This window comes from Mesorhizobium sp. LHD-90 (assembly GCF_030929505.1).
Lineage (GTDB): Bacteria > Pseudomonadota > Alphaproteobacteria > Rhizobiales > Rhizobiaceae > Kumtagia.
Map to the genome: position 1 here is coordinate 169128 of NZ_JAVFVV010000007.1, position 115343 is coordinate 284470.

Here is a 115343-nt window from a genome sequence, read left to right on the forward strand (position 1 = left end):
TGAAGCCGGCTCCGGACACATGGCGCGGCATCTCTTCGTGGAACCGCCGGATCAGCGCGGCGATGCGCGGCGCGTTGGCGCGCACGTCCTCGCCCGCAAAAGTCCTGGCGCCGAGAAACTCGGTCACCATGATGCCGGGTTCGGCATAACGCACCTCAGGCCCGAAGCCGGCGGCATGGGCGGCGCGCGCCGCCATGATCTCGCGCTCGCGAAAAACATGGTGGAAAGGAAAGTCTCGGCCGATGCGCGCGACGTGCCTGCCGCCGGCTTCGGTGATAAGGAAACTCTCGTTGCTGAGGCCGCCCTTCAGCGGTTCGATCGTCAAGGGTCCCTTCCAGAGGGGGAGCGCCCGGATACGGTCTTCTGCGGCCTGCATGCCGGTCCTTTGCTGTCGGAAGGCGTCGAGTTTCTTGTGGGCACGGCGCGGAGTCAATGAACGCTGTGGTTATTTCTGTGCTTTTGCCTGAAAATCGGCCAGGTTTGTTGTAATTTGAAGGGCAATCGCCTAATGAGCGGTCAGGAATCGTTCGCTCGGCGGGACCCATATGAACCATTCGAAACGTCACGGCGAAATCCTCCGCCTCGTGCAGGAAGCCGGCACCATCACCATCGCCGATCTCGCCGCCAAGCTCAACGTGTCGCTGGAAACCGTGCGCCGGGACGTGAAGCCGCTCACCGGCGACGGCTCGGTGCTGAAGATGCACGGCGCGATTGGCCTGCCCGCGCTGGCCGGCGAGGCGCCGTTCGAGCGCCGTATGCGCGAGAACGCCGAGGCCAAGCGGGCGATCGCCAGGGCGGTGGCCGCCACCATCCATGACGGCGATTCGGTCATGCTCGACACCGGCACGACCACCAGCTTCCTCGCCCGCGAACTGCTTACCCACCGGCGGCTGACGGTGATCACCAATTCCTCAGACATCGCCCGCACCCTGGCGACCGTCAACGGCAACAAGGTTTACATGGCCGGCGGCGAACTGCGCAGCGATTCGGGCGCAGCTTTCGGCGGTTCGGCGGTGGAATTCGTCAGCCGGTTCAGCGTCAATCACGCGGTTATCAGCATCGGTGCCGTCGATGCCGTCATGGGCCTCATGGATTACGACCTTGAGGAGGCGGAATTCGCGCGCATGGTGCTGTCGCGTGGCGCCCGCCGTGTCGTCATCACGGATCACACGAAATTCGGCCGGCAGGGGCTGGTGCAGGTCTGCGGCCTCGACGGATTCGGCGAGATCGTCACCGACCGCATTGCGCCGCGGGATATCACGCATGCGCTGGACAAGGCCGGCGCGAAACTGACCATAGCAGGAGCCTGACGCCGGATCGCGCTTCCCTTCGCGGCGGCGCGAGGGTTTATTGCCGCAATGGCCTTTACCCTTCGACAGTTGCAGTTTTTCGTCGCGGTCGCCGAGCAGGGCTCGGTGTCGCGCGCCGCGCAAAACCTTTCCATCTCGCAGTCCTCCGTCACCGAGGCGGTGAAGGAACTGGAGGGCGATCTCGGCGTCGAGCTTTTCGAGCGCCATCCGCGCGGGCTGACGATCACCCACAAGGGCCACCAGTTCCTGCGCCACGCCACCAAAATTCTCGCCGACGTGTCGGACGCCCGACGCACCTTCTCCGGGCATCAGGAGCGGGGCGGCGGACGGCTGCAGCTCGGCGTTACCTCGCTGGTGGCGGGCTACGTGCTGTCCGACCTGCTGGCGCGATACCGTCGCGCCTTTCCAGGCGTCGACATCGGCGCCATCGAGGACAACGGCGACTATCTTGAACATCTTCTGGTCGGCGGCGAACTCGACGTCGCCGTCATGGTGATCTCGAACCTGCGCGACCGCATGGCGTTGCAAGCGGAAATCCTCGAGGTGTCGCCGTACCGGCTGTGGCTGCCGCTCGGCCATCCGCTCTCCGGCGCGGAAAGCATCGGCATCAACGACATCGTCGCCGAACCGCTGATCATGCTTACCGTCGACGAGATCGAGGAGAACACCGGAAAACTGCTCGCGGCACTCGGCGCCCGCCCGCACGTCGCCTTCCGCACGCGCTCGGTGGAAGCGGTGCGCAGCCTGGTCGCCACCGGCGCCGGCATCGCGCTTTTGCCTGATCTCGTCTACCGGCCCTGGTCGCTGGAGGGCGACCGAATCGAGTCACGCGACGTTTCCGGCGCACTGCCGGTCGTCCAGGTTGGCATGGTGTGGCGGCGCGGATCGGGCCTGACTCAGGCCGCCCGTGACTTCATCGGCGTGGCGCAGGGCCAGCGGCCAATCCGGCAGCGGTGACGGTCGCTTTCTGCCCGAATTGGTTGTCGCGAGGCAATGCCGAGCTTTTGCGTGTCTTCGCGGTCGATGCTATCCTGACGTCATGAACCAGCAGTTCCGATCCTCCGGGCTGTCGCCCACCACCCAGGCCGCCGAGGGGTTGATGCGGCGTCGCTGGACCGTGGCCGAGATCGAGGCGATGGTGCAGGCGGGAATCATCGATGAGCATGAGCGATTCGAGCTGATCGGTGGGGAGATCGTGCCGATGAATGCCAAGGGCATCCGCCACGAGGTTCTGAAGAACGCGCTCAAATTCATTTCGCCAGGACCGTGCCGGATGAGGTCCGTTTCGCAGTCGAGACGACTTTCCGGCTCGACGAAGACAGCTTCGTGGAGCCGGATTTCATTTTCTTCCGCAAGGCAGACGGCTTGGCCAATCTCAATCCCCGCACTGCGCTTCTCGCCGTCGAGGTCGCCGATTCCAGCCTGAAGTGGGATCTCGGACGCAAGGCGCGGATCTATGCGAATTTCGGCATCCCGGAATTGTGGGTGATCGAGGCGGTGGATCGCGTCACCCACGTGCATGCGCGACCCGGTCTCGAAGGTTACGGCGAGATCAGCCGGATCGAGGGAAATGCACCCCTTGTGTCGACCTCGGTCGTTGGACTTACGGTCACGCTTTCCGAACTCGAGGATATCTGACCCTCCGCTGACGTGTGCGCCTTCGCATCCAATCGCCGTCGCAAATATTGATTATCGAAGGCCGGCTTCGGATATCGACGAGGCAACAACGCAGGACCGACGGGGGCCGGAACGCCTGGTTGTTCGGTACTCACATGACCCGTTCCGCCCTAAAAATCTGCTTCGGCGGTTCGAAAGCGCCGGCGCCGGCAAGACGCACGGCGCGTCGGAAGGTTGGACACTCCATCGGGTGCGGCGCCGGGCAGGCGGCCGCGTGGCGCAGGCCCTCGCGCATTGCGGTCAGCCGCTGGATGGTGCGGTCGAGTTCATCGGCCTTGGCGCGCAGCCTGGCCCGGTCAATCTGAGGCCGGCCGTTGGGCGGCAGCATCTCGGTGATCTCGCCAAGTGAGAACCCGGCCGCGCGGCCAAGCGCGATCAGCGCCAGGCGCTCGAAGATCTCGGGGTCGAACAGCCGCTTGAGACCGCGCCGCCCGACCGAGGCGACAAGGCCCTTTTCCTCGTAGAAGCGCAGCGTCGATGCCGGGACGCCGGAACCGCGCGCGACCGCGACAATGTCCAGATCTTTCACTCTTGACCTCAAGTTCACTTGAACTCGTAAACTGCCTCAATCCGTCAATACAATCAACTCCGAAGGACAACCCCGATGTCGGATGTTTCGCCCAATCGCGATCAGATGGAACTCTGGAACAAAGCCAGCGGCGAAGCCTGGGTCGACATGCAGGTTTTGCTCGACCGTATGTTGGAGCCGTTCGGGCGACTCGTGGTCGATGCCGGTTATCCGGGCGAGGGCGGCCAGGCTCTCGACATCGGCTGCGGCTGCGGCGCGACCACCCTGGCGATGGCGCGACGCGTCGGCGCGGGTGGCCGCTGCGTCGGGCTGGATATCTCCCGCCCGCTGATCGCGGCCGCGAGGAGGCGCGCAGTTGCCGAAGGCATAGAAAATGCAAGCTTTGTCGAGGGCGATGCGCAGACTTATGCTCTCGACCAGGGGCGGTACGACGCCGTCATCTCGCGCTTCGGTGTCATGTTCTTCGACGATCCTGTGGCAGCGTTCGCCAATATCCGCCGGGGAGTGCGGCCAGGTGCGAAGCTGACGTTCGCTGCCTGGCGCAGTCCGGCCGAGAATGAGTTCATGACGACGGCTGTTCGTGCTGCCGCGCCGCTCCTGCCGCCGATGCCCACGCCGAACTCGGACGCGCCCGGGCAGTTCGCTTTCGCCGACGGCTCCCGAGTGACTTCAATTCTGGAGGCGAGCGGCTGGTCGAAGGTCCAGCTCCACCAGGCGGACGTGCCATGCCGGATGAGCGAAGCCGACCTCATGACCTATGCGACCCGGCTCGGGCCGGTAGGCGCTGCCTTGAGGGAACTCGATCGGAACACGGCGGAAAAGGTGATCGAGGCCTTGCACCCGGCATTCGCACCTTTTGTCGAGGCCGGCTATGCGCAGTTCACCGCCGCTTGCTGGCTGGCCGAGGCGTGGGCGTAGAAGCGCATTTGTCGCGACGTATCGGAAAAACCGATACCGTCGTTCTGACAAATAAAATTGCGAAAGCAGTGAAATCGCGTCACGTTGCATTCAGGGATTGAAGTCGCCGTTCATGAGCGACGCCCTCGAATGGGAGACGTGAGATGAAAGCTTTCCTGAAATCCTGCACGGCGCTTGCCGTGGCGCTTTCCATGTCTGGCCAAGCCATGGCGCAGTTGAAGGAGGTTGGCGCCGGCGAGGGCCAGGTCAACATCATCGCTTGGGCCGGCTACATCGAGCGCGGTGAGACGGACAAGAACTTCGACTGGGTCACCAAGTTTGAGAAGGACACCGGCTGCAAGGTCAACGTCAAGACGGCCGCCACCTCCGACGAGATGGTCGCTCTGATGAACGAAGGCGGGTTCGATCTTGTCACCGCCTCGGGCGATGCCTCGCTGCGCCTGATCGCCGGCAAGCGCGTCCAACCGATCAACATCGACCTCGTCAAGAGCTGGTCGACCATCGACGACCGCCTCAAGGACGCGCCCTGGCACACGGTAGACGGCGTCCACTACGGCGTGCCCTATATGTGGGGGCCGAACGTCCTGATGTACAACACCAATGTCATAAAGACCCCGCCGACCTCCTGGAAAGTCGTGTTCGAGGAGATGAACCTTGACGACGGCAAGTCCAACAAGGGCCGCGTCCAGGCCTATGACGGCCCGATCCATGTCGCCGACGCCGCGCTCTACCTGATGGCGCACAAGCCCGATCTCGGCATCAAGGATCCCTACCAGCTCACCGAGGACCAGTACAAAGCCGCGCTCGACCTGCTTCGCCAGCAGCGCACGCTGGTCGGCCGCTACTGGCACGACGCCTTCATTCAGATCGACGACTTCAAGAACGAAGGCGTGGTCGCTTCCGGCTCATGGCCGTTCCAGGTCAATCTGCTCAAGGGCGAGAACCAGCCGGTCGCGTCGGTCTTCCCCGAGGAAGGCGTCACGGGGTGGGCCGACACCACCATGATGCATGTCGATTCAGCCAATCCGAACTGCTCCTATATGTGGTTCGAGCACCAGCTCTCCTCCAACCTGCAGAGCGACCTGTCGGTCTGGTTCGGTGCGAATCCGTCTGTGCCGGCAGCTTGCACCGACAAGCGCGGCATGCAGACGGCGGAGGGCTGCACCACAAACGGCCTCGACAATTTCGAGAAGGTGAAGTTCTGGACGACGCCGACCTCGAAATGCGCCAGCCAGAACGGTGCCTGCGTACCTTATTATCGGTGGGTGTCGGATTACATCGGCGTGATCGGCGGGCGGTGATACGTCCGTAGTTCGCTGGGGCCCCTCACCTGGCCGCTTCGCGGCCACCCTCTCCCCGCACGAGGGAGAGGGTGAGTGCGGTTCCGACGCTGGTTCGAGATGATGCTCAATGCTGAGCTATGAAGGCATGGCTCCCTCCTCTCCCCCCAGCAGGGAGAGGGTGGCCGCGAAGCGGCCGGGTGAGGGGGCTCACAATTCGGCAACGCCCATGACCCCAGCCGTCTCCTTCGAAAAAGTCTCCCGCCACTTCGGCAGCGTGCGCGCCGTCGACGCGGTCGATCTGGAGATCGTGGCCGGCGAGTTTTTCGCAATGCTTGGCCCGTCGGGTTCCGGCAAGACGACCTGCCTCAGACTGATCGCCGGCTTCGAGCAGCCGACGGCGGGCGTGATCAAGATATTCGGCGAGCGAGCAGACGGCGTCCCGCCCTATCGGCGCAACGTGAACACCGTCTTCCAGGACTATGCGCTGTTCCCGCACCTCAACGTCCTCGACAACGTCGCCTACGGGCTGATGGTCAAAGGCGTTGCGAAGCCCGAACGCCACAAGGCGGCCGAGGAGGCGCTGTCGCTGGTGCGCCTGCCCGGCTACGGCGCGCGGAAACCCGGCCAGCTTTCCGGCGGCCAGCGCCAGCGCGTCGCGCTGGCGCGTGCGCTTGTCAACCGGCCGAAAGTGCTGTTGCTCGACGAACCGCTCGGCGCGCTCGATCTGAAGCTGCGCGAGAACATGCAGGAGGAACTGAAGTCGCTGCAGAAGGCGCTGGGCATCACTTTCGTCTTCGTCACCCATGACCAGGGCGAGGCGCTGTCCATGGCCGACCGGGTCGCGGTCTTCAACGACGGCCGCATCATGCAGATCGGCGCGCCGCAGGACATCTACCAGCGGCCGCGCTCGCGTTTCGTTGCCGATTTTGTCGGATCCTCCAACGTGCTGCCGCCGGATTTCGTGCGGCGCTGGTCAGGGCAGCACCGCTGGGCCAGCCTGCGGCCGGAGCAGATCCGGGTCCAAGGTGGTGCCGATGGCGACGGCATTCCGGCGCGGGTCACGGCGATGAACTATCTCGGCTCGGCGACGAGGCTGGCGCTGGACGTAGGTGACCTGCGCCTCCATGCGACGGTCCCCGCCGGCACGGCGCTGCCGGAGACCGGCGACGCGGTGATGCTGACCTTCAATCGCGAGCACCTGCACCTGATGGACGAGCCGGCATGAACGCCGAGGCCGTCATGCCCTCGGTTCCGGCGCCGGCTATCCTTCCGCCCAGGGGCGGCGCGGTCGGCCTGCTGTCGGATACATTGTGGCGCAACCCACGCTTCCTGCTGATGCTGATGCTGGCCCCGCCGGTGCTCTGGCTGGGCATCGTCTATCTCGGCGCCCTTTTCGCGCTCTTGCTGCAGAGTTTCTTCTCGATCGACGAATTCTCCGGGCTGATCAACCGGGAATTCACGCTGAAGACCTATGGCGAACTGCTGCTGCCGTCCAATCTCGACATTATCCTGCGCACCGTCGCAATGGCGGCGGTGGTCACGCTGGCATCGGCGGTCATTGCCTTCCCAATCGCCTACTACGCAGCGCGCTACGCCCGCGGCGCACGGAAGGCGCTGTTTTACCTCGGCATCATGCTGCCTTTGTGGTCGAGTTATCTGGTCAAAGTCTACGCCTGGAAGCTGATCCTCGCCAAGGAAGGCATTTTGGGCTGGCTGCTCGCCAAGCTGCATCTCACCTGGCTGCTCGACGCCTGGCTGGCGCTGCCGGTGGTCGGCGGCAACTCGCTGTCGGTGAGCTGGACCGGCACCTTCATCGTCTTCGTCTATGTCTGGCTGCCCTTCATGATCCTGCCGGTGCAGGCGGCGCTGGAACGCGTGCCGGCAAACCTCACCGAGGCGTCGTCCGATCTCGGCGCCTCGCCCGGCCAGACATTCCGCAACGTGATTTTCCCGCTGGCGCTGCCTGGCATCGTCGCTGGCTCGATCTTCACCTTCTCGCTGACGCTCGGCGACTACATCATCCCGCAGATCATCGGCACGTCGCGGCTGTTCATCGGCCAAGCCGTCTACGCACACCAAGGCACGGCCGGCAACATACCGCTCGCCGCCGCCTTCACGGTGGTGCCGGTCGTCATCATGGGCCTCTATCTGTGGGGCGCCAAGCGTATGGGGGCGTTCGATGCGCTCTGACCGTGGCCATTCGGCTCCACTGACGCTGAAGATCGCCGCCGCGGCGGGGCTGCTGTTCCTGCACCTGCCGATCCTGCTCATCTTCGTCTACGCCTTTACCACCGAAGAGAAGAGTTACCAGTGGCCGCCACCGGGCTTCACGACGCAATGGTTCGCCGTCACCTGGAACCGGCCGGACGTGTGGGAAGCGCTGTGGCTCTCGGTAAAGGTCGCTGCGATCTCTACGGCGATCGCCATTGTGCTGGGCACGCTCTGCGCTGCGGCCGTCAGCCGGACGAAATTTTTCGGCCGTGAGGCGATCTCGCTGCTGGTCATCCTGCCGATCGCGCTGCCCGGCATCATCACCGGCATCTCGCTGCGTTCGGCCTTCAGCCTGATGGAGATACCGTTCTCCACCTGGACCATCGTGCTGGGCCACGCCACCTTCTGCGTGGTCGTCGTCTACAACAACGCCGTCGCCCGTTTCCGCCGCACCTCCGGTTCGATGATCGAGGCTTCGATGGATCTCGGCGCCGACGGCTTCCAGACGTTCCGCTATGTGGTGTTGCCGAACATCGGCACGGCGCTGCTCGCCGGTGGCATGCTGGCCTTCGCGCTCAGCTTCGACGAGGTCATCGTCACCACCTTCACTGCCGGTCAGCAGCAGACGCTGCCGATCTGGATGCTGGAGGAGCTGGTGCGCCCGCGCCAGCGGCCGGTGACCAATGTGGTCGCCATGGTTGTCGTGCTGGTGACGGCGCTGCCCATCCTGCTTGCCTATTACCTCACCCGCGAGGGCGACCAGATTGCCGGGGCGGGGAAATGAAAGAGAGCGAATAGCGAATAGGGAGTAGCGAGTAGGGAAGAAAATTATTGGCGCCAGCCAGCGCAGAAAAGTGCGCTCCGCTATTCGCTATTCGCTACTCCCTATTCGCTATTCGCTCAGCACAAAGGGAGACACATCCATGCTGACCGACATGCTGATCGGAGCACGTTTCGAAAGAGGCACCGAGACTGAGGAGCCGATCCTCAACCCGCGCACCGGCGAAACGGTGCTTAACCTGCCCGAAGCGAGCCAGTCGCAGATCGACGCGGCGGTCGCCGCGGCTGAGAAGGCGTTCGCCACCTGGTCGCGCACCACTCCGGCCCAGCGCTCCGGCTATCTCCTGAAGATCGCCGAGCGCATCGAGGCCGAGGCCGAGGAATTCGCAAAACTGGAAGCGCTGAACTGCGGCAAGCCGATCAATGCGGTGTTGAACGACGAGGTCCCGGCGATCGTCGATTGCTACCGCTTCTTCGCCGGTGCGGTGCGCACCATGCCGGGGGTCGTGGCGGGCGAGTATCTGCCGGGTTTCACCTCGATGATCCGGCGCGACCCGATCGGCATCGTCGCCTCCATCGCCCCGTGGAACTACCCGCTGATGATGATGGCCTGGAAGCTGGCGCCGGCCATCGGCGGCGGCAACACGGTGGTGTTCAAGCCGTCCGAGCAGACGCCGCTGACGGCGCTGAAGCTGGCAAAAATCCTTGCGGATGTGCTGCCGGAAGGCGTGGTCAATGTCGTGCTTGGTCGTGGCGAGAGCGTCGGCAACGCGCTGATCAACCACCCCAAGGTCAACATGATCTCGATCACCGGCGACGTCGCCACTGGCAAGAAGGTGTTGCAGGCCGCGGCGAAATCGGTCAAGCGCACGCATCTGGAACTCGGCGGCAAGGCGCCGGTCATCGTCTTCGACGACGCCGATATTGACTCGGTCGTGGCCGGCCTGCGCGCTTTCGGCTACTACAATGCCGGGCAGGACTGCACCGCAGCCTGCCGCATCTATGCCGGCGGAAAAGTCTACGAGAAGCTGGTCGCAGACCTCTCGTCCGCCGTTTCGACGATCCGGTACAACCAGTCCGACGACACCGAGAACGAGATCGGCCCGCTGATTTCCAGACGCCAGCGCGACCGCGTTGCCTCCTTCGTCGAGCGGGCCTCCGAACTCAAGCACATCGACATCACCACCGGCGGCAGGCCGGGCGACGGCGGCGGCTTTTACTATCAGCCGACCGTGGTCGCCGGTGCGCTGCAGGAGGACGAGATCGTGCGCCGCGAGGTGTTCGGCCCTGTCGTCTCGGTCACCCGCTTCTCCGACGTCGACGAAGCGGTCGCCTGGGCCAACGACAGCGACTACGGTCTTGCCTCTTCGGTGTGGACGAAGGACGTGTCGCGCGCCATGGCGACGGCGGCGCGCCTGCAATATGGCTGCACCTGGATCAACACCCATTTCATGCTGACCAACGAGATGCCGCATGGCGGCGTAAAGCAGTCCGGCTACGGCAAGGATATGTCGCTCTACGCGCTGGAGGATTATACCGCCGTCCGCCACGTCATGGTCGCCCATGGATAGCGCCGTCAGTCGGGCTGCTGCGTTGCATGTCCGTTGCCATTTCCCATGCTGGCGCGCCGGAGCCGATGTAACAGCCGCGTAACAGGCGGCCTCCGACGGATACATTCGTCCCATCGCCGGCGGCATGAGCCGGACGGGATCGGCCCCTATTCCTCTAGCCCCTGGTTCGGCTCATCCGAATCGGCAAGTAAAGAGGAACGGGAATGCCGACTTACACAGGCAATAATTCCGACAATGTCATTGTTGGTTCTGGAATAGGCGACTCCATATACGGATATGGCGGCGCGGATAATCTGAAGGGTGGCGACGGAAACGACTACATCTACGGCGGGTACAGCAACAGTACCGTCGACAGCGGCAACGATACGCTGGACGGCGGCGACGGCGACGACTACCTCTATGGCGAGGAAGGCAACGACGTGCTCCTCGGCGGCGACGGCGACGACGCCCTCTACGGCGAGGATGGCAACGACCAACTGAACGGCGGCACAGGCGCCGACTACCTCTACAGCGGCAACGGCACCGATAAGCTGATCGGCGGCAGCGGCGATGATCGGTTCTATCTCGGACTCGGCCGCAAGATCGTCGATGGCGGCACCGGCTTCGACGTGCTCGACTTCGACCGCTCCACCAGCGCCACGGCGCATGTCTTCGCGCTCAACGGAGCGAGCAATGACAACTCCAGCACGACCGGCATAGAGGAGATGATCTACCGCGCCGGTTCGGCGGGCGACACGATTTCGGGCGCCGATGGCGATGACGTCATCTATGGCAACGACGGCAACGATACGCTGAGGGGCAATGGCGGCGAAGACGACCTGTTAGGCGGGGCCGGCACCGACAAACTGTATGGTGGGGCCAGCCGCGACAGCCTCTATGGTGGGGCGGAGGCCGACACGCTCTACGGCGACGACGGCAACGACACGCTTTATGGCGGTTTCGGCAATGCGACCGCCGACAACAGCAACGACCGCATCTTTGGCGGCGAGGGCGATGATTACATCTACGGCGAGGAAGGCAACGACACGCTCGATGGCGGCGGCGGCAACGACACCATTTTTGGCGAGATCGGCAACGATACGCTCTACGGCGGCAACGGAAATGACTACATCTACGCCGATCTCGGCGAGGATTTTATCAATGCCGGCGAGGGTGACGACCGCATCTATGCCACCCATGGCAAGAAGACCATCGATGGCGGCACCGGCTTCGATTATCTCGAAATAGACCGCTCCGGCCAGTCCGACGCCCAGGTGTTCAGGCTGAACGGCGCCGCTGGCACGGACGGCTCGACGGCGATTGGCATCGAGCAGATGCTCTACAAGGCCGGCGCCGGCGACGACCGCATTTCCGGCGGCTCGGGCGTCGACACCGTCCACGGCGGCGCTGGTAACGACCAACTGGCCGGCTACGACGGCAACGACACGCTGCGCGGCGACGCCGGCATCGACAAGCTGAACGGCGGTGAGGGCAACGACTATCTCTACGGCGACGGCGATGCAGACACCCTCATTGGCGGCGAAGGCAACGACGTGCTCTATGGCGGCTTTGGCAGTTCTACCGCCGAACTGAGCAACGATACGCTCTACGGGCTGGAGGGCAACGACTACCTCTACGGCGAGGAAGGCAACGACACGCTCGACGGCGGCAGCGGCAATGACAGTCTCTCCGGAGAGAGCGGCGCCGACAAGCTGGCCGGCGGCAACGGCGCCGATACGCTTATTGGCGGCGCCGACAACGACATCCTTCAGGGCGGCAACGGCAACGACACGCTGAAGGGCGACGAGGGCGTCGACACGCTCTATGGTGGGCTGGGCAACGACACGCTGACCGGCGGCGCCGATATCGACCGCTTCATCTTCAACACCGCGCTCGACGCCATCGCCAATGTCGACACCATTGCCGACTTCACGGTTGCCCAGGATCAGATCAGGCTGGAGAACGCGATCTTCACCGCATTGACCGCGACCGGGACGCTCGCCGCCTCGGCCTTCGCAGCCAATGCCTTGGGCGCAGCCGCCGATGCCAGCGACCGCATCATCTACGAGACCGATACGGGAAAACTCTTCTACGATGCCGATGGCAATGGCGCTGGCGTTGCCATCCTTTTCGCCACCCTCGATCCGGGTCTGGCACTCACCAACGCCAATTTCCTTATCTACTGACCGTTTCGCCGGGAGATGGCGGCGTGCCGTCTAACCGGCGGCGTGTGTGGATAGTTCGCAACGTGCATCCGGCAGGACCGGATGCGCGTTGTTTGACTGCGTTCGGTCCGGCAGGATGTTCCGCCGGGCACGCCATGCGACTGATAGTTTGCGTGAAAACAACTGCTCGTACAGGTCCGACGGCGCAAGTCCCGCGCTCGTGGCGCCCCTTGAATTGATCTTGAAATTGATTTTCTTGCCGGCCGGCCGCATCTGCGGCATAATCGGTTTGCTCAGAAGTACGTGGGCCTCCACGGAGGCAGTTCATCCGGCCTGAGCTCCGGACGCGTGGCTGGTCGCCGCGTGTGTGGTGCTCAAATATTGGCTGGACGATGAAAAACCATCGCCAACAACAACTAAAATTCTGTCAGCGGGCATCGCAACAGCGAGCCTGGCTTTTCGCATGCGTGTCATCGATGTCACCGTTAGGGGCGGGCGCGTCGCACCTCGGCATGAATGCTCCATCCTGGAAAAAGGGGCCGGCGTTTATGGAATCGAGGAGATGAAGCAATGCTCGACAATGTGGGAAACAACGACGGAAGTGCTGCCGTCAAAGTCCCAGCCAACCCCGGCGGCCACGTGGCGGTGTCGATCGCCGTTGGCGTGAAAGCAATAATGCAGACTGACGGAGTTCTCTATCGGAGACTCCAGTCGTGTCCGATCTAACGGACAGTTCACGCATGGCAACTTAGCAAATAGAAGCCCGTCAGTTCGCTTGGAATACTCCATGCGGATTGGCGTACCATATCTGCGCTGCTCCAGCTCGGTTAGAAGATCCGGGTGGAAGCGCTGTCTCGTGGAAAGGATTCAAACATGCCCACTTTCAACGGAAATGATAGCCCGAACACGATCAATGGCTCGGCCGTCGGCGACTACATCTACGGACAAGGAGGCGCCGACAAACTGAACGGCCTGGATGGCGACGACGTCATCTATGGTGGCTATGGCAACGCGACCGTCGAGGCGAGCAACGACACGTTAGACGGCGGCGACGGCAATGACTATCTCTACGGTGAGGAGGGAAACGATACGATCCTCGGGGGAGACGGCGATGACACGCTATACGGCGAGGATGGAAACGATAATCTGAATGGCGGCGCCGGAGCGGACTACCTCTATGGTGGTATAGGCACCAATATCCTGACCGGTGGCGCCGACGCGGATCAGATTTTCATTGTCGTCGGCAAGAACACGGTCGACGGCGGGACTGGTTTCGACACGCTCAATGTCGATCGCACCGGCAACGCCTCTGCCTATACTTTCGTGCTCAACGGAACCAGCAGCGACGGGACGACCTCAAAGGGCATCGAGAGGCTTGTTTTTGTCGGCGGCAGCGGCAACGACACCGTGACCGCCGGCGCGGGCGACGACAATCTGAGCGGAAACGAAGGCGACGATCTCCTGAAGGGTGGGGAAGGCGCCGACAGCCTGCAGGGCAACCTCGGGGCCGACAAGCTCTATGGTGGCGAGAGCAACGACTATGCCTATGGCGGCGCCGACGTCGACTATCTCTACGGCGAGGACGGCAACGACGTCCTTTATGGCGGCTTCGGAAACTCCACCGTCGAAACGAGCAACGATCGGATCTATGGCGGGGAGGGAAACGACTACCTCTACGGTGAAGAGGGCAACGATCGTCTCGACGGCGGCGGCGGCGATGACCAGTTGTACGGCGAAACCGGCAACGACAACATGACCGGCGGGTCGGGCAACGACTATGTCTATGGCGACATCGGCACCGACATCCTGGACGGCGGAAGCGGAGACGACCGCATCTATGGGACGCTCGGCGTCAAGACAATCGACGGCGGCACCGGCTTCGATTTCCTCGATCTCGACCGCAGCAGCACCTCCACCGCGCAGGTGTTCCGGCTCAACGGCGCGGCCGGGAGCGACGGCACGACGGCCCTGAACATAGAGCAGATGACCTACCGGGCCGGCGCCGGCGCCGACAAGATCTACGGCGGCGACGGTGTCGATGTCGTCTACGGAAGCGCCGGCAACGACTATCTCATAGGCTATGAAGGAAACGATACGCTCTATGGCGAGGTCGGCGCCGACTTCATGAACGGCGGCGAAGGCGGAGATTATATCTATGGGGGTTCCGAAGTGGACGAACTCGTCGGTGGCGGCGGCAACGACGTGCTCCATGGTGGCTATGGCAATTCGACCGTAGAGCTGAGCATTGACACCCTGAGGGGAGGCAGCGGCAACGACTATCTTTATGGCGAGGAGGGTAACGACGTCCTGGACGGAGAAAGTGGAAACGACGTCCTCTATGGCGAGACCGGCGCCGACAACATCAAGGGCGGCGGCGGCAACGACACTCTCTACGGCGGTACCGAGAACGACGTTCTCGACGGTGGCGCCGGCAATGACAATGTCCAGGGTGAAGATGGAATAGATTCGATCTACGGCGGCAACGGCAACGACGCGCTGACCGGCGGCGCTGGCGCCGATCGCTACTATTTCAATACCGCGTTGCATGCCGAGGCCAATGTCGACACCATCAGCGGTTTCGTGGTGAACGAGGACGAGATTCGCCTCAGTGATGCAATCTTCACCGCGCTTGCGACCGGCGCGCTGACGGCGGCGGCCTTCCGGGCCAACACCACCGGACTGGCAGGCGACGCCAGCGACCGCATCATCTACGAGACGGACACCGGCAGGCTGCTCTACGATGCGGACGGGACGGGCGCCGCCGCCGGCGTGCAATTCGCGACGCTTGCCACGGGACTTGCACTGACCAACAACGATTTCCTGGTCTACTGAAGCATGGCGGCCGGCGCTTTGGCGCCGGCCGCTACCTCCTCGCACCGCCTCGCCCTGCAAGGCTGATCGCGTTGCCGCAGCGGTTTCCTGCAGCCTCCCATAAAACTCCATGCCCGAAGCCGGCTTGAGAAATCCAGTCTGGTCCTACCAGATTTTTCGCGCTAGGCTCCGCGCAAAATCCGAGGGGAGAACGGCATGAAAATTGGCTTCTGCATGTTTTTGTGGACGACCAACGTCACGCAGAAACATGAGAAATTGCTAAGGGATATCAAGGCGACGGGTTACGACGGGGTCGAGATTCCGATCTTCGAGGGCTCACCCGACGAGTACAAGCGCCTGGGCGATCTGCTCGACCGCATCGGCCTGGAGCGGACGGCGGTGACCGCCATGGGTGATCCGGCGATGAACCTGATCGGCGACGCGGCGGCGCGAAAGGCCGGCATCAAATACATGAAATGGGCGATCGATTGCGCCAATGCGCTCGGCGCCGACAAGCTTTCCGGGCCAATGCATTCGACGCTCGGGCATTTCTCCGGCGTCGGGCCGACGGCGGCGGAGAAGAAGCGCTCGGTCTCCTCACAACGGGCCATCGGCGACCATGCGGCGACGAAGAACGTCACCGTCGGGCTGGAGGCGCTCAACCGCTTCGAATGCTATCTTTTCAACACGATGGACGATCTCTGCGCCCATCTCGATGAGGTGGATCATCCCCACATCAAGGCGATGTACGACACGTTCCACTGCAATATCGAGGAGCAGGATCCGATCGCGGCGTTTACCAAAAGCCTGCGCCATATCGTCCATGTCCATATTTCGGAGAACGACCGCGGCGTGCCGGGACGCGGCAACATCCCGTGGAAGAAGACTTTTTCGGCGATCCGCGACAGCGGCTATGTCGGCTGGCTGACCATCGAGGCTTTTGGCCGTGGACTCAAGGACCTGGCGGCCGCGACAAAGGTCTGGCGGGATTTCGCCGAGAGCCCGGAAGCCGTCTACAAGGAAGGTTTTGTCCACATACGCGACCATTGGAAGAGAGCGGGAAGGAGTCGCTGAAGCGGGTATAAGTGCAGGAATCCATTTACCTTTTTCCTCTACGTCAACCCTTGGCTGTTGTCGGCTGTACGAGGAAAAGGATATCAGGCTTCATGCTGCGGACCATTCTTGCTGCTGTCTCGGTCGTGGCGGCCGTCAATGCTTCCTTGGCCTGCACCGCCGTCGATATCGTTGCAGCCGACAAATCCGTCATCACAGGAAGGACCATGGAATGGGCCTTCGACATGAAATGGACGCTGGTCAGCCAGCCCAAGGGGACCGAACTCACGCTGTCCGCGCCCGGCGACCTCAATCTGCCGGAGGTCAAGATTGCAACGAAATATCCGGTGGTTGGCGTCAGTGCCGCCATCATTCCCGGCGGGGCGCTGCTCGAAGGACAGAATGCCGAAGGCCTCGGCATGAGCGGTAATTTCCTGCCCGAGTTCACCCAGTACCAAACCGTGACCAAGGAGGACAAGAACTACGTCTCGATCCTCTCCTTCGGATCATGGGCTCTTGGAAACCACGCGACGGTTGCCGAACTCCGTGCTGCCCTGCCGACAATCAAGGTCTGGTCCGATTCGTCCCTGCCCAGCGGCCCCACTCCGCCGACCCTCCACTTCGTCTTCACCGACCGCTCAGGGGACGGCATGATCGTCGAATATGTCGGCGGCCAATTGAAGATCCATGACAACGTCGCGCATGTGCTGACCAATTCGCCACCCTACGAATGGCATCTCATGAACGCCCGCAACTTTCTGAACCTGACGACTGTTGGCATTACAAGCCGGACTGTCGGCGACGCCAATGTGACTGCCATTGGACAGGGCGGCGGAACGATCGGCCTGTCGGCCGACTACACCCCGCCGGCTCGGTTCATCCGCGCCGCCTTTCTGCGCCATTACGTCACGCAGCCTGCCAATGCCAGCGAGGCCGTTCAGACGATCGGCCACATCCTGAACACGGTCGACATCCCGCTTGGCATCGCGCAGGCCAAGGAAGGCAACCAGATCTTCTCCGACTACACGCAATGGGTAGCGATAAAGGACCTGACCAACAACAAGCTGTTGATTGCCGACTATGCGCACCGCACGACCTACCTGACGCTCGATCTCGACACGATCTTCGCACAGGACAAGCCGGCTTCCGTGCTGGTCTCGGACCTGCCCTATCCGGCTGCCATCGACGGTACGACAGCGCTCAAGCCGTAATCTGTGGTCTGGCTTTCCCTTCCCTCGAGGGGAAGTGTTGATCCGCGATGATTGGGGCGGGCGGGAAGCGGGGAAGAGGTAGGACGGCCCTTTGCCCGGTGACAATGGCGTAACCGACGCACCATAAGGTGCCGTCTTGCCCGGCCAGGCGCTAGCGTCCTATCTGCGGGCGACAATTTCCTCGCAGATGGAGTTTACCTTGGCGCTCAGGCTCAACATCGTCATCGGCAGCACGCGGCCCGGCCGGATCGGCCCGAAAGTGGCGGCGTGGTTTCATGAATTCGCCAAGGAAAACAGCAGGTTCGACGCCGTGCTCGTCGATCTCGCCGACTTCGGACTGCCGGTCTATGACGAGCCGAAACACCCGCGTTTGCAGCAGTACGAGCATGCCCACACGAAGCGCTGGGCCGAAAGCGTCGCCGCGGCCGACGCCTTTGTCTTCGTGACGCCGGAATACAATCATTTCGCGCCGCCGGCGCTGGTGAACGCGATCTCCTACCTGTCGAAGGAGTGGGCCTACAAGCCGGCGGGCCTTTTGAGCTATGGCGGGGTGTCCGGTGGGCTGCGGGCGGCACAGTCGGAGAAGCAGTTGCTGACCAGCCTGCGCGTCGTGCCGATCCCGGAAGGCGCGCCAGTTCAAATGGTTAGCCAGTATATCGGTGAGGACGGCGTGTTCCGCCCAAGCGATTCGATCGCCTCGGGCGCCAGGACGATGCTCGACGAACTGCATCGCTGGGCCGAGGCGCTGAAGCCAATGCGGGGTTAGCGGCCAAGGCCGATGAAGTCCGGAAGATCGTTTCGCTTCAAAGGGTTATGGCGCCAGTGTCGCGTTCACCCCGTGATTAGCTTCAAAAGCGGCGCCTAAACGTGGGTTGGAGACGCTTTTCGACCCGTCCGCTGTTGCCGAAGAGGACATCGTGCTTTGCGCTGCGTTGACACGGGGCGGGTCAATTCGAGTGTCGGCGCCGCTCCTCATCTGACTGCCGGCCAGCGACAGAACCAACGGGCCAGGGAAGCAACCGCCCTGTCGAAGACACGCAAAAGACCCGATCTGGTCCGACCAGATCGGCCTCCTGTTCATTTCCGGGGCAGGGGTCAGCGCCAGCCCAGGGCGGGGGCGACGTGCTTCAGGATCGCCTCGACGACATGCGCATTGTAGTCCACGCCGAGCTGGTTGGGCACCGTCAGCAGCAGCGTGTCGGCCTCGGCGATGGCCTCGTCCGACTTCAGTTGCTCGACAAGCACGTCCGGCTCGGCGGCGTAGCTACGGCCGAAGACGGCCAGCTTCTCCGGCTCGATGTAGCCGAAATGATCCTCGCTCGCGCCGCGGCCGAAATAGGCGCGGTCGCGGTCGTCGACCAGGGCGAAGATGCTGCGGCTGACCGAAACGCGCGGCTCTCGGCTGTGGCCGGCCTCTTTCCACGCTGCGCGGAAGACGCGGATCTGCTCGGCCTGCTGCACGTGGAAGGGTTTTCCGCTCTCGTCGAATTTGAGCGTTGAGCTTTGCAGGTTCATGCCGAGTTTTGCCGCCCACTCCGCCGTCGCGTTTGTGGCCGCACCCCACCAGATGCGCTCGCGAAGACCTTCCGAATGCGGCTCGAGACGCAGCAGGCCGGGCGGGTTCGGGAACATCGGCCGCGGATTGGGCTGCGCAAAACCTCTCCCGTTGAGGATATCCAGAAGTACTTCCGAATGCCGCCGGGCCATGTCGGCGTCGGTCTTGCCGTCTTCGGGCACGTAGCCGAAATAACGCCAGCCATCGATCACCTGCTCAGGCGAGCCGCGGCTGATGCCGAGCTGCAGGCGCCCGCCGGCGATCAGGTCGGCGGCGCCCGCGTCCTCGGCCATATAGAGCGGGTTCTCGTAGCGCATGTCGATGACCGCCGTGCCGATCTCGATGCGTTTGGTCTTCGCACCAACCGCCGCAAGCAGCGGGAAAGGCGAGCCGAGTTGGCGGGCAAAATGATGCACGCGGAAATAGGCCCCGTCGGCGCCCAGTTCTTCCGCGGCGACCGCGAGGTCGATCGATTGCAGCAACGCGTCGGACGCCGAGCGGGTCTGCGAGTTGGACGAGGGCGACCAATGACCGAACGACAGGAAACCGATTTTTTTCATGAGGACTTATCTATGGGCTGGCGAGGCCGGTACCAAGAGCATTGTCTGTGAACGATCTGTTTCGCTCGATGCCTTGGGGCAGGGCAGTCGTCAATGAATTCGGCTGGACGAGCGATCCTCCGTGGGATGGGCCGGCGAGATAGCGAGGCCCATCCTAAGCCGCCGGCTTCTCCGCCGGCGCCGGGCGTCTGATCTTCGCGGCCGCCTCCAAGACGAGCGGGAACAAGCCCTCGCCGCCGCCGTCGACGATCTCGAAAAGATGCCGGCGCATGCGCGGCTCCCAGAATTTGTTGATGTGTTCGGCGGTGCCGGCCACACCCTCCTCATGCGGCTTGGACAGGAAGAAGGTTGCGATCTGGTTGGCCATGCGCACGATCTTCTCCAGCGGATCGGCGCGGTGCGGTTCCTCATGCAACATTCTTTGCTACTCCGGATGCCACTCGGTCGGGGTGGGTGAAGATGTCGAACTCGTCGCCGCGCACCAAGGCCACCAGCGTCATGCCGGCCTCTTCGGCCGTGCGGATGGCGAGCGCGGTGGGGGCTGAGATTGCGACGATGAAGGACGAGCCTATGGCCGCCGTCTTCTGCACCATCTCGACCGACACGCGGGATGTGACGACGACCGCGCCGGACGCGCCGTTAACGCCCGCTTTGGCGAGCGCCCCGGCCAGCTTGTCGAGTGCGTTGTGACGGCCGACATCCTCGCGAGCGGCGACGATGCCCTTACCCGGCACGTAGAGGCCGGCGGCGTGCACGGCGCCGGTCTCGGTATGCAGCGGCTGCTGCTTCGACAGCAATCTTACCGACTGGACGATGTCGGTGGCAACGAGTGTAAGTCTCGACTGACCGACATCGTCGACGGAGCGCATCGCCTCCTCGATGGATTCGATGCCGCAGAGCCCGCAGCCGACCGGTCCGGCAAGCCGCCGCCGCCGCGCCTGGAAGCGGGTGTTGGCGGTGTCCTTCAGCCGGATCTGGATGTCGATGCCGGCGCCAAGATCCTCGACCTCGATGGATTCGATCTCGTGTTGCGAGGAGACGATGCCTTCGGTCAGCGAAAAACCCAGCGCGAAGTCATCGAAATCGGCGGGCGAGCCCATCATGACGGCATGCGTGGTGCCGGCATAGCTGAGCGCGATCGGCGTCTCCTCCGGCACGCTGCGCGGCGCGGCCGCAGTGCCGGCGGCGCGGCGCGCGATGCGCGTGGTGGAGGTGAGGGCAGGGCGCACAGTTACCCTCCCCCTTGTGGGGAGGGTCGGCAAGCGATCGTAGCGGAGCGGAGATCGCGAGACGGGGTGGGGGTGCGAACATCCAGCGTGGGGGGACCGAACCCCCACCCCGATCCGCCATGCGGATCGACCCTCCCCACAAGGGGGAGGGTGAGGCGCCAAGTCCTTCTCACTCCGCTGCCTCGAGGTGCCCCTCGATCCGGCGCGAGCGGCGGGAGAGTTCGTCGTATTCCTCCTGCCAGGCGCTGGGGCCGTTGGACGGCGACACCTGCACCGCCGTCACCTTGTATTCCGGACAGTTTGTCGCCCAGTCGGAGAAGTCGGTGGTAATCACGTTGGCCTGCGTGTCCGGGTGGTGGAAGGTGGTGTAGACCACCCCCGGCGCGACCCGCTCGGTGATGAGGGCCCGCAGCGTCGTTTCGCCGGCGCGGCTTGCAAGCCGCACCCAGTCGCCATCGCGGATACCGCGCTGCTCGGCATCGTGCGGGTGGATCTCCAGCCGGTCCTCGGCATGCCAGACGACGTTGTCGGTGCGCCGCGTCTGCGCGCCGACATTGTATTGCGACAGGATGCGGCCGGTGGTGAGCAGCAGCGGGAAGCGCGGCCCCGTCTTCTCGTCGGTTGCCACATATTCGGTGCGGATGAACTTGCCCTTGCCGCGCACGAAGCCGCCGATATGCATGATCGGCGTGCCTTCCGGCGCCTTCTCGTTGCAGGGCCACTGAACCGAGCCCTTTTCCTCCAGCAGATCGTAGGAGACATAGGCGAAGGACGGCGTCGTCTGCGCGATCTCGTCCATGATCTCGGACGGGTGGGCATAGGTCCAGTTGAGCCCCATCGCCTGGGCGAGAAGCTGGGTGACCTCCCAGTCGCCATAACCGTTCTTCGGCGCCATCACTTTTCGCACGCGGTTGATGCGGCGTTCCGCGTTGGTGAAGGTGCCGTCCTTCTCCAGGAAGGTCGAGCCGGGCAGGAAGACGTGGGCATAGTTGGCCGTTTCGTTGAGGAAGAGGTCCTGCACGACGACGCATTCCATGGCGGCGAGGCCGGCCGACACATGCTTGGTGTCGGGGTCGGACTGCAAAATATCCTCGCCCTGGATGTAGATGCCCTTGAACGTGCCTTCGACGGCGGCGTCGAGCATGTTGGGGATGCGCAGGCCGGGCTCGTTGTCGAGCTTCACGCCCCACAGGCTTTCATAGATGTCGCGCACCGCGTCGCCCGAGACGTGACGATAGCCCGGCAGTTCGTGCGGGAACGAGCCCATGTCGCAGGAGCCCTGCACGTTGTTCTGGCCGCGCAGCGGGTTCACGCCGACGCCGCGCCGGCCGATGTTGCCGGTGAGCATTGCGAGGTTGGCGATGGCGATGACGGTGGTCGAGCCCTGGCTGTGCTCGGTGACGCCGAGACCGTAATAGATCGCGCCGTTGCCGCCGGTGGCATAGAGCCGCGCGGCGTCACGGATGAGCTCGGCGGAGACGCCGGACAGTTTTTCGACCTCCTCCGGGCTATGGCGCTCCTCGGCGACGAAGGAGGCATAGTCCTCGAATTCCGACCAGTCGCAGCGCTCGCGGATGAATTGTTCGTCGAACAGGCCTTCCGTCACGATGACGTGGGCCAGGGCCGTGACCACGGCGACATTGGTTCCGGGCTTCAGCGGCAGGTGGTAGTCGGCCTTGGCGTGGACCGAATCCACGGTCTCGGTGACGCGCGGGTCGAGCACGATCAACCTCGCCCCTTGGCGGATGCGCTTCTTCATGCGCGAGGCGAAGACGGGATGCGCGGCGGACGGGTTGGCGCCGATCACCATGATCACGTCGGAGTCCTCGACGGAATCGAAATCCTGCGTGCCGGCCGACGTGCCGTAGGTCTGGCCGAGGCCATAACCGGTCGGCGAATGGCAGACGCGGGCGCAGGTGTCGACGTTGTTGTTGCCGAAACCCTGGCGGATCAGTTTCTGGACGAGATAGGTCTCTTCATTCGTGCAGCGCGACGAGGTGATGCCGCCAATGGCGCCGCGCCCGTACTGGTACTGGATGCGCCGGAATTCTTTGGCGATATGGGCGAACGCCTCGTCCCACGACACTTCGCGCCACGGCTGGTCGATCGCCTCGCGCACCATCGGGTTGAGGATGCGCTCCTTGTGGGTGGCGTAGCCATAGGCGAAGCGGCCCTTGACGCAGCTATGGCCGCGATTGGCCTTGCCATCCTTCCAGGGCACCATGCGGACAAGCTCGTCGCCGCGCATCTCGGCCTTGAACGAGCAGCCGACGCCGCAATAGGCGCAGGTGGTGACCACCGAATGCTCCGGCTGGCCGATCTTGATGACGCTCTTTTCGGTGAGCGTCGCGGTCGGGCAGGCCTGCACGCAGGCGCCGCAGGAGACGCATTCGGAATCGAGGAAGGGCTGGTGCATGCCGGGCGAAACGCGGCTGTCGAAGCCGCGGCCCTCGATGGTCAGCGCAAACGTGCCCTGCACTTCTTCACAGGCGCGCACGCAGCGCGAGCAGACGATGCATTTCGACGGATCGTAGGTGAAGTAGGGGTTGGATTCGTCCTTTGGCATCCAGCGGATGTTTTTGTCCCCCTCGCCGTCGCGCGCGCGGACATGGTTGTCGCCCTCATAGCCGTAGCGCACGTCGCGCAGGCCGACCGCGCCGGCCTGGGTTTGCAATTCGCAGTCGCCATTGGCCGCGCAGGTCAGGCAGTCGAGCGGGTGGTCGGAGATGTAGAGCTCCATCACGCCCTTGCGGATGGTCTTCAGCCGCTCGGTCTGGGTTTTTACCACCATTCCCGGCATGACCGGCGTGGTGCAGGAGGATGGCGTGCCGGCGCGGCCCTCGATCTCCACCAGGCAGAGCCGGCACGAGCCGAAGGCGTCGACCATGTCGGTGGCGCAGAGTTTCGGGATGGCGATGCCCGCCTCCATCGAGGCGCGCATGATCGAGGTGCCTTCGGGAACCGTGACGGAAAAACCGTCCACCGTCAGCGTCACCTGCTTCTCGGATTTCGAGGCGGGCGTGCCAAAATCGATTTCCTGGATGAGACCCATCGTTAGCTCCTAGGCGCCGACGTTTCCCTCCCCTCAAGGGGGAGGGAGAGGTTGCGCGCGTCATCATTCCGCCGCCTCCCTGACCGGATGCGGCTTGAAGTCTTCGGGAAAATGATTGATCGCGCTCATCACCGGATAGGGCGTGAAGCCGCCGAGCGCGCAGAGCGAGCCGAACTTCATCGTGTTGCAGAGGTCGGTGACCAGCTCGATATTTTTCTGCGGCTCGATGCCGGAAGCGATCTTGTCGATGGTCTCGACGCCGCGCGTCGAGCCGATGCGGCAGGGGGTGCATTTTCCGCAGGACTCGATGGCGCAGAACTCCATGGCGAAGCGCGCCATCTTCAGCATGTCGGCGCTGTCGTCGAAGACGGTGATGCCGGCGTGCCCGATCAGCCCGTCCTTGGCCGCGAAGGCCTCGTAGTCGAACGGCGTGTCGAACAGGTTCCGTGGGAAATAGGCGCCGAGCGGGCCGCCGACCTGCACGGCCTTCACCGGCCGGCCGGTTGCCGTGCCGCCGCCGATGTCGTCGACGATCTCGCCCAGCGTCAGGCCGAACGCCGTCTCGAACAGGCCGCCGTATTTGACGTTGCCGGCGATCTGGATCGGGATCGTGCCGCGCGAGCGGCCCATGCCGAAATCCTTGTAGAAGGTAGGCCCCTTGTCGAGGATGATAGGCACGGAGGCCAGCGAGATGACGTTGTTGATGACGGTCGGCCTGCCGAACAGACCTTGGATTGCCGGCAGCGGCGGTTTTGCCCGCACCACGCCGCGCTTGCCTTCGAGGCTGTTCAGCAGCGAGGTCTCCTCGCCGCAGACATAGGCGCCGGCGCCAACGCGCACCTCCATGTCGAAGGCATTGTGCGAACCGAGCACCGCCGTGCCGAGCACGCCGGCGCGGCGCGCGATCTCGATGGCGCGGCGCATCTTGTCGACCGCGTGCGGATATTCGGAGCGGATATAGACGAAACCTTTTGTCGCGCCGGTGGCGATGCCGGCGATCGCCATGCCCTCGATGAGCACGAAGGGGTCGCCCTCCATGATCATGCGGTCGGCGAAGGTGGCGGAATCACCCTCGTCGGCGTTGCAGACGATGTATTTGCGGTCGGCAGTGGCGTTGAGCACCGTGTTCCACTTGATGCCGGTCGGAAAACCGGCGCCGCCGCGCCCACGCAGGCCGGACTCGGTGACGGTCTTGACGATGTCGGCGGGCGCCATCGCCACAGCCTTTTCCAGGCCGGCGAGGCCGCCATGTCTGCGGTAGTCGTCCAGCGACAGCGGATCGGTGATGCCGCAGCGCGCGAAGGTGAGGCGGGTCTGTTTCGCGAAGAACGGGATCTTTTCGGGATCGCCGAGCGCCAGTCTGTGCGCGCCGCCGGTCAGGAAATCCGCATCGAACAGCGACGGCACGTCCTTGGCCGATACCGGGCCGTAGGCGAAGCGACCTTCGGTGGTTTCCACCTCCACCATCGGTTCGAGAAAATAGGCACCGCGCGAGCCATTGCGCACGATTTTGGCGTCCAGCCCACGCGCGGAAAGCCCGGCTTGGACTACCCTGGCGACCCTGTCGGCACCGAGCGCCAGCGCACCGGAATCGTCGGGGATGTAGATGACTGCCGTCACGACCGTACCTCCGCGACGATCTCGTCGAGTTTTTCCGCGTCGAGCCGGCCGATGACCTCGCCATCGAGCATGGCCGCGGGCGCGCAGGCGCAGAGCCCGAGGCAATAGACCGGCTCCAGCGTCACCGAGCCGTCAGCCGCCGTCTCGTGGAAGCCGATGCCGAGAAGCTGCTGGATGCGCGCGGCGACCGCGTCCGAGCCCATCGACTGGCAGGCTTCGGCGCGGCAGATCTTCAGCACATGACGGCCGGCCGGCGCCCGACGATAGTCGTGGTAGAAGGTGACGACGCCGTGCACCTCGGCTTTTGAGATGTTGAGCGCCTGGGTGATCACCGGTAGCGATTCGTTGGGTACGAAGCCGAATTCTTCCTGAATGCCGTGCAGGATCGGCAGCAATGGACCTTCCAGTCCGTTTGCGTCCGCGATGACCGCCGCCGTCCTGGCCACGACGTCCTGCGGAGCCTGGGTACTTGCTGGCTGCACCATGATGCAGCGCCCTCCCTGATTGGCATTTCGCGTCAAGCCGACACGAAGAGCCCTAGAAACCAGACAAAATCGTGTGAATCAATAAAGCCGCTTCGTGGCTTGATAGGTTTTTTCTATCAAGCGTCGAAGGTCAGGATAATTCAGCGGCCGGTGCCGAATTTGCTCGCCAGCGTCATCGCCTCGCTCAGCACCGCCGCCACCAGCGGGGTGTGCGGCTCCCGCCGCGTGGCAATCAGCCCGACAAGATGGCTTGCGTCGGGCTCGACGATTGGGATCGCCCGGATCGGTTCGGCGAAGCCGAAAGTCTCCGCGAGATTGAGCGGCATGATCGACGACCATTTTCCGGTGCGGATGTGGGAGAACAGCACGATCATTGAGTTGGATTCGAGCGTCGGCCGCGCCACGCCGCCGGCCTCGCCGACATGGTGGTCGATGATGCGGCGGTTCTGCATGTCGGGGGTGAGCAGGCAGAGCGGCAGGTTGGCGACCTCCGCCCATGTCACCTGCTGCCGGTCGGAGTACGGATTCCCGGCTGCGGTGATCAAATGGTAGCGCTCCGAATAGAGCGGCACGCTGACGACGTTACCCAGCGGCTCGTTGTCGAGATAGGTGATGCCGGCGTCGATGTCGAAATTGCCGAGCAGCGACAACACCTCGATGGAGGTGCGCGACAGCACCGAGAAGCTGACGCCGGGGTGCTTTTCCCGGAACGGCGTGGTGAGACGTGGGACCATGGCGAGCGCCGTGGGGATGGCGGCGATGCGGATGCGGCCCGACAGGCCGTGACGCGCGGCGCGCATTTCCTCGCGCATGGTGCGGGCGTCGCCGACGATGCGGCGCGCCCAGACAAGCACCTGCTCGCCTTCCGGCGTCAGCCCCTGGAAGCGCGAGCCGCGGACGACCAGCATGACGCCGAGCTGGTCCTCCAACTGCTTGATCGCCGCCGACAATGTCGGCTGGGTGATGCCGAGATCCTCGGCGGCCCGGCCGAAATGCTGCGCCTTGGCGAGCGCGATGAAGAATTCGAGCTTGTCGATCATGGAAGGCCGGCCGCAAAAATGCACATACGCCGGAAGCGTAGCGCATCGGCAGCCTTCCCTGAAGGGCGCGATAGAGTCCGGTCGCTAGTAGTAGAACCGCTCCTCGACGATCTTGCCGTTCTTGACCGTATAGAGGCCGATCTCGTCCATCGTGACGCGCTCGCCAGTCGCCTTGGGCGTGATGTCCATGGTGAAGCGGACGGCGAACTGGTCGCCGTTGACGAACGGCCCTTCGGCGGAAGCACTATGAACTTCGTGATTCTCGAACCACCAGGCGCCCTTCTGCCTGACTGCTTCCTTGCCCTCGCAAACGGCCATCGGGCCGTCCATGGCTTCGTAGCTCACGACATTGTCGGCGTTGTATTTCGCCGCGGCGCCATCGTGATCGCCCTGTTTGAGAAGATCGGTGAAATCCTTGGCAAGCTCTGCAGTGGTCATGACGTTCCTCCATGAGTGACAGCACGGATGGTTATCACCGGTCCCCTGACAGCCTTATGTCAGGGATGCCAATCGGCTGAGAGCCTGTTTGGAGTATGCGTGATGGCGGTCCGCAAATGGCGTTTTTCTGCGCCCCGGTGCTCACGTACCTCATGTACGCTCCGCTCGTCGCTTCGCGACCCCGAAGAACGCCATTTTCGACTCGCCCTGGCGCATTTCCAAACAGGCTCGGAGATCTATCTGTCCGATGCGGACCGACTGGCCGGAGGACGATAATCCCTTCCGATAGTCGAACTCCACTCAATTCCCCGCGGCCGATCTTCAGTGCAGCCGGTCCGTTCCCGAATGCGTCATCCGCGCCCGGCGAAACAAAGCCGGTCACCCCTTGGCCGCCGCCTCCAGCCTGGCTACGTCCAGCTTCACCATCTGCATCATCGCGGCGGTGACGCGTTTCGCCTTCTCGCGGTCTGGGTCCTTCATCAGGCGTGGCAGCGCCTCCGGCACGATCTGCCAGGCAAAGCCGTATCTGTCCTTCACCCAGCCGCACTGCACTTCCTTGCCGCCGTCGGCCGCCAGCTTGTTCCAGTATTCGTCGACCTCCGCCTGGTCCTTGCACAGGATCTGGAAGGAGACGCTGTCGTTCGGCTTGCCTTCCGGATGCGGGCCGCCATTGAGGCAGACGAAGGTGTGGCCCTCGATGCTGACCTCGGCGGTCAACACCTGTCCTTCCGTGGTGTAGGGCTCGCCGCCGGCCGGCGCCTTGACGATCTCGCCGATCTCGGCGTTGCGGAACACCGAAGCGTAGAACCGCGCAGCTTCCTCGGCCCGCCTCTCGAACCACATGCATGTCGTGAGCTTTTTCATCGTCATCTCCAGTGCTCGCGTTCGGCTACTTCTGTCCGTCGGCGCAATTGATCATCCAGGACGTGCCGTAGCGGTCCTTCACCATGCCGAATTTCTTGGCCCAGAACGTCTGCTCCAGCGGCATGGTCACCGTGCCGCCATCGGAGAAGGCATTGAAGATGCGCTCGGCGCGGCTTTCGTCGTCGATCTGGATCGAGATCGACACGCCCTTCATCGCGGCGTCGCCGAACTCCGGCGGCGAGTCCGCGCCCATCAGCTCGGCCTCGCCAACCTTGAGGTAGGCGTTGATGACCTTGTCCTGCCAGTCCTTCGATACATGCTCGCCGGCCGGTGTGTCGCCGTGGGCGATCATGTCGACGATCTCGCCGTCGAGGGTCTTTGCGTAGAACTCGAATGCCTCGCGGCAGCGGCCGTCGAAGGACAGATAGGCTATGAATCGCATTACGGTTCCTCCATGCGGGTTTCCGGCGCCCTGCCGGTCGCAGCTTGCGCTTGCCATGAAGACGGATTGGCGACGGTCGTTCCGACACGGACGTGAGAATTTTTCCTTCCGTCATCCGAAATGGGCTGCCGGCTTGGTGTTGGGCGGAAACTGCATTATCTCGTGCCCAACCAACAAGCAGGGCCAATACCATGTCCGTCACCCGCGAAGCCGTCGTCGACAAGCTGAAGACCATCAAGGGTCCGGATTTCGAGGGCGACATCGTCTCGCTCGGCCTGGTCTCGGAGATTTTCATCGCCGACGCAAAAGTGTTCTTCTCGATCACCGTGCCGGCCGCCCGCGCCCAGGAGCTTGAACCGCTGCGGGCCGCCGCCGAGCGGGCGGTGAAGTCGATCCCGGGCGTCGCCGGCGCGGTGGTGGCGCTGACGGCCGAGAAGAAGGGCGGCGGCATGGAGCAGCCGGTCAGGCGGCCGTCACCGCCTCCCGCGGCTCCCGCGCAGCGCGCGGCCCCGCCCCCCAGGCCCGCGCCGCCGAAGGCGCCGGCCTCGCACGGTTCCGGAAAACGCGGCGTGCCGGGCATTGACGCCATCATCGCCGTCGCCTCCGGCAAGGGCGGCGTGGGCAAGTCGACGACCGCCGTCAACCTGGCGCTCGGGCTGGCCGCCAACGGGCTGAAGGTCGGGCTGCTCGACGCCGACATCTACGGCCCGTCGGTGCCGCGACTGATGAATGTCCACGGCCGGCCGAAGACCATAGACGGCAAGGTGCTGATTCCGATGGAGAATTTCGGCCTCAAGCTGATGTCCATGGGTTTTCTCGTCGACGAGGAGACGCCGATGATCTGGCGCGGCCCGATGGTGATGTCAGCGCTGACGCAGATGCTGCGCGAGGTCGAGTGGGGCAAGCTCGACGTGCTGGTGGTCGACATGCCGCCCGGAACCGGCGATGCCCAGCTCACCATGGCCCAGCAGGTGCCGCTGGCGGGCGCGGTCATCGTCTCGACGCCGCAGGATCTGGCTCTGATCGACGCCCGCAAGGGGTTGAACATGTTCAAGAAAGTCGACGTGCCGCTGCTCGGCATCGTCGAGAACATGAGCTATTTCCTCGCCCCCGACACGGGCAAGCGCTACGACATCTTCGGCCACGGCGGCGCGAGGAAGGAGGCCGAGCGCCTCGGCGTCGCTTTCCTCGGCGAGGTGCCGCTGGAGATGGTCATCCGTGAAAGCTCGGACGCCGGCGCGCCGATCGTCGTATCCGAGCCCGATGGCCCGCAGGCGAAGATCTATCGTGATATCGCGGCCAGGGTTTTGGAACGGCTGAAGGAAGAGCAGGCGGGAGCGGCTGCCGCGACGCCGGCGATCGTCTTCGAATGACAACGGAAGAGGGCGGCAGCGTCTAGTGCAATGACATGCTCGCCGTCCGGGCCGTCAGTCTGATTTCATCTGACAGTTCGGACCGAACCAGTTGCCCGTCGCGACGTCGAGATCGTTGTCGGTATCCGCGGCACCGCAGACGGGGTAGCGGTCGTCTCCCCGGCGCTGAATGCTGAGGGCCTTGTTGCGCTCCCGCTCGTAGCGGTCGTCGTCCGCTTTCTGGTCCCGCTGTTCGGACAGGTTCATCATGCAACTTGCGAAGGCATCCGTGCCCTGCTGGAAGCCGAAGCCGCTGCATTTGTCGCGATCGGCAGCTTGCTGATCCTCTGCGCTGACGCAGCCCGTCACTGCCAGGAGGACAAGCCCGAACCCACATGAGACAAGCTTCCTCACTACGGCCCCCTGAAAAAAGCGAATGACATCAACAGCCGCGTGGCCGTTTAGCTGTCAAGATCGTCCGGGCTCGCCAGCCGATTGTTCGAACGACCCTGTCGACACGATCGATCGAGCCCGAACTGTCTTACGACGCGCTCACCTTCTCCCCAAAAGTCGAGAAAAATTCGCCGGCGAGCTTTTTCGAGGTCGAGCTGATCAGCCGGCTGCCGAGCTGGGCGATCTTGCCGCCGACATCGGCCTTGGCCTCGTATTTCAGCACGGTCTGGTTCGGTCCGGTCTCGGTGAGCTTGACGTCGGCGCCACCCTTGGCGAAGCCGGCGATGCCGCCCTTGCCTTCCCCCGCGATCGTATAGGAGTTTGGCGGATTCAGGTTCTTGAGCGTCACCTCGCCGGCGAAAGTGGCCTTGATCGGGCCTATTTTCAGTACCACGGTGGCGGCCAGTTCGGTATCGGACTTTTTCTCGAGGCTCTGGCAGCCGGGAATGCATTCCTTCAGCACAGCCGGATCGTTGAGAGCTTCCCAGACCTTGCCGATCGGGGCGGCAATGGTTTCCTCGCCTTCGATGATAAGCGCCATGAGAGCCTCCGCTGCGGTTCCGCAAGGCCTAACCGACGCGCGCAGGACTGTCCATCCGCACGAAAGTGCTGGTTTTCCCCGAACTGTGGACGAGATGTTCGAGCATGTCGGTTGCGGCGATGGTGGCCCGGCGGCCCCACGGGGCAGGCTCTAAGACGAAAGGCTGTGATGCCGGCGGATGCATCGCACTTTACAGGACGTAGTGGTAGCGCTAACATTTCCGTTGCGGGTTTGCGGGAGGAGACCGGAAGCGCGCAGGCAGGCAAGCGCGCCTCTCGAAGGGCGTCAAAAACACCGTTCGGGAGGTGCCTATGGCGTCCGTCGCGATCCGCGATGTCTTCAAGTCCTTTGGATCGGTCGAGATCCTCCACGGTGTCAGCATCGACATCGAGGACGGTGAGTTCGTGACGCTGGTCGGGCCGTCGGGTTGCGGAAAGTCGACGCTGCTCAGGATGATCGCCGGGCTGGAAGGCATCTCGCGCGGCGAGATCGCGATCGCTAACCGCGTGGTCAACACCGTCGCGCCGAAGGAGCGCGACATCGCCATGGTGTTCCAGAACTACGCGCTCTACCCGCACATGACCGTTCGCCAGAACATGGCGTTCTCGCTGATGCTGAAGAATGTGGCGAAGGCCGAGAGCGACCAGCGGGTGAACCGCGCCGCCGAGATCCTGAGCCTGACGCCGCTGCTCGACCGTTTTCCGCGCCAGCTCTCCGGCGGCCAGCGCCAGCGCGTCGCCATGGGCCGCGCCATCGTGCGCAACCCGCAGGTGTTCCTGTTCGACGAGCCGCTGTCGAACCTCGACGCAAAGCTCAGGGTGCAGATGCGCGCCGAGATCAAGGAACTGCACCAGCGCCTGAAGACCACGACGATCTACGTCACCCACGACCAGATCGAGGCGATGACCATGGCCGACAAGATCGTGGTCATGCATGACGGCATCGTCGAGCAGATCGGCAAGCCGCTGGAACTCTACGACCGGCCGAACAACCTGTTCGTCGCCAGCTTCATCGGCTCGCCGGCGATGAACTTGCTGAAAGGCAGCATCGGTGGCGAGGGCGCGCCCGCCTTCCAGGGCGCCGGCGGCATATCGGTGCCGCTCAACGGCGCGCGGAGTGCGGCCAACGGCACGCAGGTCGTGCTCGGCATCAGGCCCGAGCACCTGAAACTCTCCGACAGCGGTTTTCCCGTCACCATCAGCGTCGTCGAACCGACCGGGGCGGAAGTGCAGATCATCGGGCGCACGCCCGGCGGCGAGGACGTGGTCGCCAATTTCCGCGACCGGCACGATTTCGAGCCCGGCCAGACCGTGCGGCTTTCGGCCGACCTGATCCATCTTTTCAACGGCGAGACGGGACACAGGCTGGCGGCCTGATCCCGGCGGACCGCGGGAAGAAACGACAAGAACGCACCAAGGAGGAAGGGACGATGAAATTCACCAGACGTGACGTGATCCGCACCGGCGCCGGCGCTGCCGCCGGTATCGTCGGCAGCCAATTCCTGGGCCGGCCGGCCTTCGCCCAGGACGCGCCGAAATACACGCCCGAGCAGGGCGCCTCCCTGCGCCTGTTGCGCTGGTCGCCCTTCGTCCAGGGGGACGAGGATTCCTGGCTCGCCAACACCAAGAAGTTCGCCGACGCCACCGGTGTCCAGGTGCGCGTCGACAAGGAAAGCTGGGAGGACATCCGTCCGAAGGCCGCGGTAGCCGCCAATGTCGGTTCCGGTCCCGACCTGATGCTCGTCTGGTTCGACGACGCGCACCAGTATCCGGACAAGCTGCTCGATGTCACCGACCTCGGCGACTATCTCGGCAACAAGTATGGCGGCTGGTACGACGGCCCGAAGGGCTACGCCACGCGCGAGGGCAAGTTCATCGGCCTGCCGGTGGCCTGCATCGGCAACGCCATCGTCTATCGCGACTCCTGGGTCAAGGAGGCTGGCTTCTCCGAGTTCCCGAAGGATACAGCGGGCTTCCTCGAACTCTGCAAGGCGCTGCAGAAGAACGGTCATCCGGCCGGCTTCACTCATGGCCACGGCGTCGGTGACGGCAACAACTACGCCCACTGGCTGCTGTGGAGCCATGGCGGCAAGATGGTCGACGAACAAGGCAAGGTCGCCATCAACAGCCCGGAGACGATGAAGTCCATCGAATATGCGATGGAACTCTACAAGACCTTCATCCCCGGCACCGAGAGCTGGCTCGACGTCAACAACAACCGCGCCTTCCTGGCCGGCGAACTCGGCGTCATCGCCAACGGCATCTCGGCCTACCGGACCGCGCAGATCAACAAGGACAACGATCCGAAGCTGGCCGAGATCGCCAAGGACATCCGTACCACCAACCTGCCGGTCGGCCCGGTCGGCCAGTCGATCGAACTGCACCAGACGACGGTGGCGGTGATCTTCAACTACACGCCCTATCCGAACGCCGCGAAGGCCTATTTGCAGTTCATGTTCGAGCAGGAGCAGATGGCCAACTGGATCGAGAAGTCGCTCGGCTACTGCTGCCAGACGTTGAAGGGCTTTGCCGACAACCCGGTGTGGACATCCGACCCGAACGCGGCAGCCTATTCCAGGGCGTCGGAGACGCTGCGGCCGAACGGTTACGCCGGCCCGCTGGGTTATGCCTCGGCGGCGACCATGGCCGACTATGTGCTGGTCGACATGTATGCCAAGGCGGTGACCGGGCAGGCGACACCGGAGGATGCGGTGAAAGAGGCCGAGAAGCGGGCGAACCGGTATTATCGGGTGTAGCGCAACGTCGACGCCCCCTCCACCGCCTTCGGCGGTCTTCCTTCGGCCCCCCGTAAACGGGGGAGGATCCAGGGCGTGCCGGCGTCGCCGCCGGTTCTTCCCCTGCGAAGCGGGGGAGGGGGACCACGCGAAGCGTGGTGGAGGGGGCATATCCGCCTGTCGAGGATAAGCTGAATGGCATCGATCACCACCTCCGAAGCGCCGCGTGCGTCGGTCCTGTCGAGCCTGACCGAAAGCCGCGGCTTCCTCAGCGCATGGTTCATGCTGCCGTCGGCGGTTCTGCTGCTGGTCTTCCTCACCTATCCGCTGGGGCTGGGCGTGTGGCTCGGCTTCACCGACACGCGGGTCGGGCGGGCGGGCATCTTCATCGGCCTGGAGAATTACCAGTATCTCTGGGACGATTCCATCTTCTGGCTCTCGGTGTTCAACACGCTGCTCTACACGATATCAGCCTCGATCCTGAAATTCGTGCTCGGCCTGTGGCTGGCCTTGATCCTGAACGAGAATCTGCCGCTGAAATCGTTCTTCCGGGCCATCGTGCTGCTGCCCTGGGTGGTGCCGACGGTGCTGTCGGCCATCGCCTTCTGGTGGATATTCGATTCGCAATTCTCCATCATCTCCTGGGCCTTGATGGAGTTGGGGCTGATCGACCACCGCATCAATTTCCTCGGCGACCCCACGAACGCGCGCGCATCGGTGATCGCAGCCAATGTCTGGCGCGGCATCCCCTTCGTGGCGATCACGCTGCTCGCCGGCCTGCAGACCATCCCACAGTCGCTCTACGAAGCGGCCACACTCGATGGCGCCGGGCGCTGGCAACTGTTCCGCTATGTGACGCTGCCGCTGCTCACCCCGATCATCGCCATCACCATGACGTTTTCGGTGCTGTTCACCTTCACCGACTTCCAGTTGATCTATGTGCTGACGCGCGGCGGACCGGTGAACGCCACGCACCTGATGGCGACCCTTTCCTTCCAGCGCGGCATTTCCGGCGGGCAACTGGGCGAGGGCGCGGCGATCGCGGTGGCGATGATCCCGTTCCTGCTGGCGGCGATCCTGTTCAGCTATTTCGGCCTGCAGCGGCGAAAGTGGCAGCAGGGCGGAGGCGACTGACATGGCAATCACCGAAACCCGCAACACGGTCGCCGGCGACGAAGGCGGCATGGGTTACCTGCAAAGCGTGCCGCGCAGGGTCGTCACCATCTATCTGCCGCTGCTGATCTTCGTCATCGTGCTGCTCTTCCCGTTCTATTGGATGGCAGTCACGGCGGTGAAGCCGAACGAGGAGATGACCAACTTCAACGACTTCAGCCCGTTCTGGGTAGTCAACCCGACGCTGGAACACATACACTACCTCTTGTTCCAGACTTCCTATCCGGGCTGGTTGTGGAACACGATCCTGATTTCCACGGCCTCGACTTTCCTGTCGCTGCTGGCCTCTGTCTTCGCCGCCTATGCGATCGAGCGGCTGCGTTTTTCCGGCTCGCGCCAGACCGGCCTGGCGATCTTCCTCGCCTATCTCGTGCCGCCGTCGATCCTGTTCATCCCGCTGTCGGTGATGGTGTTCAACCTCGGCCTCTACGACACGCCCTTCGCGCTGATTCTCACCTATCCGACCTTCCTGGTGCCGTTCTGTACCTGGTTGCTGATGGGCTATTTCCGCTCCATCCCGTTCGAGCTGGAGGAATGTGCGCTGATCGACGGCGCCAGCCGCTGGCAGATTCTCACCAAGATCGTCCTGCCGCTGTCGGTGCCCGGCCTGATCTCGGCGGGCATCTTCGCCTTCACCCTGTCGTGGAACGAGTTCATCTACGCGCTGACCTTCATTCAGTCGTCGGAGAACAAGACTGTGCCGGTCGGCGTGTTGACCGAGCTGGTGCGCTCCGACGTCTATGAATGGGGCGCGCTGATGGCCGGCGCGCTGATCGGCTCGCTGCCCGTGGTGATCTTGTACTCGTTCTTCGTCGAGCACTATGTGTCGTCGATGACCGGTGCGGTGAAGGAGTAGGGTCCTTCGCGCGTATGTTGTGTCGGGCCCGGATGTAGACGCCGGGTTCGACTCGAAACTTGCAGCACCAGCAAATCCTTCCTGGAATAATCCCGTCCCTCCCGCGTTTCCTCCGCCGGCGGTTGCGAAATCGCCTGTATGAGTTATCACGACAGATGTCGGAGCGAGCGAGGGAACCATCATGGCCGGTGTTGCGAAACGGCTGAAGCGGTTGGCGGCGGCGCTGGTCGCGCTGGGCGTGCTCGCAGCGATACTCGGTGAGACGGTGCCGCCCTTGGGCGCGATTGCCGGCGCCGGCATGGCCTTCGCCGATGACGATGATGGTGACGATGGCGGCGGCGGTGGCAGGCGTGGAGCACGGGGGGATGACGACGACCGGCGACCGGCCGTGCGCCTGCGGGCGCCGCGCTGGCTATCGCCGCGCCGCTGGTTCGAGCCTAGGCGCGCGGCGCCTAGGCGGGCCGTTCAGCGCGGGGCGACACCGCGTCGGGCACCGATTCCCCTACAGACCCGCGCCGAGGAGATCGTCGCCGTCGGCCTGACGCCGGCGGAACTGGAGCGACTGACGGCCGCCGGCTTCGTGGTTGCTGAACGCCGCCAGGTGGCGCTGCTCGGCGGCGACGTGTTTCGCCTGCGTGCGCCGACCGGGCAGCCGCTGGAGACCGCACTCGCGGAGGTGCGCGCCGCCTCGCCCCAGGCCGCCGCCGACTTCAACCACTTTTACCGGCCGGAACAGGACAATGGCTGCGCCGGTGGCCATTGCGCCAGCCATCTACTGGTCGCCTGGCCGGCGGTTTCGGGCGCGCCCGCCTGCTTGGGCTCGGTCAAGGTCGGCCTGATCGACACGGCGATCAATCCCGAGCACGACGCTTTTGCCGGCGGGCAGGTGGAGGTGGCCCGCATCGCCGACGCTGCCCCGCTGCCGGAATCGGCGCGCCAGCACGGCACGGCTGTGGCCGCGCTGCTGGTGGGTGCGCAAAACTCGCGCACGCCGGGCCTGCTGCCGGGGGCCAGGCTGGTGGCGGTCGACGCCTTCCATCGCGGGTCCGGCAGCGACGACCGCGCCGACGTTTTTACCCTGGTGCGCGCCGTCGACTTGTTGGCGGGGCGCGGGATCGACGTCGTCAATCTCAGCCTGTCGGGGCCGGACAACGCGCTGCTCGCGCGCACCGTCGCGGCGGCCTCGGACAAAGGCAGCGTGCTGGTGGCCGCCGCCGGCAACAACGGTCCGCGCGCGGCGCCCGCCTATCCCGCCGCCTATGAGGCGGTGATCGCCGTGACCGCGGTCGACAAGGCCAAGCGCGTCTATCGCCGCGCCAACCAGGGCGACTATGTCGATCTCGCAGCACCGGGCGTCGAGGTGTGGGCGGCGGCCTCCGTGCGCGGGGTTCGGCCCAAGACAGGCACCTCTTTTGCCGCGCCTTTCGTCACCGCCGCGGCGGCTCTGATCAAGGCCGGCGACCCCGAGGCCACGCCCCAGGTGATTGCTGAGCGCTTGACCCGCGCGGCGGAAGATCTGGGCGAACCCGGCCGCGACCCGGTGTTCGGCTGGGGGCTTCTCGATGCTTCGGGCGCGTGTGGGCGAGCGGGGTAAAGCCTCTAAAGCCCCATTCCGTTGCGGGGCAGGCGGATCAGGTCGCCGAATCTGGCGCGCAGCCGGTCGTCGAGAGTTTTCGGCACGTGGCGCGGAAAGCGTTCGGCCAGGACGCGTTTCTTCTCGGTGATAGCGCGCGAAAGAATGTCGGGTTTGCCTTTTTCGTTCCATTCCTTCGGCGAGAAACGGTCGCCGACGGCGGGATAAAAGTATTCGGTCTGCATCAAGCGCAGCGTCTGCTCGTTGCCGAGATAGTGGCCGGGGCCGTTGAGGCAGACTTCGGCGATGGTGTCGAGCGAGAGCGCTGCGTCGGAAACCTCGATGCCGCGCACGCAGCGCTGGCAATGGCCGAGCATGTCGTTGTCGATGATCAGGCTTTCCAGGCAGAAGCCGAGCAGCGAGGCGTGCATGCCGGCCGATTCGTAGACGAGGTTGAGGCCGGAAAGGCCGGCCATCACGTTGGTGATGCCCTTTTCATAGCCCGACTGGATGTCCGGGAGTTTTGAATCCGCCATGCCGGCGGCCGAGCCACCAGGCAGGTCATAAAATTGCGCCATCTGCGCGCAGGCCGCCGTCAGCAACGCCTGCTCGGCCGAGCCGCCAGACATGGCGCCGGTGCGCAGGTCCGAGACGAACGGCCAGGTGCCGAAGATGGCCGGATGGCCGGGTTTGATCGCGTTGACATAGATGAGGCCGACCAGCACCTCGGCGACCGCCTGCACCACCGCGCCGGCAATCGCCGCAGGCGCAGTGGCGCCGGCCTGGCCCGCCGAGAGTAGCAGGATAGGGATGCCGCCCTCGACGCAGGCTTCCAGCACGCCGCAGGCATCCTCGGCGAACTTCATCGGCGGCACGACAAAGCAGTTGGAGTTCGAGACGAACGGCCGGGCGCGAAAATTCTCCTCGCCCCCGGCGATGGCGTAGAGCATCTCCAGTGCCGGCTTGACGTTCTCGCGCACGGTGAAGGACGTGCCGACGTGTTTCGACGTTCCCATCACGCAGGCGTAGAGCGTGTTGAAATCCATCTCCAGCGGGTCGGGCACGTCGCGCGGCACCATCGGCCGCTGGAAGAAATGGATGTTGTCCAGTCCGTCGACCAGGCGGGCGGCGTCATAGATGTCCTGCAACAGCGATTCGCGGTACTCGCGTTTTTCGACATCGACCAGATGGACGGCGGCGCCCGCCGTGCCGTAATGCACGCGGCTGCCCTGGATCAGCATGTCGTGGCGAGAATCCTGGCCATGCAGGGTGAAATTGCGAGCGGCGTTCTTGATAGTGGCCTCGATCAGGCCGCGCGGAAAACGCAGGCGGCCGTCCGGCGACAGGGTCGCGCCGGCGCGCGTCAGCGCCTCGATGCAGGACGGGATGGCGTTGGCGAAGCCGACTGTTTCGAGCAGCGTCAGCACCGCTTCGTGGATACGTTCCAGGTCGTTCTGGACCAACGGTTTGTACCTGCCACCTTCCAGGCCGGGCCGGATCGGCCTGATGTCGTCGGCCAGCGGTGCGGCTCGCAGGGCTCGCCGCGCCTCGCGGCCGCCGGAACGGCGCGAACGCCCGTCTCCTCCCGAATCATGGCCGGAAGTCTGCAATTCTGCCGTGACCGACATGTCTTTTCTCTCGATTCGAGGCGCCGGCTAAGGTTTTTTGCAAGCCGGATTTGACGCCCTCGATTGCCCCTATGCGCAAGACTATGCCGCGCCGCGTATTCGCGCGGATGGACCAGCCGATACGGTCGGATAGGCCAGGAATCCGGACGGTTGGTGGACGTCGCGGGTAAAATAGGGTAGCCCCCTATGCTATGAGCCATATCGTCAGAGAAAAACCCAAGCTGCTTGCTCGCGTCCGCCGCCTGAAAGGCCAGATGGAGGCGGTCGAGCGCGCGCTGGAGACCGAGGTGCCTTGCGCCGAAATCCTCAACCTGGTGGCCTCGGTGCGGGGCGCGATCAACGGCCTGACAGCCGAGCTGATCGAGGACCATATCCGCGAGCATGTGGTCGAGGCAGCGGACAGCGCGTCGCGTTCGCGCGGCGCGGAAGAACTGATCGGCGTCGTGAGGACCTACCTGAAATGAGCAGCATTGCTTCCGGCGCGCACGAGCACGTCTTCCTGGGGCGCGACCATCGGCGCAACGAGATCCGCACCTGGCTGGTCATCGCGTTGACTGCAGCCATGATGGTGGCCGAGATCGCTGCAGGCACGATCTACGGCTCCATGGCGCTGGTCGCCGACGGCTGGCACATGGCTACCCATGCGGCGGCGATGCTGATCGCTGCGCTGGCTTATCTCTATGCCCGCCGCAACGCCCGCAATCCGCGCTTCACCTTCGGCACCGGCAAGATGGGCGATCTCGCCGCCTTCGCCAGCGCGATCGTGCTGGCCCTTGTGGCGCTGATGATCGCCTGGGAGAGCCTGCTTCGGCTGCGCGCCCCCGTGCCGATCGATTTTTCGCAGGCGTTGGTCGTGGCTGCGCTTGGCCTTGGCGTGAACCTCGTCAGCGCTTGGCTGCTGCGGGAGGATCATCATCATCACGATCACGGCAACTACGGCGGTCATCGCCATCATGATACGGACCATGCTCATGATCATCACGGACACGACAGGCGCGGCGGCGCCCGTGACAACAATCTGCGCGCCGCCTATCTGCACGTTCTGGCCGACGCCCTGACCTCGGTGCTGGCGATCGTCGCCCTGCTGGCGGCAAGCATCTATGGCTGGCTGTGGCTCGATCCGGCGATCGGCATCTTCGGGGCGCTGGTCATCGCGCGCTGGTCATGGGGCCTGATCCGCAATGCCGGCGCGGTGTTGCTCGATTATGTGCCCAGGAGCGAAAACCTGCCCGACGAGATCCGACGGGCGGTGGAGACGGACAGCGACCGCATAACCGACCTGCATGTGTGGCAGCTCGGCCCCGGTCATCACGGCGCGATCATCGCGCTAGCCTCGGCGAAGCCGAAAGCGCCGTCCTACTATCGCGGAAAACTGGCCGGCATACACGACCTGTCGCATGTGACGATCGAGGTCGAACCGGCGGCAGTCTGAAGCAGCCGCCAGGCCCATGCGCCGGTCGAGTTGGTCCCTCAAGCCGCGCTGTTCACTTCCCGAAGATCGACGCGCTCGCCGCGCATGCGCTCAGCGTCGCGCGACGGCGACACCCCGAACATGCGGGCATATTCGCGGCTGAATTGCGAGGCGCTTTCATAACCGACGCGATAGGCGGCCTGGGTGGTGCTGGCGCTCACCACCATGAGCCGGCGTGCCTCCTGCAGTCGCAGCATCTTCTGGTATTGCAGCGGGCTCATCGCGGTGGCCGCCTTGAAGTGGCGGTGGAAGGAGGCGGGGCTCATGCCGGCGATCTCGGCCAGCGCCTCGACGCGGATGGCTTCGTCGAAATGCGCGCGAATCCAGTGGAGCGCCTGACGCACCTGCGACAGGCGGCTGTCGGCCCGCGCGATCTGGCGCAGCACGCCGCCCTGGGGTCCTTGCAGGAGCCGGTAGAGGATCTCGCGCTGCAGCATCGGCGCCAGCACCGGAATGTCTTCCGGCGCCTCGAGCAGGGCCAGCAGCCGCGCCCACGGGTCCAGCATCTTTTGCGTGACCGGGCTGACGCCGAAGCCGGCGGTCTGGCCGTCGGGCTGCACCGGCACGGCGGGGATAAGCGCCGCCAACTCCTCGCGGTCCAGCATCAGGGTGGCGCAGAGATAGGGATGCTCGCTGCTCGCCTCGACGATCTGGCCGGAAACCGGCAGTTCGAGCGAGGCGATGAAGAAGGAGGCTGGATCGTATCTGAGCATCCGGTCGCCGATCGTCACGTGCTTGGCGCCTTGCAGGACAAGGCAGAGCATCGGTGCGTAGACGGTGGGCGTCGGCCTGGTGACCGATCGGGCGATGAGCACCGATACAGCCGGGGTGATCTGGATGCGGTCGGCGTCGCCGGCGTGACGCCTGACCAGATCGCACATGTCCGTCAACAGTTGCTGCATGACGGATAGTTGGCGACGCGCACCGGCGTCCACAAGCCGGCCTGTTCCGCCCGATGGGCGATTTGATAGAAATAGGCAACAGATCGACTTGATCGGGCGCGGTCCGCCCGAAGCCGCATCCGCAATATCGCCGGCAACGACGCGCCTTTTTCGCGCCGATGCGGTCCTGCGCGCGCTTGCCAGGAGAAGTTTGCCGTGCGGGACGACGACGAAGCCTTCGAGCACATGGAGCGCGCCGAGCTGCGCTATCGTTTCGTCATCGATGTCGCCTTGCCCGAGGCGGCGGAAGACGAATGGGGCGCCGCCGGCGCCCCATTCAATTTCTCGACGTTACTGTCGGCTCGCCGGCAACGCAGGCTGGACCGCTCACGCCGCCGCCGGCCGCCTCCCCGCCGCGGTCGCCAGTTCGCGGATACCGGGCTCGATGTGCTGCAGCGCGATCGACGAGATGCCGAGCCGCATGAAACGCGTCGACTTCGGCGTCTGGTCGAAGAACCGGTCGCCCGGCTCGATGATGACGCTGCGCGCCGCGGCTGCCTCGGCCAGCCCGCGCGAATCGATGCCGCGCGGGCCTTCGAGCCACAGCGAGGTGCCTCCCGCCGAATCGGTCGAGCGCCATTCCGGCAGGAAGGCGGAAATCGCGTGCGCCAGCCGCTTGCGGCGTTCCTCGAAGGCCGTCGACAGCCGGCGCACCAGCGCCTCGTGATGGCCGAGCGACAGGAACAGCGCCACCGCCCGCTGGTTGTTGGCCGGCGGATGGCGCAGCATGAAACGGCGCAGCGCGCGCAGTTCGGCGATGAGGTCGGCGGAGGCGACGATGTAGCCCATGCGCAGTCCGGGCGCGAGCGTCTTCGACATCGAGCCGACATAGATGACGCGCCCCGAGCGGTCGAGGCTCTTCAGCGCCTGCTGCGGCGCCTCGTCGATCAACTGGCTGTCGTAGCCGTCCTCGATGAGGATCTGGTCGTTGCGGCTGGCCCGGGCCAGAAGATCCTGCCGCCGCTCGGCGCTCATCGGCACCATGGTCGGGCAATGATGGCTGGGGGTGACGAAGACAAAGTTGGCGTCGTCGGGAATGGATGAACTGACGAGGCCCGAGCGGTCGACCGGTACCGGCGCGATCTCGGCGCCGGCCAGCCGGAAGATCGAGCGCGCGTCCGGATAGCCCGGATCCTCCATAGCCACCTTGGTGCCCTTGGCCATCAACAGCGTCGACAGCATGTAGAGCGCGTTCTGCGCGCCCAGCGTCACGATGATCTCGTCGGGATTGGCGAAGATGCCGCGCCTGGGCAATAGCCGGGCCTGGATCTGCTCGATCAGCAGCGGATCGTCGCGATCGACCATGTCGGCCGCCCAGTTGCGGATCTCCAGCACGGCGAGCGCCATGCGGTTGCATTCGCGCCATTCGGCGGTGGGGAACAGCGCCGGGTCGAACTGGCCGTATACGAATGGATATGACGACTTGATCCAGTTCTCGTTCTTGGCGGGGCGCGGCATCTCGGTCGGCGCGAACTGGCGCAGCGCCTTCCAGTTCACCTCGCTGGTCGCCTCGGTCTGCTTCAGATGCGGCTTGGCCGGGGTGGCCAGCACCTCCGGGTTGACGAAATGGCCGCGCCGTTCGCGGGCGACGAGGAACCCCTGGTCGACGAGCTGCTGGAAGGCCAGGACCACGGTTCCGCGCGCCACGCCGAGTTTCTCGGCCAGGATGCGGCAGGACGGCAGCGGCATGGAGGCAGCGATCTGGCGGTCGAGAATGGCTGCGACGATCGCCTGGCGGATCTGCGCCTGCAGGGTCTGGCCGGACTCGGCCGAGATGCGGAACAGGCCGGACCATATGGCCGCGTCGTTTCTCTGGGGCATCGGGCATTCCTCGAAGCTGGAATCGATTTCATCGAACTTTGCTGGACCAGAGAATGCTATTCCTGGTCCAATGCCTTGCGCCAATCAAAAATTCTGATCGCAAGGATTTGTGCCAGTGATGCTTGGTCGGAGGGCCAGCCGGAAGGGAGCTGCCGTTGCGGAATGCAACCCGCAAAAGCGGCGGAAGTCGGGCTGCGCTGCGAACCGTTTGAATTTTCCCCGCCGCCCTTTCCCAATCGGGCGTGAGCCGTGCTAGGGCTTGGCCGGAAGCCGCAACCGCCGGACCGGCGGAACAAGGGGAGACCTTGGATGAGCACACAAGCCGTCAGGACAGCGCTTGAGGCGCTGCGCGCGCACCGCGCCCAAAACCCCGCCGACATGCGAAAGGCCTTCGCCGACGATCCCGGCCGTTTCGGCGCGTTCTCGCTGACCGACGGCGACCTGATGCTGGATTGGTCGAAATGCGCGGTCGACGCCGAGACGATGCGCCTGCTGGAAGCGCTGGCAAGGGCGGGCAAGGTGGAAGAACGCCGCGCCGCGATGTTTGCGGGCGAGAAGATAAACATCACCGAGAACCGCGCCGTGCTGCATACCGCGCTGCGCAACCCTCTCGGCACGTCGGTGATCGTCGATGGCGTGGACGTCATGCCCGAGGTGCATGCGGTGCTCGACGCCATGCAGCGATTCTCCGACGCCGTGCGCGAAGGGCTGGTGCGCGGCGCGGCGGGCAAACGCTTCACGGATGTCGTCAACATCGGCATCGGCGGCTCGGACCTCGGCCCGGTGATGGCGACGCTGGCGCTGGCGCCCTACCATGACGGGCCACGCACGCATTTCGTGTCGAACATCGACGGCGCGCATATGCACGACACGCTGAAGGGGCTCGATCCGGCCTCGACCCTTTTCATCGTGGCGTCGAAGACCTTCACCACGGTGGAGACGATGACCAACGCCGAGACGGCGCGCCGATGGATCGTGGACGCGCTGGGCAAGACCGCCGTGCCCAGCCATTTCGCCGCCGTTTCCACCGCGCTCGACAAGGTTGCCGCCTTCGGTATCGCGCCGGACCGGGTGTTCGGCTTCTGGGACTGGGTCGGCGGCCGCTATTCGCTGTGGGGGGCGATCGGCCTGCCGATCATGATCGCGGTGGGCGCCGAGAATTTCCGCGCCTTCCTGGCCGGCGCGCATGAGATGGACCGGCATTTCGCCACCGCGCCGCTGCTCGAGAACCTGCCTGCGGTGATGGGGCTGGTCGGCTTCTGGCACCGCGTGGTGTGCGCCTATCCGGCGCGCGCCGTCATCCCCTACGACCAGCGCCTGTTGCGGCTGCCGGCCTATCTGCAGCAACTCGACATGGAGTCCAACGGCAAGGCTGTCACGCTGGAAGGCGGCAGGGTTTCGACGCCGACCGGGCCGCTGGTGTGGGGCGAGCCAGGCACCAACGGCCAGCACGCCTTCTTCCAATTGCTGCATCAGGGCACGGACTTCATTCCGGTCGAGTTTCTGGCGGCGGCGGAGGGCCACGAGCCGGAGTTGAAGCATCACCACGACCTGCTTCTGTCGAACTGCCTGGCGCAGTCGGAAGCGTTGATGAAGGGCCGCACGCTGGACGAAGCGAAGGCGCAGATGTTGGCCAAGGGCATGACCACGAACGATGTCGAAAAGATCGCGCCGCACCGCGTGTTCACCGGCAACCGTCCCTCGGTGACGATCCTTTACCGCAAGCTGGATCCGCGCACGCTGGGGCGGCTGATCGCGCTCTACGAACACCGCGTCTTCGTCGAGGGCGCGCTGTTCGACATCAACTCCTTCGACCAGTGGGGGGTGGAACTTGGCAAGGAACTTGCCACGGCGCTGCTGCCTGTCGTGGAGGGGAAAACTCACGCCGCCGGCGATGCTTCGACGGCCGGACTTGTGGCGCATGTCCACAGGCTGAGACGGGAAGGATAGGGACCATTCAGGTCGTTGGTGTTGGACGGAAAAGTGCGTCCGGCCTAGGAAGCAGAAAAGGTAAGCCATCTTGCGCGATATTCGGGGAATCCTGTTCGACAAGGACGGGACGCTGGTCGACTTCCAGGCGACGTGGTTCGCCATCGGCGATATGCTCGCGCTGCAGGCGGCGGGCGGAGACCGGCGCAAGGCGGACGCGCTGATGACGGTCGCCGGCTATGATTTCGAGCGCCACTGCTTCAGGGCCGACTCGGTGTTCGCCGCCGGCACCAATGCCGACATCGTGGCGCTGTGGTATCCGCAAGTGCCGCCCGCCGAACGCGCGGCCATGACCGTCGGCTTCGACCGCTTCACGGCGGACGAGGGGGCGGCGCAGTCCGTTCCGCTTCCGGGCAGCCGCGAAGCGATCGCGGCCCTGCATGCCGCCGGCTTCCGGCTGGGCGTCGCCACCAACGATTCCACCGGAGGCGCGGAAAAGACGCTGCTGGCGCTGGGCGTCGCGCAAATGTTCGACGCGGCCTACGGCTATGACGGCGTCGCCAATCCGAAACCAGCGCCGGACGCGATTCACGCCTTCTGCGACCTGACCGGACTAAGACCCTCGCAAATCGCCATGGTCGGCGACAACCGCCACGACCTCGAAATGGCGCATGCCGCCGGGGCGGGGCTGGCGGTGGCGGTGCTGTCCGGAACCGGCACGCGGGAATCCTTGGCGCCGATGGCCGATGTGGTTTTGGATTCCATCGCCGAACTGCCGGGATTCTTGGCGGCGAAGGGCTAGGTGGCCCTGAGCGCAGACCGTTGGCTTGCCGCCAAGGGCGCCGGGCCTCGGCGGACGCCGCTGCCGGCCTGTTGCGCGCAGTCGCCGCCCGTCGCAGAATGGCCAGGATCATGCTAGGCCGCGCGACCGTCGCCGCAATGCCTGGCCCGGGAGACAAGCCATGGATTGGAGCAAGGGGCGTGGCCGGCTGATCCTGATTGCGGGAGCGGTGGGGACTTTCTGCCTGCTGCTCGGCCTGGAAGCTTTGCGGGAAGAGGAGGACATCACTGCCGCGGAGCTGTTGACGGAAGCCGTGGGCATCGCGCTTCTCGTCGGCTGCTCGGCCTGCGTGGCGCTCCTGTCTTCGCGCCTGCGTGAACAGGAGGCTGAAAGCTTCGACCTGCGCGACGAAGTTGCGCGATTGCGAGAGCGCGACACACAATGGCGCTCCGGCCTGGCCGACCATTTCCAGGAACTAGGCGCCGCCATCCAACGCCAGTTCGTCGCCTGGGGTTGCACGCAAGCCGAGCAGGAGGTCGGACTTCTGCTGCTTAAGGGCTTCAGCCACAAGGAGATCGCGCGCATTCGCGGAGCAAGCGAGGCGACTATTCGCCAGCAGGCGACCACGCTCTACCACAAGGCCGAGCTCTCGGGCCGCGCAGCGCTCTCTGCATATTTCCTCGAAGACCTGTTGCTGCCGCCGCGCCCGGTGCCGCCGTCATTGGCCCCCGGTGGTGGCCTTGCCCGCCCGGCGATGTCGGAGGCGCTGGCCGCGCCGCATCGGACGGCGCGCGGCGGTTTTCCGTCATCCTGATTCTTCGAACAGACCATGGGCGCCGGACAGGTTCGCGACGCATCCCACGGTAGGCCGCGAACCCGGCGTATCCTAGGCTTCGTTGTCGGCGGGCTGTTGTCGCTGGCATTGTCCACGACGGCGTATGCCGAAGAAGACCTGTTACGCGAACTGGTCGAGGATTGCGCCGCGCCGTGTGCCGAGTTTGAAATTTCCACCGAGCTTCAGGGCGACCGGGTGTTCGCGGCCAGTCCGCCGGCCCTGAAATCCTATGTGCTTCAGCCGACCATCACGGCCGACCTGGTGCTGGCACCGACCGACTATCTGCGACTGGCGACGTCCATCATCACCGAGCCGGTGGTGGACCCGGCGCCGGGCCAGGATGCGGTTTTTGCCGGCATCGGCACATATGTGGCCGAACTGTACTCGATGGTCGAGACCGGTCCCGCGACCACGCGGCTGGGAAAATTCGACACGATCTTCAGCCTCGTCAGCGAAGTCGCCCCGGGGATCAACTCCGACGATCTGGCGTCCGACTTCGACGCGGACGAGCGTCTGGGCGGGGAATTTGTCCTTGGCTTCGAAGGCCTCGGGTTGAACCATGCATTGGCGGCGACCTTGTTCACGACGGATCGCACGATTCTGAGCGAGTCGCTCTTCACCAACCGGGGCCGAACCAGCCTGGCGGATGGCGGGGCGGGCAACACCAACGGCCTGTCGTCGTTCTCGATCACCCTTGACGGCTGCGAAGGTTCGGGAACGGCGGAATGCTATTGGGATGGCGAATTTGGCTACAGGTTGGGCTTTCGCTACCAGAGGGCGGGGCAACCGACCGAGGAGGACATCGAAGACGAAGTGAAATCCGGTGACGAAACGGCTTTCCTGGCCGCCGCGACCAAGAGTTTCGAGCTGGACGACATGACGCTCAGGCTGCTGGGCGAGGTGGCCTTTCTCCGGCATTTCGACGGGGGCGAGGACGATGCCTTGTCCGTCACGGGCTCCGCCGCGCTCGAGGTGGATGCCTTGACCTACATCGCGAGCTACACGCAGCAGGTGAACCTCGTCGCCGGCGGGACGGATACAAGCGAGCACCTGGCCGATTTCGAGGTGCTCTATTCGCCCGACGGCGACAGGCCGTTGGCCGAAACCGCGTGGGAACTCGCCGCCGCCTATACCTTCGCAATGAATGCGGAACGCGAAGATGCTCACATGTTCAGCGTTCGCGCGGTGTTCAATTTCAGCGGTGAGGTAGAGTTCGGGCAATAGATCGCCGGCGGCTTGCTCGGTCTGGCCTGGCGATGGAAGGCTGAATTCCCGCATTCCCATCGGGTCGTGCCTTGTCGTCCTGGACCGCCGTAGCGGTGGCGAAGTGCTCCGGCCGCCAGACATCGGCTCGCGTCCGATCTATGTCGCCTGGCCTCCGGCGGCGCTCACATCCGTAGGATGAACCATGCAAGCAATTGAAAAGGCGAAGGATTCTCTAGACTAACACCTGCCGGATTTCGTTAGGCTCCCGGCCACTCCATGCTCGGTCCGTTGCTGCGCCTACCTGCCGGCAACGCCACCCGCCCCCCGGAGGACACGCCATGCCTATCCTGCCCAACTTCGCAGCCGCCAAGTTCAGCAACTCCACCGACATCGACAACCCGTTCTTCCCGCTGCCCGGAGGGGCGATCAACAGCTACGGCGCCGAGATCACCGACCCCGAGACGGGGGAGCTGGAAACCGAGCGCAACGATCATTTTGCCACCTTCGAGACAAAACGGATCGAGGGGGTGACTGCCGCAGTCGTGCGCGACACCGCCTATGCCGACGGCGCGCTGGTCGAGGACACGCTCGACTGGTACGCGCAGGACGATGCCGGCAATGTCTGGTATCTCGGCGAGATCGCCGTGAACTACCGTTATGACGATGACGGCAACTTCATCGGCACCGACTTCGACGGGTCGTGGGAGACCGGCGTCGACGGCGCCGCGCCGGGCTGGATCATGCGCGCGGCGCCGAGGGTCGGCGACAGCTATTTCCAGGAACTCTATCCCGGCGTCGCCGAGGATGAAGGCGAGGTGATCGCCACCGGCCTGACCATCACCACCGACATCGGCACCTTCCGCAATGTCGTGAAAATCCTCGACACGTCGGGCATGGAGCCTGGCGTCGGCTCCTTCAAATATTTCGCGCCGGGCGTCGGCCAGGTGTTCGAGGAAGAGATCACGCTGCCGGATGAAGAGGTCGAGCTTGCCAGCGGCCTCCAGAACCGACGTCAGGTCGACGGTTCCAAGCCGGTCGATCCGGACGATCTTGCCTTTGCGGGGGACGGCACGAAAAGGACGGTCACCTTCCTCGGTGAGGATGCGAACACCAGGAACGCGATCGGCGCCTACTTTTTCGATCCGACGACGGGCGAAATCGGCGAGGCGCGGGTTCTCTTTGCAGACACCTCGGTAACGAAGGCGGGTGCGAAGGTGACGCTGGCGGTTCCGGAGGGCCAGTCGCTCGCCCTCTTCCTCATCCCCGACATCGAAACCCTCGGTATCGATCTCGAGGACTATGCGAGCGGCGGCCTGTTTTTCCGCAACTTCCAGACGGGCGACGTTGCGCATCTTTATGACGGCATCGACGCCACGACCTACACGCCCGGCCCGGCCACGATTTATGACCGCCTGGCGCCGCTCGTCGCCGATGCCGACGGCAATCTGCTGCCGATCCGGGCGTTCCACGCCGTCGGAAACCGCGACGGCTTCAATTTCCTCAACCCCGTGGCCGGCGAAAATGCCCGCGCGGCCGATCTGGAGGATGGATGCGACGACGAAGACGACGAGGACGCCGCGGTCGTCAGCTTCGAGGACGGGCTTGCGAGCACCAACGATTTCGACGGCGACTTCGACGACGCCTTCGTGGCCGTCGGCGACACGCGGCTCAGCCGGGATGAGCTGCACGACCTGCTCGACGAAATCGGCATCAGCCGGCACGTCGGCACCAATAGCCGCGACCAGCTCATCGGGCATCGCGACGACGATCAACTCATCGCGCTCGACGGCAACGATTTTGTCCGCGGCCGCGGCGGCGACGACCAGATCGAGGCCGGCGACGGCAATGATCGCGTCCATGGCGACTCCGGCGACGACGAAACCTTTGGCGAGGCGGGCAACGACACGCTCTGCGGCGGCAAGGGCAACGATACGGTCGAAGGGGGCGAGGGCAACGACCGACTCGGCGGCGGAGCCGGCAAGGACGAGCTTTCCGGTGACGAGGGCAATGACAGGCTCTACGGCGGCAATGGCTTCGACGATCTCAAGGGAGGCGAGGGGAATGACCGGGTCTGGGCCGGCGGCGGCGGGGCGCGGATGTCCGGCGGCGCGGGCGACGATGTGCTCTACGGCAAGACTGGGGCCAAGGACGTCTTCGTTTTCGAGTTGAGTCCGTTCGGCGATGACCTGATCCGGTACTTCGACAACGACAAGGACCGCATCGAGATCGCGACCTATCTCGACGTCGAGGGATTCGACGACATCGAGGTCGAACAGGATGGAAGCTCGACCCTGTTGACCTTCGCCGAGGGAACGGTCGAGATCCTCAATTTCAACTCCGCGCTGGTCGACGCTTCCGACTTCCGCTTCGTCTGACGGGGGCGGGGGCTGCATGATCGGGCCGTCGGCGACGCGGCGACGGCCCGATCGCGAATGCCGTGACCGGAGGACAAACGCGGATGACGCGCGACGCTTCGCTCGCGCACCGAAAACACCTAGTTTGCGCGGATGCAGTTCGATTCCTCGCAATTCATCCGCGACAACATGCGGGTCGCGCCGGTTCCATCAGTTCCTGAAATCCGCCTCTACACGGCGACGCCGGCGAGCGGTTTGCGGCGGCTGGCGGAAAAGGGCGGGAAGCAGAGGCCGCCCTATTGGGCGTATCAATGGGCCGGCGGCCTGGCGCTTGCGCGCTACATTCTTGATCATCCCGAAACCGTCGCCGGCCGGCGCGTGCTCGACCTGGGCGCGGGCTCCGGTCTTGTCGGCATCGCGGCGGCCAAGGCGGGCGCCTCAGCGATCGTGGCGGCCGAGAGCGACCGCTACGCGCATGCCGCGATCAGGCTCAACGCATCCGAGAACGGTATCGCGATCGATCGTGCGGAGGGCGACGTGCTGGCCGGGCCGCCTCCCGCCGTCGACCTCGTGCTGGCGGGAGACGTGTTCTACTGCAAGGATGTTGCCGCGCGAATGCTGGTCTTCCTCGACCGTTGCCTTGCCGCGCGCATCGCGGTGCTGGTCGGCGATCCGGGCCGCCCCCCTCTGCCGCGCGCCCGCCTGCGAGCCATCGCCGACTACATGGTGACCGATGTCGGCGACGGCGGGGCGCGAACGCCCGCTTGGGTCTATGTGCTCGAACCGCCGGCCGACCGGGGAGACGCGCCCACGGTCTGACGATCGTCACGTCAAGGCCACCGGAAGCCTGATGGAACTCAACCGCCAAGCGCCTCGGCGATGAAGCGGCCGGCCGATTGCATGGCCTGCCGTCCGGCTGTGAGCTTCGCCGACCAGAGATGCCAGGCGTGGATCATGTGCGGCCAGACTTCCAGCCTGGTCGGCACGTCGGCCTCGCCGAGTTTTCCGGCGATGCGCACCGCGTCGTCGAGCAGGGTTTCGGCCGATCCTACCTGCACCAGCACCGGCGGCAGGCCGGATAGGTCGGCATATAGCGGTGAGACCAGTGGGTCGCGCGGATCGTGGCCGGCAAGGTAGTTGGCGGCCAGCTGCTCCAGATAGTCACGGTGGATGAGCGGATCGATGGCCGCCTTGCTGTCGATGGTGGCGCCGGTCATTTCCAGATCGACCCAGGGCGAGACCAGCCATGTGGCCGCCGGCAGCGCTTTCCCGGCGTCGCGCAGGCGCTGCATCAGCGCCAGCGACAGGCCGCCGCCGGCGCTGTCTCCGCCAATGGCGATACGGTCAGGGCCGATGCCTTGGGCCAGCAGAAATTCGAAGGCGGCGGTCGCGTCCTCAAGTGCAGCCGGAAACGGGTTCTCCGGCGCCAGCCGGTAGCCGAGCGCCAGCGTGCGCACTCTTGCCGCGCGCCCGGTCTCGCCGACCATGCCGCGATGGCTCTTGATCGAGCCCGAGCAATAGCCGCCGCCATGGAAATAGAGGAGGACTTTTGACGGATCGCTGCCCGGCGCGAGCGACCATTCTGCCTCGCAACCGCCGACGCTCACCGGGTCGAAGCGTATGTCCGGTGCGACGCCGTAGGCCGATGCCACCGCGTCCAGCCGCTCCCGCCGCTCCGCCAGGCTTGTCGGCCTGGGCTGCGACGTGAGCAGCGCCCTTACGACGTCGATCTCTTCGCCCATGCTTCCCCCTTCGCGAACTTGTCGCTCCAAAAACCATAAGGCGGCGGCGAAGCGAAGGCGAGGCCCTTCAGCCCTATGGCGATCGTCCCGTGCCGGAGGATGACGGTCCGACCACGGCGCTCATGAAACGCCGCAAACTGTCGGCGACAAAATCCTGCACCGGCCGGTCCGGCCCAAATCCCCACCACAGCAGCGATCCTTGCCAGTGCGAGGCGAGCAGCAGGCCGATATCTTGCGGAGCGCCGGGTGTCGCGGCGAAACAGGCATCGAGTGCGCCGCACAGCACGACTTTCCAGGCGGCGCCCCGCGCGCGCAGCACCGGATCGCGAAAATCTTCGCGCAAGACCATCAGTCCCTCGGCATAGGCTTCGATGCCGCCATAGCTGCCGGACAGCGCGACCAGCAGCGCGATGGCGCCCTCGGGCGTCTTCGGCTTTTCCGCCGCGAGCCACGCGGTCTTTTTGTCGAGAGCATCCCAGGCGTGCAGCAGGGCTGCCTGCTTCAATCGTTCCTTGCCGCCGAAGCGCTGCACCAGCGTCGCGCCGGAAAGGCCGCTGGCCTTGGCGAGAGCCGAAAAGGTCAACGCTTCCGGTCCCTCGCCGTGGATGATCTCCAGCGCCGCCTCCAGCGCGTCAGCATCGGACAGGATCTTTTTGCGCGGCATCTTGACTCTTATTTATAAACGAACGATCATTTATAAATAACTTTGAGACCGATGACCAGAGCCACGGCGAACGGAATGCGGGAGAAAACGATGGCAAGCGAGAGCAAAAAATCCCTGCAAGGCAAGGTCGCGCTGGTGGCAGGCGCGACGCGCGGTGCCGGCCGCGGCATCGCGACGGAACTCGGCGCGGCGGGCGCGACCGTCTATGTCACTGGCCGCACGACACGCGAGCGGCAGTCGGAGTACAAGCGGCCGGAGACCATCGAGGAGACGGCGGAACTGGTCACAGCGGCTGGCGGCAAGGGGATTGCTGTTCGCGTCGACCATCTCGTGCCGGTAGAGGTGAGGGATCTGGTGGAGCGCATCCGCGCCGAGCAGGGGCGGCTGGATGTGCTGGTCAACGACGTCTGGGGCGGCGAGTTGTTGTTCGAATGGAACAAGCCGGTCTGGGACCACAATCTGGAAAACGGCCTGCGGCTGCTGAGGCTCGGCGTCGACACCCATCTGATCACCGCGCATTTCGCCCTGCCGCTACTGATCGAACAGCCGGGCGGCCTGCTGGTCGAGGTAACGGACGGCACGGCCGAATACAATGCGGACCATTACCGGCTGTCGCCTTTCTACGATCTGGCGAAGGTCTCGGTGAACCGCATGGCCTGGGCGAATGCCAAGGATCTGGCGCCGCACGGGGCGACGTCGGTGTCGATCACGCCCGGTTGGCTGCGCTCCGAGATGATGCTGGAGCATTACGGGGTGAGCGAGGAGAACTGGCGCGACGGGACGAAGATCGTGCCGCATTTCGTCATCTCCGAGACGCCGCGTTTCGTCGGCCGCGCGGTAGCTGCGCTCGCCGCCGATCCGGAGAGCGCGCGCTGGAATGGACAGTCGCTATCGAGCGGCGGCCTGGCAAAAATCTACGGCTTCACCGATCTCGACGGCTCGCGGCCCGACGCCTGGCGCTATGTGGTCGAGATCCAGGACGCTGGCAAACCTGCCGACGCGACGGGATATCGATAGGGGCGTCGGTCGCCGCCACCCGCTGTCATTTCCGCCAGGTTCCCAGCCCGTTGGCGTCGAAATAGTCGATCGTGAAGCCGGTGGCGATGCCGTCCTGCATGGCGAAGCGCACCGAGGACAGCGAGCCCGCGGGTGCGTTCTCGCCGGAAAGAGGTATGGCGAACTCATCGCCGCTCCACATCTGCAATGGAAAACGCTTGCCGGCCGGGCCGAGTGTCAAGGTCAAGCGGTCGCCGTCGACCGTCACTTGCGCCGTGCCGTAATAGGTGTTGCCGTACTGGCCAGCGTAACTGGCGATCGGTTCTGCCGGCTGCGGATCGGATGGCGGCTGCCGACCCGCGAGGTCGCCTTCGGGGTTGTAGTAGCCTTTCATCAGGCCGTTGTAGAGGGGATACCAGTCGCGGATCGGCGCGCCGTATTGCACCGTGTCCATGAACTGCGCGGCGATGCTCTCGGCGGCACCCACCGGCGAGCCGTTGGTGAGCACGACGATGCCGATATCGGCGGAAGGCAGGATCTGGAAATAGGTGCCGGCGCCGAGCAGGAAAGCGCCGGAATGACCCATCCCCGTGCGCCCGTTCGGATTGACGCCGACATTGAAGCCGTAGCCGTAGAAGCCGGAACGCGCGTCGGCTGCGTGTGCGGGGGCGCTGAAGGATTGCGCGGTGATCGCCGGTTGAAGGTCCTTGGCCGCGATATCCGGCTGGCGCGGAGCGTGACCGACGCCGAGCAGCAGTTTTAACCATTCGGCGAGATCGACTACGTTGGACGACACGCCGCCCGCCGGCGCCTGTGCGTCGGGGTCGCGGTCGTAGAGCGGCTGGAAGCGGCCGTCGACGAGCGCGTGCAGCACGGCGCGGTTCGGCCGCGCCAGATAGTCGGCGTGGCGCGAGCTGGTGGAGGTCATGCCGAGCGGCTTGTAGAGGACGTCTTGCGCCAGGTCCTCCCAGACCTCGCCCGATGCAGCTGCCACCGCCTCGGCGCCGGTCGTCGTGCTGAAATTGGCGTAGTGGTAGGAGGTGCGGAACGAATCCAGCGGCAGTTGCGACAGCCGCGCCAGGATGTCGGAGCGTGAAAACCCGAGATCCTCCAGCTCGTCGCCGGCGGCGAAGGGCAGGCCGGTGCGGTGCGCGAAGAAATCGCCGATGGTGGCGTGGGCGGTGACATAGGGGTCGCTCAGCGCAAAACCCGGCAGCCGGCTCGAGACCGGATCGTTCCACGAGACGACGCCCTTGGTGACCTGGATCGCGGCGATGGTCGCCGAGATCGACTTGGACACCGACGCGACCTGGAAGACAGTGGTGGGATCGACGGGCGCCGGATCGCCCAGTTTCCTGACGCCGAAACCTTGCGAAAACACTGTCTCGCCGCCATGCACGACGGCCACTGCGACGCCCGGCACCATGCTGCGTTCCATCGTCTCCGCGACATAGGAGGGCAGCATCGCCAGCGCGATCTCCAGCCCTTTGTCGGCCATCGGCATGACGTCCTGGGGCGGCGTGGGCCCGAGTTGCACAGGGATAGACTGGGCAATCGACGGTCCCAGGGCCAGCGCCAGTGAGGCCGCGACGACGGCGGGGATGCGAAGGGTCTTGCCTGCGATCCGTGTCGAGCCGATGTGCATGACCGTCCCCCCTTGCCTATGCCGTGCCCGGCATGGTCGGCCGAGCTAGGCGCGGAAAGCTGAACAGGCCCTTAAACCCGCGGCGACAATCCACTTTATCCCGCTTCTCGACCGACAAAAAGAGTTTCCGGTCGGCGATACGCTCCGTCCCGAACCGCACTGGCCGGGACGGAAGTTTTCGCGGCGGCGGCGTCAGTGCAGGAAACTCCGGTCCAGCCCCATCTGCTCGACGAAAGGTTTTTCCCCGGCCAGCGCGGTCGCGAACGCTTTGCTGGCGACAATCCCGCGAAGATATCGTGCCAGCGCCGGGTATCGGTCCGGATCGACGTAAAAACCCATATATTGATAGACGACGAAGTTCGAAACGACAGCGATGTCGGCGATGCTCATCGCGTCGCCGACGAGGAATTGTCCCGTCGCCTGTGAGTCCAGATAGCCGAAAATCCTCGGCTGCACAGTACCCAGCACGGTATCGACGATTGCCTGGTCGGTTGCTTCCTTGCGGATCTTGGGGTGGACGACCATCTGGTGGAACAGCGGGTGGACGACGTTCCTGAAGAGCGTTCCGCCGGCATAGGCGTCGAACCACAGCGCGCGGCCGTAGCCGTCGGGGTCTGCCGGCAGGATCGCCGTCGAGGGATATGTTCTCTCAAGATAAAGGCAGATGGCCGTCGAGTCCGCCAGCCTGAAATCGCCGTTCTGCATGACCGGGATGAGCCCGGTCGGGCTCAGTTCGCTCCAATTGGGCGGCGGGTTTCCGGGGATGACCGGGATCACCACCTCGAGCCTATAGTCGAGCTTCTTGAGGATCGCGGTGACGATGGTCTTGCGCGTGTGGACCGACAGCGGAACGCCGTGGATCGTGAGCATCTGGTTTTCCTTTCCACTTGTCTTGGCGCACGGAGGAAGGCGCGGGAACGCTCGCCGGGCGCGCCGTGCCGCGTCCGGGCGAATTGCAATGATCGAGGGCTGTCTGTCAGGCGGCCTTGCGGACCGGGAACTGGATTTCCACCAGCGCCGCCGCGAGGCCTGGCGATCCGACAACGGGTTCGAGGAACACCTCGCGGCAGGAGCCTGCGATTTCGCAGCCGTTCGCCTCGATCCATGTGCCGATGGCACCGAAGGAGGAGTGGCTGGTCGGATCGGTCCCCACTCTGACGATCGTCGCCATGGTTGCGACCGCCGGAAGTTCGCTTGGTTTCAGGACGTGGTCGCCGGCTATGCGCACGCTGGCATTCGAGGGGCGTGTCAGCGAAAAGCCGATCTCAAGCTCAAGCTTCTCGTCTTCGTGATCGTTGCGCGCCACGACGACGAGCTTGTCGCGAAGGGCTATGCGGACCTGACGGCCACCGTCGTCGGCGACCGCGCGGATCATATGCACCGCCTCTTCCATGTCCTGGCACGAGCATTTCAGCGCCAGGAAGGGCGTGGCAGGGACGGACTTCACGACAACGTCGTAGCCATCCATTCCGTCTTCCCGGTCGATCTGCGCGATTCGCGATTCGATGTGCCGGAGCCGTGCCTCCTCCTCGCGCAGCGACTGCTCGACCTGCGAGCGCTTGATGATCAGCATCCCCCGCAGCTCTACTGGAGAAATCTCGTTCTCCAGCAGCGGCGCGATCTGGTCGAGCGAAAGGCCAAGCTCCTTGAGTGCAAGGATGCGATTCAGGCGCGGGAGCTGCCGTATGCTGTAATAGCGATAGCCGGTCTGAGGGTCGGTCCGGGCCGGCCGCAGCAGGTCGATCTGGTCGTAGAAACGCAACTGCCGTCCCGACACCTGGGCGATCTGGGCAAACTCGCCTATCCGAAACACCGACGCCTCCTTGTCCGATCATGCGGACACCTTGTGGCGGTTTGACGCGGCGTCAAAGTCAAGCGGAAAATCGAGGGCGGCGGCAAGCCCCGATCGCGGCGGGTTATGAGGCCGGCACCTCCGCTTCACACGGCGTCGCGCTACCCCCTCAATGCCCGGCGCAAGATCTTGCCGACCGGCGTCTTCGGCAGTTCGGTGCGGAATTCGATGTAGCGGGGGCGCTTGTAGCCCGTAAGATTTTCCTTGCAGAAGTTGCGGATCATATCCTCGGTCAGCGCCGAGTCCTTTTTCACAACGAACAGCTTTGGCACTTCGCCGGAATGCTCGTCCGGCACGCCAATGGCGGCGACTTCCAGCACGCCGGGCAGGCGGGCGACGACGTCCTCCAACTCGTTCGGATAGACGTTGAAGCCCGAGACCAGGATCATGTCCTTCTTGCGGTCGACGATCTTGGTGAAACCCCGGTCGTCCATGAAACCCATGTCGCCTGACTTGAAGTAGCCGTCGGCGGTCATCACCTTGGCAGTCTCGTCGGGCCGGTTCCAGTAACCGGCCATCACCTGCGGCCCGCGGATGCAGATCTCGCCGATCTGGCCGAGCGGCAGGTCGTTGCCGTCGTCGTCGCGAATGGCGATGTCGGTGGAGGGCAGCGGCAGGCCGATCGTGCTGGTGAAGGCGGCGCCGTTGACGCGGTTGGCGGTGGCCACCGGCGAGGTCTCCGACAGGCCGTAGCCCTCGGTGATGTTGACCTTGGTCGCCTCGAGCCATCGGTCGGCGACCGCCTTCTGCACCGCCATGCCGCCCGCCAGCGTCAGCACCAGCGCGGAGAAATCGAGCTTGCGGAATTCCGCGTTGTTGAGCAGCGCGTTGAACAGCGTGTTGAGGCCGGGGAAGAAGTGGTAGGGCTGTTTGCCCAGTTCCTTGACGAAGCCTGGAATGTCGCGCGGGTTGGGAATCAGGATGTTGAGCGCGCCCTGTTGCACGCCCATCAGCGCGTTCACCGTCAGCGCGAAGATGTGATAGAGCGGCAGCGCGCAGATGAAGGTCAGGTTTTCCGGCTTGGCCTTTATGCTGTAGGCGTCCTCCACCCACAGCTTCAACTGCTCGACATTGGACAGGATGTTGCGATGGGTGAGCGTCGCGCCCTTGGCGACGCCGGTCGTGCCGCCCGTATATTGCAGGAAGGCGACGTCGTCGGGGCCGACTTGGACGGATTTCAAAGTGCTGCCGGTCTTCAGCGTGGCGGGGAAGGGCGTGTGGCCGGGCAGCGACCAGGCCGGCACCAGCTTCTTCACCTTGCGCACGACGAAGTTGACGATGAGCCCCTTGAGGCCGAGCATGTCGCCCATGGTCGCGACCACGACGTGCTTGACCGAGGTATGCGCCACCACCGCCTGCAGCGTCGCTGCAAAATTTTCGAGGATGACGATCGCCTCGGCGCCGGAATCTTTGAGCTGATGCTCCAACTCGCGCGGCGTGTAGAGCGGATTGACGTTCACCACGATGTAGCCGGCGCGCAATATGCCCATCATCGCGACGGGATATTGCAGCACGTTCGGCATCATGATGGCGACCCGCGCGCCCTTCGCCAGTCCCTTGGATTGCAGATAGGCGCCGAACGCCGCGGACTTGGTCTCCAGGTCGGCATAGGTGATCGCCTTGCCCATGCAGGCGAAGGCCTGCCGGCCGGAATAGCGTTTGCAGGCATCGGTCAGCAGGTCGCCGATCGATCGGTCGGGAAGCGGTCCGATCTCGGCCGGAACCTCCTTCGGATAGCTGTTGAGCCAGGGCCTTGCGACCGGCGCGCCCGCCTCGCTCGTGGATGTCGCCATGATACCTCCCGTCGGCGGCCGCTTCTCGTTCCACCTTCGAGGCAAGCGGCGCTCCTACATTTGTATTGCGCCGGCTTCGGCGGTGGCAAGCCTGACGCGGCACAACCGCGCTCACGCCGCGTAAACACCGAGGCAGTGGCTGGAGTCCCTGCCTCGGAGCCCTCCGAAGTTGTAGCTGACACGGTACGTCCATGCCCTCGCTGGAAGCCAAAACTATAGGGCTAAGGAACAATAATCCAAAAACGCGGCCTTCACAAAAATACCATTTTCTTCCCAAGCGGAAATCGTATGGGGTGTTCCAAACCCCGGGAAACGGTGCTTATATGCCGCCTTCGCGAGCCTGCTAGAGGGGCTTGGAAGAAATATCAGGGAGTAACCAATGATAAGGAAACTGACTTTCGCGGCCGCGCTTCTGGCTGCTACCGCGCTGACGGGAGCGGCGCACGCGAAGACGTTCGTCTTCTGCTCGGAAGCCTCGCCGGAAGGGTTCGATCCGGGAATCTATACCGCGGGCACCACCTTCGATGCGGCGGCGCACACCGTCTACAACGGCCTTCTGCAGTTCAAGCCGGGAACCACCGAGCCGGTCGCCGCACTCGCCGAAAGCTGGACGATCTCCGACGACGGCCTGCAGTACACGTTCAAGCTTCGCCCCGGCGTGAAGTTCCAGACGACCGAATTCTTCACCCCGACCCGGGAATTGAACGCCGACGACGTGATCTTCTCGTTCGAGCGCCAGTGGAAGGCCGAAAATCCCTGGAATAAGTATGTCGAGGGCGCCTCCTGGGAGTATTTCGCCGGCATGGGCATGGGCGAACTGCTCGACAAGGTCGAGAAGGTCGACGACCTGACGGTGAAATTCACGCTGAAGCGCAAGGAAGCGCCGTTCCTGGCGAACGTCGCCATGCCCTTCGCCTACATCATGTCGAAGGAATATGCCGACAAGCTGCAGGCCGACGGCAAGATGAACCAGATGAACCAGCAGCCGCTCGGCACCGGTCCGTTCCAGTTTGTCGCCTACCAGCAGGACGCGGTGATCCGCTACAAGGCCAATCCGGACTATTGGGGCGGCAAGCAGAAGATCGACGACCTGGTCTTCGCCATCACCACCGACGCCTCGGTGCGCTACCAGAAGCTGAAGGCCGGCGAATGCCACCTGATGCCCTATCCGAATCCGGCCGACGTTGCCACGATGAAGACTGACCCGAACCTGAAGGTCGCCGAGCAGGAAGGCCTGAACGTCGCCTACCTCGCCTACAACACGACGCAGGCGCCGTTCGACAAGGTCGAGGTGCGCAAGGCGCTCAACATGGCAATCAACAAGCAGGCGATCGTGGACGGCGTCTTCCAGGGCCTGGCGACCGCCGCCAAGAACCCGATCCCGCCGACCATGTGGTCCTACAACAACGCCGTCGAGGACGACAAATACGATCCGGAAGCGGCCAAGAAGATGTTGGCCGATGCCGGCGTCAAGGACCTGTCGATGAAGGTCTGGGCGATGCCCGTGTCGCGTCCCTACATGGTCAACGCGCGCCGCGCCGCCGAGCTGATCCAGGCCGATCTCGACAAGGTCGGCGTCAAGGCCGAGATCGTCTCCTACGAATGGGCCGAATATCTCGACAAGTCGAAGGCGAAGGACCGCGACGGCGCCGTCATCCTCGGCTGGACCGGCGACAATGGCGACCCGGACAACTTCCTCGACACGCTGCTCGGCTGCGACGCCGTCGGCGGCAACAACCGCGCGCAGTGGTGCAACAAGGAGTTCGACGATCTGGTCACCAAGGCCAAGGAGGCGAGCAGCCAGGAAGAGCGCACCAAGCTCTACGAAGAGGCGCAGGTGATCTTCAAGAAGGAAGCGCCGTGGAACACGCTCGACCACTCGCTCTCCGTCGTTCCGATGCGCAAGGGCGTCGAGGGCTTCACCCAGAGCCCGCTCGGCGACTTCAAGTTTGACGGCGTCGACATTGTGGAATAACGCCGTATAGGCCACGATAGCGGGGCGCTCGTAACGCGGGCGCCCCTTTTTCTTATCCGCAATAAGGCAGCCGGCGCAGACCGGCGCCACGGCGGGAGACATAGATGTTCCGATTTTTGGTTGGCCGGCTGCTGATCCTGATACCGACATTCATCGGTGTCTCGCTGCTGGCGTTCTTTCCGATCCGGCTTCTGGCCGGCGATCCGGTCGCGCTGCTCTCGGGCGAGCGCGTGATGTCGCCGGAACGCCATGCCGAGATCTCGCACCAGCTCGGCCTCGACCGGCCCTACATCGTACAATACTTGGATTATCTCTGGAAAATCCTGCACGGCGATTTCGGCGTGTCGATTTCCCAGAAGCAGCCGGTTCTCGACCAGTTCTTCCAGCTCTTTCCCGCCACGCTCGAACTGTCGCTCTGCGCCATCATCTTCGCCATAATCATCGGCATTCCGGCCGGCATCCTCGCCGCCGTCAAGCGAGGGTCGTTCCTCGATCAACTCGTCATGGGCACGGCGCTGATCGGCTTTTCCATGCCGATCTTCTGGTGGGGCCTGCTGCTGATCATCCTGTTCTCCGGCATATTGCAATGGACGCCGGTGTCGGGCCGCATCTCGCTGATGTATTTCTTCCCCTCGGTCACCGGCCTGATGCTGGTCGACTCGCTGCTGTCGGGAGAGCCCGGCGCCTTCAAATCCGCGGTCAGCCATTTGATCCTGCCGACCATCGTGCTCGGCACCATCCCGCTCGCCATCATCGCGCGGCAGACGCGCTCGGCCATGCTGGAGGTGCTGTCGGAGGATTATGTCCGCACCGCGCGCGCTAAGGGCCTGTCCACCTTCCGGGTCGTCGGCGTCCATGCGCTGCGCAACGCGCTGATCCCGGTGGTGACGACCATCGGCCTGCAGGTCGGCGTCATGCTGGCCGGCGCCATCCTGACGGAATCGATCTTCTCTTGGCCCGGCGTCGGCAAGTGGATGGTCGATTCGGTGTCGCGCCGCGACTATCCCGTCATCCAGGGCGGCCTGCTGATCATCGCCGGCCTTGTCATGGTGGTGAACCTGATCGTCGACCTGCTCTACGGTCTCATCAACCCGCGCATCAGGCACTGAGGAGAAGACCATGGCAGACGCAGCCTCCCCCGTGCCCGCCGCCGCGATCAACACCGACCCGTCGCGCCGCGCCCGGCTCGCCGAGTTCTGGTACTATTTCTCGGAGAACCGCGGCGCCGTCGCCGGCCTGTGCTTTTTCATCTTCCTCGTTCTCCTGGCGATCTTCGCGCCGTTCATCGCGCCGCACGCGCCGCAGGAGCAGTATCGCGACGCGGTGCTGGTGCCGCCCTTCTGGCAGGAGGGCGGGCGCACCGCCTTCCTGCTCGGCACCGACCAGGTCGGCCGCGACCTGCTCTCGCGCCTTATCTACGGCACCCGCTATTCGCTGTTCATCGGCGTCATCGTCACCTTTATCGCTCTGACGGGAGGCATATTGCTCGGCGTGATTGCCGGCTATTTCCGTGGCTGGGTCGACACGCTGATCATGCGCGTCATGGACGTGATCCTGGCCTTCCCGTCGCTGCTGCTGGCGCTAGTCCTGGTGGCCATTCTCGGGCCGGGCCTGACCAATGCGATGATCTCGGTGGCCGTGGTCTATCAGCCGCATTTCGTGCGCCTGACCCGCGCCGCCGTGATGGCCGAGAAATCGCGCGACTATGTTGTCGCCGCGAAGGTCGCCGGGGCGGGGCCGCTCCGGCTGATGTTCAAGACCATCCTGCCCAACTGCATGGCGCCGCTGATCGTGCAGGCGACGCTGTCCTTCTCCAACGCCATCCTCGATGCGGCAGCCCTCGGCTTCCTGGGCATGGGCGCGCAGCCGCCGACGCCCGAATGGGGCACCATGCTTGCCGAGGCGCGCGAGTTCATCCTGCGCGCCTGGTGGGTGGTGACGCTGCCGGGCCTGGCCATCCTGGTCACGGTTCTCGCCATCAACCTGATGGGCGATGGCCTGCGCGACGCGCTCGACCCGAAGCTGAAGCGGAGCTGAGGCACGCTCTCAATGGAGCTCGATCGTAACCACTTCGCGCACGTTGCGGGCGCCGCGCCTGTCGCCCGGCACGATGATGCGCAGGCCGTCCTCGAACGGCTTGCCGTCGACCTCGGTGGCGACCATCATCGCGGTATTGCCGAAATCCGGATGGATCTCGCCGACCGAAAAGGCGATGCGGTAGCCGTCGCGGCCGGTGACCACAAACGTCCTGGCGAGCTCTTCGTTATGTCCGATCCCATCGAACGCCTTGTTGGCCTTGAGCACCTCCCAGAACAGCACGCCCTTGTAGTGGCCGCTGGAAGGACCTTTCGAGGTCTGGAAGCTGACATCCTTCTCGACCGCCGGCAGCTTCGACAGATTCTCCGGATTGATCAGGACCGGCGCCGGGCCGATGCCAATGAGTTCGACCGTGTCGATCTTGGCCGCCGCGTCCTGCGCCCGCGCGAGTGGAGCGAACGCAATCATGGCCGCGATGAGCAGGAAACGAAGCATCGTCATAGGGAATTTCCTCGTTATGTCCGACCGGATAGTACGATTCGGGCAGGCCGGCGGCAATCGCCTATCGACCTGCCGATAGGGATAGGGCCGCTATTTCACGGATTGGCGGCTCTGCCGAGTTTTCAAGTCTCGAACGACCAGGTGCAAAAATGCCTCTGCTAGAAATCGAAAACCTGGTCGTCGAATTCCAGACGGCGTCCGGCATGTTCCGCGCGGTCGATGGCGTGTCGCTGGCCGTCAGCGAGCGCGAGGTGCTGGCGATCGTCGGCGAATCCGGGTCGGGCAAGTCGGTGTCGATGCTGGCGGTGATGGGCCTGCTGCCCTGGACCGCCAAGGTGACTGCTGACAAGATGACCTTCGGCGGCCGCGATCTTCTTTCGCTCACACCTTCCGACAGGCGAAAAATGGTCGGCAAGGACATGGCGATGATCTTCCAGGAGCCGATGGCAAGCCTCAACCCCTGCTTCACCGTCGGCTTCCAGATCGAGGAGGTGCTCAAGGTCCACATGGGCCTCGACCGCAAGGCGCGCCGGGCGCGGGCCATCGAACTCTTGAAGCTGGTCGGCATCCCGCAGCCGGAGGAGCGCCTCAACTCCTTCCCGCACCAGATGTCGGGCGGCCAGTGCCAGCGCGTGATGATCGCCATCGCGCTCGCCTGCAATCCGAAGCTGCTGATCGCCGACGAGCCAACCACGGCGCTTGACGTCACGATCCAGAAACAAATCCTCGACCTACTGATGCGGCTGCAGGCCGAACACGGCATGGCGCTGATCATGATCACCCACAATATGGGCGTGGTCGCCGAAACGGCCGACCGCGTCATCGTCCAGTACAAGGGTCGTAAGATGGAGGAGGCCGACGTGCTTTCCCTGTTCGAGAACCCCAAAAGCAACTACACGAGGGCGCTGCTGTCGGCGCTGCCGGAGAACGCCACCGGCGACCGGCTGCCGACGATCGGCGAATTCATGACCGACGGCGGATTCAGGAGCGCAGCGCAATGACCGGCCCCATTCTGGAAGGCAGGAACATCGTCCGCGACTACCATATGCGCGGCGGCATATTCGGCAAGGCGCGCACCGTCCACGCGGTCAAGGGTGTCAGCTTCAAGGTCGACAAGGGCAAGACACTGGCGATCGTCGGCGAAAGCGGCTGCGGGAAGTCGACGCTTGCCCGCATCATTACACTGATCGACCAGGCGACCGCCGGCGACCTGATCATCGAAGGCAACAAGGTCGATATTGCCAAGGGCAGCCTGACGCCGGAGATGCGCCGCAAGGTGCAGATCATCTTCCAGAATCCTTACGGCTCGCTCAACCCGCGCCAGAAGATTGGCGACGTGCTCGGCGAGCCGCTGGTGATCAACACCGACAAGAGCGCCGAGGAACGACGCGACCTCGCCATGAAGATGCTGAAAAAAGTCGGGCTGGGGCACGAGCACTACAACCGATATCCGCACATGTTCTCCGGCGGCCAGCGCCAGCGCATCGCGATTGCCCGCGCGTTGATGCTCAATCCAAGCCTGCTGGTGCTCGACGAGCCGGTCTCGGCGCTCGACCTGTCCGTGCAGGCGCAGGTGCTGAACCTTCTGGCTGACCTGCAGGACGAGTTCCAACTGACCTATGTCTTCATCAGCCACGACCTGTCCGTGGTGCGATACATCGCCGACGACGTTATGGTGATGTATTTCGGCGAGGCCGTGGAGTACGGCAGCCGCGACTCCGTCTTCTCCGATCCCCAGCACAGCTACACCAGGACGCTGTTCGCGGCGACACCGCGCGCCGACGTCGACAGCATCAAGGCGAGGCTGGCGCGCAAGACGGCCGCATAGCGTGGCGCAGATATGCCGCCGCGGCCGCGAGGACGGCCGGGCGATGCAACCGTTCACATTTTCGGGAGCAGTCCGGCTTTGAGTTCGAAGACTCAGCTCCAACGGCCTGTATTGGCTTGATGACTGGTATTTTACCCTATTTACAGCCTCTTCACGGCGGCAATTGACCTTTCCGCGGCTTGCTGCCAATGGATTGCAGTGCGTTTCCAGCGCAATCTGGGGTGGCGTCGCATGGTGCGGGGTGAGGTATTGAGATCCGCCGGTGCCTGGGGCCTGTCAAATGGGCGGGGCGCGTTGCGCCCACCGGCCGCAATCCTCCGTTTCCGTCTCGTGGATAGCATTCGGGCGGTTCTTGTCCGCCTCGCCGCCCTGGCGCTGGTGGGGCTGCTCTTTGCGTCTTCTGCCCACGCGCAGAGCTGCGCCGATCTCCTCAGGATGGCGTCGCGCGGCGGCGGCGCGAGCAGCCCGGAGGCGGCGGCGCTGACCCGGCAACTCATCGCGCTTCAGGCGCTGGAGCGAAAACGCCAATGTTCTTCCAGGGCGAGGGGCGGCTTCTTCAACCCCTGCGCGGAACTCCAGGTAAAAAAGGCGGACGTCCAAAGGCGGCTTTCGAGAGCGAAAGGCGGCGGCGCGGCCGCGTTGCGCGCCCGGGCGGCGGCGATGGGCTGCGTCGTTGAGAGGCGCAAGGCGACGAGCGTGGCCGGGCGCTCGGGTCCGTCCGGACCCTATGTCGGAAGCAACGCCATGCTCTATTGCGTGCGGGTGGCCGACGGCTATTTCTTCCCGGTTCCGGGCGCCCAGTTCCTCGATTCCGGCGACTACAAGGACACGGTCGATCAGTGCCGGTACATCTGCAAAGGCAGCGAGACGGCGGTCTACAGGTTGGACGACGGCGGGCTCGAGACGGAAGAGATGGTCTCGGTCGAGACCGGAAAACCCTACAAGGAACTGCCGACCGCCTTTGCCTACCGCGACAGCGCGAACTTTGAGGGGTGCGATTTCCCGAGCTATTACCGCCGCGTCGAGGAAGCGCGGGCCCGCACGGTGACACCGCGGAACATGGAGAACGCCTTGATTCCGTTGCCGAAACAGCGGCCAGAAGACATGCCGCCGCTGATGGCGCTGACCGAGGAGAAGGCTCCTGCGCCGGCTCTTGCCAAGATGCCGACCGACAGGCCGGTGCGCGTCGTTGGCCCGAATTTCTTCCCCGAAGAATAGGGCGTGACAGGCTTTCGGGCCGGGATGATTTTCCGCGCCGACGACCTCCGGACCTATGATGCAAGTCGCGTGAACATCGGAAGATTGAATTATTACAATGGGTTGCCGTGAAGGGCGTTCGGAACTCTCGCCACCGGCTTCGCGCGCGACCGATTTTTGCGGGTCCGCGGCCGTCTTCGAGCATTTTGAGCTGACATACAGGCGCCTTTTCTTTCGCCAATCGATCCGTTTTGCGGCGATGGCGCGACGCCCCCCTCGGCGGTGCAAGACGGTGGGCGACGCTCTCAAACCATTCGCAAAAAGCGTGTAGGCAAGGACCAGGCGAATTGGGCCAAGGTTACAATCGTTGAGTATCGCCGTATATGACGGATACGCAATCTGAACCTTGGAAGAGCTAAGAACCAACCGGTTGGTTGACAATCACCAGGCGTTGGCTAGGATCGTGATGCCGTTTGCGCCGGGCTCCATTCGATGTCCCAAACCACAGTCCGACCCGTTGTCGTTTCGCTCCTGCGGGCTGGATTTGCGTTGCCGGCGAGCGCCGGTGGCGGGTACGCGCGATGAACGCCCACGACGTCATCATTGTCGGCGCGGGAGCGGCGGGCTGCGTGCTGGCAAACCGGCTGAGCGCCGATCCGGCCCGCAAGGTGCTGCTGCTTGAGGCCGGCCCGGCGGGTATGCCGGTCACGGCAAAGATGCCGGGCGCCTGGATAAGCCTGATCGACACCGAATATGACTGGAAATACCACACAGTGCCGCAGGCGCGCTGCTTCGGCCGCCGCATCGCCTGGCCGCGCGGCCGGCTGCTCGGCGGCTCGGGCTCGACCAACGCCATGGTCTATATGCGCGGCTCCCCGTCGGACTACGACCGCTGGCGTGGCAAAGGCTGCCTCGGCTGGGGTTTTGACGATTTGCTGCCGTGGTTTTGCAAGTCGGAGAACAATCCGCGCCTGGCCGGTTCGCCCATGCATGGCGACAGCGGCGAATTGCTGGTGGTCGACGTGCCGAACCACGATCCGGCGGAAAAATTGTGGGTCGAGGCGGCGAAGGAATACGGCCTGCCGTTCAATGACGACTTCAACAGCGGCGACCAGTATGGCTGCGGCTTCTTCCAGGTGTTCATGAAGGACGGCGAGCGCTGCGGCCCGGCCACCGCCTTCCTCGATCCGGTGCTGTCGCGGCCGAACCTGACGGTGGTCACTTCGGCGACGGCAACAAAAATCCTGATCGACAAGGGTAGGGCGCGCGGCATCGAATATTTGCATTTCGGCAAGGTCGAGACGGCTTTTGCCGACAGCGACGTGGTGCTGGCCGGGGGCACGGTGAACAGCCCGCATCTGCTGTTGCTGTCGGGCATCGGCCCGGCGGACGAACTGAAGACTTGCGACGTAGAGCCGGTCCACGACCTGCCCGGCGTCGGGCGCACGATGCAGGACCATCTGAATGTCGTCGTCACCTTCTCGACGCGGGAGAAATTCGGCATCGGCGGCATCAGTGAGGCGGAATGGGTGGAGGCCACGCAGGAGTGGGGCGACCGGCGCAGCGGCGCGCTGGCCAACCCTTGGTCGACCAGCGGCGGCCAGGCGAAATCGCGGCCGGAGTTGGCCGAACCGGACCTGCAGATCTACGGCATCGCCACGCCGCATCGCGACCACGCGCGCTATCTTTCGACCGTGCCGGGAATCTCGATGTTCACCGTGCTGCAGCGGCCGAAGAGTGTTGGCACGCTGTCGCTGCGCTCCGCCGATCCGCTGATGCATCCGGCGATCGACCCAAAATACCTGTCCGATCCCGACGGCGACGATCTGGCTACTCTGGTCGATGCCGTAGCCTTGAGCCGCGGCATCGCGGCGACGAAAACCCTGTCGCGGCTGGGACTGGCCGAGATGTCTACATCGGCGGAGGCGCGAAGCCGCGATGAGATCGCGACGTTCGTCCGCGCCCAGTGCCAGTCTATCTACCATCCGACCAGCACTTGCCGGATGGGAGTGGACCACGAGGCCGTGGTCGATCCGGCCACGCTCAGGGTGCACGGGCTGGAGGGCTTGCGCGTCTGCGATGCTTCCGTGTTTCCTGACGTGGTCGCCAGCAACATCATGGCGACGGTGATGATGATCGCCGAACGCGGCGCCGAGTACATGAAGAACTGAGGGAGGAAGAATTGGCTGAAGTCACGGAAAGCCTGCTGCGCACCTATGTCGAGTCGGACGGCCTGGCGCTGGCCGAACTGGTACACAAGGGCGAGGTCTCGCCGCTGGAACTGGTGGAGGCGGCTGTCGTCACCATCGAGAAGCTGAACCCGACGCTCAACGCGGTGATCCACAAGCATTACGACATGGCGCGCGAGGCGGCGCAAAGCGTCGATCGCAAGGCGCCCTTCGCCGGCGTGCCCTATCTGCTCAAGGAACTGGCGACATCCTGGAAAGGTTCGCCCAACACCAATTCGTCCTATTATCTCAAGGACGTGGTGTCGGATTTCGACGCCGAGGTGGTGACGCGTATCAAGAAGGCCGGCTTCCTGCTGGTCGGCAAATCGAACGCGCCCGAGAATGGCTGGTCGATCTCGACCGAGCCGAAACTTTTCGGCGCGACCGTCAATCCGTGGCGCGCTGAAGTGACTGCGGGCGGCTCCAGTGGTGGCTCCTGCTCGGCGGTGGCATCGCGCATGGTGCCGGTGGCCGAATCCAGCGACGCGGCGGGGTCGATCCGCGTACCCGCCTCCTGCTGCGGCGTGCTCGGCCTGAAACCGTCGCGCGGCCGGGTGACGATGGCGCCTTATGCCGACGCATGGCACGGCTGCGCCTATTTCCTCGCCAACACCCGCTCGGTGCGCGACACCGCCGCCTATCTTGACGCGGTCGCCGGCGCGCTGCCTGGCGATCCCTACCAGCCGCCGGTACCGGAGAAGAGCTGGCTCGAATTGTCGCGCCATGCGCCGAAGAAGCTGCGGATCGCCTATTCGGTGACGCCGCCGGACGGCAGGGGCATCGACCCTGAGGTCAAGCAGGTGGTGCTCGACACGGCCAAGCGGCTTGAAAACCTCGGCCACACGGTCGAGGAGCACAATATGGCGCTCGACGCCGACAATGCCTGGAAGACCTACACCCATATGAGCTGCGTGCAGACGGCGGCGGTCTTCGACTGGCTGGCGGCTGTGGTCGGCCGACCGGTGACGAAGGACGATGTCGAGCCGATCACCTGGGCGATCATCGAGCGCGGCCGGGCGACCAGCGGCATCCGCCATATTTCGGATGTGGAGGCGGTGCGCCAGATGGGGCGGGCGATCGCAATGGACCTCGACGCCTACGACATTTTCCTGACGCCGACGCTGACGAACCTGCCGCGGCCGGTCGGCTTCTACGACATGTCGACTACTGACCTCGACGCCTACAACGATCTGTGGAGCGACGGCGTGTTCATGTTCCCGTTCGACATGTCCGGGCAGCCGGCGATGTCGATCCCGGTCGGCATGTCGAAATCCGGCGTGCCGATCGGCGTGCAGGCGGTCGGCCGCTATGGCGACGAGGCGACCATCCTGGCGCTCGCCACGGTGCTGGAGCAGGAGGTGCCGTGGGCTGGGAGAAGGCCGAAGGTAGCTGCTTGAGGATTTTGCGCGCCCCCTCCACCGCCTTCGGCGGTCCCCCTCCCCCGTAAACGGGGGAGGATCCAGGGCGTGCCGGCGGTGCCGCTGATCCTCCCCTGCGAAGCGGGGGAGGGGGACCATGCGAAGCATGGTGGAGGGGGCGCGACGAAGTTAGAACAAGATAGGAAACGTAGGGATAACCCATGTCGCTCACAGATCAGATCCCGCGATCTTTTGGCAGCGAGGCGGAACTCGACGATTTCATGTCGGCGCCGTCGCCGGAACTGGTGCGCGACCTCAAAAGCGTACCGGGCGACATTTTGATCCTCGGTGTGGGCGGCAAGATGGGGCCGACGCTGGCGCGCATGGCCAAGCGCGCCGTTCCTTCGAAGCGTGTCGTCGCCGTGGCGCGTTTTTCCGCGGCCGGGCTGCGCCAGGAACTGGAGGCGCATGGCATCGAGACAATCGCCTGCGACCTGCTCGACGCCGAGGCGGTGAAAAAACTGCCGCGGCTCGAGAACGTCGTATTCATGGCCGGCTTCAAGTTCGGCGCGCAGGCCGATCCCGGCCAGACCTGGGCGATGAACGTGCAGGTGCCGGCGACCGTCGCCGATGTTTTTCGCACCTCGCGCATCGTCACCTTCTCGACCGGCTGCGTCTATCCTTTCGCGACGGTGCGCGAGGGCGGCAGCACCGAGGACGTGCCGCCCAACCCGCCGGGTGAATATGCGATCACCTGCTTTGGGCGCGAGCGCATGTTCGAGCATTATTCGAAGGTTCACGGCACGCCGGGCGTGCTGTTCCGGCTGAATTACGCGATCGACCTTCGCTATGGGGTCTTGCACGACATTGCCAAAAACATCCTCGACGGCAAGCCGATCGACGTGTCGATGGGCCATGTCAACGTCATCTGGCAGGGCGACGCCTGCTCGCAGGCGCTGCGCTGCCTCGCGCATTGCGCCACGCCGCCGCTGCCGATCAATGTCAGCGGGCCTGAGATCCTGCCGGTGCGCTGGCTGGCGCAAGAACTCGGCCGGCGGCTAGGCAAGGAGCCAGTGATCGTCGGCGAGGAGGCGGAGCGCTCCTGGCTGACCAACACGGCGCGCGCTGCGCAACTCTTCGGCTATCCGAAAGTCCCGGCCCTGACCATGCTCGACTGGGTGGCCGACTGGCAGCTTGCCGGCGGCCGCAGCCTCGGCAAGCCGACGAAATTCGAGGTCCGAAGTGGTTCCTATTGACGTCGAGGACGTCCTTGTCGGCCGTGCCGATATCGAGGATGCCCTGCGGCTCTCCGACGAGGCGGGCTGGAACCAGACGCCGGACGATTGGGCGGTGTTCGTTGATCACGGTGAAGCTTATGGCGTCCGCGCCGGCAGCCGGCTGGTCGCGACGGCAGCGATCCTGCCTTACGGTGGCGGTTTCGGCTGGGTTTCGATGGTGCTGGTGACGGCGGATTGGCGCCGGCGCGGTTTAGCCTCGCGGCTGTTGAACCGCTGCATATCGGCATTGCGGGCGAGGGGCTGTGCCGCGCTGCTCGACGCCACGCCGGAAGGCGCGCTGATCTACGGCCAACTCGGTTTCCGCGGCAAATGCGAAATGACGCGGTGGCGGGGGAGGGGGCTTGGCGAGGTGTCCGGCCAATCCGTGACGGAGGAGTTCGCCGTAAGTGATGGGTTACAGAAAGCAATCGCTGCCGCCGACCGTGTCGACATTCTGGCGCGGGACATGCCGGCCTTCGGCGGAGACCGAGGGTTCCTCCTGGAGAATTTCCTCGACCGGCCGGGCACGGCAGCCATTGGGGACGGCCGGAACTTTGTCGTCCTGCGCGAAGGCAGGCGCGCCACCCAGATCGGCCCGCTGGTCGCCGGCTCCGGCGCCGAGGCGCGTGACTTGCTGGAGGCGGCGCTCGCGGCCGTTTCGGGGCCGGTCATCCTCGACGTGCTCGACGCCGGGACAGGCTTGAATGCGGTGCTCGACAAAAGCGGGTTCGAGGCGTTCCGGGGATTCGAGCGCATGGTGCTGGACCGGCCCGATCTGCCGGGCGAGCCGGCGGCGCTGATGGTCGCCGCCGGGCCGGAGTTTGGGTAGGGCGCCTCGCCTGTCTCGGGTGGAGGCCGGGATTGTCAATCTCGCTGCCGTCGGCATGCCGCCTATCGCGACGTCCGGATGGTAAGCTTCAACGCAAGCCTGAACGCGATCCTGCTGACGAACAGGGTCAGGCAGAAGGCGATCGGCCACGCGATGATGAACTGCTTCGGCCATTCGCTGAGCCAATGCATCGTTGGCCCAAGGGCTATGAGGCTCATGATGCCGGACATCGACGCGGCCATCATCAAGGCAATGAAGACCTGGGCGACGAGGAGTGTTTTCTTGTCAGTCATGTCATTCTCGATATTGCGGATCGGAGAATGACGGGTCGTTGCCGACCTCACCACGCACCAATCCCGGTTCAGGTTGGTGCCGTGGGTTCGCGCCGTAGCGCGACTGATCCCGCGAGGCGCGGGGACCGGAATAACCAACCGGCCGCAATCTTTTCGACGCGCCAGCCTTACTGTTCCGCCATCGCTGGTGTCAAGGCGGCCGCGCTCCGCTTCAAGCCATTGCCTGCCTGCGTAAGCCAGGCCAGTCGCCGGTGGGCTTGAACGACCGGTCAGGATGCCGGGATCGCGCCTTTTCCAGCAAGCTTGACGACAGGGCGAGCCGCTTCGCCAGCACCCGTCGCAGCCACCAGCAGCGCGTGCTCGTCGAGCCCGGCATTGTCCATGACCGCCGAGACGCGGCCGTGGCGCACGACGGCGATGCGGTGGCTGAGCGCCAGCACTTCGTTGAGCTCCGACGAGATCAGGATGATCGCGACGCCTTCGGCCGACAGGCGGCGCAGCACGGCATAGATCTCCTCCCTCGCGCCGACATCGACGCCGCGGGTGGGCTCGTCGCAGATCAACACTTTCGGCCGCGCGAGCAGGGCGCGCGCGAACAGCACCTTTTGCTGGTTGCCGCCGGACAGCGAGCCGATCGGCGTGTCGAGCGAGGCGGCGACGAGGCGAAGGCCACGCAGCACTTCGCCGGCTTCGGCGCGCTCGCGTCCGAGCCGCAGGAACCCGCCAGGCGCGAAGCGGCCGAGCGAGGCGGCGGTGGCGTTGCCGGTCACCGCGAGCGGGCCAAAAATGCCGTCGCGCTTGCGATCCTCCGTCATGTAGACGACGCCCGCTGCGAGCGCCTTGGCCGGATCGTCGGGCAGAGGGGCGCCGTTGAGTGTCGCGGAAAACCCGTCACGACGGCGCAGGCCGGCGATGCGGTGGGCAATCGAGGTGCGGCCGGTGCCGACCAGCCCGGCAAGGCCCCAAATTTCGCCCGCGCGAATGTCGATGACGGCTCCGTCCTCGGAAAGGCCGCTGACCGAAAGCACGGTCCTGCGCTGACCGTCGATCGGTGTGGGCGCGGCGTTGGCGGAGACGTCGCGGCCGGTCATCAGCCGGATCAGCTCGACTGATATGAGCGCGGCCTTGTCGCGGGTGGCGACCAGCGCGCCATCGCGCATCACGGAAACTTTGTCGGCGATCTCGAAAATCTCTTCGAGACGGTGCGAGATGTAGAGGATCAGCAGGCTCTGTTGGCGCAGCGTGCGGATGACGGCGAACAGTTTTGCCTGCTCGGCGATCGACAGCACCGCTGTGGGTTCGTCGAGGATGAGGATTCGGGCCTCGGTGGCCAGCGCCCGCGCCAGTTCGACGAGCTGGCGGTCGGCGACGCCGAGCGCACCGACCGGCGTGTCGGGCGAGAGCGCGATGCCGAAGCGGCCGAGCAGGTTTGCGGCGGCGCGCGAGGCGGCGCGGCGGTCGACCACGCCGAAGCGGCCTCGAAACTCGCGGCCGAGAAAGATGTTGTCGGCGACGGTGAGTTCCGGGATCGAGCTGAACTCCTGGTAGACGATGGCGACGCCGGCGTTGCGGGCATCGGCGGGCGAGGCGAAGGCGACCGGCTGGCCGGCGATGGCGATCGTGCCCGAGGTCGGGTGGATGGTGCCGGAAAGAATGTTCATCAGCGTCGACTTGCCGGCGCCGTTGGCGCCGCAGACGGCATGCACCTCGCCGCTCTCGGCGGCGAAGTCCACATGGTCGAGCGCCAGCACGCCGGGGAACCGGCGTGTCAGCGCGTGGGTTTCGAGCAGCGGCATGGCGCTTGCGGTCGTTCGGCCTTACTGCGGCAAAAATTCCTTGGGCAGGTCGGTCTTGAACCAGTCGTCGGGGCGGTCCGGCTCGTTCAGCTTGGCGGCTTCGGCGGGATCGAGGTAGCGGGTGGGCACCACCACGGCGGTGGTCGTCGGCTTGCCGGTCAGGATGTTCACCGCCTGCTTGACCGCCTCTCGGCCGACGTCCAGGCCGCTGGTGACCGAGCCCCACTTGCCCTCCTTGGCCACGAGTTTTGTCCAGCCATTGTAATCGTCGCCGGGCGACAGCGTCAGCTCGCCAAGCCGGCCGGCCTCGTCGAAGGCCTCGTAGATGCCCATCGACATCTGACCGGCAGGCGAGAAGGCGCCGTCGATCTCGGGAAAGCGCTGAAGGAGGTTTTCCGTCAACTGCTTGGCTTTTGCGCGGTCCCAGTCGCCATATTCCGAGCTGATCAACTCCATGTCGGGATAGTTCTTCAGCACCTCCTGCAGTACGGCGAGTTGCACCACGGCGGCCGACGAGCCGGCGATCGGCAGCATGGCGAAGACTTTTCCCTTGCCGTCCAGCGATTTGGCGAAATTGGTGGCGACCTGCTCGGAATAGCTCCACTGGTTGACATAGGCGTTGGAGGTAACAGCGGGATCGCGCATAAAATTGTAGCCGATGTTGATGGTGACCACGCCCTTCTCGTGCGCCTTTTGCAGCACCGGCAGGATCGCCTTCTCGTCGACCGGCCAGAACAGGATGGCGTCGACGCCGCTGGTCAAGAGATCCTCGATGTCGGCCGCCTGCTTGGTCGGGTTGAAGGCGGCGTCGGTGACCTTGACCTCCTTGATCTCGGGATGCAGCGAGGCCTCGTATTTCACCGACTGCGCGGTGAAATTGATCCAGGCGTTGCTGAGATAGCCCGCCGACAGGCCAATCCTGAGGTCGCCGTCCTTCTTGTATTTGGAGGTGTCGAGCGGCTCCTTCGCCCAATTCATGATCTGGTCGTAGGTTTCCTTCTTGGTCAGGTCCATGTCCTGCGCGACCGAGGCTCCGGTCGTGAAGGCGCCGATCATCGCCGCGGCGATGAAGGGTTTGAGATAGCGACGCATTTTTCTTACTCCCCTGCTGGTTGCTATTGTTGACTGCGACCGCCGCCGCGGCTGCCGATCCACGAATGGGCGGCCGAGGCGGCGATGATGATCAGGCCCTTGATGGTGAGTTGCGCGGCGAAGGGCAGCCCGGCGACATTGGCGAGGTTGAGCGCGATGAACAGCACCATGACGCCGGCAAAAGTGCCGCCGACGCTGCCACGGCCGCCGGCAAAGGTGGTGCCGCCGAGCACGACGGCGGCAAGAACGTCGAATTCCATGCCGGCGCCGGGATTGGTGCCGGACACGCCGGTGCGCGCCAGCAGCGCAAGGCCGCCGAGGCCGGCGAACAGGCCGGAGACGATGTAGGCGACGACGGTAATGCGGGTGACCGGCAGGCCGGCCAGCCGCGCCGCTTCGGGATTGGCGCCGACGAGATAGACGCCACGGCCGAAGCGGGTGCGCGATTGCAGGAAGATGCCGATGGCGACCGCGGCGAGCAGGCAGATCACCAGCACCGGCAGGACGTTGCCGAAGATGCGGCTGTTCAAAACCTCGCGGAACCCCGGCGAGACGATGCCGCGCGCCGTGCCGCCGGTGCCCATCTGGACGAGGCCGTAGACGACGATCGACATGCCGAGCGTGACGATGAAGGCCGACACTTTTCCGTGGGCGATGACCAGGCCGTTGGCCAGCCCGATTGCCGCGCCGCAGGCCGATGCCGCCGCGACGCCGAGCCAGAGGTTTTCCGGCTTGCCGTCCATCACCAACGCGCAGACGACGGCGCTCATCGACACGATCGCACCGACCGAGAGGTCGACGCCACGCAACAGCATGACGAAGGTGACGCCGACGGCAGCGATGCCGACGGGGGCCGCCTGGCGCACCAGATTGGTGAGATAGTTCAGCTTGAAAAAGGCGTCGGAGGCGAGGCCGGCCAGCAGGAGAAGAACGGCGAGCACGATCCACACCGCCGCCTTGTCCAGCGACGGAAGGCTGAAGCCCGGCCGCGCGGGGCTCGCCACCGCACTCATGCCGGCTGCGCCAGCCGTCGCGGACGGTCGGCGAGGATGGCGAGGATGACGATCAGGCCCTTCACGACGATCTGGGTGAAGGCCGGCACCTGCAACAGGTTGAGCAGGTTGCTGAGCACGCCGAGGAACAGCACTGCGCCGAGGATGCCGGCGACGCTGACCTTGCCGCCCTTCAGCGGCGTGCCGCCGAGCACGACGGCGACGATGGCGTCGAGTTCCAGACCGTTGCCGGCATTGGGAAAGCCGGTGCCGAGACGCCCGGCGACCAGAAGCGCGGCAAGGCCGGCGCAGAGGCCCGAGACAAGATAGGTGATGCGGGTGAGCGAGAACAGGTTCAAGCCGGCCTTGCGGGCGGAGTCGGGGCTGTTGCCCATGGCCAGCAGGTGCCAGCCGAAGATCGAGCGCTGCAGCCCGTACCAGGTGGCGACGGCGACGGCGACCACCAGCAACAGCGACACCGGGATGCCCAGGATGCGGCCATTGGCGAGAAAGCCGATCGACGGCGCCGCCTGGCCGATGCTGCGGTCGGTCAGCATGAAGATGCAGCCCTGAAGCACGCTGAGCATGCCGAAGGTGAGGATCAGCGGCGACATACGTAGCCGGTTGATCAACTCGCCGTTGATCAGCCCTATCAGCGCGGCGAGCGCCAGGCAGCCGGCGACGACGGCAAGCGTCATGCCGGGAAAGGCCTCGAACAACATGCAGGCGACGACGGTGATCAGCCCAACCAGTTGACCGACCGAGAGGTCGATCATGCCGCCGGCGATCACGAAGGCCTGGCCGAGCGCCAGGATGGCCAGAGTCGAGGACTGGTCGAGCACATTGGCGAGGTTGGAAAGAGTGCGGAATTGAGGGACGGAGACTATGCCGGCCAGCACCAGCGCGGCCAAGGCCCAGTAGATGCGGGGCAGTCCTGGGATGAGCGGGGCGCCTATGGCCGGGGGCCGCATTTGCATTCTGTCCCCAAAGTAACTAAGTAGTTGGTTATCACGGTGTGGACGACCGGTCAATATAGGCTGGCTGCACTGGACAAGGCGTTGGAATGGCTGGATTGTCCGCTCATCGGAGGGACGACATCAGCCGCCGTGGTACAGGTTATCACGGAACGACCGGAACGGGAGGACAACCCATGGCTGGACGCCCCACGCGCGCGGTTCTCGAACGGGCGGCCAGGCCCGCCGAAGCTCGGCCGCCGAAACCTCGCGACTCGGCGGCGACGCGCGCCGCGCTGCTGGCGATGGCGATCAGCGAATTCGCCGACAAGGGATTTGCCGGCGCCAGGGTGGACGAGATCGCCAATCGCGCCGGCGTCAACAAGCAGCTCCTCTATCACCATTTCGGCAACAAGGACGACCTCTACCGGGTGGCGCTGGAGACGGTGTATTCCGAGATCCGCGATAAAGAGAAGGCGCTGCATCTGGGCGACCTGTCGCCGCTGGAGGCGATGCGCACGCTGGTGGGTTACTCCTTTGACTATCTGGTCGAGCACCCCGAATTCATCAAGCTGGTGAGCGACGAAAACGCCCAGGGCGCGCCGCATGCCGCCAAATCCGAAGAACTGGCCGAGATGCATTGGCCGCTGGTCGAACTTTTGCGCGAGACTTTGAAGCGCGGCGCCGAGCAAGGCGTCTTCCGCGACGACATGGACCCGGTCAACGTCTACATCTCGATCGCCGGCATTTCGTATTTCTACTTTTCCAACAACCCGACCCTGTCGGCCATCTTCGGCAGGAAACTCAATACGCCCGATGCGATCGCGGCGCGGCGGCGGCATGTAATCGAGTTCGCACTGGCGGCATTGAGAAGAAACCAACCGGTTGGTTGACAGCTAACGTGCGGCTGATAGAGTTTGGGTGAGGCATTCGCTCCCGGCCGCGGTGGTCGCGCGGGGCGTGTGCCTGGCGACAGCCAGGCGAGGACAGGGATGGGGCTTCACCGCAGCGAATTGCCCGCCGATGTGACCGGCCTGCTTCGCGCCGGAACCGTCATTCCGGCGCAGCCGTTGGCGCTCGACGCGGGGCGGCGGTTCGATCCGAAACGGCAGCGGGCGCTGACCCGCTATTATGTCGACGCCGGCGCGGGCGGGCTGGCGGTCGGGGTTCATACGACGCAATTCGAGATTCGCGATGTCGGGCTCTATGAGCCGGTGCTGTCGCTGGCGATGAAGGCCGCGCGCGAATGGACCGGCCGGCCGCTGGTGATGATCGCCGGCGTCGTCGGCCCCACCGACCAGGCTATCCGAGAGGCGCGCACCGCCGTGGATCTCGGTTACCATGCCGGTCTGCTCAGCCTCGCCGCGTTGAAGGGCCGGTCGGAAGACGAGATCATCGCGCATTGCCGGCGCGTGGCAGAGGAGATCCCGGTGGTCGGCTTTTATCTCCAGCCTGCCGTCGGCGGGTTGCCGCTGGACGCCAAATTCTGGAAGCGGTTCTGCGAGATCGACAATGTCGTGGCGATCAAGGCGGCACCCTTCAATCGCTACCGCACCATCGACGTCATGCGCGGCCTGGTCGAGGCGCAGGCGGAAGAGCGCATCACGCTCTACACAGGCAATGACGACCACATCGTGCTCGACCTCGCGATTCCTTTTTCGATCCCGCGTGATGGCGCTGCCGTGACGGTGCGGTTTCGCGGCGGACTGCTAGGCCACTGGTCGGTGTGGACGCGCGGTGCCGTGCAACTGCTCGACCGGATCAAGCGGGCGGTGGCGGCAGGCGCCATTCCGGACGAACTTCTGGCGCTCGACGCGCGTGTCACCGACTGCAACGCCGCCTTCTTCGACGTCGCCAACGATTTCCGCGGCTGCGTCGCCGGCTGCCACGAGGTGTTGCGCCGTCAGGGGCTTCTGGACGGAATCTGGTGTCTGAACCCGCAGGAGGGGCTCAGCCCCGGCCAGGCGGAAGAGATCGACCGCGTGTGCCGGGTGCATGCCGGTTTGGCGGACGATGACTTCGTGAGAGAGAATCGGGAGCGATGGTTGGCCTGAGAGTACGCACGGAGGGCGACCAATGGGTGCGTCCTTCGAGGCTCGCCCGTGAAGGCTTTCTTTCATATTTTCAACGCTTCGCGGGCTCGCACCTCAGGATGAGGGCGGACGTTCCAGCAGCGCTAACCTTCAACCTACTGCGACTTCTCGCGGCCGAACTCCTGATAGCTTCTGCCATGGACTTTTGCGATTGGCGTGCCGGCACAACCTCCCTCATCCTGAGGTGCGAGCCCGCAAGGCTTTTGAAGTTTGTAAGGACCCTTTGCGGGCGAGCCTCGAAGGACGCACCCGACATTGTGAAACGGCCTAGGATTTTCCCGCCGTCTTCAACCACCCCAGCGCCGTCCCACTATCCGCCACCCAGCCGAATTTCATCGCGAAATTCCTGAGCGTCGCGGCCTGGAGGTCGGGCGCGAAGGAGGAGACGCCGTCGGAGATCAGCGTCGTGCGGTAGCCGTGATGGAATGCCTCGCGTGCGGTTTCCTCGACGCAGATCTGCGCGACCGTGCCAGTCACCAGCAGTGAGCGCACGCCGAGCGCCTTGAGCCGGGCGTCGAGGTCGGTGGCATGAAATGAGCCGTAGCCGAACTTGTCGATGACCGCTTCGCCAGGCTGCGGCGCCAGTTCGGCGATGACATCGCCGCATTCCAGTTCGCCATCGGCATCCGCGTAGGTGCGCTTCACACCCTTCCAGCAGCATTTCACCTCCGCCTGGCATTGACGCGACCAGAGCCACATCAGTTCCGGCGTGTCGCGGGCATAGAAGCGCGTGTAGACCACCGGCCGTCCGAGCGCGCGGAAGGCGGCGATCAGCCGACGGATCGGCTCGATTGTCGCGCGCGCATCCGGCACCTCCAGCGGTGCGCCGATGCGCACGAAATCGTTCTGCATGTCGACGATGAGCAGAGCGGCATCCGCAACCCGCTCGGCCGGAGGCACGTCGGCTGCGTCTTTCCACTCACTCGATATGGCAGCGGCGGACATGGCGGATCCGGTTTCGAGGGCTGGTCGAAGCACGATGGATCAGCGTGCAAGGTGAGTCAACGTCTTCCAACCGGTTGGTTGATTAGCCGGCGATCAGGACCCGCCGGTCCTGCAAATCGCGCGTTGACACATGTGAAAAATTTTGCAACGTTTGAAAAAATTATCAAGCCACGCCGACAGAGCCTGGACGAATGGCAGGGATTGGAAACGGCCTTCGCGACGATGAAAGCAGCATGGCGACGCGCGCCGCCTGGCTGCATTATGCCGGCGGGCTGACCCAATCGGAGGTCGCCAAGCGCCTCGGCCTCACCAGCCTCAAGGCGCACCGGCTGATTACCAGGGCCAACCAGGACGGGCTGGTGAAGGTTTTCATCGACGGCGACGTGTCCGAATGCGTCGAGTTCGAGACCGAGCTCTGCAAGCGCTACGGGCTGGACTATTGCGAGGTCGTGCCGGAGTTCGACGACGAGGTTCTGCCGCTGAAGGCGCTCGGCATGTCCGGCGCGCAGTTTTTGAAGCGCGAGATCGAGCGCGGCGAGCCGGCGCTGATCGGCGTCGGCCATGGCCGCACGCTCGCGGCCTGCGTCGAATATCTGCCGAGGACGCTGGCGGGTTCGATCCGCTTCGTCTCGCTGCTCGGCGGCCTGACCCGGAAATTTTCGGCCAACCCGCATGACGTGATCCACCGGCTGGCCGAACGCACCGGCGCGGAAGCCTATGTGATGCCGGTACCGATGTTCGCCAACACGGCCGAGGACCGCGCCGTGCTGATCGGCCAGAAGGGCGTCAGCGAGGTGTTCGATCTTGCTAGGGCGGCCGACCTGCTGCTTGCCGGCATCGGCACCACCGAGCGCGAGGCCTCGCTGGTCGCCACGGGCATGGTCGAGCGTGGCGAGATGGAAGAGGTCAAGCGCGGCGGCGGCGTCGGCGAACTCTTGGGCCATTTCTTCGACGACGAGGGAAAACCGTTCGAGACCGCGCTGTCTGGCCGCGTGCTGGCGATCGGCCGGCAGGATTTGCGCAACAGGAGGATTGTCGCCGTCGCCGGCGGCAAGGTGAAGACTCGCGCCATCAAGTCGGTGCTGGAAAGCCGCTATCTCGGCGGCCTGATCACCGACGAGCGAACGGCGCGGTCTCTGGTGGAGGAAAAGCCGGTCGGGTAGCCGGCAAAATTCGCAACCGAACTACCCTGTGGAGGAGAATGGAATGTACGAGAGAGAGAAAGATCTGATCGGCGCGTTCCTGCGCGGACAGGTGGATCGCCGCGGCCTGATCAAGGGTCTTGGCGCGATGGGGCTCGCCGCCGGCACCGCCGGCACGCTGCTCAATCTCGGCCAGACGCGGGCGCTCGCCGCCGACTTCGACTGGCAGGCGCACAAGGGCAAGTCGCTGAAGCTGCTGCTCAACAAGCACCCCTATGCCGACGCCATGATCGCCAATTTGCAGACCTTCAAGGATCTGACCGGCATCGAGGTGACCTATGACGTCTTCCCGGAGGACGTCTATTTCGACAAGGTGACGGCGGCGCTGTCGTCGGGCTCGTCGGAATACGATGCCTTCATGACCGGCGCCTACATGACCTGGACCTACGGGCCGGCCGGCTGGATCACCGATCTCAACGAATGGATCAAGGACCCGGCCAAGACCAATCCGAACTATGCCTGGGACGACATGCTGCCAGGTGTGCGCAAATCCTGCGCCTGGAACGGCCAGCCCGGCGGCGTGCTCGGCTCCGACGACGCCAAGCAGTGGTGCATTCCGTGGGGCTACGAGCAGAACAACCTCACCTACAACAAGGAGATGTTCGACAAGGCGGGCGTAGGCATTCCCGCGAACCTGGATGAACTGGTCGCCAATTCGGCGAAGCTTACCAAGGATGTCGGCGGTGGCGTCTACGGCATCGGCGTGCGTGGCTCGCGTTCCTGGGCGACGATCCATCCGGGCTTCCTGTCCGCCTATGCCAATTTCGGCCAGAAGGACCTGAACGTCTCGGCCGACGGCAAGCTTTCGGCGGCGATGAACACGGCCGAATCCAAGGCGTTCCATGCCAAATGGGTGCAGATGATCCAGGAGAGCGGCCCGAAGGACTGGTCGACCTACACCTGGTATCAGGTCGGCACCGATCTCGGCGCTGGCGCTTCCGCCTCGATCTTCGACGCCGACATCCTTGGCTACTTCATGAACGGCGGCGACAACAAGATGGCGGGCAAGCTCGCCTATGCCGCCTTCAAGGCCAATCCGGCCGCCGAGGCGCCGACCCCGAACATCTGGATCTGGTCGCTGGCCATGTCCAACTTCGCCAAGGACAAGGACGCCACCTGGTACTTCCTGCAATGGGCGTCCGGGCCGGAGCACGCGATCTTCGGCGCCACCAAGATGGACTTCGTCAACCCCGTCCGCGCCTCGGTGTGGAAGGACGAGATGTTCCGCGAGAAGCTGAAGAAGAGCTATCCGGGTTATGTCGAGATGCACGACGTCTCGGCGCCGGGCGCCTCGATCAAGTTCACCGCGCAGCCGCTGTTCTTCGACCTGACCACCGAATGGGCGGCGACGCTGCAGAAGATGGTGGCCAAGGAGGTGCCCGTAGACGAGGGCCTAGACCAGCTCGCCCAGTCGATCGACGGGCAGTTGAAGGAAGCCGGGCTCGGCTGAGGCATCGGCACGCGCCTTGGCGACAGCGTCGCCGCCTCGTCCTTCTCCCCGTTCCGCGGGGAGAAGGAGCCGGCAGGCGGATCAGGGACATGGCGTCGAACCGAGATTGAACTCCCATGCGCGGCCTTAAAAATCCGGCCGCGCCAATGCCCGGCCGGCCGGCGCTACTCCCTGCGTCGGCCGGCCGCGGTGACTTCAACCAAGACGGAGCTGGCATGACCGCCGTAGTCTCGCAGGGCCGATCCCGTTCGCGCTTCCGTATCGGCAAGCGGGCGCTGCCCTATGTGCTCAGCCTGCCGGCGCTGCTGGTCTGCATCGGCATCCTGATCCCGTTCCTCACCGCCGCCTGGTACTCGCTGCACCGCTACCGGCTGAGTCAGCCCTGGGGCTACAAGTTCATCTGGTTCGACAACTATCTCGCCTTCTTCTCCGACCCGAAATTCTGGAACACGCTGCGCGTGTCGCTGGTCTATGCGGGCACCACCGTGGTGCTGGAGCTTCTGCTCGGGCTGGCGATCGCGCTGCTCTTACAGAAGCGCACCACGCTGAACAATTTCATCTCCATCATGCTCTTGATGCCGCTGATGACGGCGCCGGCGCTGGCGGCACTGATGTGGAAGCTGATGACCAATCCCGGCTTCGGCATCCTCTCCTATTTCGCCGGCCTGATCGGGCTGGAGGATTTCCGCTGGGCCTCCTCGCCGTCGACCGCGCTGCTCACCGTCGTGCTGGTCGACATCTGGGTCTACACGCCCTTCATCATGATCCTGCTGCTGGCCGGCCTGCGCTCGCTGCCGACGCAGCCCTTCGAGGCGGCGGCGCTCGACGGCGTGCCACGCACCTTCGTGTTCTTCCGCATCACCCTGCCGATGCTGACGCCCTATATCCTGACCGCCACGCTGTTCCGCCTGCTCGATTCCATCCAGCAGTTCGACATCATCTACGCCATGACGCAGGGCGGGCCAGGCGACACGCTCACCGTGTTCCAGGTCGAGGCGTATCTGAACTTCTTCCAATCGACCAATGTCGGTCGATCGGCAGCCCTGATGATCATCCTGTGGGCGATCACCTACTTCCTGTCGAACATCTTCATCAAGAACTGGCTGCGTCTGCGCGAACGCGCACGCGGCGAGGCGTGAGGGAGGACAAGATGGAACACACATCCGTCCTCGAACGCGTGCTGCGCGGTGCAGCACTGACGCTGGTCGTCATCTTCTTCATGTTCCCGCTGTTCTGGATCTTCCTGATGTCGTTCCAGACCAACGAAACGATCCTGCGCATTCCGCCCTCGCTGGTATTCACGCCTACGCTGGAGAATTATCAGGCGCTGATCACCGGCAAGCTGCAGACGGCGGCGGGTTCGCTCGATATCGCCTTCATGCGCAATCTTTGGAATTCCGTGTTCCTGTCGGTGACGTCGGTCGCGGTGTCGCTGCTGCTCGGCGTCCCCGCCGCCTATGCCTTCGCCCGCCACAAGTTCCGCGGCTCGGAGGACATCGCCTTCACGCTGCTCTCCTTCCGCTTCGCGCCGCCGCTGCTGGTGCTGCTGCCGCTCACCATCTATTTCCAGCAGCTCGGCCTCGCCAATACTTATTTCGGCCTGATCTGGGTCTACCAGTTGATATGCCTGCCGCTGATTCTCTGGATCGTACGCGGCTATTTCGAAGATATTCCCGCCGACATCGAGTACGCCTACCGCATCGGCGGCCATTCATGGTTCGCGACCTTCCGAAAGATCGCGCTGCCGCTGGCGGGGCCGGGCATCGCGGCGGCGGGCCTGCTCGCCTTCATCTTCGCCTGGAACAATTTTGTCTTCGCGCTGGTGCTGGCTTCTGCCGACAAGCAGCCGGTGACGGTCGGCGCGCTGGCCTTCGTCACGGCGAGCGGCATCCAGTACGGCCAGATCGCCGCCGCGATCGTGCTGTCGATCACGCCGACGCTGGCGCTGGCGTTGTATGCGCAGCGCTACCTGGTCGAGGGCCTGTCGCTCGGCGCGGTGAAGGGATAGGACATGGCCTCTCTCGAACTCAAACATGTCACCAAGCGCTACAAGGGCAGGGCGGTCCTCGACGACCTGACGCTGTCAGTCAGCGACGGCGAGACGATCGTGCTGTTCGGTCCCTCCGGCGCCGGCAAGACCGTTCTGCTCCGGCTGATCGCCGGCGTCGTCGAACCCGACGAGGGCAACGTGCTGATCGGCGGTGAGGATGTGACCGACGTTGACGCCGAAGAGCGCGGCATCGGCATGGCCTTCCAGAATTTCGCGCTGTTCCCGCATATGAGCGCCTTCGACAACATCGCCACGCCGCTGCAGGCGAAGCGCGCTTCGCCCGGCGCGATCAAGGCGGGCGTGGAAAGCGTCGCCAAGCTGCTCAAGATCAGCCATGTGCTGACGCACCGGCCGCGGGCGCTTTCCAATGGCCAGAAGCAGCGGACCGCGCTGGCCCGCGCGCTGGCCGGCTCGCCGCCGGTGCTGCTGCTCGACGACCCGCTTCGCAATGTCGACGCGAAACTGCGCTTCGAGATGCGGCTGGAACTGCCGCGCCTGCTCGACGACCAGGGTGCAACGGTTGTCTACGTCACGCAGGACTATAAGGAGGCGATGGCGCTGGGCGACCGCATCGCGGTGATGAGCCAGGGCCGGATCCGGCAATTGGGCACGCCCGAGCAGATCTATCTCGATCCGGCCGATATCGAGATCGCGCGGCTGTTCGGCGACCCGACCATCAACCTTCTCGACGTAAAACCGGCGAAGGATGCGCGCGGCGTCTATGTCGGGCTTTCCAACGTGCAGGTACACCTTGCCGGACCGTTCGAGCAGGCGATCGGCCGCGACTGCGTGATCGGGCTGAGGCCCGAGGCGCTGACCTTCGTGCGCGCCGATGCGCCGGCGGCGATCCCCGTAACGGTTGAGGCGGAGACGCCGCTCAACGAGAAGACGGTGACGCTGGTGCGCACCGTGCGCGGCCGCGAAATCCTCGTCTCAAGGCCGGCCGGAACGCCCGGACCCGTTGCGGGCAATGCGCATATCGCCGTCAACCCGAAGAGCGCCTTGCTGTTCGACCGCGCGAGCGGCGCGCGCATCGGCGCGAGCAAGGTGGTGGCGCTGAAGAGCGGAGCTGCGGCATGACCACTGTGCTTGCGATCGAAAACGTCGACAAGTTCTACGGTCCCGTGAACCACGGCGTGCATGCGGTGAAAGACCTGTCGATGCAGATCGCCAAGGGCGAGATTGTCGCCTTGCTCGGCTCATCGGGCTGCGGAAAAACCTCGACGTTGCGCATGGTCGCCGGCTTCGAGGAGGTGTCGCGCGGCACGATCGCCATCGCCGGCAAGCCGGCGCACATGCTGCCGCCGGTGAAACGCAATGTCGCCATGGCTTTCGAGGGCTACTCGCTCTATCCGCCGCTGACGGTTCGCGAAAACATCGCCTTCGCATTGAAGGCGGCGCGGCTGCCCAAGGCGACAGTCGACCAGAAAGTCGCCGAGATAGCAAAGCTGCTGGAGATCGAGGATATTCTGGAGCGCTATCCGAGTTCCATATCCGGCGGCCAGCAGCAGCGCGCCAGTCTCGGCCGCGCTCTGATCCGCGATGCCAATCTGCATCTGCTTGACGAACCGATGGGGCAGCTCGAGCCGCAACTGCGCGCCGTCCTTCGCGGGCGCATCAAACATTTCATCAAGGAACGCGGGCTGACCGCCATCCTGGTCACCCACGACCAGACCGAGGCCAACGCGCTGGCCGACCGCATCGCGGTGATGGAGGGCGGCGTGCTGCAGCAGTTCGACACGCCGCAAAAAATCAAGGAACGTCCGGCCAATCTGTTCACCGGCACCTTCGTCGGCGAGCCGCCGATGAATGTGTTCGAGGCCTTCGTCTCCGGCGAGGCTGACCGCATCAAGCTGAAACTGCCGGACGGGCTGGCGCTCGACTACGAGCAGGGCAATTTCGCGCAAGGCGTCCGCGACGCACTGCTCAAGCGTCAACGCGTCGTGATCGGCATCCGGCCCTATGCGGTGCGCCGCGCGAAGGACGGCGTGCCGGCGACCGTGTCGGCTAACCAGTGGCTGGGAGACCAGACGCATATCGCGGCGGATTTCGCCGGCGGTTCGCTGGTGCTGGTCGAGCACGACCGCACGCGGCTGGAGCGCGGCGAGACCATCGGCATCCGCATCGACCCGCAGAACCTGCACGTCTTCGACGCCGGGTCCGGCGCGGCGATCTCGCACGGTCCGGAACTCGCATGACCAGGGACATCCTGATCGGCATAGACGCGGGTACGTCGGTCATCAAGTCGGTGGCCTTCGACCTCGCCGGGCGGCAGATCGCCTTCACGGCGCTGCCGAACCGCTACGAGACGATCCCCGGCGGCGGCGCCGAGCAGGACCTCGCCCGCACCTGGGCCGACACCGCGACGACGCTGCGCCAGCTCGCCGACAAGGTGCCGGAGCTGGCGAAACGCGTGGCGGCGATTGCCGTGACCGGGCAGGGCGACGGCACCTGGCTGATCGACCGCGACGGCGAGCCGGTCGGAAAGGGCTGGCTGTGGCTCGACGCGCGTGCTGCCGCAATCGTCGAGGATGTTCGCGCCCGCCCCGAGGATCGGCTGCGCTTCGAGAAGACCGGCTCAGGGCTCGCCGCCTGCCAGCAGGGGCCGCAGCTCAGGCTGATCGAACGCACCACGCCGGAGCGGCTGAAGCGGGCGGCGACCGGCTTCCACTGCAAGGACTGGCTTTATTTCCGACTGACCGGTGAGCGCGCCACCGACCCGTCCGAGGGCTGCTTCACCTTCGGCGACTTTTCCACGCGAACCTATTCGGACGCGGTGATCGAGATTCTCGGGCTGAAGCATTTAAAACGCTTGCTGCCGCCGATCGTCGACGGCGCGGCGCGGGCAGCAAAACTGTCTCCCGCGGCAGCCGGCATGACCGGCCTGATGGCCGGGACGCCGGTGGTGCTGGGTTACGTCGACGTCGCCTGCACGGCGCTCGGCGCCGGGCTCTACGATCCCGAGGCGCGGCCGGGCTGCTCGATCATCGGCTCGACCGGCATGCACATGCGGCTCGCCATCGGCGCCGACGACGTGCTGCTCAACGACAGCCGCACCGGCTACACCATGTGCATGCCGGCGCCGGGCGTCTACACGCAGATGCAGTCGAACATGGCTGCGACGCTCAACATCGACTGGGTGCTCGGGCTGGCTGCCGGCATCCTGGCCTCGCAAGGCATCACGCGCACCTCGGCCGAAATGATCCCGCTGATCGACGAGTGGATCGCCACCTCCGGACCGGCCTCGCTGCTCTACCAGCCCTATGTCTCGGAGGCGGGTGAACGCGGCCCTTTCGTCGATGCGCATGCCCGCGCCGGCTTCGTCGGCATTTCCAGCCGCCACGGCTACGGCGATCTGGTCCGCGCGGTGTTCGAGGGCCTCGCCTTCGCCGCGCGCGACTGCTACGCGGTGATGGGCGACCTGCCCGGCGAAGTGCGGCTGACCGGCGGCGCGGCGCGCAGCAACGCGCTGCGAAAAATTCTCGGCGCGGCGCTGGGTGCGAAAATACGCACCTCCAAACGCGAGGAAGCCGGCGCGGCGGGGGCGGCGATGATCGCCGCCGTCTCGATCGGCCAGTATGGCTCGATGGACGACTGCGTGGCTGAATGGGTCTTACCGCTGCTCGGTCCCGCGGAAACGCCGGACGCCGCGCTTGCAGACATCTACGACAGAACCTATCCCGCCTACGCGCAGGCATGGGCAGCGCTGCGGCCGGTGTGGCGCACAATGGCGGGGTCGCGGAAAGACTGACATGACACGAAAGATCGCCATCATCGGGGACCGCTTCATGCTGCCGGAGGTGTTCCGCAGCGAGATCGAGAAGGCTTGCGGCAAGGAGCTGGATATCCGCATGCTGGAGCAGCCCTGGCCGGACGAGCCGATGGAGCATGGCTATGCGGTCAACGGCCTCGACGGGCTGAAGGAATATTATGGCGACCCGGACGAGGTGGTCGGCTTCATCGGTGACGCCGAGATTCTCGTCACGCAACTCGCGCCGCTGTCGGACGGCATGATGAAGCGGCTGCCCGATTTGAAGCTGGTGGCAGTGTCGCGCGGCGGGCCGGTCAACATCGATATGGCGGCGGCCCGGCGCAACGGTATCAAAGTAGTCAACGTGCCGGGCCGCAACGCCAGCGCCGTGGCGGAATTCGCCCTTGGCGCGATCCTGACCGAGACGCGACTGATCCGCGTCGGCCACGAATCGATGCGCGCCGGCGAATGGCGCGGCGACCTCTACCGCGCCGACCGCACCGGACGGGAACTCAACGAGATGACGGTCGGCGTCGTCGGCTACGGCAACATCGGCACCAAGGTTGTAAAACTGCTGCGCGCCTTCGGCAGCAAGGTTCTGGTGGCCGACCCCTATGTGCAGCTCAGCGCCGAGGACCGCAACGCCGGCGTGGAGCTGGTCCCCCTCGAAACCCTTCTGGTGCACTCCGACGTGGTGACAATGCACCCGCGGGTGACGGAGGAGACGAAGCACATGATCAACCGCGACACGATCGCGCAAATGAAGCCGGGCGTGATCTTCGTTAACACCGCGCGCGGCCCGCTGGTCGACTACGACGCGCTTTATGAGGCGCTGGTCGACGGACCGATCGCCAGCGCCATGCTGGAAACCTTTGCCGTCGAGCCGGTGCCGGCCGACTGGCCGCTGCTGAAGCTGCCGAACGTCACGCTGACCCCGCATATCGCGGGGGCTTCGGTGCGCACCGTCACCTACGCGGCGGAAAAGGCGGCCGAGGAGGTGCGGCGCTACCTGGCGGGCCAGCCGCCGGTCAATCCGTGTTGAGCGTAGGACCGTGACTGGGATTTCACTCGATGGCTGAGCAAGAGTCCGTCGACCTGTTCGTCATCGGCGGCGGCGTCAACGGCGCGGGCATTGCTCGGGACGCGGCGGGGCGGGGCCTGTCGGTGGTGCTTTGCGAAAAGGACGATCTGGCGCAAGGCACCAGCTCGCGGTCGGGAAAACTGGTGCATGGCGGCCTGCGCTATCTCGAATATCATGAATTCCGGCTGGTGCGCGAGGCCCTCATCGAGCGCGAGGTGCTTTTGGCCTCGGCGCCGCACATCATCTGGCCGATGCGTTTCGTGCTGCCCCACAGCCCGGACGACCGGCCGGCCTGGCTAGTGCGGCTCGGGCTGTTCCTCTACGACCATCTCGGCGGCCGCAAGCGGCTGCCCGGCACCCGCACGCTGAACCTGCGCACCGCACCGGAGGGCGCGCCGATCGAGCCGGCCTTCACAAAGGGGTTCGAATATTCCGACTGCTGGGTGGACGACGCCCGCCTGGTGCTGCTCAACGCGCTCGACGCCGCGACGCGCGGGGCCCGCGTGCTGACGCGCACGGCCTGCGTGTCGGCGCGGCGCGAAAAAGGCCTTTGGGTGATCGAGACGCAGGACGGCCGCACCGGCCTCAAGCGCACATTTCGCGCCAAGGCGCTGGTCAATGCCGCCGGACCATGGGTGAACGACGTGGTCGGCCGCGTGGCCGGGCTCAACGCCACCCGCAACGTCCGCCTGGTCAAGGGCAGCCACATCGTGGTGCAAAAGTTCTGGGAGGGCCGGCAGGCCTATCTGGTGCAGAACACCGACAAGCGCGTGATCTTCATCAATCCCTACGAGAACGACCTGGCGCTGATCGGCACGACCGACATTCCCTATTCCGGACGGCCGGAGGACGTGGCGGCCGAGGAGAACGAGATCGACTACCTGATCAAGGTGGTGAACCGTTATTTCAAGCGCAAGCTTTCGCGCCGCGACGTGGTCCATAGTTTTTCCGGCGTGCGACCGCTCTATGACGACAACGCCGACAATCCGAGCGCGGTGACGCGCGACTACATTTTCGAGCTGGATGCGCGCACCGGCGAGGCGCCGCTGCTGTCGGTGTTCGGCGGCAAGATCACCACTTTCCGAAAGTTATCTGAACACGCGTTGGAGAAGCTGAAGCCGTTCTTCCCGGCGATGCGCGGCAACTGGACCGCGGCGGCGCATCTTCCGGGCGGCGACTTGGCCGACGCCGATTTCGAGCGCTTTCTCGGTGCGCTCGCCACCGAATGGCCGTGGATGCCGGCCTCGCTGCTCAAACACTATGCCCGGCTCTACGGCACGCGGGCGCAAGAGCTTGTCGGCGGCGCCCGGTCGCTCGCCGATCTCGGCCGGCGGTTCGGGTCGGATTTTTACGAAAGCGAGGCGGTCTTCCTGTTCGACACCGAATGGGTGGAAACGCCGGAAGACATACTGGAACGGCGTACCAAGCACGGGCTGCATCTGACGCCCGCCGAAAGGGCGGCATTCGCCGACTGGTGCGCGGGGCGGCTCAAGAAGGCGGGATGATGGCAGGAACGGACGATCGCTCGGCGGAATTCGAGGCGCTGAGAAACCTGTCGACGCGGGTGGGCGCGGATCCGCTGCTGGTGCAGGCGGCCGGCGGCAACACCTCCGTGAAGCAGGACGACGTGCTCTGGATCAAGGCCTCAGGCACCTGGTTGATGAATGCCGGGCGCGACGAGATTTTTGTGCCCGTGCGCCTGCCGCCGCTGTTGCGCGCGGTGGCGGACGTCGACCCGGCGGCGGAAAAGGCGGAGGCTTTTGTCGTCGCCGAGCTCAATCCGGGCGGGCTGAGGCCGTCGATCGAGACGACGGTGCATGCACTGATGCCGCAGCGTGTCGTGGTGCATGTGCATTGCGTCGAGACCATCTCGCTGGCGGCGCAGGCCAATGCCGAGGCGCTCATCGGTGAGCGGTTGAAGGGGCTGGACTGGGCCTTCGTGCCCTATTGCCGGCCGGGCCTGCCGCTGGCGCGCGCCATCGCCGAACGGCGCAGTGCCGCGACCGACATATTGGTGCTCGGCAATCATGGGCTGGTGGTGGCGGCCGACACGGTCGCGCAGGCCGAGACGCTGCTCGGCCGCGTCTGCGGGCTGCTGGCGCGAACGCCGCGAGCGGCGCCGGAGCCCGACACGGATGCGTTGGTCCGGCTGGCGGCGGGCAGCGACTATCGCCTGCCGGCCAAACCGGAAGCCCACGCCGTCGCGACCGATCTCCAAAGCTGCCGTATCGCCGCGGCCGGCACGCTTTATCCCGACCACGTCATTTTTCTCGGCGAAGGGTCCGTCATCGCCGGCCCGGCGGACACCGCTGCGTCGGCGGCTGAACGGGCAATGGCGGAAGGCCGCGACGCGCCGGTCGAAATCCTGTTTCCCGGAAAAGGCGTGCTGCTGCGCCGCGACGCCAATGCCGGCGCCGAGGCGCTGGCGCGCTGCCTCGCCGACGTGACGGCGCGAGTCGACGGCGAGGTCCGCTACCTCACAGCGCAGGACGCGCATCAGTTGATCAACTGGGACGCCGAAAAGTACCGGCAGGAACTGACCCGCCGCATGAGCGCCAGGCTGCAATGACGGAAAAACTCGTCGTCGGCATCGATATCGGCACGTCCGGCGCACGCGCCGTGGCGCTGCGTGCATCCGGCGCCGTGCTGGCGCAGGCGTCGGCGAAGATGGCGGACCATGGCGCCAATTTTCGCGAGCCCGGCACTTGGCTGCGCACGCTCGACACGGCGCTGGACGGCTTGTTCGCCGAAATCGATCCGAAGCGCGTGGCAGCCCTAGCCGCGGACGGCACGTCGGGGACGATGCTGCCGATCGACCGTCTCGGCCTGCCGCTTGCGGATGCACTGATGTATTCCGATCCGGTCGCCGATGCAGACATTCTTGCAGCGATCGCCCGGGTCGCGCCGGCGGAAACGGCCGCGCACGGGCCAACCTCCGGCCTCGCCAAGGCGATGATGTTCCGGGGAGAACTGTCGCCGTGGAAGGTGATCCACCAGGCGGACTGGATCGCCGGGATGTTTTCCGGCCGCTTCGAGGTGAGCGACGAGAACAACGCATTGAAGACCGGATACGACCCGGTCGCGCGCCACTGGCCGGACTGGATCGCCGCGACCGGCGCGGATGTCTCGCTGCTGCCAAAGGTCGTCGCGCCGGGCACGCCCGTCGGCCATGCCGTCTCCGAGCATGCCCATCGGCACGGCCTGTCGCCGCAGACGCTGGTGGTTGCCGGCACCACAGACGGCTGCGCCTCCTTCCTCGCCACTGGCGCGGAAAATATCGGCGATGGCGTGACCGTGCTTGGCACCTCGCTGACGGTAAAGGTGCTTTCGGACGAGCCGATCTTCGCGCCGCGATTCGGCATTTACAGCCACCGCATCGGCGACCGGTGGCTCGCTGGAGGCGCATCGAATACCGGCGGAAAGGTGCTGGCGCATTTTTTCCCGGACGGTCGCATCGCCGGACTGTCGAATAGGATCGATCCGGAAAGATCGAGCGGCCTCGACTACTATCCGCTGGTCGGCACGGGCGAGCGATTTCCGGTCGCGGATCCCGACCTCGCGCCGCGCCTAGAACCGCGTCCTGACGACGACGCAAGGTTCCTGCATGGTATCTTCGAGGGCATCGCGGCGATCGAGGCGCTGGGTTACGAAAGGATGGCCGAGCTTGGCGGGCCGAGACTGAAGACGCTGCGCAGCGTCGGCGGCGGCGCGGCCAATCCGGCCTGGGCCGAGATACGGCGGCGAAAGCTCGGCGTGCCGTTCCTGCCTGCACTGTCGGAAGAGGCGGCGGTCGGCGCGGCGCGGCTGGCTTTGCGGGGCGCCCTCGAAGCGGGAGCGCTGTCGCGATGACCGTGCACAGCATCGAGGCGGCCGATCTTTCCTCGCTGGTCGGGCGCTACGACGTGTTTTTCGTCGACCAGTTCGGCGTGCTGCATGATGGGCACCGGGCCTATCCAGGCGCGGTCGAAGCGCTGGCGCGGCTGAAGGCTGCCGGCAAGACCGTCGTGCTGCTGTCGAATTCCGGCCGGCGCGCCCGCCCCAACGAGGAACGGCTGCTGCGGTTGGGGTTCCGGCCGGGCTCCTGGGACTTTTTCGTCAGCTCGGGCGAGGTGGCCTGGCGAAAATTTGCCGGCGAAACCGCCGAACCCGGACTGAGGCGCGGCACGAAATGCCTGCTGCTGTCGCGCGAAAACGATCGCAGCGCGGTCGAGGAACTGGACCTGCGTCTGGTCGAGGACGGCGCGGAGGCGGAAATCGTACTGCTGGGCGGCAGCGAAGGCGACCGTTTTGCGCTGGACCACTACCGCCGACTGCTTGAACCGGCGGCACGCGCCGGCGCGCCGCTGGTCTGCACCAATCCGGACAAGATCATGCTGACCGCGACCGGGCCGACTTTTGGCGCCGGCCGGATCGCCGAGCTTTATGCCGAACTCGGCGGCACGGTCGAATGGATCGGAAAGCCCTATCCGGAAATCTACGAAGCGACGCTGGCGATCGTCGGCGTCACCGACCGCTCGCGTGTGGTCGGCATTGGCGACAGCATAGAGCACGACGTCGTCGGCGCCAAAAATGCCGGCATCGCCTCGGTGCTGGTGCGCTCGGGCATATTGGCCGATCTCGACCAGGCGGGGTTGGAAGCGCTCTATCGGCGGTATGGCGCGCGGCCCGACCATGTGGTGACGCGATTTGCGTTTGCGGACGGGTGAGGAACGATGGCCGGCTTCACGCTCTCGCTCAACACCAATCCGCTGGTGAACCGCTTCGCCGATCCCGACGATCTCGTCGACACGCTCGCCTACCGCATCGGCATCCGCGACGTGCAACTGACCCATGAATTCGTCAATCCCGGCTGGCCCGCCGCCACCATCGCCAAGCACACAAAACTGTTCCGCAAGGCGCTCGATCGCACCGGCGTGCGCGTCACCTCCGGCATGACCGGGCCATATGGGCGGCTCAACCATTTTGGCCATCCCGACGCCGACGTGCGCCGCTACTACATCGAGTGGTTCAAGGTCTTTTCCGATGTCTGGGCCGAACTCGGAGCGCAAAGCGTCGGCAGCCAGTTCGCGATCTTCACTTTTCGCGATTTTGACGATCCGGTCCGGCAGGCGGATCTGAGAAGAATTGCCATCGACTGCTGGGGCGAGGTGGCGGAGCATGCGAAGGCCGCCGGCCTGACCTGGCTGATCTGGGAGCCGATGTCGGTGGCGCGCGAGTTCGGCCATACGCTGAAGCACTGCCAGGCTCTGCAGGACGAGATCGACACGGCAGGCTTCGCGATCCCGCTGAAGATGATGATCGACATCGACCATGGCGATGTCAGCTCAAGCGATCCCACCGACACCGACCCCTACGCATGGGCGGAAACCTTCGCCGCGCAATCGCCGATCGTCCACATAAAGCAGTCGTCGATGAACAAGGGCGGCCACTGGCCCTTCACCGCCGCCTACAATGAGAACGGCCGCATCGTCCCGGAAAAGCTGCTGGAAACGATCCGCCGGGGCGGCGGCAGCGACAACGAGATCTGCCTCGAACTGTCGTTCCGCGAGCGTGAGCCGACCGACCGGCTGGTGGTCGAGGCGATCCGCGAATCGGTCGACTACTGGGCGCCTTATGTCGATGCCGGGCGGGAAGGACTGACGGCGAGGCAGGCTTGAGTTTGCTCCGCGACCGGTGGCCTCACGCCATGCGATGCAGCAGCGGTTCGCCCGTCGCCAGCCGGCAGCAGTTTTCCGCCGCGACCGCGAGGCTGCGCTCGATCGTCTCGCGCGTCAGCCAGGCGATGTGCGGCGAGACCACGACGCTCGGCAGCGCAAACAGCGGATTGTCGGCGCCGGGCGGCTCGGCCGCGAAAACGTCGAGGCCGGCGGCCGCGACGTGGCCGCTAGAAAGCGCCGCGACAAGTGCGGCTTCGTCGACCTGCGCGCCGCGTGCCACGTTGACGACAATGGCGCCCGGCTTCATCGCGGCGATCGCCCCCGCGTCGAGCCAGCCAAGCGTGTCCTCGCCGAGCGGCACGTGCAGGGACAAGATGTCGGCGCGGGCGAGCAGTTCCTCCTTAGTCACGAAGGGCAGGTGCACGTCGGCATAACTTCGCCGGCCGGTGTAGATGACTTCCGCGCCCATGGCGGTGAGGATCGGCGCGAGCAGGCGCGGAACGGCGCCGAAACCGACCAGCCCGACGGTGCGGCCGCCGATCTCGCCCAGCCCGCCTTGCCATTCCAGCGGCCACGACCAGCCCTCGCCCGCACGTGTCGCCGCGTCGAAGCCGACGGTGCGCCTCAAACAGGCGAGCATCAGCAGCAGCGTCAGTTCCGCCACCGCCCGGCTGTTGGTGCCCGGCATGTTGCAGACCGCGATGCCGCGTTTTTTCGCGGCGTCAAGGTCGATGGTGTTCACCCCGACGCCGATCTTCTGGATCAGCTTCAGCTTTGGCGCGCGGCCGATCGCGTCGTCCGTTATGGGCCGCAGGACGTGCCAGAGCACGTCGGCTTGCGTGAGGGCCGCGAGATAGGCGCTGTCCTCCTGCTCGCTGCACAGCGTTACCGAAAGCCCCTCGGATTGAAGCGCGGCAACCCGCTCCGCCAGCCAGGGTGCGCCGTCGAAGCGGAACAGGACGTTCATGGCCGGCCCCAGGGCAGCGAGGAGCGCGACGGCAGCGCGCCGCCGGTCGGCAGTACCTCCGACAGCCGCAGGCCCTCGTTCCACTTCGCCATCCGTTCGGAGCGGGTGAACGAGCCGACCTTCAGTTGCGGCACACCCCAGCCGACGGCGAGATGCACGACGGTGACGTCCTCGGTTTCGCCGGAGCGGGCCGACACCACTGCCGAATAGCCTGCCTCGCGCGCCGCATCGAGGGCGGCCTTCGTTTCGGTCAGCGTGCCGGCCTGATTCGGCTTGATGAGCACCGCGTTGCAGGCGCCGACAGTGGCCGCATGGCGCACCCGCGCGGCATTGGTCACCAGAAAATCGTCGCCGATGATCTGCATGGTCGCGCCCGCCGCCCTGGTGAAGGCGATCAGCCCTTCCTCGTCGTCCTCGGCCAGCGGGTCCTCGATCGATACCACCGGATAACGTTTGCACCAGCCGAGCAGCATGTCGACCATCTCGTCGCGCGAGAGCGTCCGGTCCTCGCGGTCCAGTCGGTAGCGGCCGTTCTTGCCGAACTCGCTGGCGGCGATGTCGAGCGAGATGGCCATGTCCTCGCCGGGGCGGAAGCCGGCGCGCTCGATGGCGCCGAGCAGCGTCGACAGCGCCTCCTCATTGGACGAGAACACCGGCCAGAACCCGCCCTCGTCGGCGACGCCGGCCAGCTTGCCCTGTTCCGCCAGCAGCTTTCCGGCGGCGCGATAGACCTCCGCCGTCCAGTCGAGCGCCGTGGCGAAATCCTCGGCGCCGACGGCGACCACCATCAGATCCTGGATGTCGATCCTGCGACCGGCATGCGCGCCGCCGCCAAAAATCTGGATTTCGGGCAGCGGAACTCGGCCAGGCGCGCGGCCGCCGGCCAGATATTGCCAGAGCGGCAGGCCGCCGCCGGCCGCCGCCGCATGGGCGACGGCCATGGAGGTGGCGATCAGCGCGTTGCCGCCGAGCCGGCCCTTGTTGGGCGTGCCGTCGAGTTCGATCAGCCTGCGGTCGATTGCCTTCTGGTCCGACGCGTCAAGACCCGCCAGCGCCGGCGCGATCTCGGCCGAAAAACCCGCCATCGCCTTCCTGACGTCCATGCCGCCGAGCGCGGCGCCGCCGTCGCGCAGGTCGACCGCCTCGCCGCTGCCGGTGGAGGCGCCCGCCGGCGCGATGGCGCGGCCGCGCGCGCCGTTGGCCAGCGCGATCTCGACCTCGATGGTCGGGCGGCCGCGCGAATCCCAGACCCTGCGCGCGGCGGCCCTCTCGATGGCAGTCTTCATGCGATCTCCTTGTGCCAGCGCGCGGCGATGTCGGCCACCCGCTCGACCGGCTGCTTCAGGAGGGGAATGGCGAAGCGGCGCACCCTGTTCCTGTCGGTCTCGGCGGTGATGTATTCCACCGGCGACTTGCCGTCGATACGCGCCAGCATCAGGCCGGGCAGCAGGGCCGCGACGCGCGCTTCCAGCGCGGCGGCGGGCTCCCATGCGACGCCGGCGAGATAGGCTTCCGACAGTGCGGCGAAGCAGGCAAGGAACTTTTGGCCGGCCGCCGGCGTCCACACGCATTTCAGCAACAGGTGATTGAGCACAAAGCCGAGATCGAAGGCCGGATCGCCGAACCAGGCGCATTCGGCGTCGAGGATGACCGGTCCTTTCGGTCCGGCCAGCATGTTTTTCGGACTGACGTCGCCATGCACCAGGCAGCGTCGCGTCGCGGCCGTCGTGGCCGAGAGCGCGAACAGCCGATCGGCGACATCGGCGTGCTTGTTGGCGGTGGCTTCGAGATAAGGTTCCAGCCGGATGGCGTGAAACGCCGCATCCGTGGCGAAACGCTCCGCGATCCCCGGATCGTCGGCGGTCGCCGCATGGATCGCCGCCAGCACGCGCCCGACCTCCGCGGCGAAGATCGGATCGGTATGGCCGTCGCGCAGCATCGTCTTCCACAGCCCGTATTGCGACGGCGGCAGGAACCGCATGACCACGAGGTGGCGATCGACATCCTCGGCGATCAGTTCGGGCACGTTCTCGGGGCAGATCGCGCTGGCCACCCGCATCCATTCCGCCTCGTAGTGGCTGCGCTCCAGCGGTGCTTCCCAGACCGCCGCCACTTTCAGCCGCGCCAGCGCCCGCTTGACGCAGAGATCGCCATTGGCGGTCGAAACCTTCCAGATTTCCGATGACACGCCGCCGCCGAGCGGCTCCAGTTCGGGGCGCTCGTCGCGCCCGAGCAGGCCGAGCCCTGCGAGGCCGGTCAACACGTCGTCTTCCACGCCGACCATGGGCGCGGTTCCGTCACGATCCCCCATGCTCATCTGGCGATTGACCGCACCATCTCCTCGAGCGGACGCATGTGCTGATCCATCGCACGCGTGATCTCGGTTGGATCCCTGCTGCGCAGCGCCGCCAGCGTGTCCTCGTGCACCCTGACGATCGCGCCGGCCGCGCGTGGGTTGGAGAAATAGCCGCGCATGCGCACGAACAGGTGCTCCAGAACCTGATGCTGGTAAAGCGCGAGCGCGCTGCTGCGCGCGGCCCGGCCCATGATGTAGTGGAATTGGTGGTCGAGGCGGATCATCATCGAAAGCTCGCCCTCGCGATGGTCGCGCAGCCGCTCTATCGCCTCCTCCATCGCCGCGAAATCCTCCGGTCTTGCCCGCCGCGCCGCCAGTTGTGCGATCTGCATCTCAACTGGCCGCCGCGCCTCCACGATGCCGGCGAGATCGACATGTCCCAGCGGGCCGCTCATCGCCAGTATATGCTCCGGAACTTCGTTCGTCTCCACCACAAGGCCGCCGCCGACGCCGCGTATGGCGCGCACCACCGAGGCGCCGGCCAGCACCTTCAGCGCCGCCCCGACCACCGGCTTGCTGACGCGCATCAGCCGGGCCAGCGCCTCGATGTTGGGCAGCCGCTCGCCTGGGTTGTAGGCGCCGGACAGGATGGCGAAGGCGATCTGCTCGACTACCTGTTCGTGCGCCCTCGTGCTGGGGATGGGATGGAAAGGCTCGCGGCCGAATCCGCCAGTAGGGGAAATGCCGACCATCACGCCGCGGCCCCGGTCGCCAACCTGCCGCCGGTCGAAGGAATGGCACACCCCCGGTCCATGCGCTTCTTGAGAATCGTCGCAACGTGAAGAAGAATTATAATGATCGTATCGTAAGCAAAACACCGGAAAAGACAACATACGTTGTCGTCCGTGGAACGCGGGGTTTTCAAAGACCCTGGGCAGGGCATTACTGCCTTGCATTAGCGCTGGCATATATACGAGCCTTCTGCGCCGCTTTATATGCCGCCGGGCGAGAAGTTCTGGCGGGTGAGAAGCTGTGGCGGGATCACGCGGCTGCCGGACCGCATCTCGCGCGGCGTCATGCCGAATTGCGCCCGGAAACAGCGGTTGAAATAGGATATATCATGGAAGCCGCTCCGCTTGGCGATCTCGGCGAGGTCGTGGCGCGGGTCCGACAGCATGGACACCGCCAGGTTGAGGCGGAGTTCCATGACGATGCGCCGCCACCGCCGCGGGCCCGCTCGGCCGCCGGGAAAACCGGTCAAACCGACGGCGGTTTCTCCTCGCCGTCTACCGGCCAGATCCAGAAGCCAAAACCTTCTTCGGTCAGGATGCGGTTGAGCACCATGCGGTGCACTTCGTCGGCGCCGTCGACCAGCCGCGCCTGGCGGGCGTAGCGGTAGATCCATTCGAGCACCGTGTCGGTCGAATAGCCGCGCGCGCCGTTGATCTGGATCGCGATGTCTGCCGCCTCGTGCAGCAGATTGGCGACGTGGATCTTCGCCATGGACACTTCCTTGCGCGCGAAGCCGCCGCGGTCGAGTTCCCACGCCGCCTTCATCACCAGCAGCCGGCCGATCTCGATCTTCATGGCCAGTCCGCCCAGCATCAACTGGATCGATTCGCGGTCGGCCAGCCGCTGGCCGAACCCCTCGCGCCGCGCCGCATAGTCCTGGGCAATCTCGACGGCGCGTTTCGATAACCCCAGCCAGCGCATGCAATGCGTCAGCCGCGCCGGGCCCAGCCTTGTCTGCGTGACCTTCAGCCCGCGACCGACGCCGCCCAGAATGTTCTCTTCCGGCACTTCCAGCCCGTCGAACTCGAGTTCGCAATGGCCGCCATGCTCCTCCGGCCCCATGATGCCGATGCGCCGCACGATCCGCCATCCGGGCTGGTCCCGGTGATAGAGGAAGGCGGTCAGGCCATTGCGCGGATCGTCCGAGGTTCGCGCCATGAGGATGAAATGGCTCGCCTCCTCCGCGCCGGTGATGAACCATTTGCGGCCGGTGATCAGATAGCTTTTGCCTTTCTTCTCCGCCCGGGTCCGGATCATCGACGGATCGGAGCCGCCGCCGGGATGCGGCTCCGTCATGGCGAAGGCGGATCTCACCTTGCCCTCCACGATGGGCTTGAGCCAGCGCTCGCGCTGGGCCGGCGTGCCGAGCTGTTCCAGCACCATCATGTTGCCGTCGTCGGGCGCCGCCGAGTTGAACACAGCCGGCCCGAAGATCGAGCGGTTCATCGCCTCGTAGCAGACTGCCATGCCGACCTTGCCGAGACCGGCGCCGCCGGTCTCTTTCTTCAATTGCAGGCACCAGAGGCCGCGCGCTCGCGCCTCGGCGCGCAATTCGTCGAGCAGGCCGAGGCGGATATTGCCGTGCCCGTCATAGGAGGCCGGATCGGCTTCCAGCGGCAGGATTTTTTCCTCGACCATTTTCGCGATGCGGACGCGGAAATCCTCGATGTCCGGGGAGATGCGAAAATCCATCGAAAATTCCTACAGGCTGGACACGAGGTGGCCGCCGTCGACCGCCAGCGCGGCACCGGTGATGTAGGCGCCCGCGTCCGAGGCGAGCAGCAATAGCGCGCCGTCGAGATCCTGCTCCAGGCCGATGCGCCGCTGCGGTATACGGCGCACCAGCGCCTCGCCGACCTCGGTCGTAAAGAAATCCCGGTTGATCTCGGTGACGATGTAGCCGGGACAGAGCGCATTGACCCTGATCCCGTGCCGCGCCCATTCGAGCGCCAGCGCCTTGGTGAGGTGCACGAGGCCGGCCTTGGACGCCGCATAGGCGGCAAGCTGGTTGGCGACGCGGAAACCGGTGATCGAGGCGATGTTGACGATCGATCCGCCGCGGCCCCTCCCGGCCATCTTTCTCGCCGCCGCCTGCGCCACAAGGAAGGCGCCCGTCAGATTGGTGTCGATGACGGCTTCCCAATCCTCGGCCGCCATGTCCATCGCCTTGCCTGCATGCGCGATGCCGGCATTGTTGACGAGGATGTCGGGAACGACATCGTCGAACGCGGAGGCGATCGATCCAGCATCGGTCACGTCGAGCGCGATCGCGCTTGCCTGGCCGCCGGCCGCGGTGATCTCGGCGCGCAACGCCTCCAGCCGGTCGGTGCGGCGGGCGGCCAGCACGACCGACGCCCCCGCCCGCGCCAGCAGCCCGGCAAAATGCCGGCCGAGACCGCTCGATGCGCCTGTCACCAGCGCGGTGCGGCCGTCGAGCCGCCAGGTTGCGAACACGTCCTGCCCGCTCATGTTGGCCGCCCTGGCAGTTCCGATTGCGCAAAGGCGTAGCGTGTCATGCGGCCTCCCTGAACCTCGTGACGGAATGTCTGCGCCGGGCGCGAACGCCTTCGCCCGCGCCGGCCGTGACGGCTGGCAGAACCGAACGCGTAACTACCGGATCCTCAGCTAATACGATGCTTGCGTCCGGGACAACCTCGAACCGGACGAGCTCTTGGATCGTGACCCTGACGGACCGCGTCCCGGTCCGTCGTCAGGCCGCGGCCGAGCGTCCGCCGAGAGATCCCTACGCACGGTCTCCACCGACCGCCGTGCCGGATCACGCCTTCCAGGAAGGCGCCAGGCTCTTCAGAAACCGGTCGAAGATCGAGTCGAACCGGTCCGGCGAATCCCAGAACGGTGCGTGGCCCGACTTCGAGATCACATGTTTCTTGCCCTCCCACAGGTTGGAGAAGGGGATGGTGTCGACGAACTCCACGTTCACGAAAGGCTCGTCGGTGCCGTTGAGCACGGCGATCGGCGGCGTGTCGCCCAAAATGATCCGGCTCTGGTCGCGGCCGACGCCTTCCGCAAACTTGCCCAGCATCAGCTTTCGCGCGCGGCCGTCGGTGCGCTTCACCGCGTCGTGGAGCAACTGGTCGAAGGGCTCGCCGCAGGTGTTGCGGGCGTAGGCATCGATGTCCTCCGGCGTAAAATGCTCCTTGCCGGCCAGCCCCATATGCGGGCTCGGCAAAAAACCGTTGCCGAGGTCTGCTGCCGAGACCGGCGGCGTGCCGGTGATCATCAGGCCGAGCATGCCCTTGTAGAGGCCGATCATCTCCAGCCCGATATGGCCACCCAGCGACCAGCCGAAGATCGCCGCGCGCTCGTGCCCCAGCTTCAGCATCGCCTCGGTGAAAGCGGCGGCGTAGCCCGGCATGTTGTAGGTGCGGTCGAGGTCGATCGCATTGTCCGACTCGCCATGCCCCGGCAGGTCGATAGCGATCAGGTGAAAATCTTGGCCGATCTGGCCGTCGAACTGGTTGCGGAACACTTCCGACGACGACGAATTGCCGTGGATCATCAGCACCGGCATCCCTGTGCCGTCGGTCTCGCGCACCGCCAGCGTGCCGTGGCTCGTTTCGATCCTGGATTTTTTCGTCGCCACCCCGGCCTCCAACCCTGTTCTCAGGCAATTGCACATAATTCAATCACACCCCGATCCGCGTGCGCCAATTAGGCAAAAATGCGTGTCGAGGTATGAAAATATCTTTTCAGATTGAACCGCGTGTGCATAGATTGTCAATCATTCAACCTCGCCTACCACACGCAACAGGGGAACGTGTCATGACTTCCAACGCCGTGGGCCGCCGTGTCCGCCAACTCGTCCTGGGGGCCTCGATCGCTGCGCTCACAGCCGCCGCCAGCACCGCCGCCTTCGCCGACACCATCAAGATCGGCCTGCTCGCCCCGCTCACCGGCCCTGCCGCGGCGGATGGCCAGGAATTCCAGCGCGGCGCCCAGCTCGCCATCGACGAGATCAACGCGGCCGGAGGCTTCAACGGCGACACGTTCGAACTGGCGGTCGGCGACGTGAAGGACCAGTCGGCCGGCGCGGTGACCAGCGCCGTCGAGCGCCTGCTCGGCGACCAGGACGTGCATCTGATGACGACCGGCTATGCCAGCCTGACCAATTTCGAGATCGACAACATGGCGGAAGCGGAGATGCCCTACATTCTCTCGGCCAACTCGCAGCAGACCAAGGACATCGTCTCGGCGGATCCGTCGAAATACGGCTGCTGCTGGTCGCTGACGCCGTCCTACGATGCGTACAATACGGACGTTACTACCTTCGTCGAGAAACTCGCGGCCGACGGCAAGATCCAGTTGCCGACCAGGAAGGTGGCGATCGTCTCTTCCGACAACGCCTATTCCAAAACCATCTCGGAAGGCATGAAGAAGACATTTGCCGAGAAGGGCTGGACCATCACCGTCGACGAACTCGTGCCGTTCGGCGAGGTCACCGATTGGCGCGCCATCCTGGCAAAAGTCCGCGAGAACGTGCCGGACGTCGTCATCAACACCGACTACCTGCCCGGCAACTCGGCCTCCTTCCTCAACCAGTTCCTGGAGCAGCCGACCAAGAGCCTGGTCTTCCTGCAATACGCGCCCAGCGTGCCGGAGTTCGTCGAGCTGACCAAGAAGAACTCAGACGGTGTCATCTACAACCTGCTCGGCGGCCCGCTGACCACGCCGAAGAACCCGCGCGCCGCCGAGGTCGCCGACAAGTACAAGGCGAAATACGGCGTCGAGAGCGGCACCTATGGCGTGGCGCTCTACGAGACGGTCTATCTTTATCTCGATGCACTGAAGAAGGCCGGCGACCCCGCCGACCACCAGGCTGTCATGAAGGCACTGGCCGAGACCGACAAGCAGATCGCCGCCGGCCGCCTGAAGTTCGATCCGGCGACCCACCTCGCCACGCAGGGCGACGAGTTCATCCCGATCACCTTCTTCCAGATCTGGGACGGAAAGCGCGACCTGATCTCGCCGGTGCAATACGCCACCGGCGAGTTCAAGATCCAGCCCTGGATGCAGTGACGCATGGCACTGCTTGAACTTGACGACGTCTCAAAAGCCTTCGGTTCGCTGAAGGCCGTCGACGGTGTCTCCTTCAAGGTCGAGGCCGGCGAGATTTTCGGCATCGCCGGCCCGAACGGCAGCGGCAAGAGCACGCTGTTCAACGTGATTACCGGCATTCCCTTCGGGCCGGACCGCGGCACCATCCGTTTCGACGGCACGCCGATCCAGGGCCTGCGCGGTCACAGGATCGCACGACTTGGTCTGGCGCGGACGTTTCAGCGCGAGACCAGTTTCGACGGGCTGACCGTGTTCGAGAACGCACTGATGGGTTCCAGCTTCGGGGCGGCCAGCCAGCCGTCGGCTTCCGCGCGCGAGGCTGCCGCCGAGGCGCTGGAATTCGTCGGGCTGGGCGCGGAAAACTTCGGCCGTCCGGCGGGCGAGCTTTCCGTGTTCCAGCGCAAATGCCTGATGCTGGCCACCGCGATCGCCATGAAACCAAAGATGCTCTTGCTCGACGAGCCTGCGTCAAGCCTTACCAAGCCGGAGATCGACAGTACGATCGAGCTCATCCGCCGCACCGCGGCGCGCGGCATCACCATCCTGTTGATCGAGCATGTGCTGACCTTCCTGATGAGCCTTTCCCAACATCTCCTCGTGCTCAACCAGGGCACCATGCTGGCGCTCGGCGAACCGCGCACGGTGATCGCCGACGAGCGGGTCATCGAAGCCTATCTCGGCACGCGAAGGGCGGCGGCGTGAGCGCCTCGATGCTCGACGTCGCCGGGCTCACGGCCGGATACGGCCGCGTCACCGTGCTGGACGGCATCTCGATGGAGGCCGGCCGATTCGGCAATGTCGGGCTGTTCGGCCCCAACGGCCACGGCAAGACGACGCTGCTGCGCGCCGTCTCCGGCCTCTTGAAGCCGCGCGGCGGCGAGGTGCGGTTCGACGGCGAGGACATCACCGGCCTGTCGCCGCGCGCCATCGTCGGCAAGGGGCTGATCCACGTGCCGCAAGGCAACACGCTGTTCCCCGACCTCACCATCGCCGACTGCCTGGCGCTCGGCGCCTATTCGCCGCGTGCCAGGCCACACGAGGCCGCCAACCGCGAGAAGGTGCTAGCGCTGTTCCCGAAGCTCAGGGAACGCTGGCGCCAGCGTGTGCGCACCCTGTCGGGCGGCGAGCGGCAGATGGTCTCCATCGGCACCGCGCTGATGAGCCATCCGAAACTGCTCATCCTCGACGAGCCGACGCTCGGCCTCGCGCCGAAGATCAAGGACGAGCTCTGCAAGTCCGTGTTTGACATCTCGAAGAGCGGCGTGCCGCTGATCGTCGTCGAGCAGGACGTCGAGTTCCTGCTGGAACTCAGCAAGCACCTCTATTTCATCAATCACGGCCAGGTGGAGACGGAGATCAAGCCGGGCGAGAGCCTCGCCCACTCCGACATCATGGCCATGTATTTCGGGCACTGACTCCAAATGAATACGGCGGCGGACATCCTTTTCGGCGGCCTGTTCCAAGGCTCGCTCTACGCCATGATGGCGGTCGGCCTGGCGCTGGTCTGGACCACCATCGGCGTCTTCAACTTCAGCCACGGCGTCTTCATGATGCTCGGCGCCTATCTCGCCTGGCAGGGCATCGCATGGGGCTTTCCGGCCTATGTCGCCTTCCCGCTGGCGGTGGCGCTGATGGCCGGCGTGGGCTGGCTGCTGCAGGCGACCGTGGTCAGGCCGCTGATCGGCCGCGCCAACCTGGTGCTGGTGGTCGTCATCACCACGCTCGCCGCCGGCTCGCTGATCGAGAACGGCGCGCTGGTCGTCTGGGGACCGCGCTCCAAGCAGGTGCCGCCGTTGCTGGAGGGCAACATCACGCTGGGCGGTATCGGCGTGTCGCTGCACCAGATCGCCATCATCGTCATCACGCCGATCATCCTGGCAGCGCTCTGGTTCTTCCTCAACCGGACGCGGCTCGGCCTGGCGCTCAGGGCCGTGGCGCAGAACGAGGACGCCAGCCGCCTTGTCGGCCTCAACGTCACCATGCTCTACGCGCTGGCCTTCGGCATTGCCGCCGCGCTCGCCGCACTCGCCGGCATCTTTCTCGGCGGCTACCGCTTCATGACGCCGGTGATGGGCGCCGACCCGCTGCTCAAGGCGCTGATCGTCGTCGTCTTCGGCGGCATTTCCAGCATTTCCGGCCCGATCTTCGCGGCCTATGTGATCGGCTTCTTCGAGGCGATCTGCAGCTATTATTTCGGGCTCTACTGGACGCCGGCGCTGCTGTTCGCCGCCCTGATCCTGACGCTGATGGTCAAACCCGAGGGCCTGTTCACCAGAAGCGGCGGGAGGCTGGCATGAGCGCCGCGAACCTCGCCGACACGCAAACCTCCCGCCCGGCGGCAAGCGCCGTCCCGGTCGGCCCCGGCCGCGTGCCGTGGCAGCGCGAGGCGATCGGCATCGTCGTCGGTTTCGCGCTGCTGGCGCTGCTGCCCCTGATCTTCACCGACAGCTACAGCCGCCATGTGCTGATCATGGTGTTCATCTACGCCATCGTCGCGTCCAACTGGGACCTCAGCCTGGGTTACGGCGGCATCTTCAATTTCGGCCACATCGCGCTGTTCGGCATCGGCGTCTATGCCTACAGTCTGCTCACAAAGCTCGCCGGGCTGGATCCGTGGGTGGCGATGGCTGCCAGCGGCGCGGTCGCCGTCGTCGCGGCGGTCGCCATCACCATTCCCATCCTCAGGCTGAAGGGCATCTACATCATCCTGGTCACCTTCGGCTTCGCGCAACTGGTGATGCAGATCATTTTGAGCCAGTCCGACTACACCGGTGGCACGCAGGGCATCGTGCGCATCCCGTCGCTCTACATCTTCGACCACAACATGGTCCGCGACGGCAAATTCGCCTATTTCTACATCGCGCTGGCGCTGCTGGCGGCGAGCACCGTCTTCCTTCGGGCCTTCGTGCGGTCGCGCACCGGCATCGGCATCGTGGCGCTGCGCGACAACGAGGAATACGCGGTGAGCCGCGGCATCTCGCTGGTCAGGCAGCGGCTGATCACGCTGGCGGCGAGCGCCTTCTTCACCGGCGTCGCCGGCGCCTTCTACGCCGCCTACCAGCGCAACGCCTCTGTCGAAGTGTTCAGCATGAGCCTCGGCACCATCATCCTGTCCATGGTCCTGCTCGGCGGCACCAGCACCATCTATGGCGCGATCATCGCCTCCTTTGTGCTGACGGTGTTTTCCGAGGCGATGGCCGATTTCGGCGCCTGGCGCCCGATCATCACCGCCGTGCTGATCCTGGTCGTGATGCTCGCCTATCCCGGCGGCATTGTCGGCATGCTGAAAAGTGCGATGGCGGTGTTCTCGCGGCGCACGTCCGCAAGGAAGAGCTAGATGACAAGCCGGCGGGTCATTTACCTGGCCGGCCCGTAGACTTCAGCCGATCATTGCCGACGGCCGGAAGCGTTCTGCGCCAGAAAACGTTCCGCGAGCGTCGCCCAGTAGCGGATGCCCACCGGCAGCACCTCGTCGTTGAAATCGTAGCGCGGATTGTGAAGCTGGCGCGGCGCCGCTTCCCCCTCATGGCGCGAGCCGAGGAAGACGTAGCATCCGGGAGCCGCGCCGAGCATGAAGGCGAAATCCTCGGCGCCCATGACGGGCTGCATCGCCGCATTCACGGCCGCCGAAACCTCCTCGGCGACGTTTTTCGCGAACTCGGTTTCATCAGCCGTGTTGCGCAGCACCGGATAGCCACGCTCGAACAGGAATTCGTGGCTGGCGCCGCCGGCTTCGGCTGCATTGCGCACCAGCCTTTCCAGCCCCGCCTCGAACTGGTCCCGCACGGCGTCGTTCAGCGTATAGACCGTGCCGCGCACGACCGCCTTGTCCGGCGTCACATGCACGCTCTGCCGGTCGGCCGGGTTGCCGCTCTGGAACTGCGTGATCGACAGCACCACCGGCTCGGCCGGATTGACGTAGCGCGCCTTGAAGGCGTGCATGGCCTGCACGATCCCGGCCGCGATCAGCAGCGGGTCCGCCACGCCGTACTGCGTGGCCGGATGGGCGAGCGCGCTGCCGATGCGAACCTCGAACGTGTCGATGGAGGCGAGCATCGGGCCGGGGCGCATCATAAAACTGCCGAGCGGCGCGGACGGCAGATTGTGCAGGCCGAACACCGCCTGCACCGGAAACTTTTCGAACAGGCCGTCCTTGACCATAAGATTGCCGCCGCAGCGCTCGTCGCCGGTCTCCTCCGCCGGCTGGAAGATGAAGCGCACGGTGCCGTCGAAATCGCCGTTGCGGGCAAGGTGCTTTGCAGCGCCGAGCAGCATCGCCATGTGCCCGTCATGGCCGCAGGCATGCATCTTGCCGTCCACCGACGAACGATAGTCGACCACGTTCTCCTCATGGATGAACAGGGCGTCCATGTCCGCGCGCAGGCCGACGGCGACCGGGCTGGTGCCCCGCTTCAGCGTGCCGACCACGCCCGTCCCGCCGAGGCCGCGATGCACCTCGATGCCGAACTCCTCCAGTTTTGCGGCGACGAAATCGGCGGTGCGATGCTCGTCGAAGGCCGTTTCGGGATGGGCGTGAAGATGCCGCCGCCAGCGGGTGGCCTCCTCGACGAGGCTGTTGTCGAGTGGAGATGAGCTCATATGCGCCTCCTTCGGCTGCGGAAACTCAGGGGACAGTTTACTTTCTTTCGGCAGAAGGGCTGGAGCAGTCCAGAAGTCGCGCGGGCCGAAAAAAGTAAACTGTCCCCGGCACTTACCTTACCCCGCACCAGTCGATCACGCTGGCCGCGATGACCTTCGCGCTCCTCACCAGCGATTCGATGTCGACATATTCGTCGGTCGAATGGAAACCGTCGCCGCCGGGGCCGTAGATCACCCCGTCGACGCCCGCGCCGGCATAGTGCGCCGCGTCGCAGACGGCAATAAAGCCCTTCATCGTCGGCGCCTTGCCGGCGGCTGTCGCCCGCTTCATCAGCGAGGCGACCAGCGGGTGGTCGGGCGCGGTGTTCATCGGCGGGAAGTGCAGGCCGCCCAAATCCCAGTCGATTTTTATCGGGTTCTTCCTCAGCCAGTCGTCCATGGCGCAGAAGCTGGCGACGAATTCCTCGAAATCCTTGCGGTACTGTTTCGAGGTCTCGTCCGGCAAAAACTTCATGTCGAGGTCGAGCACCGCCGCGTCGGGGATGATCGCCGGGTTGGTCATCACCGTCGGCAGGCCGTTCTCGCCGATCGCCGTGCCGCCCCACATGACGCCGATGTTGATGGTGTTCATGCCGGCCGGCAGCAGCGGATGCGAGCGGGCGCGCACGCGGTTCTGCTCGAACAGATGGACGGCCTCGATGAAGCGCGCGGCGATGTCGATGGCGTTGACGGCAGGCACCAGCCGGTCCGCCGTGTGCTGCTGCGGATAGATCTCGTTGAAGCGGAAGGCCGAATGGCCGTTGCGGCCGCGGATGGTGACGCGCGCCCATTCCAGACCGCCCTCGGCGGGGTGCACGTCGCCCCAGCTCGGCTCGGCCACAAGGATCGCCTTGGCGAGCTTGCCGCGCCTGACATTGTCGATGGCGCCGCCGCCGCCCGCCTCCTCGTCCACCACCGAGTGGAAGGCGAGCCGTCCGTCGAGCTTTATGCCGGCGCGGTTGATGGCGCGCATGGCCGCCACGCAGGCCGCCACCCCGCCCTTCATGTCGATCGAGCCGCGACCGTAGAGCTTGCCGTCCCTGATCTCGCCGCCGAACGGATCGACCGTCCAGTCCTTCAGCGCGCCGGTCGGCACCACGTCGATATGGCCGCACAGGATCAGGCTTTTTTCCTCCGAGCCCGCCTTCTCGCCGACCAGGTTCGGGCGGCCGGGCAGGGCGTCGAACTGCTCGGTGGCAAAACCCTCGTCCTTGAGGATCGGCTCCAGCAGTTTTTGCACGTCGCCTTCGCGGTTCAGGCCGTCGGCCGTTTCGAATTTCGGATTGACCGAGGGGATGCGGACGAGGTCGCGCGTCAGGTTGATGACGAAGTCGCGGTCCTTCTCGATGAAATCCTGCAGCGCCTTGATGGTAGTTTCGGTGTCCGACATGTCTTCCTCTTCGTGGTCGCGGCCTCAGGCCGCCGGCTCGTATGTTGCAATGATGGGTTCCAGAATGGCGGCCAGCCGGCCGGCCCAGGCGGCGACGCCCTCGGCCCCGTCGATCAGGTCGTGCCTGATCTCGATCAGCACTGCAGGGTTGCCGCGATCCGTCCCGTGGACGGGGATGGCGTAGTCGCCCTCGCGCTCGATCCGGTAGGGCTCGTTGTCGCCCACCACCAGGGCAGGGTCGGCGCGAAGTGCTGCCAGGAATTTTTGCGCCAGTTCGCCGCCGTCCTCGTGCAGCACGCCGACATGCCAGGGCCGCGCTACCCCGAGGAACACCGGCGTGAAGCTGTGGATGGCGACGATCAGGTTTTTGGCCGCCCCGCGCCGGTCGAGGAATTTTGCGACCGCCGCATGGAACGGCTCGAACATGCGCTCGCGCCGCAGCGTCCGCTCCGCCTCGTCCATCCCGTCATTGCCGGGGATGTGCGTCGCCTCGGAAAGCACCGGCATGCTGGCCGGAACGCCGAACGGCCGGTTCAGGTCGACCAGCAGCCGCGAATAAGTACCGAGGAAGGCCGGCGCGGCGAGCCTGGCCGCCAGCGCCCGTGTCACCTCGGCCGCGCCGATGTCCCAGGCGATGTGGCGCTCGAGCTCCGCCGGCGCCACGCCCAGCCGTCCATAGACGGCCGGGATATGGTTCGACGCGTGGTCGCAGACCAGCACTAGCGGCGAGCGCGAGCCGGCGTTGACGATCTCGACGGGCTCCGGCCAGTCGGCCGTCGGGGCCAGGGCAGGGGCGGTCAATAGCGGTCCCCATAGGCTGCGCAGATGTCCGCCCTGTCCTTGCCCGCCATCAGCGCCAGCTCGGCCTGCTTCACCGCGACAAAACTTTCGATTAGTGACGCGGGAAACCAGCCCCTTACCACCGCGTCCGCCTCCAGTGCCGCGAGCGCCGCCTCCAGCGTCTCCGGCAGGCGGCGCAGGCCCTTTGCCTCCAACTCCGCCTCGCTCATCAGCGTCGGGTCGCCCGACACGATCGGCGGCGCCGGCAGATTCTGGTCGATGCCGGCCAGCCCGGCCCGCACGATGCCGGCCAGCGCCAGATAGGGATTGGCCGTGGCGTCGGCCGCCCGATACTCGATGTTGAACTGTTTTGCCGGGTCGCGCCCGCCCATCGTCACCACCGGGCAGATGCGCAGCGTCGCCTCGCGGTCGCGTTCGCCGAGCCAGGTGTAGGACGAGCTCCAGTTGTGCGGCGCCAGCCGGTAATAGGAGGGCGGGCTCGACGCCGTCAGCACCGTCAGCGCCTGCAGGTGCTTCAGCACGCCGGCACAGAATGAGCCGGCCACGGCCGACAGGCCACCCGGCCGGCCGCCGTCATAGGTCGCCGGCTTTCCGTCGGCGTCGACCAGGCTGAAATGGATGTGCACGCCGTTGCCGACGCCGTCGAGCACCGGCTTCGGCGCGAAGCAGGCGCGCCGGTCGAGGTTTCGCGCTACCTCGCGCGTAACCTCGCGGATGACGATGGCGCGGTCCGCCGCCGCCAGCCCGTCCGTCGGCGCATGCGTCACCTCGAACTGGTCGTTGCCATATTCGGGAAGCACCATCTCCGGCTCGACGCCGGCCTCTTCCAGGCAGGCGGCAAGTTTTGGCCCGAACACGCCGGCGGCGCGGAAGGCCGCCACCGAGAAGGCATGACCCGGCACGCGCGCCGGATCGGCGGCGGCCGGATGCAGCAAAAATTCCTGCTCGAAGGCGGCGACGACCGATAGCCCGGTCGCCTGCTTCAGCGCCGCCAGCGCATCCTTCAGTTGCGCGCGCGCGCAGCCGGCCCAGGGCGAGCCGTCGAGTTCGACGAGGTCGCCCATGACGAGGTCGAGCGGCGTCTCGGCGCCGGTCGAGCTGGTCGAAAACCGTGCCGATAGATCGGGCACCAATCGGAGGTCGCCGGAGGATCCCCACGGATTTTCGCCGGGGATCGAGTTGAAGGGTGTCAGGCAAAGGTTCGCCGGCACCCAGCCGAGGCCGGTGGCGGCCGTCTTCTGCAAGCGCTCCTCGGTCACCGGCCGGCCGCGCGTTATCGCCGCTAGGTCGGTTGTCACGACATGGGCAAGCGGGGTCATGCTCATGCCTCCCGCCCCAGCGCCTCGAAGCGCCCGACCACGGTCGCCGTGTCCGCCACCCAGCAATAGCCGCCGAACGCCTTCAGCGCGCCGTCGTGCCGCTCCTGCGACGGCGCGGCGCAGGCGTCGGACACGCAGGTCACCAGATAGCCGCGGTCGGCGCCGTCGCGCACCGTCATGTCGACGCACTGGTCGGTCAGCATGCCGCAGACCACGAGGTTGCGGATGCCGAGGTTCTTCAAGAGATAGTCGAGGTTGGTCGAGTTGAAGACGCCGGAGGACGTCTTCGGCAGCAGGATCTCGTCGCCCACGGGCGCAAGTTCCTCCGGCGGAAGACCCTCCCTCATGCTCGGCGGAATGTGGATCGGCGTCAGCTTGTGGTCGAGCGAGCGGTCGCGGCCGTCCTCGGTCAGGCTTTGGATGATGGTGTGCAGCACCTCGACGCCGGCCTCGCGCGCCGCCTTCAGCAGCCTGACCTGATTGGGGATCGTCACCTCGCGGGTCTGCCGGTAGATGTAGTGGTCCGGCCCCCGATCGGCGTAGTCGGGATCGAGCCCTGGCTCCAGCCAGATGCGCTGCATGTCGACGAGCAGCAGCGCCGTCGCCCCTTTCTGAAAAGGTTCGTCTCGGCGCGGAAGCGGGGTCTTGGCGGTCATGAAAACTCCAGAAATGTCATGATCTTGTTGCCGGCGCCGGAATGCGGTCGCCCGGGCTCTTGGCCCGTTCGGCATCGTCGCCGCCGTCCAGCGTGACGGCATTGGCGCTGCGGACCGCCTCGATGTCCTCGATGCGACCGCGGATCGATGCGCCGTGCAGGCCGAGCGCATGCGCCAGCACGGCCTCGATCTGCGCGACCGGCGTCGCCAGTGTGTCGAAGGGCGAGTCCGCGTCGATCGCCGCCACCATTGTCTGGTCGGCGAATTCGGCGATCGGCGACAGCCACGGGTCGGTGAACAGCAGGATGCCGACGCCGCGCTGATGCGCCTGGCGGGTGAAACTGACCACGTCCGCCTGGTAGCGGCGGTAGTCGAACACCACCAGCAGGTCGCGTTTGCCCATGTCGATCAGCATATCGAAATCGGACGGCGAAAGCTGCCCGACGTCGCGCACGCCGCTGCGCAATTGCACAAGGTAGCCGGCCAGCATCGAGGCGATGTGCCGGCTGAAGCGGCCGCCGAGCAGCGCCACCTGCCCCTTTGCCTCCATGATCATGGAGACGGCGCGCGTATAGGCCTGCGAAGGCGTCTGGGTGCGGGTGCGATCGAGGCTTTCGGCGACCGAATTGTAATAACCGAGCGCCGTGCCCTCGCTGGCGTTGGTGGGGCGCTTGGCCTCCATCATCAGCAGCGGCGAATGCAGGCGCGACTCGACCTCTTCCAGAAGCTTCGACTGGAAGTCCGAAAATTTGCCGTAGCCGAGCTTGATCATGAGGCGCATGACCGTCGGGTCGCTGACACCGGCCAGCCGCGCCAGGCGCGTCGCCGTGCCCAGGCCCGACGTCGGATAGTCGGCCAGCAGGACCTGCACGATCTTCTGTTCCGCCGAGGTCAGGGCCAATTGAGTATGCGCCAGTTCTTCCCGGATCGACACCGCTCCTCCCGCGTGCCCGTGGCACTGACGAATAAATTACAAGATGGCTCCAGTTTGTCAAATTTGGAGATTTTTCTACACAGCAGATCAACGAGGGACCCGACACAACCCTAAATGGCACTCCTGCCCCATCATCGCCATCTTTGCCCTTCACCACCGGTTCATGACCGCCACGCCCAGTTCGACGTTGCGTCAGCGACTTTTCGCTTTTCTGCTCGCCGGCATAGGCGGCACGGCGGCCGCCGCCGTATCCTTCGCCATGTCGCTCCACGACGCCGCCAATCCACCGGGAATCGCGGCGGTCGGCCTCGGCGATCCTATCGACACCGGCCGCTGGACGGTCACCCTGCATGGCGCGCGCAGCGGCACCCTCCCGCCGACTGGTGTGCCGCCCTTCGACCCCAAGAAATTCGTGATGGTCGATCTCGACGTCACCAACCGCTCGGCGACGCCCAACAACGTGCTTTATCGGCTGCTCACGCCAGAGCCGCCGGTGCCGAACCTGCCGCTGCCGGTTTATTACCTGGCGCGCGACAACTGGTTCGCCAGCTACATCAATCCGGACATGCCCGAGCGCGTCATCGCCGTCTGGGAATGGCCGGAAGCGGCGCCGCTGCCGGAGCGGCTGAAGCTCAAGGTCAGCAGCCAGATATACAAGCAGCGCGACAATCTCTACGGCGCCAGCGGCTGGTATGACCGCGACCCGGTCGCCGAGGTCGAGATGCCCGTGGTGGCCGATCCGAAGGCGGAGCGTCCGCAGTGATCG

105 protein-coding genes (2 of these 105 cut by a window edge) are annotated in these 115343 nt (G+C 65.1%); 61 read left to right on the forward strand and 44 right to left on the reverse strand.

Features of this window, described 5'->3' with window-relative positions; translation table 11 throughout:
* On the reverse strand, positions 1–376 hold the 5' portion of the coding sequence (locus RB623_RS11920; protein ID WP_308057031.1) for a choline kinase family protein. It extends 503 nt beyond the left edge of the window; 376 of the gene's 879 nt are visible here — the first part of the coding sequence; it begins with the start codon at positions 374–376; the stop codon falls past the left edge of the window.
* Between the two features lie 169 nt (positions 377–545).
* On the opposite strand from RB623_RS11920, the gene RB623_RS11925 reads away from it, so the two are divergent.
* The 3 genes from RB623_RS11925 (at position 546) to RB623_RS11935 (ending at position 2948) form a co-directional block, all read left to right on the forward strand.
* Positions 546–1310, forward strand: a complete 765-nt coding sequence (locus RB623_RS11925; RefSeq protein WP_308057032.1) for a DeoR/GlpR family DNA-binding transcription regulator — start codon at positions 546–548, stop codon at positions 1308–1310.
* A gap of 48 nt (positions 1311–1358) precedes the next feature.
* Positions 1359–2267 (forward strand): LysR substrate-binding domain-containing protein, encoded by a 909-nt coding sequence (locus RB623_RS11930; protein WP_308057033.1) that lies wholly within the window; start codon positions 1359–1361, stop codon positions 2265–2267.
* 309 nt (positions 2268–2576) lie between these two features.
* A complete protein-coding gene (locus tag RB623_RS11935) occupies positions 2577–2948 on the forward strand; it encodes a Uma2 family endonuclease (RefSeq protein WP_308057034.1) in 372 nt (123 codons plus the stop codon).
* A 130-nt stretch (positions 2949–3078) separates the two neighbouring features.
* Here the strand turns inward: RB623_RS11935 and RB623_RS11940 are convergent, their stop codons facing one another.
* Positions 3079–3516 (reverse strand): helix-turn-helix domain-containing protein, encoded by a 438-nt coding sequence (locus tag RB623_RS11940; RefSeq protein ID WP_308057035.1) that lies wholly within the window; start codon positions 3514–3516, stop codon positions 3079–3081.
* Positions 3517–3591: 75 nt separating this feature from the next.
* On the opposite strand from RB623_RS11940, the gene RB623_RS11945 reads away from it, so the two are divergent.
* The 11 genes from RB623_RS11945 (at position 3592) to RB623_RS11995 (ending at position 18264) form a co-directional block, all read left to right on the forward strand.
* Positions 3592–4434 carry a class I SAM-dependent methyltransferase gene (locus tag RB623_RS11945; RefSeq protein WP_308057036.1) on the forward strand — a complete coding sequence of 281 codons (843 nt, stop codon included), beginning with the start codon at positions 3592–3594 and terminating at the stop codon, positions 4432–4434.
* A 143-nt stretch (positions 4435–4577) separates the two neighbouring features.
* Positions 4578–5735 carry an ABC transporter substrate-binding protein gene (locus RB623_RS11950; protein WP_308057037.1) on the forward strand — a complete coding sequence of 386 codons (1158 nt, stop codon included), beginning with the start codon at positions 4578–4580 and terminating at the stop codon, positions 5733–5735.
* Positions 5736–5943: 208 nt separating this feature from the next.
* Positions 5944–6942: an ABC transporter ATP-binding protein gene (locus RB623_RS11955; RefSeq protein ID WP_308057038.1), complete on the forward strand. Its 999-nt coding sequence runs from the start codon at positions 5944–5946 to the stop codon at positions 6940–6942.
* A gap of 14 nt (positions 6943–6956) precedes the next feature.
* Complete coding sequence (locus RB623_RS11960; protein WP_374121669.1) at positions 6957–7907, forward strand: ABC transporter permease; 951 nt, start codon at positions 6957–6959, stop codon at positions 7905–7907.
* Positions 7897–8712 (forward strand): ABC transporter permease, encoded by an 816-nt coding sequence (locus RB623_RS11965; RefSeq protein WP_308057040.1) that lies wholly within the window; start codon positions 7897–7899, stop codon positions 8710–8712. Before RB623_RS11960 ends, RB623_RS11965 begins: the two co-directional genes overlap by 11 nt.
* A 139-nt stretch (positions 8713–8851) precedes the next feature.
* On the forward strand, positions 8852–10279 hold the full coding sequence (locus RB623_RS11970) for a gamma-aminobutyraldehyde dehydrogenase (RefSeq protein WP_308057041.1): 1428 nt from the start codon (positions 8852–8854) through the stop codon (positions 10277–10279).
* Between the two features lie 203 nt (positions 10280–10482).
* Entirely contained in the window at positions 10483–12444 is a 1962-nt protein-coding gene (locus tag RB623_RS11975) for a calcium-binding protein (protein WP_308057042.1), read from the forward strand.
* 852 nt (positions 12445–13296) lie between these two features.
* On the forward strand, positions 13297–15255 hold the full coding sequence (locus RB623_RS11980) for a calcium-binding protein (RefSeq protein WP_308057043.1): 1959 nt from the start codon (positions 13297–13299) through the stop codon (positions 15253–15255).
* A 195-nt stretch (positions 15256–15450) separates the two neighbouring features.
* A complete protein-coding gene (locus RB623_RS11985; RefSeq protein WP_308057044.1) occupies positions 15451–16308 on the forward strand; it encodes a sugar phosphate isomerase/epimerase in 858 nt (285 codons plus the stop codon).
* Between the two features lie 92 nt (positions 16309–16400).
* On the forward strand, positions 16401–17498 hold the full coding sequence (locus RB623_RS11990) for a choloylglycine hydrolase family protein (protein WP_308057045.1): 1098 nt from the start codon (positions 16401–16403) through the stop codon (positions 17496–17498).
* A gap of 199 nt (positions 17499–17697) precedes the next feature.
* Complete coding sequence (locus tag RB623_RS11995) at positions 17698–18264, forward strand: NAD(P)H-dependent oxidoreductase (RefSeq protein ID WP_308057046.1); 567 nt, start codon at positions 17698–17700, stop codon at positions 18262–18264.
* A gap of 329 nt (positions 18265–18593) precedes the next feature.
* On the opposite strand, the gene RB623_RS12000 is transcribed toward RB623_RS11995, so the two are convergent.
* From RB623_RS12000 to RB623_RS12045, 10 genes are all read right to left on the reverse strand, one after another.
* Positions 18594–19613 (reverse strand): LLM class flavin-dependent oxidoreductase, encoded by a 1020-nt coding sequence (locus RB623_RS12000; RefSeq protein WP_308057047.1) that lies wholly within the window; start codon positions 19611–19613, stop codon positions 18594–18596.
* 154 nt (positions 19614–19767) lie between these two features.
* Complete coding sequence (locus RB623_RS12005) at positions 19768–20031, reverse strand: formate dehydrogenase subunit delta (protein ID WP_308057048.1); 264 nt, start codon at positions 20029–20031, stop codon at positions 19768–19770.
* Positions 20021–20842: a formate dehydrogenase accessory sulfurtransferase FdhD gene (fdhD, locus tag RB623_RS12010; protein ID WP_308057049.1), complete on the reverse strand. Its 822-nt coding sequence runs from the start codon at positions 20840–20842 to the stop codon at positions 20021–20023. The genes RB623_RS12005 and fdhD overlap by 11 nt, the downstream gene beginning before the upstream one ends.
* Positions 20843–21011: 169 nt before the next feature.
* Positions 21012–23894 (reverse strand): formate dehydrogenase subunit alpha, encoded by a 2883-nt coding sequence (gene fdhF, locus RB623_RS12015; protein ID WP_308057050.1) that lies wholly within the window; start codon positions 23892–23894, stop codon positions 21012–21014.
* A 63-nt stretch (positions 23895–23957) separates the two neighbouring features.
* Positions 23958–25514, reverse strand: a complete 1557-nt coding sequence (locus RB623_RS12020; RefSeq protein ID WP_308057051.1) for an NADH-quinone oxidoreductase subunit NuoF — start codon at positions 25512–25514, stop codon at positions 23958–23960.
* Complete coding sequence (locus RB623_RS12025) at positions 25511–25999, reverse strand: formate dehydrogenase subunit gamma (RefSeq protein ID WP_308057052.1); 489 nt, start codon at positions 25997–25999, stop codon at positions 25511–25513. The genes RB623_RS12020 and RB623_RS12025 overlap by 4 nt, the downstream gene beginning before the upstream one ends.
* Before the next feature lie 140 nt (positions 26000–26139).
* Positions 26140–27039, reverse strand: a complete 900-nt coding sequence (locus tag RB623_RS12030; protein WP_308057053.1) for a LysR family transcriptional regulator — start codon at positions 27037–27039, stop codon at positions 26140–26142.
* An 84-nt stretch (positions 27040–27123) separates the two neighbouring features.
* Positions 27124–27477 carry a nuclear transport factor 2 family protein gene (locus RB623_RS12035; RefSeq protein ID WP_308057054.1) on the reverse strand — a complete coding sequence of 118 codons (354 nt, stop codon included), beginning with the start codon at positions 27475–27477 and terminating at the stop codon, positions 27124–27126.
* Positions 27478–27855: 378 nt separating this feature from the next.
* Entirely contained in the window at positions 27856–28341 is a 486-nt protein-coding gene (locus RB623_RS12040) for a VOC family protein (protein ID WP_308057055.1), read from the reverse strand.
* Between the two features lie 25 nt (positions 28342–28366).
* Complete coding sequence (locus tag RB623_RS12045) at positions 28367–28783, reverse strand: VOC family protein (RefSeq protein WP_308057056.1); 417 nt, start codon at positions 28781–28783, stop codon at positions 28367–28369.
* 191 nt (positions 28784–28974) lie between these two features.
* On the opposite strand from RB623_RS12045, the gene RB623_RS12050 reads away from it, so the two are divergent.
* Positions 28975–30156 carry an Mrp/NBP35 family ATP-binding protein gene (locus RB623_RS12050; protein ID WP_308057057.1) on the forward strand — a complete coding sequence of 394 codons (1182 nt, stop codon included), beginning with the start codon at positions 28975–28977 and terminating at the stop codon, positions 30154–30156.
* 54 nt (positions 30157–30210) lie between these two features.
* Here RB623_RS12050 and RB623_RS12055 read toward each other — a convergent pair whose 3' ends face one another.
* Entirely contained in the window at positions 30211–30549 is a 339-nt protein-coding gene (locus RB623_RS12055; protein ID WP_308057058.1) for a hypothetical protein, read from the reverse strand.
* 127 nt (positions 30550–30676) lie between these two features.
* Entirely contained in the window at positions 30677–31129 is a 453-nt protein-coding gene (locus RB623_RS12060) for a carbon monoxide dehydrogenase subunit G (RefSeq protein ID WP_308057059.1), read from the reverse strand.
* Positions 31130–31440: 311 nt separating this feature from the next.
* Between RB623_RS12060 and RB623_RS12065 the strand changes: the two genes are divergently transcribed.
* The 5 genes from RB623_RS12065 (at position 31441) to RB623_RS12085 (ending at position 37486) form a co-directional block, all read left to right on the forward strand.
* Positions 31441–32505, forward strand: a complete 1065-nt coding sequence (locus RB623_RS12065; RefSeq protein ID WP_308057060.1) for a sn-glycerol-3-phosphate ABC transporter ATP-binding protein UgpC — start codon at positions 31441–31443, stop codon at positions 32503–32505.
* A 53-nt stretch (positions 32506–32558) separates the two neighbouring features.
* Positions 32559–33884, forward strand: a complete 1326-nt coding sequence (locus RB623_RS12070) for an ABC transporter substrate-binding protein (protein WP_308057061.1) — start codon at positions 32559–32561, stop codon at positions 33882–33884.
* Positions 33885–34058: 174 nt separating this feature from the next.
* Entirely contained in the window at positions 34059–34997 is a 939-nt protein-coding gene (locus tag RB623_RS12075) for a sugar ABC transporter permease (protein WP_308057062.1), read from the forward strand.
* Position 34998: 1 nt separating this feature from the next.
* Positions 34999–35892, forward strand: a complete 894-nt coding sequence (locus tag RB623_RS12080; protein WP_308057063.1) for a carbohydrate ABC transporter permease — start codon at positions 34999–35001, stop codon at positions 35890–35892.
* Between the two features lie 181 nt (positions 35893–36073).
* Positions 36074–37486, forward strand: coding sequence for a S8 family serine peptidase (locus RB623_RS12085; protein ID WP_308057064.1), 1413 nt, complete (start codon positions 36074–36076; stop codon positions 37484–37486).
* Between the two features lie 5 nt (positions 37487–37491).
* On the opposite strand, the gene RB623_RS12090 is transcribed toward RB623_RS12085, so the two are convergent.
* On the reverse strand, positions 37492–39093 hold the full coding sequence (locus RB623_RS12090) for a trimethylamine methyltransferase family protein (protein ID WP_308057065.1): 1602 nt from the start codon (positions 39091–39093) through the stop codon (positions 37492–37494).
* Between the two features lie 191 nt (positions 39094–39284).
* Between RB623_RS12090 and RB623_RS12095 the strand changes: the two genes are divergently transcribed.
* A complete protein-coding gene (locus tag RB623_RS12095; RefSeq protein ID WP_308057066.1) occupies positions 39285–39557 on the forward strand; it encodes a metal/formaldehyde-sensitive transcriptional repressor in 273 nt (90 codons plus the stop codon).
* Positions 39554–40525, forward strand: a complete 972-nt coding sequence (dmeF, locus tag RB623_RS12100) for a CDF family Co(II)/Ni(II) efflux transporter DmeF (protein WP_308057067.1) — start codon at positions 39554–39556, stop codon at positions 40523–40525. Before RB623_RS12095 ends, dmeF begins: the two co-directional genes overlap by 4 nt.
* Before the next feature lie 38 nt (positions 40526–40563).
* Here dmeF and RB623_RS12105 read toward each other — a convergent pair whose 3' ends face one another.
* Positions 40564–41466: an AraC family transcriptional regulator gene (locus tag RB623_RS12105; RefSeq protein WP_308057069.1), complete on the reverse strand. Its 903-nt coding sequence runs from the start codon at positions 41464–41466 to the stop codon at positions 40564–40566.
* 366 nt (positions 41467–41832) lie between these two features.
* Positions 41833–43326, reverse strand: coding sequence for a PLP-dependent aminotransferase family protein (locus tag RB623_RS12110; RefSeq protein ID WP_308057070.1), 1494 nt, complete (start codon positions 43324–43326; stop codon positions 41833–41835).
* A gap of 309 nt (positions 43327–43635) precedes the next feature.
* Between RB623_RS12110 and pgi the strand changes: the two genes are divergently transcribed.
* From pgi to RB623_RS12140, 6 genes are all read left to right on the forward strand, one after another.
* Positions 43636–45276, forward strand: coding sequence for a glucose-6-phosphate isomerase (gene pgi / locus RB623_RS12115; protein WP_308057071.1), 1641 nt, complete (start codon positions 43636–43638; stop codon positions 45274–45276).
* A gap of 70 nt (positions 45277–45346) precedes the next feature.
* Positions 45347–46057: an HAD family hydrolase gene (locus tag RB623_RS12120; protein ID WP_308057072.1), complete on the forward strand. Its 711-nt coding sequence runs from the start codon at positions 45347–45349 to the stop codon at positions 46055–46057.
* Between the two features lie 160 nt (positions 46058–46217).
* The gene (locus tag RB623_RS12125) at positions 46218–46850 is read left to right on the forward strand and encodes a helix-turn-helix transcriptional regulator (RefSeq protein ID WP_308057073.1); all 633 of its coding nucleotides are present in this window, start codon (positions 46218–46220) and stop codon (positions 46848–46850) included.
* A gap of 96 nt (positions 46851–46946) precedes the next feature.
* Complete coding sequence (locus RB623_RS12130; protein ID WP_308057074.1) at positions 46947–48095, forward strand: hypothetical protein; 1149 nt, start codon at positions 46947–46949, stop codon at positions 48093–48095.
* A gap of 320 nt (positions 48096–48415) precedes the next feature.
* Positions 48416–50452 carry a calcium-binding protein gene (locus RB623_RS12135; protein WP_308057076.1) on the forward strand — a complete coding sequence of 679 codons (2037 nt, stop codon included), beginning with the start codon at positions 48416–48418 and terminating at the stop codon, positions 50450–50452.
* A 132-nt stretch (positions 50453–50584) separates the two neighbouring features.
* The gene (locus RB623_RS12140; RefSeq protein WP_308057077.1) at positions 50585–51250 is read left to right on the forward strand and encodes a 50S ribosomal protein L11 methyltransferase; all 666 of its coding nucleotides are present in this window, start codon (positions 50585–50587) and stop codon (positions 51248–51250) included.
* Positions 51251–51288: 38 nt separating this feature from the next.
* On the opposite strand, the gene RB623_RS12145 is transcribed toward RB623_RS12140, so the two are convergent.
* Both RB623_RS12145 and RB623_RS12150 read right to left on the reverse strand, forming a co-directional pair.
* On the reverse strand, positions 51289–52173 hold the full coding sequence (locus tag RB623_RS12145; protein WP_308057078.1) for an alpha/beta hydrolase: 885 nt from the start codon (positions 52171–52173) through the stop codon (positions 51289–51291).
* A 73-nt stretch (positions 52174–52246) separates the two neighbouring features.
* Positions 52247–52837, reverse strand: a complete 591-nt coding sequence (locus RB623_RS12150) for a helix-turn-helix domain-containing protein (protein ID WP_308057079.1) — start codon at positions 52835–52837, stop codon at positions 52247–52249.
* Positions 52838–52927: 90 nt separating this feature from the next.
* Here RB623_RS12150 and RB623_RS12155 point away from each other — a divergent pair, with 90 nt between their 5' ends.
* Complete coding sequence (locus tag RB623_RS12155; protein WP_308057080.1) at positions 52928–53854, forward strand: SDR family oxidoreductase; 927 nt, start codon at positions 52928–52930, stop codon at positions 53852–53854.
* 25 nt (positions 53855–53879) lie between these two features.
* On the opposite strand, the gene RB623_RS12160 is transcribed toward RB623_RS12155, so the two are convergent.
* The 4 genes from RB623_RS12160 to RB623_RS12175 form a co-directional block, all read right to left on the reverse strand.
* Positions 53880–55478 carry a serine hydrolase gene (locus RB623_RS12160; RefSeq protein WP_308057081.1) on the reverse strand — a complete coding sequence of 533 codons (1599 nt, stop codon included), beginning with the start codon at positions 55476–55478 and terminating at the stop codon, positions 53880–53882.
* A gap of 192 nt (positions 55479–55670) precedes the next feature.
* Positions 55671–56348 carry a glutathione S-transferase family protein gene (locus tag RB623_RS12165; protein WP_308057082.1) on the reverse strand — a complete coding sequence of 226 codons (678 nt, stop codon included), beginning with the start codon at positions 56346–56348 and terminating at the stop codon, positions 55671–55673.
* A 106-nt stretch (positions 56349–56454) separates the two neighbouring features.
* Positions 56455–57291, reverse strand: a complete 837-nt coding sequence (locus RB623_RS12170) for a MerR family transcriptional regulator (protein WP_308057083.1) — start codon at positions 57289–57291, stop codon at positions 56455–56457.
* Positions 57292–57431: 140 nt separating this feature from the next.
* A complete protein-coding gene (locus RB623_RS12175; RefSeq protein WP_308057084.1) occupies positions 57432–59123 on the reverse strand; it encodes a long-chain-fatty-acid--CoA ligase in 1692 nt (563 codons plus the stop codon).
* A gap of 379 nt (positions 59124–59502) precedes the next feature.
* Between RB623_RS12175 and RB623_RS12180 the strand changes: the two genes are divergently transcribed.
* The 3 genes from RB623_RS12180 to RB623_RS12190 all read left to right on the forward strand — a co-directional run bounded on the left by RB623_RS12180 (position 59503) and on the right by RB623_RS12190 (position 63135).
* Positions 59503–61098 carry an ABC transporter substrate-binding protein gene (locus RB623_RS12180; protein ID WP_308057085.1) on the forward strand — a complete coding sequence of 532 codons (1596 nt, stop codon included), beginning with the start codon at positions 59503–59505 and terminating at the stop codon, positions 61096–61098.
* Between the two features lie 104 nt (positions 61099–61202).
* On the forward strand, positions 61203–62207 hold the full coding sequence (locus tag RB623_RS12185) for an ABC transporter permease subunit (protein WP_308057087.1): 1005 nt from the start codon (positions 61203–61205) through the stop codon (positions 62205–62207).
* Between the two features lie 10 nt (positions 62208–62217).
* Positions 62218–63135: an ABC transporter permease subunit gene (locus tag RB623_RS12190; RefSeq protein ID WP_308057088.1), complete on the forward strand. Its 918-nt coding sequence runs from the start codon at positions 62218–62220 to the stop codon at positions 63133–63135.
* Between the two features lie 9 nt (positions 63136–63144).
* On the opposite strand, the gene RB623_RS12195 is transcribed toward RB623_RS12190, so the two are convergent.
* Entirely contained in the window at positions 63145–63636 is a 492-nt protein-coding gene (locus RB623_RS12195; protein WP_308057089.1) for a hypothetical protein, read from the reverse strand.
* Positions 63637–63785: 149 nt separating this feature from the next.
* Between RB623_RS12195 and RB623_RS12200 the strand changes: the two genes are divergently transcribed.
* The 7 genes from RB623_RS12200 (at position 63786) to RB623_RS12230 (ending at position 72353) form a co-directional block, all read left to right on the forward strand.
* Positions 63786–64637, forward strand: a complete 852-nt coding sequence (locus tag RB623_RS12200) for an ABC transporter ATP-binding protein (RefSeq protein WP_308057090.1) — start codon at positions 63786–63788, stop codon at positions 64635–64637.
* Positions 64634–65464, forward strand: coding sequence for a dipeptide ABC transporter ATP-binding protein (locus tag RB623_RS12205; protein WP_308057091.1), 831 nt, complete (start codon positions 64634–64636; stop codon positions 65462–65464). Before RB623_RS12200 ends, RB623_RS12205 begins: the two co-directional genes overlap by 4 nt.
* Positions 65465–65794: 330 nt before the next feature.
* A complete protein-coding gene (locus RB623_RS12210) occupies positions 65795–66682 on the forward strand; it encodes a DUF2865 domain-containing protein (RefSeq protein WP_308057092.1) in 888 nt (295 codons plus the stop codon).
* Between the two features lie 560 nt (positions 66683–67242).
* Positions 67243–68832, forward strand: a complete 1590-nt coding sequence (locus RB623_RS12215; protein ID WP_308057093.1) for a GMC family oxidoreductase N-terminal domain-containing protein — start codon at positions 67243–67245, stop codon at positions 68830–68832.
* Positions 68833–68843: 11 nt separating this feature from the next.
* A complete protein-coding gene (locus tag RB623_RS12220) occupies positions 68844–70286 on the forward strand; it encodes an amidase (protein ID WP_308057094.1) in 1443 nt (480 codons plus the stop codon).
* Between the two features lie 182 nt (positions 70287–70468).
* Positions 70469–71503, forward strand: coding sequence for an NAD(P)-dependent oxidoreductase (locus RB623_RS12225; protein WP_308057095.1), 1035 nt, complete (start codon positions 70469–70471; stop codon positions 71501–71503).
* Positions 71490–72353, forward strand: coding sequence for a GNAT family N-acetyltransferase (locus RB623_RS12230; protein WP_308057096.1), 864 nt, complete (start codon positions 71490–71492; stop codon positions 72351–72353). Before RB623_RS12225 ends, RB623_RS12230 begins: the two co-directional genes overlap by 14 nt.
* A gap of 62 nt (positions 72354–72415) precedes the next feature.
* On the opposite strand, the gene RB623_RS12235 is transcribed toward RB623_RS12230, so the two are convergent.
* The 5 genes from RB623_RS12235 to RB623_RS12255 form a co-directional block, all read right to left on the reverse strand.
* Complete coding sequence (locus RB623_RS12235) at positions 72416–72646, reverse strand: DUF2798 domain-containing protein (protein WP_308057097.1); 231 nt, start codon at positions 72644–72646, stop codon at positions 72416–72418.
* 269 nt (positions 72647–72915) lie between these two features.
* The gene (locus RB623_RS12240) at positions 72916–74442 is read right to left on the reverse strand and encodes a sugar ABC transporter ATP-binding protein (protein WP_308057098.1); all 1527 of its coding nucleotides are present in this window, start codon (positions 74440–74442) and stop codon (positions 72916–72918) included.
* A 21-nt stretch (positions 74443–74463) separates the two neighbouring features.
* Positions 74464–75534, reverse strand: a complete 1071-nt coding sequence (locus RB623_RS12245) for a substrate-binding domain-containing protein (RefSeq protein WP_308057099.1) — start codon at positions 75532–75534, stop codon at positions 74464–74466.
* A gap of 23 nt (positions 75535–75557) precedes the next feature.
* Positions 75558–76547, reverse strand: a complete 990-nt coding sequence (locus RB623_RS12250; protein ID WP_308057100.1) for an ABC transporter permease — start codon at positions 76545–76547, stop codon at positions 75558–75560.
* Positions 76544–77497 (reverse strand): ABC transporter permease, encoded by a 954-nt coding sequence (locus RB623_RS12255; RefSeq protein ID WP_308057101.1) that lies wholly within the window; start codon positions 77495–77497, stop codon positions 76544–76546. Before RB623_RS12255 ends, RB623_RS12250 begins: the two co-directional genes overlap by 4 nt.
* Positions 77498–77676: 179 nt before the next feature.
* Here RB623_RS12255 and RB623_RS12260 point away from each other — a divergent pair, with 179 nt between their 5' ends.
* Together RB623_RS12260 and RB623_RS12265 are read left to right on the forward strand one after the other, a co-directional pair.
* Positions 77677–78372: a TetR/AcrR family transcriptional regulator gene (locus tag RB623_RS12260; RefSeq protein ID WP_308057102.1), complete on the forward strand. Its 696-nt coding sequence runs from the start codon at positions 77677–77679 to the stop codon at positions 78370–78372.
* Between the two features lie 99 nt (positions 78373–78471).
* Positions 78472–79533, forward strand: a complete 1062-nt coding sequence (locus RB623_RS12265; protein ID WP_308057103.1) for a dihydrodipicolinate synthase family protein — start codon at positions 78472–78474, stop codon at positions 79531–79533.
* Positions 79534–79839: 306 nt separating this feature from the next.
* Here the strand turns inward: RB623_RS12265 and RB623_RS12270 are convergent, their stop codons facing one another.
* Positions 79840–80517, reverse strand: a complete 678-nt coding sequence (locus RB623_RS12270) for an isochorismatase family cysteine hydrolase (protein ID WP_308057104.1) — start codon at positions 80515–80517, stop codon at positions 79840–79842.
* A 191-nt stretch (positions 80518–80708) separates the two neighbouring features.
* Between RB623_RS12270 and RB623_RS12275 the strand changes: the two genes are divergently transcribed.
* The 13 genes from RB623_RS12275 (at position 80709) to RB623_RS12335 (ending at position 95708) form a co-directional block, all read left to right on the forward strand.
* On the forward strand, positions 80709–81680 hold the full coding sequence (locus RB623_RS12275; protein WP_308057105.1) for a sugar-binding transcriptional regulator: 972 nt from the start codon (positions 80709–80711) through the stop codon (positions 81678–81680).
* A 43-nt stretch (positions 81681–81723) separates the two neighbouring features.
* On the forward strand, positions 81724–83169 hold the full coding sequence (locus tag RB623_RS12280; protein ID WP_308057106.1) for an extracellular solute-binding protein: 1446 nt from the start codon (positions 81724–81726) through the stop codon (positions 83167–83169).
* Positions 83170–83384: 215 nt separating this feature from the next.
* Positions 83385–84308 (forward strand): sugar ABC transporter permease, encoded by a 924-nt coding sequence (locus RB623_RS12285; protein WP_308057107.1) that lies wholly within the window; start codon positions 83385–83387, stop codon positions 84306–84308.
* A gap of 11 nt (positions 84309–84319) precedes the next feature.
* Positions 84320–85177, forward strand: a complete 858-nt coding sequence (locus RB623_RS12290) for a carbohydrate ABC transporter permease (protein WP_308057108.1) — start codon at positions 84320–84322, stop codon at positions 85175–85177.
* A gap of 3 nt (positions 85178–85180) precedes the next feature.
* Positions 85181–86299: an ABC transporter ATP-binding protein gene (locus tag RB623_RS12295; RefSeq protein ID WP_308057109.1), complete on the forward strand. Its 1119-nt coding sequence runs from the start codon at positions 85181–85183 to the stop codon at positions 86297–86299.
* Complete coding sequence (locus RB623_RS12300; protein WP_308057110.1) at positions 86296–87417, forward strand: ABC transporter ATP-binding protein; 1122 nt, start codon at positions 86296–86298, stop codon at positions 87415–87417. Before RB623_RS12295 ends, RB623_RS12300 begins: the two co-directional genes overlap by 4 nt.
* The gene (locus RB623_RS12305) at positions 87414–88970 is read left to right on the forward strand and encodes an FGGY-family carbohydrate kinase (RefSeq protein WP_308057111.1); all 1557 of its coding nucleotides are present in this window, start codon (positions 87414–87416) and stop codon (positions 88968–88970) included. The genes RB623_RS12300 and RB623_RS12305 overlap by 4 nt, the downstream gene beginning before the upstream one ends.
* A gap of 1 nt (position 88971) precedes the next feature.
* Positions 88972–90012: a 2-hydroxyacid dehydrogenase gene (locus RB623_RS12310; RefSeq protein WP_308057112.1), complete on the forward strand. Its 1041-nt coding sequence runs from the start codon at positions 88972–88974 to the stop codon at positions 90010–90012.
* A gap of 29 nt (positions 90013–90041) precedes the next feature.
* Complete coding sequence (locus RB623_RS12315) at positions 90042–91556, forward strand: glycerol-3-phosphate dehydrogenase (protein ID WP_308057113.1); 1515 nt, start codon at positions 90042–90044, stop codon at positions 91554–91556.
* Entirely contained in the window at positions 91556–92620 is a 1065-nt protein-coding gene (locus RB623_RS12320; protein ID WP_308057162.1) for a class II aldolase/adducin family protein, read from the forward strand. The genes RB623_RS12315 and RB623_RS12320 overlap by 1 nt, the downstream gene beginning before the upstream one ends.
* Entirely contained in the window at positions 92617–93900 is a 1284-nt protein-coding gene (locus RB623_RS12325; protein ID WP_308057114.1) for an FGGY-family carbohydrate kinase, read from the forward strand. The genes RB623_RS12320 and RB623_RS12325 overlap by 4 nt, the downstream gene beginning before the upstream one ends.
* Positions 93897–94757 (forward strand): TIGR01459 family HAD-type hydrolase, encoded by an 861-nt coding sequence (locus RB623_RS12330; protein ID WP_308057115.1) that lies wholly within the window; start codon positions 93897–93899, stop codon positions 94755–94757. Before RB623_RS12325 ends, RB623_RS12330 begins: the two co-directional genes overlap by 4 nt.
* A 6-nt stretch (positions 94758–94763) precedes the next feature.
* Entirely contained in the window at positions 94764–95708 is a 945-nt protein-coding gene (locus tag RB623_RS12335; RefSeq protein ID WP_308057116.1) for a TIM barrel protein, read from the forward strand.
* Positions 95709–95730: 22 nt separating this feature from the next.
* Here RB623_RS12335 and RB623_RS12340 read toward each other — a convergent pair whose 3' ends face one another.
* From RB623_RS12340 to RB623_RS12375, 8 genes are all read right to left on the reverse strand, one after another.
* Entirely contained in the window at positions 95731–96675 is a 945-nt protein-coding gene (locus tag RB623_RS12340) for an NAD(P)-dependent oxidoreductase (RefSeq protein ID WP_308057117.1), read from the reverse strand.
* Positions 96672–97961, reverse strand: a complete 1290-nt coding sequence (gene eno, locus RB623_RS12345) for a phosphopyruvate hydratase (RefSeq protein WP_308057118.1) — start codon at positions 97959–97961, stop codon at positions 96672–96674. The genes RB623_RS12340 and eno overlap by 4 nt, the downstream gene beginning before the upstream one ends.
* On the reverse strand, positions 97958–98959 hold the full coding sequence (locus RB623_RS12350; protein WP_308057119.1) for an aminoglycoside phosphotransferase family protein: 1002 nt from the start codon (positions 98957–98959) through the stop codon (positions 97958–97960). The genes eno and RB623_RS12350 overlap by 4 nt, the downstream gene beginning before the upstream one ends.
* Positions 98960–98988: 29 nt before the next feature.
* Positions 98989–99774 (reverse strand): FCD domain-containing protein, encoded by a 786-nt coding sequence (locus tag RB623_RS12355; RefSeq protein ID WP_308057120.1) that lies wholly within the window; start codon positions 99772–99774, stop codon positions 98989–98991.
* 188 nt (positions 99775–99962) lie between these two features.
* The gene (locus tag RB623_RS12360; protein ID WP_308057121.1) at positions 99963–100178 is read right to left on the reverse strand and encodes an AraC family transcriptional regulator; all 216 of its coding nucleotides are present in this window, start codon (positions 100176–100178) and stop codon (positions 99963–99965) included.
* Between the two features lie 50 nt (positions 100179–100228).
* Positions 100229–101455 (reverse strand): acyl-CoA dehydrogenase family protein, encoded by a 1227-nt coding sequence (locus RB623_RS12365; protein ID WP_308057122.1) that lies wholly within the window; start codon positions 101453–101455, stop codon positions 100229–100231.
* Positions 101456–101464: 9 nt separating this feature from the next.
* Positions 101465–102232 carry an SDR family oxidoreductase gene (locus tag RB623_RS12370; protein WP_308057123.1) on the reverse strand — a complete coding sequence of 256 codons (768 nt, stop codon included), beginning with the start codon at positions 102230–102232 and terminating at the stop codon, positions 101465–101467.
* A 307-nt stretch (positions 102233–102539) separates the two neighbouring features.
* On the reverse strand, positions 102540–103367 hold the full coding sequence (locus tag RB623_RS12375; protein ID WP_308057124.1) for an alpha/beta hydrolase: 828 nt from the start codon (positions 103365–103367) through the stop codon (positions 102540–102542).
* A gap of 179 nt (positions 103368–103546) precedes the next feature.
* Between RB623_RS12375 and RB623_RS12380 the strand changes: the two genes are divergently transcribed.
* From RB623_RS12380 to RB623_RS12400, 5 genes are read left to right on the forward strand one after another with little or no spacing between them, the layout of a single operon-like run.
* Positions 103547–104800 carry an ABC transporter substrate-binding protein gene (locus RB623_RS12380; protein ID WP_308057125.1) on the forward strand — a complete coding sequence of 418 codons (1254 nt, stop codon included), beginning with the start codon at positions 103547–103549 and terminating at the stop codon, positions 104798–104800.
* 3 nt (positions 104801–104803) lie between these two features.
* Positions 104804–105541, forward strand: coding sequence for an ABC transporter ATP-binding protein (locus RB623_RS12385; RefSeq protein ID WP_308057126.1), 738 nt, complete (start codon positions 104804–104806; stop codon positions 105539–105541).
* A complete protein-coding gene (locus RB623_RS12390; RefSeq protein WP_308057127.1) occupies positions 105538–106254 on the forward strand; it encodes an ABC transporter ATP-binding protein in 717 nt (238 codons plus the stop codon). The genes RB623_RS12385 and RB623_RS12390 overlap by 4 nt, the downstream gene beginning before the upstream one ends.
* Before the next feature lie 6 nt (positions 106255–106260).
* Complete coding sequence (locus RB623_RS12395; RefSeq protein WP_308057128.1) at positions 106261–107136, forward strand: branched-chain amino acid ABC transporter permease; 876 nt, start codon at positions 106261–106263, stop codon at positions 107134–107136.
* Positions 107133–108176, forward strand: coding sequence for a branched-chain amino acid ABC transporter permease (locus RB623_RS12400; RefSeq protein WP_308057129.1), 1044 nt, complete (start codon positions 107133–107135; stop codon positions 108174–108176). The genes RB623_RS12395 and RB623_RS12400 overlap by 4 nt, the downstream gene beginning before the upstream one ends.
* Before the next feature lie 50 nt (positions 108177–108226).
* Here RB623_RS12400 and RB623_RS12405 read toward each other — a convergent pair whose 3' ends face one another.
* From RB623_RS12405 to RB623_RS12430, 6 genes are all read right to left on the reverse strand, one after another.
* Positions 108227–109438, reverse strand: coding sequence for an amidohydrolase (locus tag RB623_RS12405; RefSeq protein ID WP_308057130.1), 1212 nt, complete (start codon positions 109436–109438; stop codon positions 108227–108229).
* 112 nt (positions 109439–109550) lie between these two features.
* The gene (locus RB623_RS12410) at positions 109551–110867 is read right to left on the reverse strand and encodes a M20 family metallopeptidase (RefSeq protein WP_308057131.1); all 1317 of its coding nucleotides are present in this window, start codon (positions 110865–110867) and stop codon (positions 109551–109553) included.
* A 24-nt stretch (positions 110868–110891) separates the two neighbouring features.
* On the reverse strand, positions 110892–111668 hold the full coding sequence (locus RB623_RS12415) for an N-formylglutamate amidohydrolase (protein ID WP_308057132.1): 777 nt from the start codon (positions 111666–111668) through the stop codon (positions 110892–110894).
* On the reverse strand, positions 111665–112987 hold the full coding sequence (locus RB623_RS12420) for a glutamine synthetase family protein (RefSeq protein ID WP_308057133.1): 1323 nt from the start codon (positions 112985–112987) through the stop codon (positions 111665–111667). Before RB623_RS12420 ends, RB623_RS12415 begins: the two co-directional genes overlap by 4 nt.
* A 2-nt stretch (positions 112988–112989) precedes the next feature.
* A complete protein-coding gene (locus tag RB623_RS12425; protein WP_308057134.1) occupies positions 112990–113643 on the reverse strand; it encodes an isochorismatase family cysteine hydrolase in 654 nt (217 codons plus the stop codon).
* A gap of 16 nt (positions 113644–113659) precedes the next feature.
* On the reverse strand, positions 113660–114577 hold the full coding sequence (locus RB623_RS12430; RefSeq protein WP_308057135.1) for a MurR/RpiR family transcriptional regulator: 918 nt from the start codon (positions 114575–114577) through the stop codon (positions 113660–113662).
* A gap of 163 nt (positions 114578–114740) precedes the next feature.
* Here RB623_RS12430 and RB623_RS12435 point away from each other — a divergent pair, with 163 nt between their 5' ends.
* Positions 114741–115340, forward strand: coding sequence for a hypothetical protein (locus RB623_RS12435; protein ID WP_308057136.1), 600 nt, complete (start codon positions 114741–114743; stop codon positions 115338–115340).
* A protein-coding gene (locus tag RB623_RS12440) for a hypothetical protein (protein WP_308057137.1) crosses the window boundary here: on the forward strand, positions 115337–115343 show its 5' portion. Its footprint extends 578 nt past the window's final position; the window shows 7 of its 585 coding nt (coding positions 1–7); the start codon lies at positions 115337–115339; its stop codon lies beyond the right edge, outside the window. Before RB623_RS12435 ends, RB623_RS12440 begins: the two co-directional genes overlap by 4 nt.

Bases quoted from the DNA above. Each gene is read 5' to 3' on its own strand.
- RB623_RS12065 (WP_308057060.1), top strand. From the start codon at position 31,441: ATGGCGTCCGTCGCGATCCGCGATGTCTTCAAGTCCTTTGGATCGGTC.
- RB623_RS12275 (WP_308057105.1), top strand. From the start codon at position 80,709: ATGGCAGGGATTGGAAACGGCCTTCGCGACGATGAAAGCAGCATGGCG.
- RB623_RS11970 (WP_308057041.1), top strand. From the start codon at position 8,852: ATGCTGACCGACATGCTGATCGGAGCACGTTTCGAAAGAGGCACCGAG.
- RB623_RS12180 (WP_308057085.1), top strand. From the start codon at position 59,503: ATGATAAGGAAACTGACTTTCGCGGCCGCGCTTCTGGCTGCTACCGCG.
- eno (WP_308057118.1), bottom strand. From the start codon at position 97,961: ATGAAGACTGCCATCGAGAGGGCCGCCGCGCGCAGGGTCTGGGATTCG.
- RB623_RS12185 (WP_308057087.1), top strand. From the start codon at position 61,203: ATGTTCCGATTTTTGGTTGGCCGGCTGCTGATCCTGATACCGACATTC.
- RB623_RS11955 (WP_308057038.1), top strand. From the start codon at position 5,944: ATGACCCCAGCCGTCTCCTTCGAAAAAGTCTCCCGCCACTTCGGCAGC.
- RB623_RS12400 (WP_308057129.1), top strand. From the start codon at position 107,133: ATGAGCGCCGCGAACCTCGCCGACACGCAAACCTCCCGCCCGGCGGCA.
- RB623_RS12075 (WP_308057062.1), top strand. From the start codon at position 34,059: ATGGCATCGATCACCACCTCCGAAGCGCCGCGTGCGTCGGTCCTGTCG.
- RB623_RS11990 (WP_308057045.1), top strand. From the start codon at position 16,401: ATGCTGCGGACCATTCTTGCTGCTGTCTCGGTCGTGGCGGCCGTCAAT.
- RB623_RS12110 (WP_308057070.1), bottom strand. From the start codon at position 43,326: ATGCCCCAGAGAAACGACGCGGCCATATGGTCCGGCCTGTTCCGCATC.
- RB623_RS12435 (WP_308057136.1), top strand. From the start codon at position 114,741: ATGACCGCCACGCCCAGTTCGACGTTGCGTCAGCGACTTTTCGCTTTT.
- RB623_RS12385 (WP_308057126.1), top strand. From the start codon at position 104,804: ATGGCACTGCTTGAACTTGACGACGTCTCAAAAGCCTTCGGTTCGCTG.
- RB623_RS12280 (WP_308057106.1), top strand. From the start codon at position 81,724: ATGTACGAGAGAGAGAAAGATCTGATCGGCGCGTTCCTGCGCGGACAG.
- RB623_RS12260 (WP_308057102.1), top strand. From the start codon at position 77,677: ATGGCTGGACGCCCCACGCGCGCGGTTCTCGAACGGGCGGCCAGGCCC.
- RB623_RS12150 (WP_308057079.1), bottom strand. From the start codon at position 52,837: ATGCCGCGCAAAAAGATCCTGTCCGATGCTGACGCGCTGGAGGCGGCG.
- RB623_RS12405 (WP_308057130.1), bottom strand. From the start codon at position 109,438: ATGAGCTCATCTCCACTCGACAACAGCCTCGTCGAGGAGGCCACCCGC.
- RB623_RS12300 (WP_308057110.1), top strand. From the start codon at position 86,296: ATGACCACTGTGCTTGCGATCGAAAACGTCGACAAGTTCTACGGTCCC.
- RB623_RS12310 (WP_308057112.1), top strand. From the start codon at position 88,972: ATGACACGAAAGATCGCCATCATCGGGGACCGCTTCATGCTGCCGGAG.
- RB623_RS12125 (WP_308057073.1), top strand. From the start codon at position 46,218: ATGGATTGGAGCAAGGGGCGTGGCCGGCTGATCCTGATTGCGGGAGCG.
- RB623_RS12245 (WP_308057099.1), bottom strand. From the start codon at position 75,534: ATGCGTCGCTATCTCAAACCCTTCATCGCCGCGGCGATGATCGGCGCC.
- RB623_RS12145 (WP_308057078.1), bottom strand. From the start codon at position 52,173: ATGGGCGAAGAGATCGACGTCGTAAGGGCGCTGCTCACGTCGCAGCCC.
- RB623_RS12325 (WP_308057114.1), top strand. From the start codon at position 92,617: ATGACGGAAAAACTCGTCGTCGGCATCGATATCGGCACGTCCGGCGCA.
- RB623_RS12365 (WP_308057122.1), bottom strand. From the start codon at position 101,455: ATGGATTTTCGCATCTCCCCGGACATCGAGGATTTCCGCGTCCGCATC.
- RB623_RS11965 (WP_308057040.1), top strand. From the start codon at position 7,897: ATGCGCTCTGACCGTGGCCATTCGGCTCCACTGACGCTGAAGATCGCC.
- RB623_RS11930 (WP_308057033.1), top strand. From the start codon at position 1,359: ATGGCCTTTACCCTTCGACAGTTGCAGTTTTTCGTCGCGGTCGCCGAG.
- RB623_RS11925 (WP_308057032.1), top strand. From the start codon at position 546: ATGAACCATTCGAAACGTCACGGCGAAATCCTCCGCCTCGTGCAGGAA.
- RB623_RS11985 (WP_308057044.1), top strand. From the start codon at position 15,451: ATGAAAATTGGCTTCTGCATGTTTTTGTGGACGACCAACGTCACGCAG.
- RB623_RS11960 (WP_374121669.1), top strand. From the start codon at position 6,957: ATGCCCTCGGTTCCGGCGCCGGCTATCCTTCCGCCCAGGGGCGGCGCG.
- RB623_RS12320 (WP_308057162.1), top strand. From the start codon at position 91,556: ATGGCAGGAACGGACGATCGCTCGGCGGAATTCGAGGCGCTGAGAAAC.
- RB623_RS11950 (WP_308057037.1), top strand. From the start codon at position 4,578: ATGAAAGCTTTCCTGAAATCCTGCACGGCGCTTGCCGTGGCGCTTTCC.
- RB623_RS12135 (WP_308057076.1), top strand. From the start codon at position 48,416: ATGCCTATCCTGCCCAACTTCGCAGCCGCCAAGTTCAGCAACTCCACC.
- RB623_RS12370 (WP_308057123.1), bottom strand. From the start codon at position 102,232: ATGAGCGGGCAGGACGTGTTCGCAACCTGGCGGCTCGACGGCCGCACC.
- RB623_RS12070 (WP_308057061.1), top strand. From the start codon at position 32,559: ATGAAATTCACCAGACGTGACGTGATCCGCACCGGCGCCGGCGCTGCC.
- RB623_RS12225 (WP_308057095.1), top strand. From the start codon at position 70,469: ATGTCGCTCACAGATCAGATCCCGCGATCTTTTGGCAGCGAGGCGGAA.
- RB623_RS12035 (WP_308057054.1), bottom strand. From the start codon at position 27,477: ATGACCACTGCAGAGCTTGCCAAGGATTTCACCGATCTTCTCAAACAG.
- RB623_RS12080 (WP_308057063.1), top strand. From the start codon at position 34,999: ATGGCAATCACCGAAACCCGCAACACGGTCGCCGGCGACGAAGGCGGC.
- RB623_RS12085 (WP_308057064.1), top strand. From the start codon at position 36,074: ATGGCCGGTGTTGCGAAACGGCTGAAGCGGTTGGCGGCGGCGCTGGTC.
- RB623_RS12380 (WP_308057125.1), top strand. From the start codon at position 103,547: ATGACTTCCAACGCCGTGGGCCGCCGTGTCCGCCAACTCGTCCTGGGG.
- RB623_RS12240 (WP_308057098.1), bottom strand. From the start codon at position 74,442: ATGCCGCTGCTCGAAACCCACGCGCTGACACGCCGGTTCCCCGGCGTG.
- RB623_RS12250 (WP_308057100.1), bottom strand. From the start codon at position 76,547: ATGAGTGCGGTGGCGAGCCCCGCGCGGCCGGGCTTCAGCCTTCCGTCG.
- RB623_RS12090 (WP_308057065.1), bottom strand. From the start codon at position 39,093: ATGTCGGTCACGGCAGAATTGCAGACTTCCGGCCATGATTCGGGAGGA.
- RB623_RS11945 (WP_308057036.1), top strand. From the start codon at position 3,592: ATGTCGGATGTTTCGCCCAATCGCGATCAGATGGAACTCTGGAACAAA.
- RB623_RS12340 (WP_308057117.1), bottom strand. From the start codon at position 96,675: ATGAACGTCCTGTTCCGCTTCGACGGCGCACCCTGGCTGGCGGAGCGG.
- fdhF (WP_308057050.1), bottom strand. From the start codon at position 23,894: ATGGGTCTCATCCAGGAAATCGATTTTGGCACGCCCGCCTCGAAATCC.
- RB623_RS12165 (WP_308057082.1), bottom strand. From the start codon at position 56,348: ATGCTCACGATCCACGGCGTTCCGCTGTCGGTCCACACGCGCAAGACC.
- RB623_RS12050 (WP_308057057.1), top strand. From the start codon at position 28,975: ATGTCCGTCACCCGCGAAGCCGTCGTCGACAAGCTGAAGACCATCAAG.
- RB623_RS12270 (WP_308057104.1), bottom strand. From the start codon at position 80,517: ATGTCCGCCGCTGCCATATCGAGTGAGTGGAAAGACGCAGCCGACGTG.
- RB623_RS12235 (WP_308057097.1), bottom strand. From the start codon at position 72,646: ATGACTGACAAGAAAACACTCCTCGTCGCCCAGGTCTTCATTGCCTTG.
- RB623_RS12290 (WP_308057108.1), top strand. From the start codon at position 84,320: ATGGAACACACATCCGTCCTCGAACGCGTGCTGCGCGGTGCAGCACTG.
- RB623_RS11980 (WP_308057043.1), top strand. From the start codon at position 13,297: ATGCCCACTTTCAACGGAAATGATAGCCCGAACACGATCAATGGCTCG.
- RB623_RS12030 (WP_308057053.1), bottom strand. From the start codon at position 27,039: ATGATCGACAAGCTCGAATTCTTCATCGCGCTCGCCAAGGCGCAGCAT.
- RB623_RS12200 (WP_308057090.1), top strand. From the start codon at position 63,786: ATGCCTCTGCTAGAAATCGAAAACCTGGTCGTCGAATTCCAGACGGCG.
- RB623_RS12105 (WP_308057069.1), bottom strand. From the start codon at position 41,466: ATGCAGCAACTGTTGACGGACATGTGCGATCTGGTCAGGCGTCACGCC.
- RB623_RS12295 (WP_308057109.1), top strand. From the start codon at position 85,181: ATGGCCTCTCTCGAACTCAAACATGTCACCAAGCGCTACAAGGGCAGG.
- RB623_RS12425 (WP_308057134.1), bottom strand. From the start codon at position 113,643: ATGACCGCCAAGACCCCGCTTCCGCGCCGAGACGAACCTTTTCAGAAA.
- RB623_RS12215 (WP_308057093.1), top strand. From the start codon at position 67,243: ATGAACGCCCACGACGTCATCATTGTCGGCGCGGGAGCGGCGGGCTGC.
- RB623_RS12285 (WP_308057107.1), top strand. From the start codon at position 83,385: ATGACCGCCGTAGTCTCGCAGGGCCGATCCCGTTCGCGCTTCCGTATC.
- RB623_RS12255 (WP_308057101.1), bottom strand. From the start codon at position 77,497: ATGCGGCCCCCGGCCATAGGCGCCCCGCTCATCCCAGGACTGCCCCGC.
- RB623_RS12335 (WP_308057116.1), top strand. From the start codon at position 94,764: ATGGCCGGCTTCACGCTCTCGCTCAACACCAATCCGCTGGTGAACCGC.
- RB623_RS12000 (WP_308057047.1), bottom strand. From the start codon at position 19,613: ATGAAAAAAATCGGTTTCCTGTCGTTCGGTCATTGGTCGCCCTCGTCC.
- RB623_RS12175 (WP_308057084.1), bottom strand. From the start codon at position 59,123: ATGGCGACATCCACGAGCGAGGCGGGCGCGCCGGTCGCAAGGCCCTGG.
- RB623_RS12395 (WP_308057128.1), top strand. From the start codon at position 106,261: ATGAATACGGCGGCGGACATCCTTTTCGGCGGCCTGTTCCAAGGCTCG.
- pgi (WP_308057071.1), top strand. From the start codon at position 43,636: ATGAGCACACAAGCCGTCAGGACAGCGCTTGAGGCGCTGCGCGCGCAC.
- RB623_RS12160 (WP_308057081.1), bottom strand. From the start codon at position 55,478: ATGCACATCGGCTCGACACGGATCGCAGGCAAGACCCTTCGCATCCCC.
- RB623_RS12195 (WP_308057089.1), bottom strand. From the start codon at position 63,636: ATGACGATGCTTCGTTTCCTGCTCATCGCGGCCATGATTGCGTTCGCT.
- RB623_RS12205 (WP_308057091.1), top strand. From the start codon at position 64,634: ATGACCGGCCCCATTCTGGAAGGCAGGAACATCGTCCGCGACTACCAT.
- RB623_RS12005 (WP_308057048.1), bottom strand. From the start codon at position 20,031: ATGTTGCATGAGGAACCGCACCGCGCCGATCCGCTGGAGAAGATCGTG.
- RB623_RS12045 (WP_308057056.1), bottom strand. From the start codon at position 28,783: ATGCGATTCATAGCCTATCTGTCCTTCGACGGCCGCTGCCGCGAGGCA.
- RB623_RS11975 (WP_308057042.1), top strand. From the start codon at position 10,483: ATGCCGACTTACACAGGCAATAATTCCGACAATGTCATTGTTGGTTCT.
- RB623_RS12305 (WP_308057111.1), top strand. From the start codon at position 87,414: ATGACCAGGGACATCCTGATCGGCATAGACGCGGGTACGTCGGTCATC.
- RB623_RS12330 (WP_308057115.1), top strand. From the start codon at position 93,897: ATGACCGTGCACAGCATCGAGGCGGCCGATCTTTCCTCGCTGGTCGGG.
- RB623_RS12360 (WP_308057121.1), bottom strand. From the start codon at position 100,178: ATGGAACTCCGCCTCAACCTGGCGGTGTCCATGCTGTCGGACCCGCGC.
- RB623_RS12315 (WP_308057113.1), top strand. From the start codon at position 90,042: ATGGCTGAGCAAGAGTCCGTCGACCTGTTCGTCATCGGCGGCGGCGTC.
- RB623_RS12265 (WP_308057103.1), top strand. From the start codon at position 78,472: ATGGGGCTTCACCGCAGCGAATTGCCCGCCGATGTGACCGGCCTGCTT.
- dmeF (WP_308057067.1), top strand. From the start codon at position 39,554: ATGAGCAGCATTGCTTCCGGCGCGCACGAGCACGTCTTCCTGGGGCGC.
- RB623_RS12060 (WP_308057059.1), bottom strand. From the start codon at position 31,129: ATGGCGCTTATCATCGAAGGCGAGGAAACCATTGCCGCCCCGATCGGC.
- RB623_RS12025 (WP_308057052.1), bottom strand. From the start codon at position 25,999: ATGGTGCAGCCAGCAAGTACCCAGGCTCCGCAGGACGTCGTGGCCAGG.
- RB623_RS12190 (WP_308057088.1), top strand. From the start codon at position 62,218: ATGGCAGACGCAGCCTCCCCCGTGCCCGCCGCCGCGATCAACACCGAC.
- RB623_RS12420 (WP_308057133.1), bottom strand. From the start codon at position 112,987: ATGACCCCGCTTGCCCATGTCGTGACAACCGACCTAGCGGCGATAACG.
- RB623_RS12040 (WP_308057055.1), bottom strand. From the start codon at position 28,341: ATGAAAAAGCTCACGACATGCATGTGGTTCGAGAGGCGGGCCGAGGAA.
- RB623_RS12155 (WP_308057080.1), top strand. From the start codon at position 52,928: ATGGCAAGCGAGAGCAAAAAATCCCTGCAAGGCAAGGTCGCGCTGGTG.
- RB623_RS12350 (WP_308057119.1), bottom strand. From the start codon at position 98,959: ATGGTCGGCGTGGAAGACGACGTGTTGACCGGCCTCGCAGGGCTCGGC.
- RB623_RS12410 (WP_308057131.1), bottom strand. From the start codon at position 110,867: ATGTCGGACACCGAAACTACCATCAAGGCGCTGCAGGATTTCATCGAG.
- RB623_RS12095 (WP_308057066.1), top strand. From the start codon at position 39,285: ATGAGCCATATCGTCAGAGAAAAACCCAAGCTGCTTGCTCGCGTCCGC.
- RB623_RS12140 (WP_308057077.1), top strand. From the start codon at position 50,585: ATGCAGTTCGATTCCTCGCAATTCATCCGCGACAACATGCGGGTCGCG.